The sequence below is a fragment of the Rhodococcus triatomae genome (assembly GCF_014217785.1).
Taxonomy (GTDB): Bacteria; Actinomycetota; Actinomycetes; order Mycobacteriales; family Mycobacteriaceae; genus Rhodococcus_F; species Rhodococcus_F triatomae.
This window is the reverse complement of the sequence record NZ_CP048814.1, coordinates 4,402,117-4,517,459: the sequence shown is the minus strand read 5'-3', so window position 1 is coordinate 4,517,459 and position 115,343 is coordinate 4,402,117. Positions and strand designations below refer to the sequence as shown.

Genomic DNA, 115,343 nt, shown 5'->3' with positions numbered 1-115,343 from the left:
GTCCACGCCCGGAATCACTCCAGGATCGACGCGGACGGGGCGATGGTGCTGCTCGCGGACCAGGACCGGAGTCGATGGGATGCCGAACTGATCGACGAGGGACGGACCCTCGTCGTCCGGGCGCTGTCCGGCCGACCCGCCGGCCCTTACGGGGTGCAGGCCGCGATCGCCGCGGTCCACGACGAGGCCTCCTCGGCCGCCCGGACGGACTGGCCGCAGATCGTGGCGCTGTACGACGTGCTGATGTCGATCGCTCCCTCCGCCGTCGTGGCGGTGAACCGGGCGGTGGCGGTCGCCATGCGCGACGGGCCCGCGACCGGTATCGCGTTGCTCGATGCGCTCGGCGACGACCCTCTCCTGCGCGGGTACCGGCCCTATCACGCGGCGCGTGCCGAACTCCTCGAGCGGGCCGGCCGCGACGAGGAGGCCGCCGAGGCGTACCGGAGGACACTCGATCTCGCCGGGACGGCGCCGGAGCGACGGCACGCGCGGGACCGCCTGGACGCGATCTCGGCACGCCGCTCGCGGACGACCGGTCGGTAGGTGCCGGTCGCGTCACCGGCGCGTGCAATCCCCCGATCATCGATGTACAGTTCCGAACTAATCGTTCATTGATGAACACATTCCTGGGAGGTCACATGTCGAACGTCGCCGGAACCCGTGCGGTCGTCGGAATCGCCGGAGCCGGAATCGGTGGCTCCACCGCCGCCATCGCGCTGCGCCGCCTCGGTGTCGAGGTGGAACTGTTCGAACAGGCGCCCGGCTTCGCCCGCGTCGGTGCCGACATCAACCTCACCCCCAACGCGGTTCGGGCACTCGACGGCCTCGACATCGGAGACACGCTGCGGCTCACGGCGGCTCAGCCGACGCACCGGATCAGCCGGACCTGGGACACCGGTGTGGAGACGTCGCGGATCGAGATGGCCGATCACGCCGTGGAGCGGTACGGGGCACCGCAGTTGACCATCCACCGCGCGGACCTCATGCACGCTCTCGAAGACGCGCTGAAGGACGTCCGGATCTCCTTCGGGAAGAAGCTCGAGTCGGTGGCCGACGGTGACCGCCTCCACCTGCAGTTCGCGGACGGGACGAGCCGTGACGTCGACATCCTCATCGGTGCCGACGGCATCCATTCGGCAGTGCGTACCTGGATGCTGGGGCCGGAACAGCCCGAGTTCACCGGCGTCGTCGCGTATCGGGCGCTCGTCGACACCGAGCGGCTGGCCGGACTACCGAACCTGGACGCGTTCACCAAATGGTGGGGCCCGAACCCGGAGACCCAGATCGTCACGTTCCCCCTCGACCGGGGCCGGACGACCTTCGTCTTCGCCACCACTCCCCAACCGGAATGGGCGGACGAATCGTGGACCCGGCCGGGCGATGTCCGCGAGTTGCGCGCCGCCTACGCCGACTTCCACCCCGAGGCACGTGCCCTGCTCGACGCCCGCGACGACGTGCTCATCTCGGCCCTCTACGTCCGCGACCCCCTCGCCACCTGGCGCCGCGGGAACGCAGCCCTTCTCGGCGACGCGTGCCACCCTATGATGCCCTTCATGGCACAGGGAGCAGGTCAGGCGATCGAGGACGCGATCGTGCTGTCCCGATGCCTCGCCGGTGGATTCGCGTCCACTGCAGAGGCACTGGACACCTACCAGAGCCTGCGGCTCCCCCGGACCTCCGCGATCCAGGTCGGCTCGCGAGGGAACAGCTGGCTCAAGGCGTCCGGCACCGACACGCAGGAGCCGGCGGGCGAGCTCGCCATCGACCCCGACACGGTCTACGGGTACGACGCGTGGAACGTTCCCCTGCGGTGACCACGAAGGACGGACATCAGGCGCCGCCGACCACCGCACTCCGACGCGCACTGCGGCTCCTCGGGTACGTCGCCGCGGGCGGTGAAACCGGCAACGTCACCGAGGTCTCCCGCGAGACCGGAGTCAACCGGGTCACCGCCATGCGGTTGATCGCGGAACTCGAGGCCGACGGCCTGCTCGAGCCCGCCCCGGGCGGGGGGCACCGCATCGGGGTCGGTTTCCTCACCGTCGCCGCCGCCGCCTTCCGCGGTCAGGGACTCCCCGACCTCGCGGGCCGGGTGCTCCGCTCCGTCGGCGCCGCGACCGGGATGTCGGCGTACCTGGTCGTCCTCGACCGAGCCGACGCCGTCTATCTCATGCGCGAGATTCCCGACCGTCCCCTGGTCAGCAGCATTTCGATCGGAAGCCGGGTGCCCGCACACCTGACCACGCCCGGCCGAATCCTGCTCGCAGACCTACCCGTCGACGAGGTCCACGCCCGAGTCGGTCCGGAGCCGCTGGCCGCGGCGACCGTGCACAACCCCACCGACTACGCCGAACTCGACGCGCTCCTGGAGCGGGATCGGACCGCAGGATGCGCCTGGAGCAGATCCGGGTACGAACCGGGGATCGACTCGTGCGCAGCGCTCGTCCGAGACCGCAGCGGACGCGGCGCCTACGCGATCAGCGTCGCCGGCCCGGCGGCCGACACCGCCGACCGACCGGACACGACGAGCCTGATCGAGGATGCCGTCCGCCGCGGAGCGGACGAACTCTCCACCCTGCTCACGCCCCTGTAGCCCTGCCGCACACCGACACCGGCCGGCGGCCCGGCTAGATTCGACGGCATGACGACATCCACCCGGGGCACCCGGCGTCGCCGATACCTGTGGGCGGGCGCCGCCGTCGTCATCGCCCTGGCCATCGCCGTCGCCGGGGTCCTGTGGTGGGCGCCCAGCCGGTACCTGCCGTGGGACAGCGCACCCTTCCCGGAGATCGACCGCTCCTCCCTCGACGCCGGTCAGGCCCGCGTGGTCGACATCCTCGAGACCGAACACCGCGCGGGGCGTCCCGGTACCCACTACTCCGAGGGAATCGAGGAGGAGTGGTGCGCCGACTTCGTCAGCTGGGTGATGCGCGAGGCCGGAATGCCCCTGTCGAATCCCCATTCCGGACACTGGCGCATCCCCGGCGTCTACACGCTCCAGGAGTATTACGAGAGCGTCGACCGTTTCGAGCAGGCAGGCGGAGGCTATGTCCCGCGCATCGGCGACGTGGTGCTCTACGACAACACCAGCTGGGTGGGCCAGCACACCAATGTCGTCGTCGCGGTCGACGGAGACACCGCGACGACCGTGGGCGGTAACGAGTTCGGCCGGGTCCGGGTCCACACCCTCGAGTGGTCCGGGGATTCCGCCGTCGTGGGTTTCGGTCGCCTGAGTTGAGCGTCGGATGTGCGCCGATCCGGCGTATTCGCCCCGCAGATGGGTACAGTTCCGACAGAACCGACCATCGAGGGGTAGACGAATGACCAATCCGTACGGAGACGACCCGACCCGCGCCTACGGCAGGGAGCAGGAGTATCCGTCCTACGGGAACCAGCCCCAGTACGCCGGCAACACCGGGCATTCGGCCGGGCAACAGCGGCCCGAGCAACAGCCGAAGGTGGACAACGGCCCGTTCTTCGCCGGTATCGGGGCGACCGCACTCGTGGCCGCGATCGCCGGATGGGTGGTCACCGCCATCCTCCAGGCCGTCTACAACCGCTTCGAGTGGGGCACCGTCTGGGCGTACGGGCTCGTCGATCCGTGGACGGCGGCCTTCACCGGTGCACTGGCCGCAGTCCTGTCGGGCGCACTCATGTGGCTGCTCGTCCAGGGTGTGCCCTCCCCTCTCACCTTCTACTCGTGGATCGCGGCGCTCATCGTCGTGGCAGTCGTCGCGCTGCCGTTCCTCGCCGCGCAGTCCTGGCAGGCTGCTCTCGGCGCCGGCATCGTGCACGGCTTCCTCGGCGCCGTGATCATCACACTCACCGACGTCGTGGCCGGCCGCACCGTCCACGAATGACCCCTTCCCTATCCGGGATCGGGTGAGCGCGATGTCGGTGCGTTTCGGTGGGAGGTGCAGCGCACGCCCCGCAGGATGATATTCGGATATTCCAGCTTTTCCGTCCGCGCCCGAATTAAGCAACAGATGCGGCCGGCGACCCGCTCCACGCTCGGCCGACACGGCCCCGCTAGGTTGGTCCAGGAACGGTCCGCAACGTAACGAGAGGTGATCGGCATGTGGTCGGAAATCGGAGTCGTCTTCGGATACGCAGCTGTCGGGGCATGCATCCTCGTCGTCGTCCTGCTGGTCGTCGCCCTGTTCGTCCTGTCCATCGGCGGTGACTACAAGGACCCGCCGCGAGGCGATCGCACCGAAACTCGCAGGTAGTCGACTCCCGCCGCCGTCCACTCCCCTCCCCCACGACACGCCACGAACCTGTCGGCACCGTTTCGGCGAGAGGGACACCGACGCGGCGACTACCGTTGTCACGGACAGCAGGTGTCACGGGCCGGAGAGGTCACGGATTCACCGCCCCCGTCACGCGAGGAGTACGGAATGAGTATCCAGCCGGCGGAACCCCGCCGCCCCCAGGTGGTGATCATCGGATCCGGCTTCGGTGGCCTCTTCGCCGCTCAGGCGCTACGGAAGGCGGACGTCGACGTCACGATGATCGCCCGCACCACCCATCACCTCTTCCAGCCACTGCTCTACCAGGTCGCCACCGGCATCCTGTCCGTCGGCGACATCGCGCCCGCAACTCGGCTGATCCTGCGCAAACAGAAGAACACCCAGGTACTGCTCGGAAACGTCGAGTCGATCGACCTCGACGAGAACACGGTGACCTCGCATCTGCTCGGCCGCGACACGGTCACCCGCTTCGACAGCCTGGTCGTCGCCGCCGGTGCGGGGCAGTCGTACTTCGGCAACGACCAGTTCGCGGAGTTCGCGCCGGGCATGAAGACGATCGACGACGCGCTGGAACTGCGTGGCCGCATCCTCGGCGCCTTCGAACAGGCCGAGGTCTCGGACGACCCGGACGAGCGCCGTCGGCTGCTCACCTTCGTCGTCGTCGGCGCAGGACCCACCGGAGTGGAACTCGCCGGGCAGATCGCCGAACTGTCGCGCCGCACGCTCAAGGGCGCGTTCCGGCACATCGACCCGGCGCACGCCCGGGTGGTCCTGCTCGACGGTGCCGACAACGTCCTGCCCGTCTACGGCGGAAAGCTCAGCCGCAAGGCAGCGGAGAAGCTCGAAGATCTCGGGGTCGAGATCCAGCTCGGAGCACTGGTGACCGATGTCGACGCCGACGGCCTCGTCGTGAAGGACCGGGACGGCACGCTGCGCCGGATCGAAGCGCGATGCAAGGTCTGGTCGGCGGGAGTGCAGGCGAGCCCACTGGGCAAGCAGATCGCCGATCAGTCCGACGCCGAGATCGACCGTGCCGGACGCGTTCTGGTCGATCCGGATCTCTCGGTACCCGGCCACCCGAACGTCTTCGTCATCGGCGACATGATGGCGCTCGACAAGCTTCCCGGTCTGGCGCAGGTGGCGATGCAGGGCGGCAAGTACGCGGCGAAGCAGATCAAGGCCGGCCTCGCGGGCCACTCCCCCGAGGAACGCCCACCGTTCAAGTACTTCGACAAGGGCTCGATGGCGACGATCTCGCGTTTCAGCGCCGTCGCGCAGGTGGGCAAGCTCGAGATCACCGGATTCATCGGCTGGATCGCCTGGTTGGCGATTCACCTCATGTATCTGATCGGGTTCCGCAATCGGCTCTCGACCGTCATCTCGTGGACCGTCTCGTTCCTCGGCCGCGGGCGGGCACAGATGGCGTCCACCGAGCAGCAGGTCTTCGCCCGGATCGCGATGAACCGCATGCAGAAGGAGGACGCCGCCGCCGCCAGAGCCGCGGGCCTGACTGCGGACGAGCCTCCCGGCGGCGATCCGGAGAAGGCCGCGGGCTGACCGGTGCCGAGCTAGCGCCCGATACGTTCGGTGTCGGTGATGTTCGCGAGCCGTACCTGCCCCTTGGCCACCAGCCGATCCTGCTCGTCGGTGATGCGCACCTCCCAGAGCTGCTGAGTCCGGCCGCGGTGGATCGGCAGCCCCTCGGCCGTGAGCGTGCCTTCTCGGGTCGCCCGCAGGAAATCGGTGTTGTTGTTGACACCGACCACGTGCCCGCGCTCGCCGAGCCACACGGTGCCGGCGACGCTGGCGACCGATTCGACCACCGAGCAGTACACGCCTCCGTGCTGGATCCCGGCCGGCTGATGCAGGCTGGGCGTCACCGTCCAGGTCGCTCGCACGCGGTCCGCGGTGATCTCGGTGTACTCGAGCCCGACGAGGGCATCGAAACCCTGACCGAGTGTCTGTTCGCGGCCGGCGAGTGCGTCGCCCGTACTGCCGTTGCCTGACTCCACCATGTCTCCCACTCCATCCCGGTTCACACCGTCCGCGCCGTTCGCACCGGGCCACGGGCGGCCCGATCACGGCACTCCCCTGACTACACGATCGGTTCCCCCGACCCGACGACGGGTACCGGCAGGGCACGCGGCGCACCGGGAACGGCCGCCGAGACACCGGTGCGCCCCGCGTCTTCTCTCGACACGGGGCGCACCGTCGCAAGGACCGGGAGTCTCTGCAGCCCTCAGGACTCCGGCACGGCCCGGAAGCACGACACAACCATAAGGTAAGCCTTACCTATTGCGCAATACCGCTCCGTGCGGAGCCCGACCGGGCCGGACCCACGGGCGCACCCGCGACCGCACCGGGGCACCGGAGGCGACGAACGCGTCCAGCAATCCCTGCCCTCGCCGCTGGGCGTCGGCCCCACCGATTCCCGCGAGCAACGGGACATGCGTCGCCGCACCGAGAACGGACTCCCCCACCAGGCCCCAATACCGGCGCCGGTCGATCGAACTGCACCGCGAGAGCGAGGTGGCGACCGCGCTCAGCGAGGACATGCACCTGCTGGCGGTCCACAGGTGGAGTGCACGCTCGCACGGAACGGTCACGGTGCCGGGAGTCCCGGCAGCCGGATCGCCCGGGAGCACCCGCAGCGTCTCGTCGACGATCCCGGCCCAGTCGATGCAGCCGTCGTTGTCCATGTGTATCCAGAGGTTCTCCACCCCGCAGTCCCACGCCCTGCCCTCGAGGGCGGTCAACGCGGTCACGCGTCCGACCACCGCATGGATCAGGGAGGACGCGACCTGGAGCGCAGCCGCATCCGGGTCGCCGAGGTCGTCGACGGCACGGTCGAGCATCAGCGAGATGCGACTGGCCCGCTGCGCGCCACCCAGCGCCCACCATCGGCGTTTCCCCTCGCCGGCCATCGTCGCGACGGCGTACATGCGGGGATAGTCGGGGTGAAGTTCACGCATCCTGCTCAGGGAACGGTCCAGCACGGTCGCGGGGGCAAGAAGCGTGGCAGTCACCGGGCACTCCATTTCTCGTGTACGAAGCTGATGAGTATGAAGATAGGGTAGCCTCACCAAAATTCAATAGCCTTGCGGTCTGTGATGCCGCCCACTGGCCCGTCCGACTCGGAGCAGAATAGGGTTCCGTAACCTAAGACGGAGACGCACAACATCCGCAGTGATCCAGGAGCGACACACCAGCCGTGACCACCACACGACAACTGACCGAGGGCGTGACGCCGGACCCGGTCGAGTTCACCGGGCGACGCGCCGCCCCCGTCGGGCCGGCGCCGAAAATCGTCGTCGCGGCTGCAGCCCTCGTCGACCTCGTGCTCGCCCTGCTCCCCCTGCTCGTCGGCGCCATGATCGTGGAAGCGCTCAGCGACGAGAACGGTGGCGGCCCGGCCGACCGCCTCGTGTTCGGCGGGGCCGCGCTGGCGATCGCAGCCGGTCTCATCGTCTGGAACAACGGGTTCCGGGTCGGCCGCACCGGTGCGAGCGCAGCCATGGGCTGGTTCGGCCTCGTCGCGCGCGACCGGGACACCCGGCAACCGATCGGGGTGCGGCGGGCACTGACCCGCCTCGTCCGGCGCGACATCGAAGTCGTGCGGACCGCCACCGCCCAGGCCGAGGGCTTCGAGCCCGTCGCCGGTGACGGCAGCGTCGCCGGAGTCCGGCGGCGACGGCTCCTCGGGCTCGCCGTCCTCGTGGTGATCCTCGCCGTGGTCCTGCTGGCCAGTCTCGCGGTCGGTGCCCGCGCCCTGACGTTCCCGGAGATCTTCCATGCCCTCTTCAGCGCCGACGGCAACCAGGCCGACCTCATCGTGCGCTCCCTGCGCGTCCCCCGCACCGTCCTCGGCCTCGTCGTCGGAATCGCGCTCGGCGTCGCAGGGGCACTGATCCAGGGCCACACCCGCAACCCGCTCGCCGATGCGGGACTCCTCGGCCTCAACGCGGGCGCCGCGTTGCTCGTCGTGCTGTCGATGTTCCTGTTCGGGTTCAGCTCGCCGAGCCAGTACCTGTGGTTCGCCTTCGCCGGTTCGGCCATCGCGAGCATCACGGTCTTCGGACTCGCCTCGCTGGGCAACGGGGCATCCAGCCCCCTGAGCCTCGCGCTGGCGGGCGCCGCCGTCGCCTTCTTCCTCCAGGCGATGACGCAGGCGATCATCATCGTGGATCAGAACAGCTTGGACTCCTACCGATTCTGGGTGGTCGGCTCGGTCGCGGGCCGCGGGTTCGACATCTTCTGGCAGGTACTGCCCTTCCTGATAGCAGGGCTCGTCCTGGCCCTGGCGAGCACACCCGGGTTGAACGTACTGAGCCTCGGCGAGGACATGGCGCGCTCGCTCGGCACGAGCATCATCCGTAGCCGCACCCTCGGGATCATCGCGATCACCCTGCTCACCGGTGCTGCCACCGCCGCCTGCGGTCCGATCGCGTTCATCGGCCTGGTGGTACCCCACATCGCCCGTGCCATCACCGGCCCCGACTATCGATGGCTCGTTCCCTACGCCGGGATACTCGGCGGCGTCATGCTCGTCACCGCCGACGTCATCGGCCGCGTCGTCACGCGTCCCGGCGAACTGCAGGTGGGCATCGTTCTCGCCGTGTTCGGCGCACCCTTCTTCATCGCGCTGGTGCGGCGCAGGAAGCTGGCGTCCCTGTGAGCGTTCTCGACACCCGGTCCACCACCGAGCAGCCGACGACGGTACCGGCTCGCCCGGCGGTGCGGTTCGGCCCGTTCTCCACCGTCTTCCGGCCGCTCGGAGTCACCGTCAACCTCGCGCTGGTCGCGGCCCTGTTCGTGCTGTTCTGCCTCGAGATCGGCTCCGGCGACTACCCGATGTCCATCCCCGAGGTCGTCAACGTGCTCCTCGGTGGCGGCACGCGTGCGCAACGGTTCATCGTCACCGACCTGCGCCTGCCCCGAGCACTGGTCGCGGCCCTGATCGGGATGGCACTCGGCCTGGCCGGTGCACTCACCCAGTCGATCTCGCGCAATGCCCTCGCCAGCCCGGACATCCTGGGTATCACCGCAGGCGCCAGTGCCGCCGCCGTGAGCCTCATCGTGCTCGGTGGCGGAGGCTCGTTCATCGGCCTCCTGGCCATCCTCGGCATCCCCCTCGCGGCGCTGGCCGGCGGAATCGTCACCGCGCTGGCGATCTACCTGCTCGCCTGGCGCAAAGGTGTCGAGGGCTACCGGTTGATCCTCATCGGCATCGGTACGAATGCGATGCTCATCGCCGTCACTCAGTGGCTCCTGATCTCCGCCGACATCAACGACGCCTCGCGGGCCCAGGTGTGGCTCAACGGTTCCCTCGCCGCCGCGTCGTGGAACCAGGTATGGCCGCTGCTGGCCATCCTCGGCGTGATCGGCGCGGCCGCCCTCATCGGGTCGTTCACCCTGGGTGCGCTGCGACTCGGCGACGACAATGCCGCGTCGCTCGGTATCCGGCTGCAGTCCTCGCAGGCCCTGCTCCTGCTCGCCGCCGTCGTGCTGGCCGCGGGCGCGACCGCGGCGGCGGGGCCGGTCGGCTTCGTCGCGCTCGCCGCTCCCCAGGTCGCCATGCGACTCGTCCGTTCGCCGGGGCCCCCGCTCGTCGCCGCGGCCCTGTGTGGAGCCGTCCTGGTCGTCGGCAGCGACCTCATCGCCCGCACCCTGCTTCCGGTCGAGCTCCCCGTCGGTATCGTCACCTCCGCGCTCGGTGGCCCGTTCCTCCTGTATCTGCTGGTGCGCAACAACCGGAAGGTCTCCGCATGACGTCCCCCCACTCTCCCGAATCGCGCCTGCGGGCAGAATCGTTGACGCTGGGGTACGGCGACCGGGTCATCATCGACGACCTGTCGCTGGACATCCCCACCGGTGTCGTCACCACCGTGATCGGCCCCAACGGATGCGGGAAGTCCACCCTGGTACGCGCACTCGGCCGGCTCCTCAAGCCGAAGCACGGGTCGGTTCTCCTGGACGGCAAGGCCATCGGGACCATGCGCACCAAGGACGTCGCCCGCACACTCGGCATGCTGCCCCAGTCCCCCACCGCACCCGAGGGCCTGACGGTCGCCGACCTGGTGTCCCGGGGCAGGCACCCGCACCAGTCGTGGATCCGGCAGTGGTCCTCCGACGACGAGGGCGAGGTCGCCCGTGCCCTCGCGCTCACCGGTGTCTCCGACCTGGCCGACCGGCCCGTCGACCAACTGTCGGGCGGCCAGCGGCAGCGCGCATGGATCTCGATGGCACTGGCCCAGGGCACCGACATCCTGCTCCTCGACGAGCCGACCACGTATCTCGACCTGGCGCACTCGATCGAGGTTCTCGATCTCGTGGACCGGCTGCACGAGGAGATGGGGCGCACCGTCGTCATGGTGCTCCACGACCTCAACCTGGCCATCCGGTACAGCGATCAGCTGATCGTGATGAACCGAGGGGCGGTCGTGGCCTCCGGCAAGCCCGCGGAGGTCGTCACCACCGAACTGTTGCTCGACGTGTTCGGGCTCGAGGCCGCGGTGATCGAGGATCCGGTCTCCGACCGGCCACTGGTCGTGCCGATCGGCACCCGCCACGTCTACGGCGCCGTCGGCGGGCCGGTACCCGCGCCGGTGTCCGCCGCTCCCGCCGACGATTCGGCCGTCACGTCCGGGTGACCCGGCCGGAGACGATGGTCCGCACCAGACGGACACCCTGGCCCATCGACACGTGCGGCAGATAGGCGCGCCCCACGGCGCTGCCGATGCTCGGCAGGGCTGCGGGATCGGGAAACGTCATGTGCATCGCCTCGTATCGCGGGTGGAACTTCGACTTGAATGCGAGCAGGGAACGGAACCCGTACACGGGTTCGAGGGTGCGACCGAGCAGGTCGAGGACGTTGTCCAGTACCTCGGACAGCGTGCGAGCCCCGTTCAGCTCCGACGACTCGGCCGGCTCCGGCTCGTCCGGCTCCGCGACCTTGGCGAGCGGGGCGCCCGACAGGCTGACGAACTCTGCGCCTTCCGCCTCGAGTAGCTGGGCGGCCGAGGCGATGAGGAACTCCATCGCGGGCCGGAACACCTCGGTCCCCCGTGGCTCACCGGCACGCCGGCGCATGAAGTCCAGGGTCCAGCCGACGATCACGCCCTCCCGGTACACCGGCAGCCACGAGGTGACGCCGTGCACCGTGCGGTCCTCGTCCACGGCCACCAGCACGCGCACCTCCGGGTCGTCGAGCTCGTCGAGTCCCCCGAGCGTGAAGCCCATTTCCGGCATTCCCTTGTCGGCGACCCACTCCTCGGAGATCGCGGCGATCTGGTCGGTGATCGCCGCAGGCGCCGTGGGAAACCTCACCCACTCGGCCGAGATCCCCGACTTGCGGGCCCGGTTGAGCGCAGTGCGTACGTCCTGGAACCTCTTGCCGGTGAACGCCAGCGACCCCAGGTCGAGCACGGTCTCCTCGGCGACCTGCAATCCGCCCCACCCCAGGTCGTCGGTCACCCGGCGCACCTGACCGGTCACCGAATAGAAGCACGGGACCCATCCGTTGTGCGCCGCGTACTCGGCGAAGCCGACGACGGCGTCACGGAGCCGGTCCGGTCGCCCCACCGGGTCGCCGGTCGTGAGAGCGACACCTCCGATCACGCGGTAGGCGACGTATCCGCTGCCGTCCGGCGTGAACCAGTAACTGTTCCCCCGCCAGGTCGTCATCCACGACAGAGGGCTGCCGCTGCCCGCCTGCAGCAACGACCGAGCACGGGCCGCGTCGGCGCTGTCCGCGCCCACGGCCGGCCGGAGGAAGGTCCACGCCACCCCGGCGCACAGCCCCGCCCAGAAGACGACGCCGGTCCACTCGTAGAGCAGGGTGGCCACGGCATCGGTGGGGAGGAACCTCGGCTCGAACCATTGCAGGTAGACCGGTGGCACCAACCGTTCGGGGAAGTCGGCGATCAGGGTGGGCACGGTCGGCCCGCCGTCGAGACCGGCGCGAGCGAGCCAGGCCCCGGCGACGTACAGCGCGGCGAGCACCACGGTGAAGCCGGCCGTCGCCGTCGCCCATCGCCGGTACGTTCCCGCCGGAGCGTGGACGTCGAACAGGTCGCGCGTGGCGAGCAGGACCACGAGGATCGCGGCGGGCGCGAGGAACGGAACCAGCGTGCGGTACACGTCCGGGTCCGCCAGTCCGTAGTAGAGCGAATCCGGCGACACCGCGTCCAGGTAGCGGACGCCGAAGTTGAGCAGCGCGAGTGCCAACAGCACCACCTGTGCGCCCACGGCCCCGATCCAGGCGAACCGCCGTCCCCGACGGAGGCCGTCCGCGAGGACCAGGACGAACACCGAGGGCATGAGGGCGAGCAGGGTGGGACCGACACCGGACAGGCGCAGTTCGAGCAGACCCTGGCGGCAGTCCGTCCCGGTCGGTGCGGCGTCACAGAGTGCCCGCACCTCCGGGGCGGTCCACTGCGCTCCGCGGAACAGTTCCCGCAACACCGCGAGCGGACCGGCCGCGTGGGGTGACAGCGCCGCCAGCATCGGCCCCAGCGCGGACGCCGCGACCACGATGGCGACCAGGACGCGGCCCTCCCTGCGCGTTCCGACGATGCGGTCACCGCGGGCGGAACGTCCCACGACCGACGCACCGATTGCCAGCCCGACCACCGCCGCGGCGAGGCGCACCACGTCCTGGAGCTCGCCCCCGAACAGCGCCAGGGTGATCGTCAACGCGAGGACACCCACCCGGATCCGCCGCCGCCACAGGGTGCCCATGTCGGCGGTCGCCGCCATCAACGCCCCCACGATCCACGTGCTCGGACCCACCGCCACCCCGACGTGCAAGCGGAAACCCCACCCGGCGTCGACCAGCCGGGCCAGTGCCGCCACACCCAGTCCGAGGACACCACCCAGGACCTGCGTCACCACAGCGGCCAGGACGAAACGGCGGGATCCCATCCGCCGCTCGAGGGGCATCGCGACCGCGACGATCAGGACGGTGGCCGCCACGTAGGCGACGAGCCCGGTGCACCACAGGCCCGCGGTGAGGAGCGTCCAGACGCGGCCGTGTTCCATCGGCACGATTCCGATGCCCACTCGCTGCGCCAGGTGATGGGACGGGCCGTGCAGCACACTCCCCGAGACCACCGCGGCCACCCAGAGTGCGAGGACCAGCGCGGCCGTCACAGGCGACGCCTGGAGTCCGCCGACTCGCCACGCGCCGAACGGACCGCGACCGGCGGCCTCCTCGGCGAGCTCGTCCGAGGACCCGCTGACGTCTGTCTCACGCTTCCGTATCGACCGCACCCGTCGATTATGACCATTACCACACGACGAACTGGGGTTTTACTACTACCGGTAGTACGACGCGCGACCCCAACTTCCGTAGAATCGACCCATGGCTGGACTCGGTGAACTCGAACGCGCAGTGATGGACCACCTCTGGTCGTCCTCGGAACCCCAGACCGTACGGCAGGTGCACGAGGCGCTGTCCGCGCGGCGCGAGCTCGCGTACACGACGGTGATGACCGTTCTGCAGCGTTTGGCGAAGAAGCACCTGGTGGTGCAGCAGCGCGACGATCGCGCCCACCGCTACGTGCCCGTGCACCAGCGTGAGGAACTCGTCGCCAGTCTGATGGTCGACGCGCTCCAGCAGGCGGACCAGTCCGGTAGCCGTGCCGCAGCTCTCGTGCATTTCGTGGGTCAGGTCGGAGCCGACGAGGCCGCCGCACTGCGGGAGGCGCTCGCCGCACTCGAGGCCAAGGAGAGCGCGAAGCCGAATGCTGCTGCCGGGGCCCCGGGCACCCGCGCCGGCTGAACCGTTTCCCGGAACGCGACTTCTCCCCTGACGGGAGTTCATGCATGATGAGAGCGTCATGAACGCCACCGCGCTGGTCTTCGGAATTCTCGCCCTGCTTCTCGCCGGGCCGATTCCGGCCCTCCTCAGCCGGGCCCGCTGGCCGTATCGAGCCCCGCGGGCCGCTCTCGTGCTGTGGCAGGCGATCGCGCTGGCAGCAGTCCTCTCGGCCTTCAGTTCGGGCCTGGCCATCGCCAGCCAGCTTCTGGTTCCCGGCCCGGACGGACGGCCCACCACCGCACCACTCGCCGAGATCGATGCGCTGGGGCTACCACTCTGGCTTGTCTACGTGGGTGTGTTCGCTCTCACCGTGCTCGTCGGTGCCAAGTTGATCTTCGCCTTCCTCCAGGTCGCGATCCGCACCCGCCGACGCCGGTCCCGGCACCGGATGCTGGTCGATCTCCTCGACCACCACGGCACCCTCGGTCATCACGACCAGCGGGCCCCGGTCGCCCACGCCTCCGACCTCCGGGTGCTCGACGTGACCGAGCCGATCGCCTACTGCCTGCCCGGCCTGCGCCAGCGAGTCGTTCTCAGCGAGGGCACCTTCGCGAATCTCAGCGACGAGGAACTCGTGGCGATCCTCACGCACGAACGGTCGCATCTGCGCGCCCGTCACGACCTCGTCCTCGAGGCTTTCACGGCGGTCAACGAGGCGTTTCCCCGCTTCGTGCGCAGCAAGTCCGCGCTCGGCTCCGTGCAACTGCTCGTCGAGATGCTCGCCGACGACTCGGCAGTGCGGGCCACCGGGCCCACCCCGCTGGCGAGAGCTCTCGTGGCCTGTTCGGCCTCCACGGCGCCGAAGGGAGCCATGGCCGTCGGCGGACCGAGCACCGTTCTGCGGGTGCAGCGCCTGGCCGACGACTCCGACGACCGCGGACGGATCGCGGCCGCCGCGTACGTCGCGTCCGCGACTCTGCTGGTCGTTCCGACCATCGCCGTCGCCGTGCCGTGGCTCACCGAACTGAGCCGTCTGTTCGGTGCCGCGGGGAGCTGACGGCCGGTTCCGGAGAGGACGTGGTTCGAGACCCGCACCGATTCGCGTACACTGGTGTGCGGTCGTTGTTCACGGCCCTCACCACCTCACGTGGTGCAGTACCCGAATAGGCACACAGCCCAGTTCCCCCGCCATTGACGTTCTGCCGCCATTGACGCGTACGGACAGACCAGGTGAATTGTGCCCTGGCTCGTCCCTACCGTGCGCGGCGCCCCTCCGGCCCCACGCCGCAACGACGTGCCCTGTTGTCCCGGAGAGGCACATCCCTGATGTCCACTGCTGTCCCCATATCCACTGCTGTCCCGTCCGGTCCGGCTTCTGCCGCCACCGACGAGTCGACCACCGCCGAGCCCGGCTTCGGCGAGCTCGGGCTGCCGGACGCGCTCGTCGCGGCCCTGGCGAAGAAGTCCATCACCGTTCCCTCCCCCATCCAGGCTCGGGCGATCCCCGACGCGCTGGCCGGGACGCATGTTCTCGGCCGCGCCCAGACCGGGTCCGGGAAGACGCTGGCCTTCGGCCTGCCGATGCTCACGCGCCTCTCCGACGAGTCGCGGCCCTCGGCCAAACGACCCCGTGCCCTCGTCCTCGTCCCCACCCGTGAGCTCGCATTCCAGGTGGTCGACTCGCTGAGCCCCTACGCCGACGCCGTCGGAGTGACGGTGCGTCCGGCGGTCGGCGGAACCCCGTTCGGCAAGCAGGCGGATCAGCTGCGGCGCGGTGTCGACATCCTCGTCGCCACCCCCGGTCGGCTGGGCGATCACCTCCGTCAGGGCACGTGCGTGCTCGACGAGATCGAGATCACCGCGCTCGACGAGGCCGACCAGATGGCCGACATGGGCTTCCTGCCCGAGGTTCGTGCGATTCTCGGCGACACCCCCGACTCGTCGCAGCGACTGCTGTTCTCCGCGACCCTCGACCGCGAGGTGCAGTCGCTGGTACGCCAGTTCCTCCCCGACCACGTACAGCATTCCACCGAGGACGGCCGCGCGAGCGTGAGCACGATGGAGCATTACGTGCTGCTCGTGGACCGAGGCCAGAAGGACGCGGTCCTCGCCGAGATCGCCTCCCGCGACGGCGGCCGCACCATCATGTTCGCCCGCACCAAGCTCGGCTGCGAGGGAATCACCGACCGGCTGCGCGCGCTGGGCGTCGCCGCCGAGTCCCTCCACGGCGGCAAGGCACAGAACCAGCGGACCCGGGTGCTCGATCGCTTCAAGACGGGACGCACTCCCGTCCTCGTCGCGACGGACGTGGCGGCCCGGGGAATCCACGTGGACGGCATCGATCTGGTGGTGCACGTGGATCCGCCCGCCGATCACAAGGACTACCTGCACCGCGCGGGCCGGACCGCCCGCGCCGGACAGAAGGGCGCGGTCGCCGCGATCGTGCTGCCCAACCAGCGCCGGATGTTCAAGCGCCTCACCGACACCGCGGGTGTCTCGGCGACCGCGGTGCGGGTGACCCCCGGATCGGCGGAGCTCACCGAGATCACCGGAGCCAAGACCCCTTCCGGGGTTCCGGTGCGGCCGGAACGCAACGAGCGGTCGGACCGGCCTCGATCGGACCGCCCGTTCCGTGGTGGCCCTCCTTCGAGCCGCGGTGGCCGCCCGGGCGGCGAGCGGCGGCCTCAGGGCGATCGCCGTCAGGATTCCGACCGTCGACCGTACGGAGACCGGCCCCGGCGCAGCTCCGACGGCGAGCGTGGATCGAGCGAGTGGCGCGGGAGCGACCGCAACGGGGGCGGATTCCGGCCGCGTCAGGACGGGGGCGGCCGTCGGGACGATCACCGTCGGGACGACACGCGGGGCTACCGGGAGGACGCACGGGGCCACCGGGGCGACCGACCCGCTGCCGGCGGCGAGCGCCGCTCCTACGGAGCACGCACCGATCGTCCGCGTCAGGAACGATCCGACTCGCGCTCGTATGAGTCCCGCCCCCGCGAGTCCCGTCCCGCCGAGTCACGGTCCTACGGATCCCGTACGAACGGAGCACGCCCGGCCGAGTCGCGGTCGAACGAGTACGGCCGCCGTGAGCGTCCCTCGTCCGGCGGGTTCCGCTCCCGGACCGCTCAGCGCAGCTACGACGGCTTCGACGGTCCGCGGCGCGACCGCAACCGCTGATCGACCACCACGCCCGAGGATCGGGCCGTGATGCGAGACCGGTCGGCCACCGTTGGGTGTCCGACCGGTTTTCGTTTCCTCCCGGCACTATGGTTGCCTGAAACAGGCGGGCGGCAGCCCCACTGCGGCCCCGGGAGCCTCTGCTGTTCGCTCTCACCACCTTCGGATCGTTCGCACTCGCCCTCCCGAGAAGGAAAGCTGGAGAAATGACCACCAACGACAGTGCGCGCGCCCAGATCGGCGTCACCGGACTCGCCGTCATGGGCTCGAACATCGCCCGCAACTTCGCCCGCAACGGGTACACCGTCGCGGTGCACAACCGCAGCGTCGGCAAGACGGATGCACTCCTCGCCGAGCACGGCGGCGACGGCGACTTCGTCCGGACCGAGACGGTCGCGGAGTTCGTGGCGGCGCTGGAGAAGCCCCGGCGCGCATTGATCATGGTGAAGGCCGGCGACGCGACGGATGCGGTGATCGAGGAACTCGCCGAGGCGATGGAACCCGGTGACATCATCATCGACGGCGGCAACTCCCTCTACACCGACACGATCCGGCGCGAGGCGGCGCTGCGCGAGCGCGGGCTGCACTTCGTCGGCACCGGGATCTCCGGCGGCGAGGAGGGCGCGCTCAACGGCCCGTCGATCATGCCGGGCGGGTCCGTCGAGTCCTACGAGTCCCTCGGTCCGCTGCTCGAATCGGTCGCGGCCCAGGTCGACGGCACGCCGTGCTGCGCACACATCGGCCCGGACGGCGCAGGCCACTTCGTGAAGATGGTGCACAACGGCATCGAGTACGCCGACATGCAGCTCATCGCCGAGGCCTACAACCTGCTGCGGGATGCCCTCGGCCTCGACGTCGACGCCATCGCGGACGTGTTCTCCGAGTGGAACACCGGTGAGCTCGAGAGCTACCTCGTCGAGATCACCGCGGAGGTGCTGCGGCAGAAGGACGCCCGCACGGGAAAGCCGCTCGTCGACGTCATCGTCGATGCGGCGGAGCAGAAGGGCACCGGCCGCTGGACGGTCAAGTCCGCGCTCGACCTCGGTGTCCCGGTCACGGGAATCGCCGAGGCCGTGTTCGCCCGTGCCGTGTCCGGCTCGAGGGATCAGCGCAAGGCTGCCGTCGGGCTGGTCTCCGGCGACCTCACCGACAAGCCCGCGGACGTCGAACAGTTCACCGAGGACATCCGCCGGGCGCTCTACGCGTCGAAGATCGTCGCGTACGCCCAGGGCTTCGACCAGATCCGTGCCGGGAGCATCGAATACGGCTGGAACGTGCAGCCGGGTGACCTCGCCACCATCTGGCGCGGCGGCTGCATCATCCGGGCCCGCTTCCTCAACCGGATCAAGGAGGCGTACGAGAACAACCCCGAGTCGACCACCCTCGTCGTCGAGCCCTACTTCCGGGAAGCGATCGAGGCGGCGATCGACAGCTGGCGGCGGGTCGTGATCACCGCGACCGGCCTCGGGATCCCGGTGCCCGCGTTCGCGTCGTCGCTGTCGTACTACGACGGGTTGCGCGCGGAGCGCCTGCCCGCCGCGCTCACCCAGGGACAGCGCGACTTCTTCGGCGCACACACCTACGAGCGGGTCGACGAGGACGGCAAGTTCCACACCCTCTGGAGCGGGGATCGCAGCGAAGTCCGTGCCTGACGAGCAGCCCGGCGCGGAATCCGTGCCGGGCTTCGCGGAACTCGGGCTCCCTGTCGTCGTCGTGCATGCACTGCGACGACAGGGAGCCACCCGCCCCCGCGACATCCAGGTGCGGGCCGTTCCTCCCGTCCTCGCCGGACGGGACGTCCTCGGCCGCGCGCCCACCGGTTCGGGAAAGACCCTCGCGTTCGGGGTCCCGATGCTGGTGCGGCTCACCGGATCCGCGTCGCGGCCGAGTCGGCCGCGGGCCCTGGTGCTGGCACCGACGCGCGAACTCGCGGACCAGATCGTGGCGGCCCTGGACGAGCCGGCGCTCGCGCTCGGCATGCGGACCACCGCGCTCACCGGCGGCAGCCCGATCGGCCGCCAGGTGCAGACTCTCGCCCGGGGCACCGACCTCGTGGTCGCCACCCCCGGCCGCCTGCTCGACCATCTGCGGCGCGGCTCGGTGCATCTCGACGACGTGGTGGTCACCACCGTCGACGAGGCCGACCATCTCGCGGAGCTCGGTTTCCTGCCTCAGATCACCGAGATCCTGGACACGACCCCCTCCGCCGGACAGCGGTTGCTGTTCTCCGCCACGCTCGACGGGGACGTCGGATCCCTGGTGTCCCGGTACCTGCGGGACCCCGTACGTGTGCACACGACAGTCGATGCGCCCCCGGCGCGGATGACCCATCACGTCCTCGTCGTGGACAAGGCGGACAAGCCCGATGTCGTCGACCGGCTCGCTCGCGGCACCGGCCGGATACTGCTGTTCGTGCGCACCCAGGCGTGGGCGGACCGGCTCGTGGCCCGTCTGGTGGCCTCCGGTGTCGACGCCGACGTCCTGCACGGCGGAAAGTCGCAGGCCTACCGCTCCCGCGCCCTGGCGCGGTTCACCGACGGCACCACACCGGTACTCGTCGCCACGGACGTCGCGGCCCGCGGAATCCATGTGGACGACGTCGCGCTGGTGGTGCATGCCGATCCACCGTCCGATGCCAAGAGCTACGTGCACCGTGCGGGACGCACCGCCCGTGCCGGGGCCAGCGGCACCGTCGTCACCGTCGTCACCGAGCAGGAACGCGACGCCACACTCGTGCTCCTCGAGCAGGCACAGATCTCCCCCGCCGTACATCGGACCCGGCGCGCGGACCCGGTCCTGGAGCGGCTCGCCGGTTCGCGGGCCGCCCCCGCGCCGCCCGGCCCACGTGCGGCCACCGCACCGCAGGCGCCGCCGACCCCACCGCGTGGACGACGACGGCGAGGCGCCACCGACTCCCGCGACGGGGCGAATCCGCGTTCGCGAAGTCGCCACGGGCGCCGCGGCCACCGATCAGACTGAGTGGATGGAAGCCGGACTCGCGGCGATCGCGTGCGCACTTCTCGCCGCGCTGCTCGCGGCGGTCGGCGCGGTCGCGCAACAGAAGTCCGCGGAATCGGTCCCGGACTCGGGACCACTCCTCGCGCGACTCATCCGGGCACCACGGTGGTGGGCGGGAGTCGTCGGTGACGGCGGCTCCTACGTCGTGCAGGCCGTCGCCCTCGCGCTCGGCTCCGTCCTGGTCGTGCAGCCCCTGCTGGTGGCCTCCCTCCTGTTCGCGCTGCCGCTCTCCGCGCGCTGGTCCGGGGTTCGCGTCAGCGCCCGCGCCTGGGGCCTGGCCGTCGCATTGGCAGTTGCACTGGCGGTCTTCCTCGTGGTCGGGGACCCCACCGAGGGTGGGATCTCCGCTCCGGCCGAGCGATGGGCGCTTCCGCTCGCCGGGGTGCTCGCGGTGGTCGTGGCCGCCACCGTCGTCGGCTCGCTGCGGATCGGGGCACAGTGGCGGGCACTCCTGCTCGGAACGGCGGCAGGCGCTCTCTACGGTGTGGCCGTCGCGTTCACCAAGTACGTCGTCGACCGGCTCGAACACGGGGTGATCCCGCTCGTGTCGAGCTGGCAGACCTGGGCCCTCGTCGCGGCCGGGGTCACCGGCTTCTACCTTCAGCAGAAGGCCTTCCAGGTGGGTCCGCTCTCGGCGTCGCTACCGGCCTTGACCATCGCCGAGCCCCTCGCGGCGGTGTTCCTCGGCATTTCCGTGCTCGGCGAACGGCTGCAGACGGGCGACCTGGGCTTCGTCGTCGTCGGCCTCGCCGTGGTGGTGATGCTGGTGACCACGCTCGGCCTGTCCCGCGCCCGGGCCGAGGTGGCCGAGGAAGGCGAAGAGCGCGAATCACCGGTACCATAGGGCCACGTGCGATTCCTCGAAGGCCATCGGCCCCCTTACGACCTCACGTACGACGACGTCTTCCTCGTCCCGAACCGTACGGAAGTCACCTCCCGGTTCGACGTCGACCTCTCCACCGTCGACGGCACCGGCACCACCATTCCGATCGTCGTGGCGAACATGACCGCCGTGGCAGGCCGCCGCATGGCCGAGACCGTGGCGCGCAGGGGCGGCATCGTCGTCCTCCCGCAGGACGTGCCTTCCCGAGCGGTCGCCGAGACCGTCGCGTTCGTCAAGAGCCGTCATCTCGTCGCGGACACCCCCGTCACTCTCGGCCCGGACGCGGCCGTGTCCGACGCCCTCGCCCTGCTCACAAAGCGCGCCCACGGCGCCGTGGTCGTCGTCGAGGACAACCGCGCCGTCGGTGTCGTCACCGAGGAATCCTGCGCGGACGTGGACCGCTTCACGCGTCTGCGTGCCGTTGCCGTGACCGACTTCGTCACCGCGCCCGTGTCCGCGGCACCGCGTGAGGTGTTCGAGTTGCTCGAGGCCCGGCACGACGACCTCGCGGTGATCACCCACGACGACGGCACCCTCGCGGGGGTCCTCACCCGGACCGCGGCCATCCGGGCCGACCTGTACCGGCCCGCCGTGGATGCGAACGGCCAACTCCGGATCGCCGCCGCGGTCGGCGTCAACGGCGACGTCGCGGCCAAGGCGAAGGAACTCGTCGATGCCGGTGCCGACATCCTGGTACTCGACACCGCGCACGGCCATCAGGAGAAGATGATCGACGCCCTGCGCACCGTCCGCGCGCTGGAGCTCGGGGTACCCCTCGCCGCGGGCAACGTCGTGTCCGCGGCCGGGACACGCGACCTGGTCGAGGCGGGCGCCGACATCGTCAAGGTCGGTGTCGGTCCCGGCGCCATGTGCACCACCCGGATGATGACCGGTGTCGGCCGACCGCAGTTCTCCGCCGTCCGCGAGTGCTCCGACGCGGCGCGTGAACTGGGCGCCCACGTGTGGGCGGACGGCGGTATCCGCCATCCTCGCGACGTGGCCCTGGCGCTCGCGGCCGGCGCGTCCAACGTGATGATCGGATCGTGGTTCGCCGGGACGTACGAATCGCCGGGAGACCTGCACGTCGACCACGACGGCACGGTCTACAAGGAGAGCTTCGGCATGGCGTCCAAGCGCGCCGTCGCTGCGCGCACCGCCTCGAACACCGCCTTCGACCGGGCCCGCAAGGCCCTGTTCGAGGAGGGCATCTCGAGTTCCCGGATGCGGCTGGACCCCGAGCGCCCCGGGGTCGAGGATCTCATCGATCACATCTGTTCCGGAGTCCGCAGCACCTGCACGTATGCGGGGGCCCGCACGCTGGGCGAACTGCACGACAAGGCGGTCGTCGGTGTCCAGTCCGCGGCCGGGTTCGCGGAGGGCCGTCCGCTCCCCGGCGGCTGGTGACCAGGGGGCCGCGGCCAGCCGGCAGCCGAGCCGACCGGTAGGATCGGCTGCCGAAACTCGTCGCGCCGGGGCTGCTCGCCCCGGCCGGCCCCCGCCGCGTCCCCCTTCCGGACACGGCCTCGTCGAAAGGAATCCGGTGCCCGCGGCACCCACACACTCAGGCACGCCCGTCGCACAGGCCGGGGGCGAGGGCTCCGCCGCCTGCTCGTCGGCGCCGGCTCCCGGCGGCACGGAATCCCACTCCGGCGGCGACGCCGCGGGACCGGAGGGATCCTCTACCGAGCCGGGTGACAAACCCGGCTCGCCCCGCCCCGCCCCGATCGCCCTGCGCCGCCCTGCTCGGCGCCTGTCCGGTGACGAACGATGAACCTCGCCGTCACCCTTCTCAGCCTTCTCGGTTTCGTGGCACTCACCGCGGGCACCGCGCTGTTCGTCGCCGCCGAGTTCTCCCTCACCGCGCTCGAGCGGAGCACCGTCGACGCGCACGCGCGCGGCGCCTCACCCGACCGGCCGCACGGTGGAGACCGCCGGTCCCGCCAGGTCCGGCGGGCGCACCGGACACTGTCGTTCCAGCTGTCCGGCGCCCAGCTCGGCATCACCATCACCACGCTGATCACCGGATACCTGGCGGAACCGGTGCTGGCGCGATTCATCACGCCGGTGCTCACCGGCCTCGGTGTGGGCGCGTCCGCGGCAGCAGCGACCTCGCTGGTGGCGGCCCTGGTCATCGCGACGTCGTTCTCGATGATCTTCGGCGAGCTCGTCCCCAAGAACCTCGCCATCGCGCTTCCGCTGCGGACCGCACGCGCGACCGCCGGGCTGCACGCAGCGTTCTCGTCGGTCTTCCGGTGGGCGATCACCGGGCTCGACTCCACGGCGAACCGACTGGTACGCAGGCTGGGCATCGAACCCACCGACGAACTGCGCTCCGCGCGTTCCCTGCAGGAACTCGGGTCACTGGTGTCCGCCTCCGCCGAGCGGGGCTCGATCGACGAGGGCACCGCACTGCTGGTGAGCCGCTCTCTCCGCTTCGGTGAGCGCACGGCGGAGGAGCTCATGACGCCACGCGTGACGGTCGAGACCCTCGCCGGCACCGACACCGTCGCCGATCTCCTCGACCTCGCCGCCCGGACCGGATACTCGCGGTTCCCCGTCGTCGACGGCGACCTCGACGCCACGCTCGGGGTCGTACACGTCAAACACGCGTTCACGGTGCCCGCGAGCCTGCGACGCACCACCACCCTCGCGTCCCTTGCCAGGAAGGTGCCGGTCGTCCCGTCCACCCTCGACGGGGACGCACTCATGGAACACATCCGCTCGGACGGTATGCAGCTCGCACTCGTCGTCGACGAGTACGGCGGCACGGCGGGAGTGGTGACCATGGAGGACCTCATCGAGGAGATCCTCGGTGACGTTCGCGACGAGCACGACGAACCGGGCATCGACGTCCAGCGGATCGGCACCGGGTGGTCCTGCTCGGGGCTCCTGCGCACCGACGAGGTGTCCGACGCCACCGGCTACCTCGCGCCGGCCGGCGAGTACGAGACGCTCGGCGGTCTGGTCCTCACGCTGCTGGGGCGCATACCCGTCGACGGCGACGTGGTCGAGCTGCCCGAGCACGACGACGGTGGACGCTGGGTCGCGACGGTGACCCGGATGGAGGGCCGTCGCATCGACCGGGTGGTCCTGACACCCGTTCCCGGAACCGCCGGGGAGGTGCGTGCACATGGGTGACCTGTTCGGTGTGTTGCTCGCGGTGGGCCTGCTCGCGGGCAACGCCTTCTTCGTGGCCGCCGAGTTCGCCCTGATCTCGGCCCGCAGGGACCGCCTCGAGGCGCTCGTCGCGCAGGGACGCAGGCGCGCCTCGGCCGTCATCGAGGCGGGTGAACAGCTCTCGCTCATGCTCGCCGCGTCCCAGCTGGGCATCACGATCTGTTCGATCCTGCTCGGCAAGGTCGCCGAGCCCGCGATCGCACACCTCATCGAGGCACCGCTGCACCTCGTCGGCCTGCCCGACGGGCTGCTGCATCCCGTGTCGTTCGCGATCGCGATGACCCTGATCGTGGTGCTGCACATCCTCCTCGGCGAGATGGTGCCCAAGAACATCGCACTCGCCGGGCCCGAGCGCTGCGCGATGCTCCTCGTCCCGGCGCACCTGCTGTTCATCAAGGTCGTCCGGCCCGTCATCGCGTTCTACAACCTGTGTGCGAACTCGGTTCTGAAGCTGCTCCGCGTCGAACCGAAGGACGAACTCGACGTGACGATCTCGGCGGTCGAGCTGTCCGAGATGATCGGCGAGTCCCGCTCGGAGGGATTGATGGACGCCGAGGAGCATCGGCGACCGACCCAGGCCCTCGGGAGCACGGACCGCACCGTCGCGGACGTGCTGATCCCGCTCGCGCGCGTCCGCTGCCTCGATGCCCGGGCCGCGGGTGGGGTCGTCCTCGGTGCGGTGGAGCAAGCCGTCCTCGAGACCGGGTTCTCCCGGTACCCGATCCGGCGAGCCGACGGAACGCTGACCGGCTACCTGCATCTCAAGGACGTGCTGGCCCAGGTCCTCGGCGAGGCGGGGCCGGACACCGTCGTTCCCGCAGCCGACATCCGGCCGCTGCCGACGATGACGACCGCGACCACGCTGGGCGATGCACTCGCCGCCCTGCGGCGCTCCGGCGCCCACCTCGGTACGACGGTCGACGACACGGGCACGGTGGTCGGTATCGTCGCGCTCGAGGACCTGGTGGAGGAGTATGTCGGCACGGTGCGCGACGGCACCCACCGGGCCGGGGCCCGCCGCGGCGAGACCGCGCTCGACCATGCCGACCGGGCCTGACGCGACGGTGGAGGATCTGCGACAGTGACAGGGATGACCGAGCAGACGGGGAGGACCGAGCACGCCCCCCGGATCCTGTCCGAGGAGGAGTGGACGGCACGCCGGACGCAGCACCGGGAGCGGGTGGCGCGTCTGGTGGATCCGCATGCCGAACGCCGTGCGAGCGGAACCGCCCACCCCGTCCACGACTTCCTGTTCACCTACTACAGCTTTCGGCCGAACCAGCTGCGCCGGTGGCATCCGGGACACGGCATCGCCCTCGCCGACGCCGAGGAACGCGCCGACTGGGCGGGGTATCACGCCGTCGACGTCGGCGACGTCCGTGTCGTCACCGTCCGGCCCGACGTACTCGAACAGCGCCACGAGACGGTGCGCTTCGTCGCCGACCTGCTGGCCGCCACCGAGTCGCGGCCGGCCGCCCTCGGCTGCCTCGGCCTGCACGAGTGGGCGATGGTGTATCGGGCCGGAGACGACGTCCGGCACCGCACGGTGCCGCTCCGGCTGGGCGCGGCGGGCACCGATGCCGTCGTCGAGTCGCTGCCGCTGCGGTGCACCCACTACGACGCGTTCCGATTCTTCACCGACGAGGCCGCGCCGCGGAACTCCCTGACTCTCTCGCGCGCCGACCAGGTCGATCGGGAACAGCCGGGCTGCCTGCACGCCGGAATGGACCTCTACAAGTGGGCCTACAAGCTGGTACCACTGGTCGACTCCGATCTCGTTCTCGACTGCCTCGAGCACGCGTTCGCCGCCCGCGAGCTGGACATGCGCGCCAGTCCGTACGACCTCACCGACTACGGATACTCCCCCGTTCCGATCGAGACCGCCGCGGGCCGCGCCGACTACGTCCGGCACCAGGCCGATCTCGCGGAGCGCGCGCGGCCGTTGCGCGCCCGGCTGCGGCACCTGTGCGAACAACTCCTCGCGTACCCGACCTGACGGCCGCGACCCGGCTGGACGAGGCAGAATCGATCCATGCCCACTCACTCCTACTCTCTGACCGTCTCGTGGACCGGCAATCGCGGCACCGGAACCAGCGGAGCCGGGGACTACGACAGGGACCACGTCGTGTCCGGCACCGGGAAGCCGGACCTCGCAGGTAGTGCCGATCCGTCCTTCCGGGGCGACCCGTTGCGGTGGAACCCGGAAGAACTCCTCGTCGCGTCGCTCTCCCAGTGCCACATGCTGTGGTACCTCGGGCTGGCCGCGGCTTCCGGCGTCGTGGTCGTCGGCTACCGTGACGAGCCCACCGGAACGATGGTCGAGCACACCGGCGGGGCAGGAGAATTCGAGAGTGTCACGCTGCGTCCGGTGGTCACGGTCGCGGAGGAGGTGATGACGACCAGGGCACAGGCTCTGCACGCCCGGGCGCACGAGATGTGCTTCATCGCGCGGTCGGTCAACTTCCCGGTCACCCACGAGCCGTCCGTGCTGGTGTCGTGAGAACACCCCTGATCGTCGACGTGGACACCGGGATCGACGACTCGCTCGCCCTCGTCTACCTGCTCGCCTCCCCGGACGCCGATATCCTCGGCATCGTCTCGACCGCGGGCAACGTGCCGGCCGCGCAGGTGGCCCGCAACAATCTCGCCTGGCTCGACGTGTGCGACGCCCCCGACCTCGAGGTCGCGCTCGGAGCCGCCACCCCCCTGTCCATTCCCCTGCGCACGACGGAGGACACGCACGGCCCCGAGGGCGTCGGTTACGCGGTCCTCCCCGACTCCCCGCGAAGCCTGTCCACCCGGACCGGAGTCGACCTGTGGATCGACACCGTCCGGGCGCGCCCCGGCGAGGTCACCGGGCTCGTGACCGGGCCTCTGACGACGCTCGCGCTCGCCGTCCGCGAGGATCCGGAGTTGCCGCGACTGCTGCAACGTCTCGTCGTCATGGGCGGAGCGTTCCATCACCCCGGCAACACCACGCCCACGACCGAATGGAACGTCTCGGTCGATCCGGAGGCGGCGAAGGAGGTGTTCGACGCCTTCTCCGGGCTCCCCGCAGGACGCAGGCCGGTCGTCTGCGGCCTCGACGTGACCGAGACCGTCGAGATGCATCCCGAACACGTCCGGCTGCTGGCCGAGGCTGCCGGCAGCGCACCGGCCGAGGTGATCTCGCCGGACGATCTGCTCACGGTGCGTTCGCACGCCGGCAATCCCGTGATCCGCCATCTCTCCGACGCGATCCGGTTCTACATGGATTTCCACCGCACCCACGACCAGGGCTTCCTCGCCCACATGCACGACCCGTTCGCGGCCGCCGTGGCACTCGGTCGTGTCCCGGTGACCGTGCGACCCGCGACGATCGACGTCGAACTGGCCGGCACCCTCACCCGCGGCATGACCGTCGCCGACTGGGTGGGGCACTGGAGCCGAGAGCCCAACGCGGACATCGTCGTCGGCACCGACCCGGTGGCATTCTTCGAGGAACTGATCGGGCGAGTGGGACGCTACGCGCGCGGACGCTCTCGCCCCGACTGATCGCTCGACACATCGGTACCTCCGCTCAGCGGCTGGAGCAGTCTCGTTCCGGAGCCGAGCACAGCGCACCGAGCCACCGCCCGACAGCCGTGCGCAACTGCGTGGCCCGCCCGGAGCTGTCGGTCCGGAAGTCCTGGGCGCGTGCCCCGTAGGTCAGGTCGAACAGCAATCCCTCGAGCAGGCTGGTGAAGTCGCGTGCCCCGGTCTCGATGTCCCGGGCCCCCGCCGCACGAAGCAGTTCCACGGCCGCTCTCGGACCGAACAAGCACTCACCGAGCGCTCGGGACAGGTCCTCGTCCAGGGCGGCGGGTGCCGCCAGTGCGTAGCGGGCGAGTACGTCACGTCGCCGTTCGGTGAGAAGCACCTCGAGATAGTCGGCGACCACCACCGTGGCTTCGCCGATCGTCGGCGGACGGTCCGTCGACGCGGTAGCGGTCGACAACTGCCGGAAGGAGTCTCGCGATCGCTCGGTCAGGTGGCTGATCGCGGCGGTGACCAGTGCGCTGCGCGTACGGAAGTAGTAGGACGTCGACCCGAGCGCCAGACCGAGTCTCTTGTCGACGGCGTGATGGGTCAAGGCATGACTGCCACCCGACGCGACGAGGTCCAGCGCCGCATCGCAGATCAGTACCCGCCGTGGGGATCGGTGAGGCATCTCTCGAGATTCGGGCACTCTATGATTATAGAGTCAATACATGAGGTGGAGGCCCCGGCGACCGCGCCGAGTCGATGTTCCGTTCGTGTCACGCCGGGTGTTCGACACTGCGGCGCTCGAGGACGGACTCGTCCTGGATTCGGCTCGAGGGGACGCGATCGACGCATTGCTGTCCGCGGGGTCGCGCGGGGTCTATCTCTGGGGCGGCGTCGGGAGGGGCAAGAGCTGGTTGATGGACGTCTACTTCGCGGCGCTCCCGACGGAGCGCAAGAGGCGCCTGCACTTTCACGAGTTCCTCGCCGATCTCCATTCGGCTGTCCGTCGTCACCGCTGCGACCTCGACGCCGCACTCGACGAACTCCTTGCGGGCCTCGACGTGGTCTGCTTCGACGAGTTCCACGTCCACGATCCCGCCGACGGGATATTCGTCGGCCGACTGTCGGCTGCACTGTTCGAACGGAACGTCCTGGTCGTCCTGACGTCGAACTATCCGCCGGACGGCCTGCTACCGAATCCCCTGTTCCACGAAGGGTTCGTACCCACCATCGAACTCATCGAAAGGTCCCTCACCGTCGTCGGCGTGAACGGACCGGTCGACTACCGCACCGTCAGATCCCGCCACGACACGGGGTTCGCGGCAGGAGCATGGATTTCACCGGGAAACGACATCCAGCTGTCGGCACTCGGGTTGCATCGTCCGGGAACGTCCGAGCGCCGAGTTCTCCGCCCCGCCGGACATCCGCTCCCCGCACAGCGCGTCCGTCCCGACTGCCTCTGGTTCGACTTCCGCGATTTGTGCGGCGGCACCACGGCCCCGGTCGACTACCTCGCCCTCGCGGAGCAGTACCCGCGCTGGGTCGTCAGCGGCGTGTCCTTCGCCGGGCCGTCCGCGCGCGAGACCGCGCAACGGTTCGCCAACCTCGTCGACGTCCTGTACGACCGTTCGATCTGCGCGGTCTTCGTCGCCGATCAGTCCTGGGACGGTGTGATGAGCAGCGCGGCGCGGCTACCCGTCGACATCGAGAGAATCACGAGTCGGCTCGGGCTCCTGCGTCGGTTCGACGAGGTCGCACGATGACATGTCCACCGAACTCCGGCTTCCCGTCCTTCGGGGGTCCGCTCTTTCCGTTCAGTCCGGTGAAACGCCGGCCGCGCCGTTCGTCGTCGTCCCGTCGAAGGCGTCGAGTATCTCCCCCGCGGCCAGGGCTGCGGTGAGGGAGCCGTCGCGCACGCGCTGCTCCACGTCGTCGCGGATCGCACGCACTCGCTCGTTGCCCGACAGGCGCCGCAGCAGTTGCTCGTTGACCATCGTCCAAGTCCAGTTCACCTGCTGCCGCCTGCGGTTCTCTTCGAACCGGCCCGCGTCGGTGAGGACGTCGCGGTGCCGTAACACGGTGTCCCAGAACGTGTCCAGGCCGACGCCCTCGAGCCCGCTCATCGTGATGACCGGCGGCGTCCAGATCGCGTCGTGCGGATGGATCATGTGCAGTGCACCGGCGAGCTCGCGGGCCGCGCCCTTCGCCTCCCGCTCATGCTTGCCGTCGGCCTTGTTGACCGCGACGAGGTCCGCGAGTTCGAGGACGCCCTTCTTGATCCCCTGCAACTGGTCGCCGGTGCGAGCCAGGGTGAGGAAGCAGAAGCAGTCCACCATGTTCGCGACCGTCACCTCGGACTGACCGACGCCGACCGTCTCGACCAGGATCACGTCGAATCCGGCGGCCTCGAGCAGCACGATCGTCTCGCGGGTGGCCTTGGCGACCCCGCCCAGCGTTCCCGACGTCGGCGACGGGCGAATGTAGGCGCTTCGCTCGGCGGCGAGCCGAGACATCCGGGTCTTGTCCCCCAGGATCGAACCCCCGGTCCTGGTCGAGGAGGGATCGACCGCGAGAACCGCGACTCGATGCCCCTTCTCGATGAGGTACATCCCGAGAGCGTCGATGAACGTCGACTTCCCCACGCCGGGAACACCGGTGATCCCGACCCGCAGGGCACCGCCCGCCTCGGGCAGCAGCTTCAGCAGCAACTGCTGGGCCGCGTCCCGATGATCGGTGCGCGTCGATTCCACCAGCGTGATCGCCCGGGCCAGGCCGGCGCGCTGATTGGAGCGCACGGCCTCGGCGAGCGCGTCGACGTCCACCGCCGGTGTCGAGGTGAGTGGTTGTGGCACTACCCGATCACACCCGTCAACTCAGGTCGTGGCCGAGTTGCACGGCCAGCTTCTCGAGCAGACCGACAGCGGCATCCGCGATCACGGTTCCCGGCGGGAAGATCGCCGACGCCCCGGCCTCGTGCAACTCGTCGAAGTCGCCTGGGGGAATGACGCCGCCGACCACGATCATGATGTCGGGACGACCGACCTCCGCGAGCGCCTCCCGCAGCGCGGGCACCAGCGTCAGGTGGCCCGCCGCCAGCGACGACACGCCGACCACGTGCACGTCGTTGTCCGCCGCCTGGTGGGCGACCTCCTCCGGGGTCTGGAACAGCGGTCCCACGTCGACGTCGAATCCGATGTCCGCGAACGCGGTCGCGATCACCTTCTGCCCGCGGTCGTGGCCGTCCTGACCCATCTTCGCGATGAGCACACGCGGCCGCCGACCCTCGGCGTCGGCGAACTTCTCGACGAGTTCGGTTGCGCTGGTGATGTTGTCCGCCTTCCCCGCCTCGTCCCGATACACGCCGCTGATCGTACGGATCTCGGCCTGGTGACGTCCGTACACCTTCTCGAGTGCGTCGGAGATCTCCCCCACCGTGGCGCTGGCCCGCGCCGCATCGATGGCGAGAGCGAGGAGGTTGTTCTCCATCCCGCCCTCGGTCGCCGCGGCCGCGCGGGTCAGCTCGGCGAGAGCGGCCTGGGTGGCCGACTCGTCGCGCTCGGCGCGCAGACGCTCGAGCTTGGCCAACTGCTCGGCCCGCACCTTCGTGTTCTCGACCTTGAGCACCTCGATGCTGTCCGGCTCGTCCGGCACGTACTTGTTGACGCCGACCAGCGGCTGACGGCCGGAGTCGATCCGCGCCTGGGTGCGAGCGGCGGCCTCCTCGATCCGCAGCTTCGGGATGCCCTCACCGATGGCCTGGGCCATGCCGCCGGCCTCCTCCACCTCCGCGATGTGCTGACGGGCACGGTTCGCCAGCTCGTGGGTGAGCCATTCGACGTAGTGCGAGCCACCCCAGGGATCGATCGGCCGTGTCGTCCCGGACTCCTGCTGCAGCAACAGCTGGGTGTTGCGGGCGATGCGCGCCGAGAAGTCGGTCGGGAGGGCGATCGCCTCGTCGAGCGCGTTGGTGTGCAGCGACTGGGTGTGCCCCTGGGTCGCGGCCATCGCCTCGACACAGGTGCGGGCGACGTTGTTGAACACATCCTGCGCGGTCAGCGACCAGCCGGAGGTCTGCGAATGCGTGCGCAGAGACAGCGATTTCGCGCTCTTCGGCTCGAATTTCGCCACCAGCTCACTCCACAGCAGGCGCCCGGCACGCAGCTTGGCGACCTCCATGAAGAAGTTCATCCCGATCGCCCAGAAGAACGACAGCCGCGGCGCGAACTTGTCGATGTCCATTCCCGCGTCCAGTCCGGCCCGGATGTACTCCACGCCGTCGGCGAGGGTGTAGGCGAGCTCGAGGTCGGCCGTCGCCCCGGCTTCCTGGATGTGGTAGCCGGAGATGGAGATCGAGTTGAACTTCGGCATCTTCGCACTCGTGTACGCGAAGATGTCGGAGATGATCCGCATCGACGGCTTCGGCGGATAGATGTACGTGTTGCGGACCATGAACTCCTTCAGAATGTCGTTCTGAATGGTTCCGGCCAGTTGTTCCGGGGTGACGCCCTGCTCCTCGGCAGCCACCACGTAGAGCGCGAGGATCGGGAGCACGGCCCCGTTCATCGTCATCGACACCGAGACCTGGGACAGGTCGATACCGTCGAAGAGCTGGCGCATGTCCAGGATCGAGTCGATCGCCACGCCGGCCATGCCGACGTCGCCCTGCACGCGCGGATGATCGGAGTCGTAGCCACGGTGGGTGGCCAGGTCGAATGCCACCGACAGGCCCTTCTGCCCGGCCGCGAGGTTGCGCCGGTAGAAGGCGTTCGACTCGGCCGCGGTGGAGAATCCCGCGTACTGGCGGATGGTCCACGGCTGGTTGACGTACATCGTCGGGTACGGCCCACGCAGGAACGGTGCCGCGCCGGGGAAGCTGCCCAGGGGATAGCCCTCGGCGACCACCGCGTCCCGGTCCGCCCTGGTGTAGACGGGCTTGACGTCGATGCCCTCCGGCGTCGACCACACCACCTGGTCGGCGCTGTAGTTGTTGGCGGCCGCACCGGATTCGATCAGCTGTCGCGTCTGCTCGGTGGTCGGCGGTTCCGGTGTGGGGAACTGGGGGTCGGTCAGGGGCACGTCGGCGAAGCTGCCGATGACGTGCCGTACCTCGCGAGTGGTCACTGGGCACCTGCCTTGGTCGTACCGTCGATGAGGTCCGCTTCGATGAGATCGAGGAGCCGGGTCAGTTCGGACACGGCATCGATTCGGGCGGTGAGGTAGCCGTCCGGCCGGGACCCACCGTCCGCCAGCGCCTTCTCCGACCCCGCGAGCAGGACCGTACCGACCCCGGCGGCGCGCAACTCGTCGACGGCAGCCGATGCTTCCGTTCCGTACCGCTTGTCGGTGCCGCAGATCACCGCCACGGTGGCCTGTGCCTCGGCCGCGGCCCCGGCGATCGCCCCGTCTCCGAGGGCCAGCGGGCCGGGATTGACCGCCTCGATCCCCCCGGACGCGAGCAGGTTCGAGGCGAAGGTGGTGCGCACGTTGTGCTCGGCGACCGAGCCGAGTGGAACCAGCAGCGCGCGCGGCCGGTCGCCGCGGGCAGCCAGATGCGCATCCGAGCGGTCCCGGAGCGCCTCGAACTGGGCGGCATAGCGGGAGACCGCGGTGGCGTGCCCGCCGGCGGGCAGAGGCGCTTCGGCGAGGTTCGGGAACTCGTTGACACCGGTCACCGCCGTCTTGCGGTGGGCGATGTCCGACTCGCGTCGCTGCCGGGTCCGCGCGATGCGTTCGCGTACCACGGCGCCGCCCTGGACGAATCCGCCCGCCGCCTCGATCTGCTGGAAGAACTCCCAGGCGGCCTCCGCGATCGCATGGGTCAGGTCCTCGACGTACCAGGATCCCGCCGCCGGATCGAGGACCCGCCCGAGGTTGGACTCCTCGAGCAGGAGCAACTGGGTGTTGCGGGCGATGCGCGCGGAGAAGGACCGCGATACGCCGAGCGCACCTTCCGGGAGTGCGCTGTCGAACGGGAGGACCGTCACCTCGTCCGCCCCACCGATTCCGGCACCGAACGCGGCCAGGGTGGTGCGCAACATGTTCACCCACGGGTCGCGCTGCGCCATCATCGCCGCGGAGGTGACCGCGTGCTGCGGTGCACCACCGAACTCGGATGCTCCGCAGACCTGCGCCACCCGCGCCCAGAGCAGTCGGGCAGCACGGAACTTGCCGATCGTCTGGAACTGGTCGTCGGTGGCGGAGAAACGGAAGGAGATCTGTTCGAGCGCCTGCGCGGCGGTCAGCCCGTAGCCGGTCGCCGCACGGAGGTACTCGAGACCGGCCGCGACGGCGGCACCGAGTTCTTCGGCGTCGGAGGCCCCCGCATCGTGGAAGGCGGTGCCGTCCACCGTGATCGCCCGAACGGTCTCGGTACGGGCCGAGGCCGCGGCGGCCAGTTCGACGGCGGTGTCCAGGTTCACGTCCGGACGGTCGGCGTAGGCGCTGGTCAACGGAGCGGCGCCGAGGTTCACCGTGACAGCGGCCCGATCGCTGACCGACGCCACATCCAACACGGGGTAGAGGGCCTCGGCCGCGGCGGCGGTGTGGGCACCGGCGTCGAGCGTCAGCGGCGCGAGGTCGAAGAGGACCCCGTCCAGCGCCCGCGCGAGATCACCCACCGGCACTCCGGCACCTCCGACGGCGAGCCAGAGTGCGCTCACCCCGGCGCCGAGGCCGTCGAGGATCTCGGTGTTGACCGTGGTGGCGTCGGTGCCGACGTATCGAGCCGTGACCTTCCAACCGGTGTTCACGTCCCGGTCCGGGTCCGTGCCCCGCACGTACGGATAGGTCCCCGGAAGCGGCGGCTCGGGCCGCTCGTCCCGCGAGGTGTAGAGCGGCGCCACGGTGACGCCGTCGTACGTGACGGTCTCGAGCAGTTTCTGCGGCTGCGGACCGAGTTCTTCCGGGTCCACCCGCCGGGATTTGGCGAGCACCCCGGCGACGGACTTCTGCCAGGCCTGGTAGGCCTCGGCAGTGTCCCCTGCCCGTGGGCCTTCCGCCCGTGGAACTGATGGCACGCGACGACTTCCTCTCCTGCGGCGTTTCGCCCCTCGTTCACGAGGCCTCGCCGCCGACTGTCCGCGACGGTCGACGACCGGTCTCCGTGACCTTCGACTGTGATGCTAGCCGCAACGAAACGATCGCTATCGTGAGGATCACCTCACGTTGCATCGTGCGTGGTCACGACGATTCCCGTCGGGCGCGGGCCGATGCGGACAGCCGAATCCTCGGTAACCGGTGTGGGGCGGGGTCGGGCGGTAGTCTGGGTCCTCGTGACGAGACTCCTCGGTGACCGCCGGTTGATCGCCGCGGGAGCCCTCGCCCTCGCCGTGGTGGTCGCGGTGCTGCTCGCTCCGCACCCGTCGGTGCTCGAGATCCGCGAATGGTCGGAGTCGGTGGGCCCGCTGTTCCCACTCGTCTTCTTCGCGGTCCACGCGCTGGTGACGATCCTCCCCTTTCCCCGCACCGTGTTCACCTTGAGCGCAGGCCTCCTCTTCGGCCCCTGGCTGGGCATCGGCATTTCCGTGCTGGCGACCACCGTCAGTGCGATCGCGGCCCTGTGGCTGGTGCGCGCCGTCGGCCGGGAGGTCGTCTGGCAACGGCTGACGAACCCGGTGGTACGCCGGGTCGACGAACGCATCCACCGCCGTGGATGGCTCGCGGTCGGTTCGCTCCGACTGATCGCATTCGTTCCGTTCTCGGTGGTCAACTACGTGTGCGGCGTCTCGTCGATCCGCACCCTCCCCTACGCGGCCGCCACACTCGTCGGGATCGTGCCGGGCACGGTCGGTGTGGTTCTGCTCGGGGACGCGCTCACCGGGCAGACCAGGCCTGCGCTTCTGCTCGTCTCCGGCGCGTGCATCGCCGTCGGGCTGATCGGCCTGGTCGTCGACGCCCGCCGCCCGCCGCGGGACTCGATCGTGACCGTCGCCACGACGGCTTCGGCGGACGACAGGGTCGGGAGTGACGACAGGGCGTGAGAGCCTTCCCTTGATCCGGGCAAGTCAAGCCTTTTTCATTGACTTTGATGAATCAAGCTCATACCCTTTACCCATGTTCGTGATGACGGTCGACCAGCGGGGCAGCCGCCGCGATGTCGACCGCGTCGCTCCCCTCCTCGACGATCTGCGCGACCTCCCCGCGCTGCGTCCCCCGCAACGCACCGCAGGTGACGAGGTACAACTCGTCACCGACGACGCCGGACTCGCCCTGTCCGTCGCGCTCGACCTGATCGACCGGCAACACTGGAGCATCGGGATCGGCGCGGGCGACGTGGAGCATCCCCTCCCCGAGGAGACACGCGCCGGCCGCGGACGGGCTTTCGAGGCCGCGCGGCGTGCGGTCGATCGCGCGAAGAACGCACCCGGCCGAATCGCCTTCTCCGGTCCCGATTCCGACAGCGCGGAAGACGCCGACGCCGCGCTCGCGCTGCTGTCGGTCGTGGTCGCCGGACGCACCCCCGAGGGGCGCGAGGCCGTGTCGCACCTCCGACGAGGGCTCACCCAGACCGAGACGGCCGAACTTCTGGGAATCTCGAAGCAGGCGGTGTCACAGCGCCTGTCCGTTGCACACTGGCAGGTCGAGAAGGTAGGACGCCGACTCGCCGAACGACTACTCGCCGAGGCGGATACATGACGATCGTCGCACTGTGGGGCCTGGGAATCGCCGCGCTGGCACCCGTCCTCTCACCGTCGCGGCGGCTGCCGCACTGGGTGGCACCGCTCGCCGGCCTCCTCGGTCTCGCAGTCGGCGCGCTTGCCGCCACCGCCACCACCCCGGTGACCGGCGTCGCCCTGGCCGCCACCCTGGTGCTCACCGTCACCGCCGCCGCAACGGGCGGCGCACCCCTCGTGCTGGCCGCCTTTCGCTTCGCCCGCCGCCAGCCGGATGCGGGGTCTCCGCCCGCACCCGGCCCTCTGCGCGGTGGTCGGGTCATCGGCCTACTGGAGCGCACCGCGGTCGCCGTTGCCGTCCTCGCCGGCTGGCCCGAGGGAATCGCCGTCGTACTCGCCGTCAAGGGGCTCGCACGGTATCCGGAGTTGCGGGAACCCCACGCGTCCGAGCAATTCATCATCGGCACCTTCACGAGCGTGCTGTGGGCGCTCGCCGTGTGCGGCGTGGGCCGCGCCCTCATCACCTGAGGACGAGGCCAGACGGCCGAGCCAGGGTTTCACGAGCTCGGTGCGCCTCGTTCCCACATGGGCGTGAACGCGCCGGATGTTTTCCGCATGTTCTGTTCGGTCGGATCGCTATACCAATCGGCCGCGATCAGCGCCCACGCTGTCCACGCCATGATGTTGTAGTGGGTGACGACCTTGAAGGGACCCGGGCAATGAGTGCAGCGATTTCGAGGTCGCGGCGGCGTTCGGGGAAGCTGGTCTCCCCTTCCGCTGTGGGATCCCAGCGGGCATTCTCGGTGTGCGAGAGCGCAGCCAACACTTGGCTGCGCGCCTCGCGGCGTTGCTGACTGCCGATCACGTAACACTCGTTCACCGGGCGCGAGGTCCTCGCGTCCGGACCGGATCCGGTCGGCGCGACGGGTTTGAGTGTCTGAACTGGCGGCCTGGTGCTCATCCGTTTCCGCTCACTTCGTCGGAGAGTCCTGGCCGCGGTCGCGGTCGCCTCGGGTATCGAGGATCGCGACGAGCACGGCCCCGACGAGGAGGAACACGACGACGCGGGTCCCGCGCTCGGCGGCGCCGAGATCACCCCAGGTCAGGGCTTGTGCGAGGACAGCGGACAAGTAGAGCAGAAGGGCTGCGCTGGAGTAGCGGGTCACGCGGATCTCCTCTTGGTACCGATCGAATGTGGCCTCACTCTAGAACTGCAGGTAGCCGGGGGTGGTGCTCTTCTGCATCGCATCCGGTCCACCGGAGTAGCCCACCGACAGTCCGCCGAGGAAAGACGCGGACACCGACAGCGCGGATCCGCCGTCCTGATTGTGCTCGTAGGCGAACTGCGCACCGAACTGCTGCGCACTGCATCCGGGCTTGCGCAGCACACTCGCGCTCATGTGCCCGTGGTCGACGTTGAGCTTGAATCCGCTGGTGGCATCACGCAGGCCGACGATCGGTGATCCGCCGATTCCTCCGTCCTTGAGGTACATCGTGGAGTCGGTGGTGCGCTCACCGTCGTAGTAATACGAGTTGTAGGTGGTCGAGGTGAGGATCAGGCAGCTGCTCGACCAGTCGAACATGATCGACGCGAAGTCGTCCGGTGCAGAGCCGTTGACGTAGTCGTCACGGAAGTCCCAGGTCCCCATGTAGGTTGCCCCGCGGCCGGCGGACGGCAGCCAGTAGCCGACGACGGAGAACGCGTTCGTCGGCACCGCGAACGGCGCGAATTCGGGGAATCCGGCCGCGCCGAGATTGCTCAATGCGTCCGCGGTGCGGGCGTCGACGGGACCGTCTACGTCGGAGACGGTGAACTCGACGGACTGCCCGAACTCCTTCTCGGCGAGAGCATTGATTCCGATGAAGTCGCGCGGGTTCTCCTGCGCGTAGGCAACCACCGGGTTGTCGGCCGGATCTGGTTCGGCCGGGTCTGCATGGGCGGAACCGGCCAGCATGGCCGTGGTTGCTACGGCTGCTGCCGCGGCGGTGACTATAGACAGGGCTCGACGCACGATACTCCTCGAAATCGGGTGCAGGTCTAGGAGATGCCTTGGCCCCGACTCGAAGACTCCCCCACGATGGACGCTGTCAGAGCCCGCGACCGCAGTCCAGGTGAAGTCAGTTTCGGTCGCGAGAAAGAAGTGGACGCCGAGTCACAGTCGAGGGCCGCTGTGGCCGAGTCCGTCGCTGCCGCTGCGGATCTGCTGGGTCCATGCCTGCTGGATCCGCTGCTGCTGCTGCTCGAGGTGTTGCCGTGCCTGTGCCTGCCGGGCTTGCTCGGCGGCGTGCTCGGGATGATGCTGGGTGGCCCAGGTGTGCTGCTGGTCAGGGTGCTGGTCGACGTGCTCGAGCATCGTGCGCCAGTGCTCACCGACGGTGCTCATCGTCGGCCGCGGCTCTTCGGTGACCACGATGACGAGCAGCCGCTCGGGCTCGACGACGGCGGGCCGCAGCACGTCGGTGAGGACCTCGCCCTGGTCCAGGTAGGCGACGGTGCGGGCGGCGGCGAGGGCCGCGGGGTTGACGGTGCGCCAGTCGATCGCCCAGTCCGTCTCGCGGGCGAGCTCGTCGACGAACACTCGCTGTGATCGCGAGTTGCCGTCGACGAAGGGGTGGATGATCAACCGCCGCATATTCGACCAGATGCAACATAGTCTCTGAGCTGCACCTCCGCGTGCGTCACGCAGTCACTCCTTACGCGCCTCTCTCACCAATCGCCGTACTTCAGCATCGTTCGGAGTAACGCCCATCTTCTTCAATTGAGCCTTCACGTCACTGACCGCAGCAGCCTCGGACTAACCAGACCGCCCATGTGCTCGCGAGTCGAGCACTGATCCGAACACTATCGACCGGCACCGACAGAACCGGTCATGTTGGAGCCGTCCGGTCAGGCGGAAGATAGTTCCGTTGCGAATATGTTCGCAACACCAGCAGGCAGATCGCCCCAGGTCTGGCCGAGTCCCTGGACGAAGTGTTCGTGGTCGCGGCCGCGGAGGTAGTCCGCGGCGCGGAGCTCGTCGAAGTGGTGGGACAGGCTCTGGGCGATCACGTCCGGTGGGTCGTGCGGGATCCCGGTGGCGCCGGCCCAGGTCTGGACGGTGCGGATCTCACCGGCCTAGGGGTAGACGTCTTGGAGTAGGTGGTGGTGGTGGTGGTGGATCGCCTGGAGGTGCGCGAAGTCGAAACTCGCCGCAGATCGGGTCCACGGCGAGTTCGGCCAGGCGCAGCGACGATGCGACCGATTCGTACTGTGCGAGGAGACCGGGGTCGCGGATATCGACAAAGTTCCACAGTGTGTGCGTGCCCGGGTGGTACGGGCTCTGCCCCGCGGGGTCAGTCAATGCCGTTCTCGACCTCGAGCTGACCGGTGACCGCATCCGCCGCGGAGTGGATGCTCAAACCAGGACCTCGTCTCGCACGGCCCAGCCTTCGCCGACGAGCTCGCCAGCCACCGCCGTGGTGGCGGCGGTGCGTTCGATAGCGCTCATGTTCCGCGGCGGCAGGATCTCCTCGGTGACTCCGGCGTCGACGAGCTTGCCGTGAGCGGTCTTGTAGATCCGTGAGGCAGTAGACCCGTGGGGCTCAGGAGTCGGTGGGAGGAAGCCCCGCCACGCCTTCACCGGGAGCGGGCTCCGGAGTCCCGGTCGCCTTCCGCAACAGTGCCGCGGCCGCAGGATCCTCGACCGGCCTGCGGGCTTCGACCTCCGCCTGCCGCACCGCCTGCACGATCGCCGGGTCCGACTTGGTCTCGAACCACTCGGCGACCTCGTCGGAATCGTCCTCGGGCTTGGGCGCGTCGGCATCGGCCGGGGTCGGCTCGAACCGGAAGACCCCGTCCTCTCCCGGCGCACCGAGAGTGCGGGCGAACCCCTTGAGGGCGTCGCCGAAATCGCTGGGAACCAGCCACACCTTGTTCGCGTCGCCCTGCGCCATCTCCGGCAGGGTCTGCAGGTACTGGTAGGCCAGGAGTTCCGGAGTCGGCTTGCCCGACTTGATCGCGGCGAACACCTTCTCGATGGCCTTGGCCTCACCCTGCGCCTCGAGATACTTCGCGGCACGGTCACCCTGAGCGCGCAGGATCCGGGCCTGCCGCTCACCTTCGGCGCCCAGGATGGAGGCCTGCTTGGCGCCCTCCGCCGAGAGGATCTGACTCTGCTTGGCGCCCTCCGCGGTCTTGATCGCCGATTCGCGTGAGCCTTCCGCGGTGAGGATCATCGCGCGCTTCTCCCGATCCGCCTTCATCTGCTTCTCCATCGACTCCTGGATCGACGGCGGCGGATCGATGCTCTTGAGCTCCACTCGGGCGACGCGCAGACCCCAGCGGCCGGTGGCCTCGTCCAGGACACCCCGCAACTGTCCGTTGATGGAGTCACGGGAGGTCAGGGTCTCCTCCAGAGTCATGCCACCCACGACGTTGCGCAGCGTGGTCGTCGTCAGCTGCTCGACACCGACGATGTAGTTGTTGATCTCGTACACCGCGGCCTGCGGATTGGTGACCTGGAAGTACACCACGGTGTCGATGTTGAGGGTCAGGTTGTCCTGGGTGATGACCGGCTGCGGCGGGAAGGACACCACGCGCTCGCGCAGGTCCACCTTGGCGCGGATGCGATCCACGAACGGGATCAGGAAGGTCAGCTGTCCCGACACCGTCCGGGTGTACCGGCCGAGTCGTTCGATCACCGCGGCTTCCGCCTGCGGTACCAGGGCAATGGATTTCGCGGCGACGAGCACCACGAACAGTACGACGACTATCAGCACTATGAGTGCAGCCACAACTACGGTCCCCTCCATACGACGGCGGTCGCGCCGTCAATTTCCATCACGGTCACGGTCTCGCCCTCGGGATACACCTCGGTGCCGTCCAGCGGGCGGGCCGTCCACACATCTCCGTCCAACTTGATCGTGCCGCCGTGCAGGCCCACGTCCTCGAGCACGAGCGCCTGCTTTCCGGGCAGGGCGTCGATTCCCGTGGGCACCGCCGGCGGCGCGGCGAATCGGCGCATCAGGGCCGGGCGCACACCGAGGACGAGCACGAGCGAGAGCACTCCGAAGACGACGGCATCGACCCACACCGGGAAATCCGTGACCGCACTGAAACCGGCGGTAGCGAGGGCGCTCCCGGCGAGCATCAGCAGGAAGAACTCTCCCACCAGCGCCTCGGCCGCGGCGAGCGCCACGCTTCCGATGAGCCAAAACAGTGCGACCACAACACCATCTAACCAGAAGGGGAGGAATCAGGCCGTCACGAAGTCGACCAACTGTTCGACCGCACCGATCAGCGGCGCCTCGAGATCGCGGAAGTTCTGTACCGACCCGTACACCTTCCGCCACCCGTCCTGCGGTGTGCCCCAACCTAGTTCACGACACATCCCGGTCTTCCAGTCCTGCCCGCGAGGGATCTTCGGCCAGGCCTCGATACCGACCGCGCTCGGCCGGACGGCCTCCCACACGTCGATGAACGGGTGCCCGGTGACGAGCACGAACTCGCCGAGGCCACGAGTCAGCTGAGATTCCTTGGATCCGTGCACCAGATGATCGACCAGCACCCCGACCTTGCGCCCCGGGCCCGGCTCGAACTCCGCGAGCCGGGCACCGAGATTGTCGAGGCCTTCGAGGTGTTCGACGACGACACCCTCGACCCGGAGATCGTGACCCCACACGCGCTCCACCAGGGCCGCGTCGTGCACGCCCTCGACCCAGATCCGGCTCGCCCTGGCCGTCCTGGCCCGCAGGCCCTCGACCTTCGTCGATCCCGAGGCGGAGCGAGCCGGTGCCCGCGAGGCAGCCGGCGCGGGACGGGTGAGGGTCACCGGCTTCCCGTCGATGAGGAAGGCCGACTCCCGCATCGCGAACAAGCGAGTCCGGCCCCGGCCGTCCTCGAGCCGGACGAAGTCGCCGTCGTAGGTGCGTTCGAATCCGACCACCGCTCCGCAGTAGCCCGTGGCCGCGTCCTCCACCACCAGGTCGCGGTCCGCGGCCACCGTCGGCGCCGCCTTCCTCCGCCCGCGCGGGTGTCCCGAGAATATGTCGCCGTACCTGTCGCTCACGGCGTTCGACGCTAGGCCACCCGGCCGCGGCGGCGGGACTCGCCACGCCGACATATGCTGGATTGCCGTGACGTCTCCCAGCACCACTCTCGCCGCCTGGGCGGGCTCCTGGCTCCGCGGCGAGAGCGCGCCGGACGATCTGGTCGATGCCCTGCACCGGTGGGCACCGATGCACCTCGTGTTCGCCCAGGACGCCGTGTCCGCGGGTCGTTCCGGCCTGCCCTATCCGGAACCTGCCGCCACCGGGGTCGCCGCCCTGCTGCAGACACTGCGCCGGACCGTGGCGGACCGGCCCGGCGCGGAGGTGCGTCTGGTCCTTCCCGCTGCCGGTGACGTGAGCACCCTGCCGGCGGGCACGGGCTTCGCGGAGGCCGCACTCGCCGCGGGCCACGGCATCCTCGTCGGCCCACCCGGGAGCCACGGTATCGGTGTGGTCCCCGCTGCGGAGGCACCCGACGTGCTCCGGTGGACCGTGCACGACGTTCCCGAGATACCCCTGAGCGGCCATGCGACCGGCCTGGGCGAGGCCGAGTACGCGATCCGCGAGGCCGTGCGCGCGGCGGCGGACGCGGTGGGTGAGCTCGCTCTGGTGAGCGGATCGGCCGCCGATGCCCGGGCAGCGGTGGCTGCCGCTCTCGACGACGCCGCACGGCACCCCTATCCCGGCACGCTGCCCCCGCGGGCGCTACGGATACTCGACTCCGCCGACCACGTCGCCGCCATCGTCACCGCCGCCGACGCGACCGGGCCGGGCGGGAACGGTGCGGGCGCGGTCGTGGGAGCAGTGGCCACCCGCGCCGTGGACTCGGTCTCCGCCGCCGCGCTCGAGGCACATCTCCGTCCCCTGCGTGCCGCGGTGCGCCTCGCCCGGACGGCCGCGGTCAACGCGGGTGCGCGAGTGAGCTGACGCGCGGATTCAGCGAGCGGGCGTCGCCGAAACCGGCCGGCCAACCGCGAGGCAGCATCGATCCGCGCACGCCGACCCGTCGAGCCCCACCCCGAGCAGCGGCTCGGTCCCCAGTCGACGAGCCGGAGCGCCCTCGCGCCGTTCGGCGATCAACTCGAGGATCATCCGGGTGAACCGCGGGTCGGTGCCCGGGGTCGCTGCCCGCGCGAAGCCGATTCCGTGCCGGCGCGCCGCCTGCTCGGCCTCGGTGTCCAGGTCCCACACGACCTCGAGATGGTCCGAGACGAAGCCGACCGGGCACACGATCACCGCGGGAACCGATCGGGCGGCGAGAGCGTCGATGTGGTCGACGACGTCCGGCTCGAGCCACGGCACCTGCGGCGGGCCCGAACGGGACTGCCAGACCAGGTCGTAGTCGTCGTATCCCGCCTCCGCCGCGACGAGCCGGGCGGCCTCGGCTACCTGTCGGCTGTACAGGCGGCCACCTTCCGCGGCGGGACCGGCATTCACGTCGGCGGCTTCCGGGACCGAATGCGCCGTGAACACCAACCGGGCCCCGCCCCGCGTCTCGTTCGGGAGGGCAGCGGCCGCGGCCCGCACCGATTCGGCGAACGCGGACACCAGCAGCGGATGGTCGTAGTACTGACGCAGCTTGCGCAGGTGCGGAGCCGTGGCACCCACTGCCTCGCGAGCCCGGGCGATATCCTCGTGGTACTGGCGGCACCCCGAGTACCCACCCCATGCGGAGGTGGCGAACACCAGGGCGTCGCGGACACCGTCCTCCCGCATCCGCTCCACGGTCGCTTCCACCATCGGGTGCCAGTTGCGATTGCCGAAGTAGACGGGCAGGTCCAGGCCCGCGGCGGCCAGGTCCGCCTCCAACCGAGTGATGATGTCGCGATTGAGCGCGTTGATGGGCGAGATCCCCCCGAAGTGCAGGTAGTGCTCGACCACCGCATCCAGCCGCTCGGGGGGGATGCCCCGTCCTCGGGTGACGTTCTCGAGGAACGGACGCACGTCCTCCGGGCGCTCGGGGCCCCCGAACGACAGCACCAGTAGCGCGTCCGTCATCGCGTCAGGCGGTCGGCAGGTTCTCGGGCAGCCACGTGTTGTGGCTCGCGCCGCCGTCCACGTACACGATGGATCCCGTGGTGCCCGGCAGCCAGTCCGACAGCAGGGCCACGACCGACTTCGCCACCACGGACGGATCGTCGACGTTCCACCCGATCGGGGCGGACCCGTCCCAGAACACGTTGAGCTGGTTCATCTTCGCGGCGTCGTCCGTCGCGGTTCCGGCGATGGCCTTGGCGGCGAGGGTCTTGATCGGGCCGGCGGCGACGAGATTGGACCGAATCCGCTTCGCCGCGCCTACCTCGCGGGCGACGTAGCGGTTGACCGACTCGAGCGCGGCCTTCGCGACACCCATCCAGTTGTAGTACGGCATCGCGGTACGCGGATCGAAGTCCATGCCGACGATCGAGCCGCCCTCGTTCATGACGGGAAGCACCGCGCGGGCGAGCGAGGCGTAGCTCCAGGCCGAGATCTCGAAGGCCTTCGCCGCGTCCGGTCCCGGCCCCTCCAGGAACGGCTTGGCGTCCGGACCCATCAAGGTCTTGGGGGCGAAGGCGATCGAGTGCAGGACACCGTCGATCCCCTCCGGCGCGAGCGCGCGGACTCGGTCCGCGAGCGCACCGAGGTCGTCCTCGCTGGTGATCTCGAGACCGATCGCCGGCGGCACCTCCTGTGGCAGGCGCCTGGCGATCCGGTCGATCAGCCGCAGCCGCTCGGGCAGCCCGGTGATGATCACCTTCGCACCCTGCTCCTGCGCCATCGCCGCCGCGTGGAAGGCGATCGACGCGTCGGTGATGATCCCGGTGACGAGAATGGTCTTGCCCTCGAGCAGTCCACCCATGGTGGTGTTCCTCCTGTGCTGGAAGTCGGTACGCGCGTGCGGGTCCGACGCGCGGATTCGGCGGATCTCGTCGCTCAGTGACCCATGCCCATGCCACCGTCCACCGGGATGACGGCGCCGGAGACGTAGGCGGAATCCTCGGAGGCCAGGAAGCTGACCACGGCAGCGACGTCCTCCGGCTTGCCCAGCCGCTGGAGCGGGATGAACTTCTTGGCCATGTCCCGGAGGTCGTCGGGAAGTTCGGCGGTCATGTCCGTCTCGATGAAACCCGGCGCGACGACGTTGGCGGTGATGGACCGCGAACCCAGCTCACGGGTGACCGAGCGGGCGAGACCGATCACACCGGCCTTGGAGGACGCGTAGTTGATCTGGCCGGCCTGGCCCGCCAGCCCCACCACGGAACCGAGGAAGATCAGCCGGCCCCAGCGCCCGCGCAGCATCGCCCGGTTGGCGCGCTTGGCGCAGCGGAAGGCGCCGGTGAGGTTCGCATCGATCACCTTGGTGAACTGCTCCTCCGTCATCCGCATGAGGAGGGTGTCGTCGGTGATCCCGGCGTTGGCCACCAGCACCTCGACCGGCCCCTGGTGAGCTTCGACCTCGGCGAACGCGCGGTCGACCGACTCGGAGTCCGTGACGTCGCACTGGACGCCGAAAAGTCCCTCCGGCACACCGGATCCCCGATGGGTGACCGCCACCTTGTGTCCGTCCGCGGCCAGTCGCTGAGCGACGGCCAGGCCGATTCCCCGGTTGCCACCGGTCACTAGGACCGAGCGCGGGGTGGACACGGGGCGTACTGACTGGTCAGTACCTTCGGTTCGCGACATGAACATCAACCTATCTGGTGAGTCGATTCAGTAACGACGACGGGCACCGGTGGGACACCACCGGTGAGCGGGATCGGACGAGGACATTAGGGCAGGCGCTGACGGAACACCAGCGCCGTCGCCAATCCTGTGGTCGCGAACAGGACCCCGAGCAGCATCCAGGGACGGCTCGCGTCGCCGCGACGCGTCTCGAAGCCGATCTGCTCCTCGAGAGTGTCGTAGACCTTGCGCAGTTCCTCGAGACTCGACGCCGTGAAGAAGCTGCCGCCGGACAGATCCGCGATCTCCCGCAGGGACTCGTCGTCCACGGGCACCGGGATCCGGTCGCTCTCGATCTCCACCCGCCCGTAGGTGGTGCCGAAGGAGATCGTGGAGACCGGCACGCCCTGATCCTTCGCCTGGCGGGCCGCAGTGAAGCCGCCCCGCGGATCGTCCGGGCTCTCCGGCACCGTCTGTTTGCCGTCGGACAGCAGCACGATCCGGGCGGGCGGCGCCTCGTCCCCGCCGCCGAGCACCGCGGCCAGCGTCGAGATGGACTGCAGCGAAGTGAAGATCGCTTCGCCTGTCGCGGTGCGCTCACTGAGCTGCAGATTGTCGATCGCAGCCTTGGTCGCGTCCCGATTCGTCGTCGGGGACACGAGCACCGAGGCAGTGCCCGCGAACGCGACGAGACCCAGGTTGATCCCGGGCGTCAGCCCGTCGGCGAACGATTTCGCGGCTTCCTGGGCGGCGGCCAGCCGGGTCGGCTCCACGTCGGTGGCCTGCATCGAGAGGGAGACGTCGATGGCCATGATCACCGTCGCCCGGTTCCTCGGAACCCGCTCGTCCCTCGTCGGTCCCGCGAGTGCGACGGTGAAGAACACCAGGGACAGCACCAGCAGCAGGACGGGCACGTGCCGGATCCACCCGGGCCGATCCGGAGCGACCCGTTCGAGCAGTGCGAAGTTCGTGAACCGCAGTGTGTTCCGGTGCCTCCGGCGCTGCACCAGGACGTAGCCGACGACGAGCGTCGCCACGACCAGCAGGAACAGCAACCACAACGGGTTCGAGAATTGCGACAGGCTCACCGGCGGGACCCCTGGCTCAGCGCTGCACCGTAACTGTGTTTGCGAGCCTGCACGAAGCGGACGACGTCGGAGATCCAATCCCTGTCCGTGCGCAGACTCAACACCGGCGCACCGGCTCGCCGCAGCGCCTGCACGACGTCGCCACGGTGGGCCGCGGCCGCCCGCGCGAAATCCGCCTGTAGTTGCGGAGTGATCGAGAATTCGCGGGTTCGTCCCGACTCCGGGTCGTGCAGGACGACGTCACCGATGTCGGGGAGTTCGAGATCGCGAGGGTCGAGAACCTCGACCCCGAGGACGTCGTGCCGACCGGCGAGCGCACGCAACGACCGCTCCCAGTCGATGGGGCCCAGGAAGTCGCTGATGACGACCACGAGGCCGCGGCGCCGTTCCGGCCTGCGCAACGCCTCGAGAGCGCCCCGCAGGTCGCCGCGCACCCCGTCGGGTGCGTGCGGAGTGGTGGCGATCCGCCGCAACATCGCCTGGGCGTGCACGCGGCCCCCGCGCGCCGCCATCCGGGTGGTGGTCGCCCCCGTGGACACGACCGCACCCACCCGGTTGCCGCCGTTCGAGGTCAGGTAGGTGATCGCGGCCGCGGCGGCGATCGCGAGATCGCGCTTCTCGCACGCCGCCGTACCGAAGTCCAGGCTCGCCGACAGATCCACCACCAGCCAGGTCTCGAGTTCCCGATCGGCCACCGTCTGCCGGACGTGGGGATGGGTCGTGCGAGCCGTCACCGACCAGTCCATCTGCCGGACGTCGTCACCGGGCTGGTACTCGCGGGCCTCCCCCGGTTCGGATCCGGGCCCCGGGATCAATCCCAGGTGGTCGCCGTGCAGTACGCCGTCGAGCTTGCGGCGCACCGTCAGCTCGAGGGTGCGGAGCGCCGCCGACAGCTTGGGGTCGCTCAGTTCACCGGATCGGAAGGACGGGGGCGCGGCCGCGACGGCACGCTCCTCGCGGGCACTCACCGTGGCCGGCTCATCGCGTTCGGACCGACGGGCACCTGCGCCCCCTGATAGGGCGCCGGTACCGGATGCCCCTGGACAGGCGGCTGCGCGACGGGCTGCGCCGCGATCTGCGGAAGCCCCACCGTCTGCAGGATCCGCGTGATGATGTCGTCCGCGTCGACCTCGTCGGCGAGAGCGTCGTACGAGAGCACCAGCCGATGCCGGAGTACATCCGGCACGACCTCGAGGACGTCCTGGGGAACGACGTAGTCGCGTCCACGAAGCAACGCCAGCGCCCGCGCGGCGGCGATGATGCCGAGGGTGGCACGCGGTGACGCGCCGTAGGCGATCCAGCCCTTGACGTCGTGCAGACCGAGTTGTTCGGGGGTACGTGTCGCGGCGATGAGCCGCACGACGTAGTCGACCAGTGCGTGGTGGACGAACACCGCGCTCGCCACCTTCTGCAGGCGGATGAGTTCCTCGGGCCCGAGGATCTGATGCGGCTCCGGGGCACTCACGCCCATCCGATAGACGATCTCGCGTTCCTCCTCGACCGACGGGTAGTCGACCAGGATCTTGAACAGGAAACGGTCGCGCTGTGCCTCGGGGAGCGGATACACGCCCTCGTTCTCGATCGGGTTCTGCGTGGCCATCACGAGGAACGGATCGGGCATGTGGTACCGCTTGCCACCGATCGACACGTGGCGCTCCGCCATCACCTCGAGGAGCGCGGACTGGACCTTGGCGGGGGCGCGGTTGATCTCGTCCGCGAGGACGAAGTTCGCGACCACCGGCCCGAGTTCGGTGTCGAACTCCTCGCGACCCTGACGATAGATCCGGGTACCGATGAGGTCGGTGGGCACCAGGTCCGGGGTGAACTGGACACGGGAGAAGGACCCGCCGACGACCTTGGCGAACGTCTCGACCGCGAGCGTCTTCGCCACGCCGGGGACACCCTCGAGCAGGACGTGCCCGCGGGCGAGCAAGCCGACCAGGATGCGCTCGACCAGCCGGTCCTGACCCACGATGACGCGCTTGACCTCGTAGATCGCACGTTCGAGCGTCTGCACGTCCGACGCCAGCTCTGCCGACGGTGCGGGAGCGTTCGGTACCGGCGGTGTGGGAGCAGGCTGGGTGGGAGCGGGCTGGGTGGGAGCAGGCTGGGCGGGAACAGGCGGGGACGCCGTCACACCGTTGGTGCGCGCGGGCTCCTTCGTACCGACTGCGGGCGTCTCGGTGGCAGTCGCCTCATCCTGCGTCGCAGCGGCCTCGTCCTGCGCAGCGGCTTCGCCGTGACCACCGCGGGTCGCGGCTTCCGTCTTCACCTCGGCTGCCTTCGCCTCGGCTGCGCTCGCGGCGCCCGTCTGCGAATCGGGCGGCGTGGTTCCGTCCGACCCTGTTCCCGCCGGCTGTGCGTCACTCGTCTTCGAGACACCCGGCTGCACGCCGGTCGACCCGGAGTCGGCGCCCTTCGAATCGGAGCCCTGAGCCTTGTCGTCGGCCTTCGAGCCGTCGACGCCGCCGGAACCAGTGCTTTCCGAGGTCACCAAGAATCCACCGCTTTCACCTGATCGTCCCACCCGTACACGTACTGATCACTATTCCAGGTGCACGTGGACAGACAAACGACCGAGTAACGGCGCTGCCTCCTATGTCCCCATGTCCTACGTCACCATACGTACAGCGTAGGGGGTCATGCCATCCCATCGCACCGGCGACACCTTGACCACCGAGCCGGACTGCGGAGCCTCCAGCATCTGCCCGTCGCCGAGGTACAACGCCACGTGCTGGCTGGCGTTCGGGCCCCAGAAGATCATGTCCCCGCGACGCATCTCGGAGGAGGGCACCTGGGTACCCGCGGTGTACTGATAGCCGGTGTAGTGGGGCAGGGAGATCCCGATACCCGCGAAGGCGTAGATCATCAGCCCCGAGCAGTCGAAACCGACCTTGTCGAAGTCGCCGTAGCTGTCGGCCACGCCACCGTCGCGGATTCCCTTGGTCGGCCCGTTCTCGTCGCCGCCGCCCCACGAGTACGGGACTCCGAGTTGCGACATCCCCCGGTCGATCACCGTCTCGATGGCCGCACTACCGGTGACGGTCGACGTCGAGGGTCTGGTGGACGGCTTCGTCGAGGGGCTGGGCGTGTAGTCGTCGAGTGAGGTGTGTGGTGTCTGTTCCTCCGCCAGCCGAGCGGCGAGCTCGCGCGCCGCCTGGTTCGCGGCGACCCGCGCTGCCGCGTCACGGGCTGCGTCCTGCGCGGCTGCCGCCGCGGCGGCTGCGGCGGCCTCCTCGGCCTGGCGCTGACGTTCCCAGGCGGTGTACGCCACACGCTGCCCCTCGAGCCCGGACGCGTTCGCTCGTGCCGCCTCCAGCTGCGACTGCGCCGCCGCGCGCTCCGATTCGATCTGCGACTTGCGTGCCACCTGACCGTCCAGCGCGGCGCGCGCGGCCGCGATCGCCTGCTCGGCGAGAGACTTGCGTTCCTCGGCCTGCTGCGCCGCGGCGTCGGCCTGCTGCTTCGCCTCCCGCGCCGCGGAATCCCGGTTCGCCTGCTCGGTGCGGGCCCGCTGCAGCTCGTCGAGGACGGCGTTGCGGCTCACCGAGATGAGTTTCAAGGCCTGCGCCCGATCGAGGACGTCGTCCGGCGCGCCGGCACCGAGATAGGCCGAGAGTGAGGACACGTTCGTGCCCCGGACGTAGCTCGACACGGCGTACTCGTCGAAGTCGGTCTGCGCGAGATCGATCTGCGCGGCGGCGTCCCGCAAGCCCTCCTGGGACGCGAACACGGCACTCGCCGCGGCGTCCGCGGCGCTGCGCGCGTTCTGCAGATCGACGAGCGCCTTGTTCACACTCTCCCGCCTGACGGCGACCTCGTTGTCGAGTTCGGCGAGCCGCTGGTCCGCCGCGGCGACGAGATTGATCAGTGCGCTCACCTCGCCGGCTCCCGCCGCCACCCGAGTCTGCGCGTCCGCGATGTCGAGATCGCTCGGGTTCGGCGGTGGCGGAGGAACCGCGATCGCCAACTGGCCCGAGCCGATCAGCAACGTCGACACGAGTGCGATCCCGACGGCGAGGGTGCCGGTCCGGAGCGCCCTCGCGCGCGAGCGCCGATGGCGCCGGGTGCGAGAGCCGAGTCCGCCCACAGGTGCCCGTTTCACACGTCTCTCCCTCGGTGCTGCGCCTCGACGGCGCCTCGCGCCCACCGCACCGCCACCATCCGTCCCGCGGGAAGGATCGCGTCAGTCTGGAGCACTTCTTTCACAAGGCGCATCATTCGCACCGTACGACACTCGCAGCCCGCGCGGAAACATTAGCCACAAATAACACATTGGTAATTCGACCTGCGCAAACTCGCGACATAGGCCGAGATCACCGGAATCATCCGTATCGAACGGGAGTAATCGGACAAATGCCGGACGAACGTCGACAGCGGCGTCCCGAAACCGGACAACTCGGTCGGTCGACCCCTCGGCGTCGACAGTCGGAAAACGGTCGGAATTCGGACTCCGGCCGAGGGAGTACGTAGCGCGAATCGACGATTCAGGGTCGCGCCGAGGGCGCATCCTCCGGAACGTGCCGATCGCCGGTTCCCTCCGACGAAGAGGCAGGCGCATCGTCCCCGCGTCGGAGCTTCGCCCGGATCAGCGCCGCCGTCGCCAGTGCGACGACACCGAGCACGAGGACCGTCAGCAGGGTCCACGGTGGGCCCGGCTCCAGCAGGTCGTCGACGAAGTTGTCCGCAGCCACCACCGCGTCGCCCCCGGTGTAGGTCCGGTCCTGCCCGGACTCGAGCTGGACTCGGCTGATCGAGTCGCTGTACGAGCCCACCCAGTTGGGGCTGAGCACCAGAACCGTCCCGCCCTCCTCGGCGCCGACGTCGGTGGCCAGGTCACGTAGTTCCGAATCGCGGGTCGGGTTCTCCTCGAGTACGACGATGCTCAGGTCGATTCCGTGCCCGGCCGCGCGATCGACGACCGCCAGCAGTTCGTCCACCACGGCGTCCGGCGCCGCGACGCCGTCCGCGGCCACGTCGGCGAGGATCTCCGACACCTCCACCCCGGAGGGCAATTCCACCGCACGCGGAAGAGCAGCCACGTGCGGAACCGCGGTAGCGGCCGGCGAGGCCGCACCGAGCGGCAACACAGTCACGAAAGGTGCAGACATCTCTCATCCGTTGTCGAGGTGAATGGAACGCGACCCCCGGGAGTGCACACTACGGCAGGCCCCGGTCGGGCTCGACGATTGCCGGCGCGCGACACGAAAGTGAAGACTGGAACCATCGGGTGAAGTTCGAGGGTACGAAGGGTGCCCTCAGCTTTCACAGGACAAGCGTACTGTTAGACTGGAGCGAGGTACCACGGCACCGGCCGGTCCCGGCACCGCTGTTCCCGCAGCGCAGCCCCCGAGATCGCCGCGCGGCCGTGTCCTCCGGCCGTCGACACAGCCCGGTCGACGGCTAATCGAAGACGAGTGGAGCTGACGTGAGCACGAGTATTGATTCGTTCGGCGCCAAGGGCACCCTCGAGGTCGGTGAGAACTCCTACGAGATCTTCCGTCTCTCGGCGGTGCCCGGCACCGAGAAGCTGCCCTACGCACTGAAGGTTCTCGCGGAGAACCTCCTTCGCACCGAAGACGGTGCCAACATCACCGCCGATCACATCCGTGCCATCGGGAACTGGGACCCGTCGGCGCAGCCGAGCATCGAGATCCAGTTCACGCCGGCCCGTGTGATCATGCAGGACTTCACCGGCGTCCCCTGTGTGGTCGACCTCGCCACCATGCGTGAGGCCGTGACCACCCTCGGCGGCGACCCGAACAAGGTCAACCCGCTCTCCCCCGCCGACATGGTCATCGACCACTCGGTGATCCTCGACGTCTTCGGTCGCGCCGACGCGCTCGAGCGCAACGTCGACCTCGAGTACGAGCGCAACGGCGAGCGCTACCAGTTCCTGCGCTGGGGACAGGGCGCGTTCGACGACTTCAAGGTCGTCCCTCCGGGCATGGGCATCGTGCACCAGGTCAACATCGAGTACCTGGCACCGACCGTCATGACCCGCAACGGCCAGGCCTACCCGGACACCTGCGTCGGCACCGACTCGCACACCACGATGGTCAACGGCCTCGGCGTGCTCGGCTGGGGCGTCGGCGGCATCGAGGCCGAGGCAGCGATGCTCGGACAGCCCGTCTCCATGCTCATCCCGCGCGTGGTCGGCTTCAAGCTCACCGGCGAGATCCAGCCCGGTGTCACGGCCACCGACGTCGTGCTCACCGCGACCGACATGCTCCGCCAGCACGGCGTGGTCGGCAAGTTCGTCGAGTTCTACGGCAAGGGCGTCTCCGAGGTGCCCCTGGCGAACCGCGCCACGCTGGGCAACATGAGCCCCGAGTTCGGTTCCACCGCAGCGATCTTCCCGATCGACGAGGAGACCATCAACTACCTGCGCCTCACCGGCCGCAGCGACGAGCAGCTCGCGCTCGTCGAGGCGTACGCCAAGGAGCAGGGCATGTGGCACGACCCGGACAAGGAGCCGGTGTACTCCGAGTACATCGAGCTCGACCTCAACACGGTCGTTCCGTCCATCGCCGGCCCCAAGCGCCCGCAGGACCGCATCCTGCTGTCGGAGTCGAAGATCGCGTTCCGCAAGGACATCCACAACTACGTGGAGGAGCAGCACCCGGCCGAGCACACCCAGCTCGACGAGGCGATCGAGGAGTCGTTCCCGGCCTCCGATCCGGCGACGCTGTCCTTCGCGGACGACGGCGCCGTCGACGTCCAGTCGGCCGCGAACGGCGCCGAGGGGCGCCCGAGCAAGCCGGTGAAGGTCACCTCGGACGAGCTGGGCGAGTTCGTCCTCGACCACGGCGCGGTCGTCGTCGCCGGTATCACCTCGTGCACCAACACCTCGAACCCGTCGGTGATGCTCGGTGCGGCTCTGCTCGCCCGCAACGCCGTCGAGAAGGGGCTGTCCACCAAGCCGTGGGTCAAGACGAACATGGCCCCCGGTTCCCAGGTCGTCACCGACTACTACGAGAAGGCCGGCCTGTGGCCGTACCTCGAGAAGCTCGGCTACTACCTCGGTGGATACGGCTGCACCACCTGCATCGGCAACACCGGCCCGCTGCCCGAGTCCGTGTCCGCGGCGATCAACGACAACGATCTGACGGTCACCGCGGTGCTGTCCGGCAACCGCAACTTCGAAGGCCGCATCTCCCCCGACGTCAAGATGAACTACCTGGCCTCGCCGCCGCTGGTCATCGCCTACGGGCTCGCGGGAACCATGGACTTCGACTTCGAGAACGATGCTCTCGGCAAGGATCACGACGGCAACCCCGTGTACCTGAAGGACATCTGGCCTTCGGCTCAGGAGATCGACGACACGATCAAGTCGGCGATCAGCCAGGACATGTTCCGCAAGTCCTACGAGACCATCTTCGCCGGTGACAGCCGCTGGCAGAATCTGTCCACCCCGGAGGGCGACACCTTCGCGTGGGACGAGAAGTCGACGTACGTCCGGAAGCCTCCGTACTTCGAGGGCATGACGATGGAGCCGGCACCGGTCACCGACATCAAGGGCGCTCGCGTCCTCGCGCTGCTCGGCGACTCGGTCACCACCGACCACATCAGCCCGGCGGGCCCGATCAAGTCCGGCACCCCGGCGGCCCAGTACCTGGATTCCCACGGAGTCGAGCGCAAGGACTACAACTCGCTCGGTTCCCGCCGCGGTAACCACGAGGTGATGATTCGTGGCACCTTCGCGAACATCCGCCTCCGGAACCAGCTCCTCGACGACGTCTCGGGCGGCTACACGCGGGACTTCACCCAGGAGGGTGGCCCGCAGTCCTTCATCTACGACGCGTCGCAGAACTACCAGGCGGCGGGCATCCCGCTGGTCGTGCTGGGCGGCAAGGAGTACGGATCGGGGTCCTCGCGCGACTGGGCGGCCAAGGGCACGTCCCTGCTCGGCGTCAAGGCCGTCATCACCGAGTCGTTCGAGCGCATCCACCGCTCCAACCTCATCGGCATGGGCGTGGTCCCGCTCCAGTTCCCCGAGGGCGAGAGCTACAAGTCGCTCGGGATCGACGGCACCGAGACCTTCGACATCGAGGGCATCGCCACGCTCAACGAGGGTGTGACTCCCGAAACCATGCGGGTCACGGCTACCAAGGAGAGCGGCGAGAAGATCGTGTTCGATGCGGTGGTCCGTATCGACACCCCCGGTGAGGCGGACTACTACCGCAACGGCGGCATCTTGCAGTACGTGCTCCGGAACATGATCCGGAACTAGTCACTCTGCTCGTGCGCACGGCGGATTCAGCCCCGGCTGGGTCCGCCGTGCGTCGTTCCCGAACCTCCCGTTCCCGAACCTCCCGCTGCCGAGCCCCGTTACCCCGGAGCCCCCGAGCTCGATACCCACGAGGATCGTCCGGTCCCGACACGACGTGAGCCCATCCCGAAAGTAGGAATCGACAGTGCCCAAGGTCAGTGAGGACCATCTCGCGGCACGGCGCAGCCAGATCCTCGACGGCGCCCGCCGGTGTTTCGCCGAGTACGGCTACGACGGCGCGACCGTCCGCCGGCTCGAGGACGCCACCGGACTGTCCCGCGGCGCGATCTTCCATCACTTCAAGGACAAGGACGGATTGTTCCTCGCCCTCGCCCACGAGGACGCCACCCGGATGGCCGACGTCGTCGCCGAGGGCGGTCTCGTCCAGGTCATGCGCGACATGCTCGCGCAGCCGGAACAGTACGACTGGCTCGGCACGCGTCTGGAGATCGCGCGCCGTCTGCGCACCGACCCCGAGTTCCGGCGCAGCTGGCTGCAGCGATCCCAGGAACTCACCGAGGCGACGCTCGCGCGCCTGGCCGCACAGAAGTCCGCCGGCCGCCTCCGGGACGACGTACCGACCGAGGTTCTCGTCGGCTACCTCGATCTCGTACTCGACGGGCTGATCGCCAGGATCGCGTCCGGCAACACCGGAGCCCAACTCGATGCGGTACTGGACCTGGTCGAGGAGTCCGTGCGCAAGCACGAGTGAACCCGTTCGCCCGGGATCCGGTCGTTCGAGACACGTCGTTCGAGACACGTCGTTCGAGACACGTCGTTCGAGACACGTCGTTCGAGACACGTCGTTCGAGACACGTCGTTCGAGACACGTCGTTCGAGACACGTCGTTCGAGACACGGCCGCCCGGGCGTCACGTTCCCCTCACCCGGAGCCGATACCGTAGTCGGAATGTCGACGACGTCCTCCCCGCGGCAGTCCCTGCCGTACTCTCGGCCCGCCTCACCGCACCTCTCGCGTCGCACGCTGCTGCGCGGTGCCGGCATCGGCGCCCTCACCGTCGCGGGCCTCGGCTTCGGCGCCGCGGCGAGCACCGCGAGGAGCCCGGCGGTCCTCGCCGCCGATCTCGAGGTCGTGACGGTCACCACGACCTCGGTGACGCTGTCCTGGGTCACGTATGCGGTCGCCTCCCCCGGCCCCGACGGACTGCCCGCGTTCACCGAGGCCGACACCGAGGTGTCCCTCGGTCCCGCCGACTCCGCAGGCCCGCCACCGCTCGCGCATTCCGATCCGACCCCACGCATCTCGCACCTGGTCACGGTGTCCGGCCTCGAACCCGGACGTGAGTATCGGTTCGAAGCGCGTTCGGCGGGCCGGCGGGCGGTCCCCACCCTGGTCGCCACGAGGACGCCCGCGTCACCGGAGATCGCGGGAGTCGTCCGCACCCTGGTGCCGCCGCCAGGACGGTTCGTCGGGACCGTGGCGGTCCTCAACGACACCCATGTCGGCGAGGACCGCCACGGCCTCCTGTTCGGCGACTTTCCCCGGGCCGTCGAGCAGGAGCCGGGTCTGCCCCCGTTCGCAGAGGTGATGCTCTCTGCCGCCCTGGCCGAGATCGGAGGGCACGATGTCGCGCATCTGGTGGTGAACGGCGATCTGACCAGCGAGGCGCGACCCACGGAGGTCCGGCGGGCCCGCGAACTCCTCGACGGATACGGGCGGCTGGGGCACGAATACAGTGTCACCCGCGGCAATCACGACCGGCCGCACACTCCGGAGTCCGATCCCGACGCCGGGTACGACACCGCCTCCCCGATTCCGGGCACGGACCATTTCGACGCGTTCGGGGACGCGTTCGTCCCGTTCCAGACCGCGTGGACGAGGGACGTCGGCGGATTGCGCGTCCTCGGCGTCGATTCCACCCACCTGGACGCCGCGGGAGGGGTGATCTCGGCGGAACAGTTCGCCGACATCGAGCGGACCCTCGCCGACGAACCCGACCGCCCCACGATGATGCTCGCACACCACCCGGTCACCCGGGAATCGGCCGGGACGAATGTGGGTGGCCCCGGATTCGTCCTCGCGGACGCCGACGCACAGCGTCTCCAACAGCTACACGCCTCGAACCCGGGGGTGTTCCTCATGCTCGCCGGCCACACGCACCGGTGCCGCGTCACTCGCGGCGACACGAACGCCGCGGTCGAATACCTCGAGACCGGCAGCGGCGCCGGATACCCGGGCGGCTACACGTTGCTCCACCTGTACACGGGCGGATACCAGGTGAACTTCCATCGCACCGCCTCCGAGCAGGCGCTGCGATGGACGCGTCGGTCCCGATTCGCCACGATGGCGTTCCTCCCCGAATACACCCTCGGCACCTTCCACGACCGCAACCACGTCGTGCTGCGGGACCTGGCCGGGCTCGCGTGACCGAGCCCGGGCAGGCCAGCACCGGTCAGGCCAGCTGGATGAGCTCGAGGTAGTCCTGCGACCAGTGGTCCTCGGTGCCGTCCGGAAGCATGATGACCCGTTCCGGGTTCAGCGCCTCGGCCGCGCCCGGATCGTGGGTCACGAGTACGACGGCACCCTCGTAGCTGCGGAGTGCGTCGAGAACCTGCTCGCGCGAGATCGGGTCGAGGTTGTTGGTCGGTTCGTCGAGAAGCAACACGTTCGCCGCCGACGAGACGAGGCCCGCGAGCGCCAACCGGGTCTTCTCACCTCCGGACAGCGTCCCGGCGGGCTGTTCGAGCTGCGGGCCGGTGAACATGAACGCACCCAGCAGCCCACGCAGGTCCTGCTCCCCCGCGTCCGGCGCAGCATGCCGGATGTTCTCCCACACACTCGCCTCGTCGTCGATCGTGTCGTGTTCCTGCGCGAAGTACCCGACCTTCAGTCCGTATCCGGGAACGAGCTCACCGAGATCCGGAGTCTCGGCACCGGCCAGCAACCGGAGCAGCGTCGTCTTTCCCGCACCGTTGAGGCCGAGGATCACCACGCGGGAACCGCGGTCGATCGCGAGATCGACCCCGGTGAAGATCTCGAGGGACCCGTAGACCTTGGTCAGTTCCTTCGCCATGAGCGGCGTCTTGCCGCACGCGGCCGGAGTCGGGAACCGGATCTTCGCGGTCTTGTCCGCCACGCGGATCTCGTCGAGATCGTCGAGGAGCTTGTCGGCACGCTTGGCCATGTTCTGTGCGGCTGTCGCCTTCGTCGCCTTCGCTCCCAGCTTGGCCGCCTGAGCGCGCAGCGCGCCCGCCTTCTTCTCGGCATTCGCCCGCTCACGCTTGCGGCGCTGTTCGTCGGTGGCACGGGCGTCGAGGTACTTCTTCCAGCCCATGTTGTAGATGTCCGCCTCGCCGCGCACCGCATCGAGGAACCACACCTTGTTGACCACGTCGGCGAGCAGGTCGACGTCGTGACTGATGACGACGAGGCCGCCGTCGTGGCCCTGCAGGAATCCGCGCAGCCAGGTGATCGAGTCGGCATCGAGGTGGTTCGTCGGCTCGTCGAGGAGCAGGGTCGTATTCGACTTGCCGCCGGAGCCGTCCGACGCCGCGAAGAGGATCCGGGCCAGCTCGACTCGGCGGCGCTGGCCTCCGGAGAGGGTGCGCAGCGCCTGCTCCAGGACGCGGTCCGGCAGCCCGAGGCTGCTACAGATCCGCGCCGCCTCGGACTCGGCCACGTACCCGCCGAGAGCGGAGAACCGGTCCTCGAGAACCCCGTACTTGCGGACGGCCGCGTCACGCTCGGCGTCGTCGACGGCCTCGGCCATGATCGCCTGCTGCTTCTCCATCCCGCGGAGGATGTCGTCGAGACCGCGTGCCGACAGGACGCGGTCCTTCGCCAGGACGTCGAGGTTGCCTTCCTTGGGGTCCTGCGGCAGGTATCCGAGATCGCCGTTGCGGATCACCGTGCCCGCATACGCCTCCCCCTCGCCCGCCAGGATGCGCAGCGTCGTCGTCTTGCCCGCGCCGTTGCGCCCGACCAGCCCGATCCGGTCGCCCGGCTGGATCCGTAGGGCGGGCCCGGGCGCAGACAACAGCGTGCGCACGCCGGCTCGCACTTCCAGATCAGTGGCGGTGATCAACGAATCTCCTCGTGTGTTCGGGGCTGGGTGTGGTTCGCGGCCGGTGGGGTTCGGCCGCAGGCACACGAACTGCCCACTTTACCGTGGCGGGCCGATCCGAATCGCCTGCATTTGTCGGTCGATGCAGTGAGATCGCCTACGTCGGAGCCGCCGACGAGTGCAGCAATTCTGGCTTTCCTGGTATTCCGTCACGGCCCGACTCGATATCTCATCATTACTGTATCGACTGCAGTGCTGATGTACTCGATACGTGATCTGTGCACCGACCGGAAAGCTCCCAGGTCGGAGCATCTGCGCGGCCGCTCGGCTACCCTTCGCTCGTGCCTCCCCCCTCCCCGATCGCCGACCTCCTCGTCGTCGGTCTCGGGCCGGCCGGCCGAGCGCTGGCACACCGGGCTGCCCGGTCCGGGCTGCGGACCGTGGCGGTCGACCCGCGCCCGGCCAGGTCGTGGACGCCGACCTACGCACTGTGGGCCGACGAGGTTCCGGCCTGGCTCGGCACCCGGGTCCTGCGCACCCACGTCCGCTCTCCCCGCGTCTGGACAACCCGCGAGCGCGCCCTGACCCGCGCCTACGGAGTGCTCGACAACGCCGCAGTCCAGCGTGCACTCGCCCTCGACGAGGTGGAGGTGATTTCCGGCGTGGCCGTGGCGCTCACGTCCCGGACGGCAACCGTGCGTACTCCCGGTGTCCCCGATCTACGCGAGGTGTCCGCCCACACCGTCGTCGACGCCCGCGGGACCCGTATCGCCCCGGGGAGAGCCGAACAGACCGCATTCGGGATGGTCCTCCCCCGAGACGTCGCGGCGCCGGCGCTCGGCGACGGCGAGGCCTGGTTCATGGATTGGCGCCCGGATCACGGTGCCCCGCCGGCAGCCCCGGCCTCGTTTCTGTATGCCGTACCGATCTCGGCGGATCACGTCCTCCTCGAGGAGACATGCCTCGTCGGCCGGCCCGCGACGGGTGTCGACGAACTCCGGACGCGATTGCACCGTCGACTGCGCGCCCGCGGTGTACGGATCCCCGACGGCGCGCCGACCGAACGCGTGCACTTCGCGGTGGAGCCCGGCAACACCGCCACTCCTGCACTGGCGTTCGGAGCCCGCGCCGGTCTGACGCATCCGGGAACCGGGTACAGCGTCGCCGCCTCCCTCGACGCGGCGGACACGCTCGTCTCGGCCCTGGTCTCGGGCCGCAGTCCGGACAAGGCGCTGTGGCCTGCTCGGGCCCGCGCGGTACACCGCCTGCGCGGGGCCGGGCTCGAATCCCTCCTCCGGCTCCGGCCGGATCGGACGGCAGAGTTCTTCGACGCCTTCTTCGATCTCCCCGAGACCGACCAGCGCGCCTTCCTCTCCGGCCGGGACGATCTCGCGGGAACCGCGCGGGCCATGTGGGCCCTGTTCCGCGGTGTCCCGGCCGGGCTCCGCTGGACGCTGGCCCGGTCCGCTCTCTGAGAGCCGGAACGAGACCGTTCCGGGCCGCCCACGGAAAACATCGCTCTCGACCGGTTCTTGTCGCCGCGGGCGGGATTCTGGGCGATCATGGGGTGATGCGGTCCATCTGGAAAGGTTCGATAGCGTTCGGTCTCGTCAACGTCCCGGTGAAGGTGTACTCGGCGACGGAGGACCACGACATCCGGTTCCACCAGGTCCACGCGAAGGACGGCGGACGGATCAAGTACCAGCGCGTCTGCTCCGTCGACGGAGAGGTCGTCCCCTATGCCGACATCGACAAGGCCTACGAGTCCGAGGACGGGGTGCGGGTCATCCTCACCGACGAGGACTTCGCCGAGCTCCCGGCTGCGGAGAAACACGAGATTCCGGTGCTCGAGTTCGTCCCGAACGATCAGATCGACCCGATCCTCTTCGAGAAGAGCTACTACCTCGAACCCGACGGATCCTCGCCGAAGGCCTACGTCCTGCTCGCGACGACACTCGAGGACACCGACCGCACCGCGATCGTGCACTTCACCCTGCGGCAGCGAACCCGGCTCGCGGCGATGCGTTCCCGGGACGGGGTACTGGTGATCCAGACTCTGCTGTGGCCCGACGAGGTCCGCGAGGTGAGCTTCCCGTCCCTCGACGGTGCGGAGAAGCCGCAGAAGAAGGAACTCGCCATGGCCGGCACTCTCGTCGAGAGCATGTCGGCGGACTTCACGCCGGAGGACTTCACGGACGAGTACCAGGAACAGCTCCGGGCACTCCTCGACGAGATGATCGCCAGCGGCGGCAAGAAGGTCATCGCGACGGAGGAGGCCGCCGAACCCGGCCAGGACGCCGAGGTCGTCGACCTCGTCGCCGCACTGCAGCGCAGCGTGGAAGCCGCGGGCGGCGGCAAGTCCGAATCACGCACGTCGGCGAAGAAGGCCACGCGCAAGGCACCCGCGCGCACGACGACCACGAAGAAGGCGCCCACGAAGGAGACGGGAGCACGCAAGAGCCCGGCGAAGAAGACGGCCGCGAAGAAGACCGACGAGCGCAAGCGCGCGTGACGCGGCCCGCGGGCCGTCAGTCGCGGGCGAGCCAGAAGTAGAACGGCTTCCCACCGTCGAGGGCGAATCCCTTGCCGTTCATGATCCCCATGACGGTGTCCTCGTCGACCTTCTTGAAGTGGTCGAACACGGCCATCCCGTCGTAGACCATCGTCGCGGTCACCTCCCCGCGGAACTCGACCATCCACAGGCTCGCCTCACCCCGGCCTGCCGTCGTGTCCGAGTACAGCGCGCCGTCCTCGTCCCGACAGATCAACGGCTTGACGTCCATCAGCGCATCGAAGCGTTTGCCGTACCACCCCGATTTCCCGAGCATCGCGGCGGCACGGTGGCCGGTGTCGAAGGCGCCCCCACGCCACAGGCCGGTGAACAGGCCGGTCTCGGCGACGTCGAGACGAGCCCACAGGGCGTCGAGTTCCGCCGAGTCGAGCCGGTGACCACTGCGGACGAGTTCCGCGAACTCCTCGGGTACCGCCATGACTACTCCTTTCCGCCGGCAGCCGCATCGGTGCCCGCAACTGCATCGGTGTCCGCACTCGTGTCGAACGTGAGCACTGCCTTGACGACGTCACCGGCTCGGACCGCGGCGAGCGCGTCGCCGATCGCCTCGAAGGGATACGTGGTGATCATCTTCCGGAACGGGAATCGGCCCTCGCGCCAATAGTCGACCATCCGGGGAATGAACGTGTGCGGGTCGACATCGCCTTCGATGACCCCGGTGAGCGTGCGGCCCGTCAACACCAGGGACTGGTCCAGGGTCACGGGATTGCGCGGCCCCCTCAGCCCGAGCGTGGCGCAGTGACCCGGCGAGGCGAGCACCCGCAGCGCCTGCTGGAGCACCGGCTCACTGCTCACCGTGTCCACCGAGTAGTCGACGCCGCGGCGCGAGCACGCGCGGATCGCCTCGACCGGACCGCGTCCGGCATCGGGATCGAACGCGGTGGTGGCACCCAGTTCGACGGCCAGATCTCGCCGCGCGGGCGAGGGATCCACGGCATAGATCTCGGTGCATCCGGCGATCACTCCTGCGAGGACCGCCGACAGTCCCACCGGCCCGCACCCGAACACGGCGAGCGAGGCACCTGGTTCCGGGCGCAGCACCTCGAGAACGCTCCCGGCGCCGGTCTGGATTCCACATCCGAGCGGACCGGCGAGTGGGAGGGGAACATCCGCCGGAACGCGGACCGCGTTGCGCGACGAGGCGACCGCACAGGTCGCGAAGGAGGACTGCCCGAACCAATTGCCGTGCACCCGGGTACCGCCGGCCGCCCGGAGCGTCGTCGTCCCGTCCTCACGCGTTCCGCCGTAGTTGAGCGGAGCGAACCGCGAGCAGTAGGCGGGGTGTCCCCGCCGGCAGTTCCGGCAGGCGCGGCGGGAGTCGAAGCTGAGGACGACCCGGTCGCCGATACGCACGGGGCCCGGAACCACGACATCCGGAACCACGACATCCGGAACAGCGACATCGGGAACAGCGAGATCGGCGACGGGCCCGACCGCCACGACCTCCCCCGCCCCCTCGTGGCCGAGTACGGCCGGTAACGGCAGCGGCACTCCCCCCGCCATCGCGGTGAGATCGGTGTGGCAGATACCGGCGCCCGCGATGCGCACCAGAACCTCCCCCGGCGCCGGCATCTCGGTCTCCACTGCGCGCAGGGACAACGGACCGTTCACCTCGTCGAGCACTGCAGCGGTCGCATACACGTAGAGCATCTCCCCTCGAATACGACATAGCGCGATTACTCGTTAACATTCAGGCACGAGGAACCGTAGCAGAGGATGCTCTCGCCGTACGCTCGGGGACACGAAAACGCCGGTGCCGGGCAGGAGTTCCTGCCCGGCACCGGCGTCGATGCACGCCTCGTCGGTCGACGTGTCCGGCTGCCCGTCAGGGCAGGGACGTTCGGCTCAGACCGTGAAGCCGAGGGCGCGGAGCTGGTCGCGCCCGTCCTCGGTGATCTTGTCGGGGCCCCACGGCGGCAGCCACACCCAGTTGATCCGCAGATCGGACGCGAGATCGCTGCGCACCAGCGCGCCGCGCGCCTGGTCCTCGATCACGTCCGTGAGGGGGCACGCCGCCGACGTCAGGGTCATGTCGATCGTGACGACGTCCTCGTCCTCGGTGATCCCGTAGACGAGCCCCAGATCGACCACGTTGATTCCGAGCTCGGGATCGACCACGTCCCGCATGGCCTCCTCGAGCTCCTCGAGCCGCTCCGTCGCGGGCACCGTGCCACTCGGGACGTACCGGCCGTCTTCGGACGCCGGTTCCTGCGCGGGTGCCGCCTGCGTGGTGTCGGTCTCGCTCATGCCTTTTCTCCGATCGTCGTGCCGACGACCGCCGCGCGGTCACCGGCGTCGGTCCCGTCCAGAACCTGGACCACCGCGTCCTTGAATGCCATCCATCCGAGCAGCGCGCACTTGACCCGTGCCGGATACTTCGACACCCCGACGAAGGCGATGCCGTCACCGAGGACGTCCTCGTCTCCCTCGACGGTGCCCCGACTGCTCACCATCTCGCTGAACGCCGCCACCGTCGCCAGCGCTTCCTCGACCGGACGACCGATCACCTGATCGGTCAGTACCGACGTCGCGGCCTGGCTGATGGAGCATCCCTGACCGTCGTAGGACACGTCGGCGACCAGCGGGCCGTCGGTGCCGTCCGCCACGTGCACCCGAAGGGTCACTTCGTCACCGCACGTGGGATTGACGTGGTGGACCTCCGCGCCGAAGGGCTCACGCAGTCCGCGGCCGTGCGGGTGCTTGTAGTGGTCCAGGATCACTTCCTGGTACATCTGTTCCATTCGCATGTCAGGCCTCGCTCCCCCGCACCCCGAAGAACGACTGTGCGCGACGGATGGCGGCCGCGAGCGCGTCGACCTCGTCGAGGGTGTTGTAGACGGCGAACGATGCCCGCGCGGTGGCCGCGATCCCGAAACGACGGTGCAGCGGCCACGCGCAGTGGTGGCCGACGCGGATCGCGACACCCTCGTCGTCGAGGATCTGGCCGAGATCGTGAGCGTGGATACCGTCGACGACGAAGGACACGGCGCCACCGCGGTTCTCGGTGGTCTCCGGGCCGACGATGCGGAGGCCGTCGATCTCGCCGAGGCGGCCGAGGGCCGCGGCGGTGAGTGCATGCTCGTGCGCCGCCACCGCGTCCATGCCGATCGCGTTCAGGTAGTCCACGGCCGCGCCCAGCCCCACGACCTGCGAGGTCATCGGCACGCCCGCCTCGAAGCGCTGCGGCGGAGGCGCATACGTGCTGCCTTCCATCGTCACCGTCTCGATCATCGAGCCACCGGTCACGAACGGCGGCATCGACTCGAGTAGTGCGCGCCGGCCGTAGAGGACACCCACTCCGGACGGGCCGAGCATCTTGTGCCCGGAGAAGGCCGCGTAGTCCACGTCCAGCGCCCGGAAGTCCACCGGCAGATGCGGGACGGACTGGCACGCATCGAGAACGACGAGTGCACCCACCGCGCGAGCGCGGCGCACGAGTTCCGTCACCGGCGCCACCGCACCGGTCACGTTCGACTGGTGCGTGAACGCCACCACTTTGACCGCGTCGGTCAGGTGGAGTGAATCCAGGTCGATCCGGCCGTCCTCGGTGACCCCGAACCACTTCAGGGTGGCGCCGGTGCGGCGGGCCAGTTCCTGCCACGGGACGAGATTGGCGTGATGCTCGAGCTCGGTGATCACGATCTCGTCGCCGGGGCCGAGCCGCCGTTCGAACCGGTCGTCGCCGAGGACGTACGTGACGAGGTTGAGAGCCTCGGTGGCGTTCTTCGTGAACACCAGCTCGTCGAACCCGACGCCGACGAAGTCGGCGATCTTCGCCCGCGCTCCCTCGTACGCGTCCGTGGCCTCCTCGGCGAGCTGGTGCGCCCCCCGGTGGACCGCCGCATTCGACGTGAGCAGGAACTCGCGTTCGGCGTCGAGCACCTGCACGGGACGCTGTGACGTCGCGCCGGAGTCGAGGTAGACCAGCGGCTTCCCGTCCCGCACGGTACGGGACAGGATCGGGAAGTCCGCTCGAAGGGCTTCGACGTCGAACGGTCGGCTCGGACCGTCCGCCACCGTGCGCACCGTCGTGGTCATGGGCCTACACTCCCTGGGTTGCCTGGGTGAAGCGCTCGTAACCGTTCGCCTCGAGCTCGTCGGCCAGCTCCGGGCCACCGGACTGGACGACCCGGCCGCCGACGAACACGTGCACGAAATCCGGCTGGATGTAGCGGAGGATGCGCGTGTAGTGGGTGATGAGCAGGACTCCGCCGTGCTGACGCTCGCGGTACTTGTTCACACCCTCGGACACCACGCGCAACGCGTCGACGTCCAGGCCGGAGTCCGTCTCGTCGAGGATCGCGATCCGCGGCTTCAGCAGACCGAGCTGCAGGATCTCGTGGCGCTTCTTCTCACCGCCGGAGAATCCCTCGTTGACACTGCGGTCGCCGAAGGAGGGATCGATGTCGAGCTCGGTCATCGCCTCCTTGACCTCCTTGACCCAGTGCCGGAGCTTGGGGGCCTCACCGCGCACTGCGGTCGCCGCGGTGCGGAGGAAGTTCGACATCGAGACACCGGGCACCTCGACGGGGTACTGCATGGCCAGGAACAGCCCTGCCCGCGCCCGCTCGTCGACGCTCATCTCCAGCACGTCCTCGCCGTCGAGAGTGATCGACCCGGAGGTCACCACGTACTTGGGGTGACCGGCGATCGCGTAGGAGAGCGTCGACTTGCCGGACCCGTTGGGGCCCATGATCGCGTGCGTCTCGCCGGAGCGGACCGTGAGGTTCACACCCTTGAGGATGTGGATGGGCTCGGCGCTGTCTCCGGTGCTCGCAACGTCGACGTGCAGGTCCTTGATCTCGAGAACCGAGGGAGTCTGCTGGTCTGCGGTGGTCAGGTCAGGGGTAGACATGGTGTTCCTTCTGGTGGAAATGGGAAGTATTCGGCGATACGGACGGCTCTGCTCACACGCCCACGGCGGCGAGTTCGGCCTCGACGGCGGCCTCGAGACGCTCGCGCACCTCGGGAACGGCAATCTTCGCGATGATCTCGTGGAAGAAGCCCCGCACGACCAGCCGGCGCGCCTGGTCCTCGGGAATGCCCCTGGCTCGCAGGTAGAACAGCTGCTCGTCGTCGAAACGTCCGGTCGCGCTGGCGTGCCCGGCGCCCACGATCTCCCCGGTCTCGATCTCGAGGTTGGGCACCGAATCGGCGCGCGCACCGTCGGTGAGCACCAGGTTGCGGTTGAGCTCGAAGGTGTCGGTGCCCTCCGCCTCCGCGCGGATCAGGACGTCACCGATCCACACCGTGTGGGCGTCGGGTCGAGAGGAATGCGGGTCGCCCTGCAGCGCGCCCTTGTAGACGACATTCGACTTGCAGTGCGGCTGCGAATGGTCGACCAGCAGCCGGTGCTCGAGATGCTGGCCGTCGTCGGCGAAGTACAGGCCGAGCAACTCGGCGTCGCCGCCCGGTCCGTCGTACCGGACCGTTCCGGTCAGTCGCACCAGGTCGCCACCCAGGCTCACCGCGTTGTGCCGCAGCACCGCGTCCCGCCCGAGCCGGGCATGGTGCGCGGTGACGTGAACGGCGTCGTCGGCCCAGTCCTGCACCGCGACGACCGTGAGATGTGCGCTGTCGCCGACGACGAACTCGACGTTGTCGGCGTAGGTGCCGCTGCCGCGATGGTCGAGGACGACGGTGGCCTTCGCGAACGGTGCGAGGCGGATCTGGAGGTGCCCGTAGGCGACCTTGTCCACACCCGGCCCGTCGATCACCACGTTCACCGTGTCCGCGACCTCGACCTCGGTGCCCACCGACACGACGGTGGCGGTCTCGAAACCCGAGTACGCCTGCGCCGCGATGCGGTCCGCCGGGACACCACCGCGACCGAGCCGCTCGTCGTCGCGGCCCACGGTCTCGACCGTCACGGTGTCGGGTCCGTCGACGGTGACCGTCGCGGAACCGTCGGCGACGGCAGTCCCGTTGTGCAGGCCGCGCAGGCGGCGTAGCGGAGTGAACCGCCACACCTCGTCACGACCACCGGGGATCTCGAACGCGTCGACGTCGAACGAGGTGAACGCCTCGCCCTTGTTCGCCGCGGGGACCGCTGCCTGCGGGTTCTCGCCGGTGACGGCTCCCACCACTCCTGTTACCGGGGTGCTCACTTAGCCCACGGCCCCTTCCATCTGCAGTTCGATCAGTCGGTTCAGCTCGAGTGCGTACTCCATCGGCAGTTCCTTGGCGATGGGCTCGACGAAGCCACGCACCACGGTGGCCATCGCCTCGTCCTCGGTGAGTCCGCGGCTCATCAGGTAGAACAGCTGGTCGTCACTGACCTTCGACACGGTGGCCTCGTGACCCATCGTCACGTCGTCCTCACGGATGTCGACGTACGGGTAGGTGTCCGAGCGGCTGATCTGGTCGACCAGCAGCGCGTCGCACTTGACCGTCGACTTCGAGCCGTGCGCGCCCTTGTTGACCTGGACCAGGCCACGGTAGGACGCACGGCCGCCGCCGCGGGCGACCGACTTGCTCACGATGGTCGACGACGTGTGGGGCGCGAGATGGAGCATCTTCGCACCGGTGTCCTGGTGCTGGCCCTCGCCGGCGAACGCGACCGACAGCACCTCGCCGCGGGCGTACTCACCGGTCATCCACACGGCCGGGTACTTCATCGTCACCTTGGAGCCGATGTTGCCGTCGATCCACTCCATCGAACCGCCTGCGTCGACCTTGCTGCGCTTGGTGACCAGGTTGTAGACGTTGTTCGACCAGTTCTGGATCGTCGTGTAGCGGCAGTGGCCGCCCTTCTTGACGATGATCTCGACGACGGCCGAGTGCAGCGAATCCGACTTGTAGATCGGTGCCGTGCAGCCCTCGACGTAGTGCACCGACGCGTCCTCGTCGACGATGATCAGCGTCCGCTCGAACTGGCCCATGTTCTCGGTGTTGATCCGGAAATAGGCCTGCAGCGGGATGTCGACGTGCACGCCCGGCGGGACGTAGATGAACGACCCGCCCGACCACACCGCGGTGTTCAGCGCGGAGAACTTGTTGTCACCGGCCGGAATGACGGTGCCGAAGTACTCCTGGAACAGCTCCGGGTGCTCCTTGAGACCGGTGTCGGTGTCGAGGAAGATCACGCCCTGCTTCTCGAGGTCCTCACGGATCGAGTGGTAGACGACCTCCGACTCGTACTGCGCCGCGACACCCGCGACCAGCCGCTGCTTCTCCGCCTCCGGGATGCCCAGCTTGTCGTAGGTGTTCTTGATGTCCTCCGGCAGGTCCTCCCAGCTCTCGGCCTGCTTCTCGGAGGAACGCACGAAGTACTTGATGTTGTCGAAGTGGATGCCCTCGAGGTTGCTGCCCCAGTTCGGCATGGGCTTCTTGTCGAAGGTCTTCAACGCACGCAGGCGGACGTCGAGCATCCACTCGGGCTCGCTCTTCTTCTGCGAGATGTCGCGGACGACCGCCTCGGACAGACCACGCTGCGCGCCGGCTCCTGCGACATCCGAATCGGACCAGCCGTAGTCGTAGTGACCGAGGGACGCGATGGTCTCTTCCTGAGTCAACGGTGCTGCGGGCGCAGGTACCTCGGCGGCGGCCGACGGGGTACCGGGTGTCGCCTGATCTGACGTGACGGTCATGCGAGCTCCTTCCGGAGTCTTGTTGCGTAGTCGGCGATGGGCTGTGCGCCGACGGGAATAACGTCTGTCGAACGGTGGATCATCCGGGCGGCTCCGGACGACCCGGTGCTGCGAGCGGAACGAGGGGGACGTGGGTGGTGCAGGCGCAGTCGCCGTTCGCGATGGTGGCAAGCTGCTGTACGTGGGTGCCGAGCAACTCGGTGAACGCCTCGCGCTCGGCCTCGCACAGCTCCGGGAACTCCTCGGCGACGTGCGAGACGGGGCAGTGATGCTGGCAGATCTGCACACCGTTGCCCACCGGACGCGTCGACGCGGCGAAGCCCGCGGAGGTGAACGCCTCGGCGATGTCCTCGGCCGTGGACTCGACGTCCTCACGCGACACCGTCACCGCCGAGCTGTCCGCTGCTCGCACCGCATCACGGTCCGCTGCGCGGCCGACATCACGGTCCGCTGCGCGGCCGACATCACGGTCCGCTGCGCGGCCGACACTGACCAGGATCGCCTGCACGCGACGCCGGGCGAACTCGGTGATCGCCGCCTCGCCACCGACCTCGCGCAGCTGGCGCAGGGCCGCACCCGCGAGGTCGTCGTACGCGTGGCCGAGCTTGCCGCGCCCCTGCGCGGTGATCTGGAACCGTTTCGCCGGCCGACCGCGTCCGCGGCGCCGCACGGTCGCCGAGGGCGCTTCCTGCGCCTCTCCCGATTCGATGAGGGCATCGATGTGACGTCGCACACCCGCGGCGCTCAGACCCAGTCGACGACCGATCTCGGTCGCGGTGACGGGGCCTTCCTCGAGCAGGAGCTGAACCACGGCTCGCCTGGTCCGGCCTTCGTGGGCGACGGGATGAGCCACCGGAGATCCCCCGGTCACGACGGCACCCGAAGACGCGTACACCGCGTCTTCCCTGCCGTCCGTGCGCTCTGCTCCCGTTTTCACAACACCAGTGTGACGGAATTAGAACCGCAGGTCTACTAAGGGTTACCTCGCTTACAACTGGGAATATCCGCAGGAAGAGGCGGCACCGGGAGACCCGAGCCGCCGCGATCGCGGCCACGCCGGACTGCCCCGGCGGCCGGCGCCCGCACCACCGCTACCCTTCCTGGTGTGCCGAAGCCGTCCGCCGAATCGACCCCGCCTGTGCCGCGGGCCGCCGCCGAGCGGAAGCCGCGCACCGCAACGGGGAACGTCTCGCGCATCGCCACGCGCTGGGCCGCGACCGGAGTCGAGTGGGGCAAGCGGGCACTCGGCGTCGACGGCCGGCCCCCCAGGCACACGGTCGCCGAGGTCCTGCACGGCGACGAAGCCGACTCCCCCGGGCTGAACGACCGGGAGATCGCCGCGCTCCGAGGCATCCGCCGGTTCGGGGCGACCGGCGCGATCCTCATGGCGGTCGGTGCACTCGGGGCCGGGGCACAGCCCGTCCTGCAGAATCCGGTCCAGGGGGAACGCCTGCTGGGGCTGCCCGCACGGATCCCCAGTGTCGCCCTGACCCTGACCATGACGGGCACCGTGATGGTGGTCCTCGCATGGCTGCTCCTCGGCCGCTATGCGATCGGCAGCCTGCACACGGGCCCGGTCCGGCGACGGCTGTCCCGCTCCCAGCTGGACCGCACGCTGCTGCTCTGGATCATCCCGCTGTCCGTCGCACCGCCGATGTTCAGCAAGGACGTCTATTCCTATCTGGCACAGAGCGAGATCGCGGCCCGGGGTCTCGACCCCTACGCCATCGGCCCGGCCAGCGCTCTCGGCGTCGATCACGTACTCACCCGCACGGTGCCGACGATCTGGCGCGACACCCCGGCCCCGTACGGCCCCTTCTTCCTCTGGATGGGCGAGGGAATCACGGCGTTGACCGGCGAGAACATTCTCGCCGGGATCCTCCTGCACCGGGTACTCGCACTGGCCGGGGTCGCGATGATCGTCTGGGCCCTGCCGCGGCTCGCCCGCCGGTGCGGGGTGGCGCCGGTCGCGGCGCTGTGGCTCGGCGCCGCCAACCCGTTGCTCCTGTTCCACCTCGTCGCCGGAATCCACAACGAGGCCCTCATGATCGGCCTCATGCTGGCCGGCGTGGAGCTCGCGCTGCGGGCCGTCGAATCCTCGGCGCCGATCCGAGGCACCCAACTGTTCCTCCTCACGTCCGGGGCCGCCCTGGTCGCGCTCTCCGCGACCATCAAGATCCCCTCGCTGCTCGCCCTCGGTTTCGTCGGGATGGCGCTCGCCCGCCGCTGGGGTGCGACCTGGAAGGCGGTCGCCCTCGCCGCCCTCGCCCTGGGCGCCGTGTCCGCGGTCGTGCTCGTCGGGGTGAGCGTCGCCAGCGGGCTCGGCATGGGCTGGATCCACACCCTCGGCACGGCCAACGCCGTGCGCAGCTGGATGTCGATTCCGACGCTTCTCGGCCTCGGTACGGGCCTGGCGGGGGTATTGCTGGGGCTCGGCGATCACACCACCGCGGTCCTGGGCCTGACCCGGCCGATAGCCTCCCTGGTCGCGGCCTTCATCACGGTCCGGATGCTGCTCGCGGTCCTCACCGGGCGAATCCACGCGGTCGGCGCCCTCGGTGTCTCGCTGGGCGCGATCGTGCTGCTGTTTCCCGTGGTCCAGCCCTGGTACCTGCTGTGGGCGGTCATTCCGCTCGCGGCCTGGGCCACGGCGCCGGCGTTCCGGGTACCGGCGGTCGCGTTCTCCGCGGTGGTGAGCGTGATCCTCATGCCCAACGGTGGCGAGTATCCCCCCTTCGTCATCGTGCAGGCCGCGGTCGCCACGGTGTTCACTGCCGGAACCCTCATCGTCCTCACCCGCCACCGGCTGCCGTGGCGGGTGAATCCCACGCCACACGCCGACGGGGGGGCCGACGGTCCCGAACGGCCCGCCGCCTACGCTGATTCGCCGTGACCACCCCCCGGACCGGCAACGCATCCCCCGCTGTCCGCCTCGACGGTGTCGTCAAGTCGTTCGACGGTGTGCGCGCTGTCGGCGGGCTCGACCTGACCGTCGAGCGAGCACAGGTCCTCGCCCTCCTCGGGCCCAACGGAGCAGGCAAGACCACCACCGTCGAGATGTGCGAGGGCTTCCTCCGTCCCGACGCCGGGACCGTACGCGTTCTCGGCCTCGACCCGATCGCCGACAGCGCCGCCCTGCGTCCGCGCATCGGCGTCATGCTGCAGGGAGGCGGCGCGTATCCCGGCTCCAAGGCCGGCGAGATGCTCGATCTGGTCGCCTCCTACTGCGCCGACCCGCTGGACTCCGCGTGGCTGCTCGACAGCCTCGGACTCGCGAACGCCCGCAACACTCCCTATCGGCGCCTCTCCGGCGGTCAGCAACAGCGCCTGGCGCTCGCGTGCGCACTCGTCGGCCGCCCGGAACTGGTCTTCCTCGACGAGCCCACGGCGGGTCTCGACGCCCAGGCGCGGCTCCTGGTGTGGGAGCTGATCGACGCGCTGCGCCGGGACGGCGTGAGCGTCCTGCTCACCACCCATCTCATGGACGAGGCCGAGGAACTGGCCGACCAGCTCGTCATCATCGACAAGGGCGAGATCGTCGCCTCCGGGACACCGTCCGAGGTCACCCGCCGCGGTTCCGAGGGACAGCTGCGAGTGTCCGCACCGGCCGGGCTCGGCGTCGACGCCCTGGTCCGCACGCTGCCGGAAGGATTTTCCGCACGCGAGGCGACACCGGGTGCGTACCTGGTGGAGGGCGTCGTGACCCCGTCCGTGGTCGCGTCCGTCGCCGCATGGTGCGCCGAGCAGGACGTCCTGGTCAACGAGATCCGGGTGGACCAGCGCAGCCTCGAGGACGTGTTCCTCGAGCTGACGGGTAAGGAGTTGCGGGGATGAGCACCACGGCGGGAGATCGCCTGCACGACAACCGGTTCGCGCCGGGTACGTTCGCGCCGGATCCGCGGCCCAGCGCCCCCTCGACGATGCTGAGAGCCCAGACCTGGCTCGAGCTGAAGCTGCTCCTGCGCAACGGCGAGCAACTGCTGCTCACGATGTTCATCCCGATCACCCTCCTCGTCGGGTTGAGCAAGCTTCCCATCGGCGATCTGGGGGACGTGCGAGTCGACACCGTGTTGCCCGCCGTGATGATGGTCGCGGTGATGTCCACCGCCTTCACCGGCCAGGCCATCGCCGTCGGATTCGACCGCCGCTACGGCGCCCTGAAACGACTCGGTGCCACACCCTTGCCACGGTGGGGCATCATCGCCGGGAAGAGCGCGGCGGTCGTCATCGTCGTGACGCTCCAGTCGGTACTGCTCGGGGCGATCGGATTCGCCCTGGGCTGGCGACCCGATCTGCTCGGTCTCGGTCTGGGCGCGATCGTCATCGCGCTCGGCACGGTCACCTTCGCCGCGATGGGTCTGTTGCTCGGCGGCACCCTGCGGGCGGACATCGTCCTCGCCCTCGCGAACATCCTCTGGTTCGTCATGATCGCGGTGGGCAGCATCCTGTTCGTCCGCGGCGACGTCTCGGAAGGATGGACCGCGGCGGCCCGGCTCGTCCCGTCCGGCGCGCTCGCGCACGGGCTCGAATCGGCGCTCGCAGGAACGATCGACGGGTTCAGCCTGATCGTTCTCGCCGTGTGGGCGGCAGTCACCGGCTTCCTCGCCCAGCGACTGTTCCGCTTCACCTGAGCTGTACCCCCCGGCGCGGAACGAGCGTGTTGCACCGCGAAGTCGGGACGGATTACTGTGCCTGCGCGTGTATCGACATGCACGCTGGTCGTCGAACCGCGACCGGACCGATCACCGACCGAGGGAGCATCGCGAGTGAACACCCCCGCTGCGACCCGTACGCCGGACCGCGTCGTATCCCCCGAAACCCCCGAAGCCGCCACCAGACCCGCCCGGGCCGGGCAGCGCGGCACCGCCGGTGCCCGGACTCGGTCGCCGTGGAATCGAAAGAACCCCTACCGCGCCACCCTCGTGGGCAACCGGGTGCTGTCCGGCCCGCAGTCGACGAAGGAGGTCCGGCACTACGAGTTCGACCTCGCGGACAGCGGCATCAGCTACGAGCCCGGCGACGGCCTCGGCGTACAACCCGTCAACGACCCGGCACTCGTCGACGAGATCGTCACCCGCCTGGGTGTGCACCCGGACCATGCCGTCGCCGGGCACGAGCGCCCGCTCAGCGACCTGCTGAGCCACTCCCTCGAACTCCGCACGCCGGGACGGGATCTCCTCGAGTTCGCCGCGCACCGCACCGGCGACTCCGATCTGGCCGTGCTCGCGGGCGATCGCACGGCCCGCGACCGCTGGGCGCGAGGCCGGGACGTCCTGGATGTCATGGACGTCCTCGACCTCGTACCCGGTGCGGTGTCACCGGACGAGTTCGTCGGCGTCCTCGAGCCGCTCCGGCACCGCACCTACTCGATCTCCTCGGCACCCGCCGTCCACGGGTCGTACGTCCATCTCACGGTCACCAGCGTCCGGCACCGTACCGGTACCCGCGATCGCCACGGGACGTGCTCGACCTATCTCGCGGACCGGATCGGGCCGACGGGTGCCGGTGGCGTATTCCCGGTGAAGAACCGGTCGTTCCGGCTCCCCGAGGACGACACGCCCGTGATCATGATCGGTCCGGGCACCGGCGTCGCGCCCTTCCGTGCCTTCCTGCACGAACGCGCCGCGCGGGGTGCCCGCGGGGCGAACTGGCTCTTCTTCGGCGACCGTCACCGCGGCAGCGACTTCCTGTACGGCGACGAACTCTGCGCATTCCGGGACCGGGGACTGCTCACCCGTCTCGACGTCGCGTTCTCCCGTGACCGGGCCGAGAAGGACTACGTCTGGCACCGCATGCTCGAGCACGGCGCACAGGTGTTCGCGTGGCTCGAGGAAGGCGCGCACGTCTACGTGTGCGGAGACGCGCTCGCCATGGCCGTGGACGTCGACCGTGCGCTGCACGAACTCGTCGCCACCCACGGCGCGCGCGACACCGAACAAGCCCGCGAGTACGTCGCCGCGCTGCGCGCCGCCAAACGCTACGTGCGCGACGTCTACTGACTCCCACCCCGTGTACGCACCCGACCGGGTGCGTCCCTGACCTCGCCCGCACTCTCACACATTTCGAAGGAGCTCGACAACGATGGCAGTGGTGATCCTCTACGGCAGCGAAGCCGGTAACGCCGAGTCGGTCGCGGAACATCTGGCGGACGTGCTGTCGGGCCAGGACGTCTCGCTGTACGACATGATGGAGTTCGATCCCGGCGATCTCGACGCCGACGACTTCCACATCGTCGTCTGCTCCACCTACGGCGACGGCGAGCTCCCCACCGGCGCCGCACCGTTCTTCGATGCCCTCGACGAGGACGAGCCCGATCTCGACGGCGTGCGCTTCGCCCTGTTCGGGATGGGCGACAGCGTCTACGAGACGTTCAACCGCGGCGGCGAGATCATGGCGGAGAAGCTGATCTCGCTCGGTGCCGTGCAGGTCGGCGAACATGCCCGGCACGACGACTCCGGTCCGATCAAGGTCAAGGACCAGGCCGAGGAGTGGGCGAAGAAGATCGCCGCCGAGTTCCTCTCCTGAATCTCCCGCCGCGGCAGCGAAACCGCACCGCGGCGTACCCATCTCGAATACAGTCCCTCCCGGGCGATCGACGGGAGGGACTGTGTCGTTGAAGGTCGGGATATTGAAGCTCGGGAGTCGGGCGTCCGGACGTTGCGGGTCGGCGGTGGCGCCCACGGTGGCCGCCGTCGCGGCAGTACTCGTCGCCGCAGCGATGGGCAGCGGCGTGGCCGCAGCCACCGGAGCCACGGAGGTTCCCGCCCGGTGGGTAGGCTCCTGCGCCGTGGTCGCCGCACCGACACCCGACGAGCACACCCGGTGCGCGGGCGCCGACCTGCGCGGTGCGGATCTCGCCCACACGGATCTCCGGTGGGCCGACCTGTCCGGCGCCGACGTGCGCGGGGCGAACTTCACCGGCTCCGACCTGTCGTATGCGAACCTCTCCGACGCCGCTCTCGACGAGGCGGTCTTCACCGAGTCCCAGCGCCGCACTGTCACGCTGATCCACCGCGAGTTCGACTTCCTCGGAGTGGTGGTCGGCGACTTCTCGATCACCACCGACGACACCCTCGGCGTGATCCCGGCGTCTCCTCCAGCACCCAACGACGGGCTGTAGTACGCGGGGCTCTACCATCGACTCCGTGCTGTATCGCGGGTTTCTGAGCCTCGTCGACCGTCTACCGCTGCCGTCCCTGAGGACACAGCGGATCCTCGCGTTCGTCGTCATCCTCACCCAGGGTGGGATCGCGGTGACCGGAGCAGTGGTGCGGGTCACCGCGTCCGGGCTCGGCTGCCCGACCTGGCCGCAGTGCTTCCCGGGCAGCTTCACCCCGGTGCCGCACGAGGAGGTCGCCGGGCTGCACCAGGCCGTGGAGTTCGGCAACCGGCTGCTCACCTTCGTCGTGGTCCTGGCCGCGGCGGCCATCGTCCTCGCCGTCACCAGGGCGCGCCGCCGTCGGGAAGTTCTCGTCTACGCGTGGTTGATGCCCGGCGGTACCGTCCTGCAGGCCGTCATCGGCGGGATCACGGTGCTCACCGGCCTGCTCTGGTGGACCGTCGCGGTGCACCTGTTGGTGTCCATGCTGATGGTCTGGCTCGCCACCGTCCTCTTCGCGAAGGTCGGCGAACCCGACGACGGTGTCCCCACCCAGGTCGTGCCACGCCCGTTGCGCGCGCTCACCGCCCTGTCCGGTATCGCCCTGGCGGCCACCCTGGTCGCGGGCACCATGGTGACCGGCGCGGGCCCGCACGCCGGCGACAAGAGCCCCGAACGCGTCGTGCCCCGGCTCGAGATCGACATCACCACCCTCGTCCACCTGCACGCCCAGACCCTGGTCGCCTATCTGGCGCTGTTGGTGGGCCTCGCGTTCGGACTCGCCGCCGTGGGAACGAGCGCCGCCGTCAAACTCCGCCTGCAGGTGGTCATCGCCGTGGTGGTGGCCCAGGGACTCGTCGGAGTGGTCCAGTACTTCACGGACGTGCCCGCCGCCCTGGTGGCGTTGCACGTCCTCGGCGCCGGTGTCTGCACGGCGGCCACCTCGGCCCTGTGGGCCGCGGGTCGCACCCGCGTACGGGTCGCCGATCAGGAGCCCGTACCGGCCTGACCACCGACGCACGGTGCCCTCTCCCCGGCCCTGGGGAGAGGGCACCGTGCGTTCGTGCCGGACTCGTGCGTCAGCGTTCGTTGCGTGCCTTCGGGAACCGCGTCTGCCGGGCCACCCACCCGGCCATCTGCGCGAAATGGCCTGGGCGCGGCGTCACCTTGCTGGTGAGTTCACGATCCCATCCGGCTGCCTCCGTGAGCCCCGAGACGGCCTCGACGACCGCGTTCGCGGTGACCAGATCGGGAACCACCTGGTCGCCCAGGATGCCGTCCTCGCCGACCAGGGTGATGCGCACCCGGCCCTCCCCCACGGGCTGGACGACGGCACTGCCGGAGCCACCGTGGGCGGCGAGGAACTTCTCGATGTCCGCGACCACGTCCTTGGGAGCGGAGACGGGAGCGGCAGCGGGCTTCGCGGTGTCGGTGCTCATGGTGAAGAGAATACTCGAGCACCGCGGCACCCTCGCCGCCCCGCCCTGCCACCGCCACGATCGGCACCGCCGGTGTTACAAAAGCACCATGCGCGCAATCGAAGTGACGGCCACCGGCGGTCCCGACGTCCTCGTTCCCACCGAACTCCCCGACCCCGAACCGGGCCCCACAGACCTGTTGGTCGAGGTCGACGCGATCGGCGTGAACTACATCGACACCTACTTCCGGACCGGTGTGTACTCGCAGGAGCTTCCCTACGTACCCGGCAGCGAGGGGTCGGGCGTGGTGCGGGCCGTCGGCGCCGAGGTGACCGGGTTCGGCCCCGGCGATCGGGTTGCGTGGGCCACGGCGCCGGGCAGCTACGCCGAGCAGGTCCTGGTGCCAGCGGCGGTGGCGATCCCGGTGCCGGACGGGGTCCCGTCCGATCAGGCCGCCTCGGCTCTGCTCCAGGGCATGACCGCACACTATCTCGCCCACTCGACCTACCCGGTGGCCTCGGGCGACACCGTGCTCGTTCATGCGGGCGCGGGCGGGGTGGGCCTGCTGCTGACCCAGATGGCCGTCGCTCTCGGGGCGCGGGTGATCACCACTGTCTCCACCGACGAGAAGGAGGCACTGTCCCGCGAGGCCGGCGCGACCGACGTGCTGCGGTACGGCCCCGACCTCGCCGAGCGCGTGCGCGCCCTCACCGAGGGTGCAGGTGTGGCCGCGGTGTACGACGGGGTGGGCGCGGACACGTTCGACGCCAGCCTCGGCTCCGTGCGGATCCGGGGCACGCTGGCACTGTTCGGTGCGGCGAGCGGGCCGGTGCCGCCGGTGGACCCGCAGCGGCTCAACACGGCGGGCTCGGTCTATCTCACCCGGCCGTCGATGGGGGCATATCTACGTGATCGCCGTGAGCTCGAATGGCGTGCGGGCGACGTGTTCTCCGGCCTCGTCGACGGCACCCTGACACTCCGGGTCGGCGCGCACTATCCACTGGAGGAGGCTGCGCGAGCACATCGGGATCTGGAAGGACGCACGACGACCGGCTCGATCGTGCTGCTGCCCTGACCGCAGGGTCGGCCCGCGACCGGCCCTGACCGACGGGTCAGCCCGTGAACATGCTCCACACCGTCTGCAGGCCGAGCACCGAATCGAGCGCCAGACCGACGAAGACGACCGCGAGGTAGTTGTTGGACTGCAGGAACAGCCGCAGCGGCTTCACCACCGCACCGCCGCGCACACTCCGGTACAGCTGCGTCGCCATGATCAGGAACCACAGGCCGGCCGCGATCGTGACCCCCGCGTAGATCAGGCCCGCCGCCGGGACCAGGACGAGCGTCGTGATCACCATCGCCCAGCTGTAGAGCAGGATCTGCTTCGTCACGTGCTGTTCGGTGGCGATGACCGGCAGCATCGGCACACCCGCGGCCTTGTAATCCTCCTTGTACCGCATCGCCAGCGCCCAGGTGTGCGGCGGCGTCCAGAAGAAGATCACCAGGAACAGGACGAACGGCTCCCACGAGAGGGATCCGGTGACGGCGGCCCAGCCGACGAGTACCGGCATGCATCCGGCGGCGCCACCCCACACCACGTTCTGCCAGGTACGACGCTTGAGAACCATCGTGTAGACGAGAACGTAGAAGGCGATGGTCAGGACGACCAGGATGCCGGCGAGCAGGTTGGCACGCCACCACAGCCAGGCGAACGACGCGACGCCCAGCACCAGACCGAAGACCAGTGCGTGCGAGGTGGGAACGGCCTCGCGGGCGAGGGGACGGCGCTCGGTGCGCTTCATCACCTTGTCGATGTCGGCATCCACGACGCAGTTCAGCGAGTTCGCACTCGCGGCACCCATCCAGCCACCGAACAGGGTGGAGAGGATCAGCACGATGTCGACCGCCCCGCGGTCGGCGAGCAGCATGGCGGGGATGGTCGCGACGAGCAGAAGCTCGATGACCCGGGGCTTGGTCAGCGCGACATAGGCGAGGACCTTGCCGGTGGCGCGTCCGAGGAGCGTGTCCGACCGCGGCGCGGTTGCCGGGATCCCCGGGCTGCCGAAGCCGTGTCCGCTCGGCCGTTGCCCTGCCCGCACGTTGTCTCCTCGCACCGTTTACTTCCACGCCGTCGTCAGCCGTCCACTACTACAGACGATGGTAGACGCCGGGTTCGGGCGAACCGAATCGGCCCGTGATCGGCCGGGCACCGGACCGGATCGACCCGCAACCGGCCGGGCACTAGGCTGAGGTGGCAGATGTGACAGCAGTCCGCTCGGCGTCATGAGTTCACCTCACCCGGCATCGTCGGTGCCACCCGTGAACTCGCTGCGCTGCGCTCCGTGTTCACCCATGTCAGGAGACTTCAGCTCGTGTCGACCACAGACGAGATTCGCGACCTCACGCAACCGGTTCACCCCGCGGACTGGACGGACCTCGACACGCGAGCGGTGGACACCGTCCGTGTCCTCGCCGCGGACGCGGTGCAGAAGGTGGGCAACGGCCACCCGGGAACCGCGATGAGCCTCGCTCCCCTCGCCTACACCCTCTTCCAGCGCGTCATGCGGCACGATCCGGCCGACGCCGACTGGATCGGCCGGGACCGCTTCGTCCTCTCCTGTGGTCACTCGAGCCTGACGCTCTACATCCAGCTGTACCTCGCCGGCTACGGCCTCGAACTCGGGGATCTGGAGTCGCTGCGCACGTGGGGCTCGAAGACGCCGGGCCACCCCGAGCACGGGCACACTCGCGGCGTCGAGATCACGACCGGCCCGCTCGGCCAGGGCCTGGCCTCCGCAGTGGGCATGGCGATGGCGGCGCGACGCGAGCGTGGGCTGTTCGATCCGGACACCGCGCCCGGCGAGAGCCCCTTCGACCACCACGTCTACGTCATCGCCTCCGACGGCGACATCGAGGAGGGCGTCACCTCCGAGGCCTCGTCGCTCGCGGGTGTCCAGCAACTGGGCAACCTCACCGTGATCTACGACGACAACAAGATCTCCATCGAGGACGACACCACCATCGCCCTCACCGAGGACACGGCGGCACGCTACGAGTCGTACGGCTGGCACGTACAGGTCGTCGAAGGCGGCGAGGACGTCGTCGCGATCGAGGATGCGTTGCGTGCGGCCAGGGCCGAGACCGGCCGCCCGTCCCTGGTCCTGCTGCGCACCATCATCGGCTACCCGGCACCGAACAAGATGAACACCGGCGCGGCGCACGGCGCCGCCCTCGGCGCCGACGAGGTCGCGGCGGTCAAGCGCGCACTCGGTTTCGATCCGGACAAGTCGTTCGAGGTGGACGACGCGGTCATCGCCCACACCCGCGCCGCACTCGATCGCGGTGTCGCGGCGAAGGCCGACTGGCAGAAGGGCTTCGACGCGTGGGCTGAGCGAGTGCCCGAGGGCAAGGCGCTGCTCGACCGGCTCCTCGCCCACGACCTCCCTGCGGGCTGGGCCGACTCCCTCCCGACATGGGAGCCGGACGCGAAGGGCGTGGCCACGCGCAAGGCATCGTCCTCGTTCCTCAACGCCGTCGGCGAGGAGCTTCCCGAACTCTGGGGCGGTTCCGCAGACCTGGCCGAGTCGAACAACACGACCATCTCCGGCTTCCCGTCCTTCGGTCCCGAATCCATCTCCACCTCGACGTGGAAGGCCGAGCCCTACGGGCGGACACTGCACTTCGGTGTTCGCGAGCATGCGATGGGCTCGATTCTCAACGGCATCGCCCTGCACGGGCCGACCCTTCCGTACGGCGGCACCTTCCTGGTCTTCAGTGACTACATGCGTCCGGCCGTCCGGCTGGCCGCCCTGATGAAGACCGCGGTCACCTACGTCTGGACGCACGACTCGATCGGCCTCGGCGAGGACGGGCCCACCCACCAGCCGATCGAGCACCTCGCGGCGCTGCGGGCGATTCCCGGCCTGTCCGTGGTACGTCCGGGAGACGCGAACGAGACGATTCACGCCTGGCGCGCGGTGCTCGAGCGGTCCACCCACGACTCCACCCGCGGACCCGCCGGGATCGCACTCACCCGCCAGAACGTCCCGGTCCTGGAAGGCACGAGCTACGAGGGTGTCTCGCGGGGCGGCTACGTCCTCGCCGAGGCGTCCACCGGCGTCCCCGAGGTGGTACTCGTCGGCACCGGTTCGGAGTTGCAGCTGGCCGTCGCCGCCCGGGAAACCTTGGAAGCAGACGGGGTGCCTACCCGCGTCGTCTCGATGCCGTGTGTCGAGTGGTTCGACGAGCAGGATCAGGCCTACCGTGACGGGGTGCTTCCCCCCACCGTGAAGGCCCGTGTCGTCGTCGAGGCCGGAATCGCGATGCCGTGGTACCGATTCGTCGGCTCCGACGGCGAGATCGTCTCGATCGAGCACTTCGGCGCCTCGGCCGACTTCACCACCCTGTTCCGCGAGTTCGGCTTCACGCCCGAGGCCGTGACCGCCGCGGCGAAGCGCTCGCTCGCTCGAGTGAAGGGATGAGCAGATGACCCAGAACCCCTACCTGGCACGTCTTTCCGAGGCCGGCGTCTCGGTCTGGCTCGACGACCTGTCCCGTGAACGCATCGAGTCCGGCAATCTCGCCGATCTCGTCGCGATACGCAGCATCGTCGGAGTCACCACGAATCCGTCCATCTTCCAGGCGGCTCTGAGCAAGGGCCACGCGTACGACGAGCAGGTCCGCGAGCTCGCGGCGCGCGGCGCCGACGTCGATTCCGCGATCCGCACCATCACCACGGACGACGTTCGCCGAGCGTGCGACGTGCTCGCTCCGACGTTCGAGGCGACCGGCGGTCTCGACGGCCGGGTGTCGATCGAGGTCGACCCACGGCTCGCACACGACGCGGACAAGACCGTCGCGCAGGCGATCGAGCTGTGGAAGATCGTCGACCGGCCGAACCTGTTCATCAAGATCCCGGCCACCGAGAAGGGCGTCCCGGCGATCGCGAAGGTCCTCGGCGAGGGCATCAGCGTGAACGTGACGCTGATCTTCTCCGTCGAGCGCTACGAGATGGTGATGTCGGCGTACCTCGACGGGCTGTCGGCGGCGAAGGCCGCGGGCCACGAGCTGTCTTCGGTCCACTCGGTGGCCTCGTTCTTCGTCTCCCGGGTGGACACCGAGATCGACAAGCGTCTCGAGGCGATCGGCACACCCGAGGCGCTGGCGCTGCGCGGCAAGGCCGCTCTCGCCAACGCCCGGCTCGCCTACGCAGCCTACGAGCAGGTCTTCGAGATCCAGCCGTGGTTCCAGACCCTGGCCGAACAGGGCGCACACGTGCAGCGCCCGCTCTGGGCGTCCACCGGGGTCAAGAACCCCGACTACCCGGACACGCTCTACGTCACCGAGCTGGTGGCCCCGCACACCGTGAACACGATGCCGGAGAAGACGCTCGAGGCGGTGGCCGACCACGGCGACGTCCGCGGCGACACGGTCTCCGGTACCGCAGCGGCGTCGCAGGAGATCTTCGACCAGCTCGCCGCCGTCGGTATCGACCTGCCCGACGTGTTCCAGGTACTCGAGGACGAAGGCGTCGACAAGTTCGAGGTGTCCTGGAACGAGTTGCTGGACGCCACGGCGGAACAATTGCGCGAAGCCGGCCCGAAGGCCTGACCCGGTGAGCGAACCCACGGCGCAGCAGAACTGGGTCAATCCGCTCCGGGACAGCCGGGACAAACGGCTCCCCCGTGTGGCCGGGCCCTGTGCCCTGGTGATCTTCGGGGTCACCGGAGACCTGGCCCGGCGCAAGCTGATGCCGGCGATCTACGATCTCGCCAACCGCGGTCTGTTGCCGCCGGGGTTCGCTCTCGTCGGGTTCGCCCGACGCGACTGGGAGGACGCCGATTTCGCGAAGATCGTGCACGATGCGGTCCGCGAGCACTCCCGGACTCCCTTCCGTGAGGACGTGTGGGAACGCCTCGCCGAGGGGATGCGCTTCGTGCACGGCACGTTCGACGACCCGGACGCGTTCGCCCGGCTCGCGAGCACCCTCGACGCGCTGGAGAAGGAACGCGGCACCGGCGGGAATCATGCGTTCTACCTGGCGATCCCGCCGGACCGGTTCCCCACCGTATTGCAGCAGCTCTCCGATTCGGGGTTGGCCCGGCGCAGTCCGGACCACTGGCGCCGCGTGGTGATCGAGAAGCCGTTCGGCCACGATCTGGAGAGTGCTCAGGAACTCAACGCGCTCGTCAACCGGGTCTTCCCGGAGGACGCGGTGTTCCGGATCGACCACTATCTCGGCAAGGAAACCGTCCAGAACATCCTCGCCCTGCGGTTCGCCAACCAGCTGTTCGATCCGTTGTGGAACTCGCACTACGTCGACCACGTGCAGATCACCATGGCCGAGGACATCGGCCTGGGTGGCCGTGCCGGCTACTACGACGGCATCGGGGCGGCGCGCGACGTCATCCAGAACCATCTCCTGCAGTTGCTGGCGTTCACCGCGATGGAGGAACCGATCAGCTTCGCCCCCCGCGAACTGCAGGCGGAGAAGATCAAGGTCCTCAAGTCCACGAGGCTCGCGGGCCCGCTCGACGAGACGACCTCGCGCGGCCAGTACGCGGGCGGCTGGCAGGGCGGCGTCCCGGTCGTGGGGCTGCTCGAGGAGGAAGGCTTCTCCCCCGAGTCACGGACCGAGACCTACGCGGCGATCACGCTCGAGGTGGACACCCGCCGCTGGGCGGGAGTCCCGTTCTACCTGCGCACCGGGAAACGGCTCGGCAGACGGGTCACCGAGATCGCGGTCGTGTTCAAGCGGGCACCGCACCTGCCGTTCGACGAGACCATGACGGAGGAACTCGGCCAGAACGCACTCGTGATCCGGGTACAGCCGGACGAGGGTGTCACCATGCGATTCGGCTCGAAGGTGCCCGGATCGGGCATGGAGGTCCGGGACGTCAACATGGACTTCAGCTACGGCCAGGCGTTCACCACGTCCTCACCCGAGGCGTACGAGCGCCTGATCCTCGACATGCTGCTCGGCGAGCCGTCCCTGTTCCCGGTCAACGACGAGGTCGAACTGTCCTGGCAGATCCTGGATCCGGCACTCGACCACTGGGCGGCACACGGGACGCCGGAACCGTACGAGGCAGGCACCTGGGGTCCCCCTTCCGCCGACGAGATGCTGCGCCGGACCGGCCGCGAATGGAGGCGCCCGTGATCGTCGACATCCCGTCCACCACGACCGGCGAGGTCAACAAGCGGCTCGTGGAGATCCGCAAGACCGGCGGTGCCGTCACGCTGGGCCGGGTCCTCACCCTGGTGGTGTGCACGCGCGACAGCGAGAACACCGAGGACATCATCGATTCCGCGAACGAGGCCAGCCGCGAGCATCCCTGCCGCGTCATCGTGCTCGCCCGCGGGGATCGGTCGGCCAGCCCGCGGCTGGACGCCCAGATCCGCGTCGGCGGTGACGCCGGGGCGTCCGAGGTCGTGGTCCTGCGGCTCTACGGTGAGCTCGCCGACCACGAATCCTCCGTCGTGGTGCCGTTCCTGCTCCCGGACACCCCGGTCGTCGCCTGGTGGCCCGAGGAAGCCCCCGAGGTGCCCGCACTCGATCCGGTCGGTCGCCTCGCGATCCGGCGGATCACCGACGCCACCGGGCGCGCGGACCCGCGGCGCGAGATCCGCAGCCGCCTCGCCCACTACTCGGCGGGTGACACCGATCTGGCGTGGAGCCGGATCACCTCGTGGCGGGCGCTGCTGACGTCGTCCCTCGACCAGCCGCCCTACGCCCGGATCGAGTCCGCCACCGTCTCCGGACTGGTGGACGAACCCGCGGTCGACATGATCGCGGGCTGGCTCGCGAGCCGGGTCGACGTCCCGGTACGCCGGCTCGACGGACCCCTGTTCGTCGAGCTGACCTTCGCCGGCGGCGGGTCGCTGACGCTCAGCCGACCGCAGACCGCGGTCACCGCGACACTGGCGCGCACCGGACACCCGGACGCGCTGGTGTCGCTGGGCCGGCGGGCCACCCGCGACTGTCTCGCCGAGGAACTGCGCCGGCTCGACGGCGACGAGATCTATCACGACGCCCTCGCCGGCTTGGAGAAAGTGGCCTACGAATGACCGTCTCCCCCGACATCCACGTCAGTGTCTTCACCGACCCCGACTCCGTGGTCGCGGCGGCCTCCCGGCTGCTGGTGGACACCATCGTCGCCGCCCAGCGTGCCCGGGGGAGCGCGTCGGTCGTCCTCACCGGGGGCGGCACCGGCATCGGCATCCTTGCCGCACTCCGGGAGGCGCCCGGCGACATCGACTGGCGCTCTCTCGACATCTACTTCGGCGACGAACGATTCGTGCCTGCCGACGACCCCGAGCGCAACGACCTGCAGGCGCGGCGGGCGCTCCTCGACCACGTCGACCTCGATCCGGACCGGGTCCACCCGATCGCGGCGTCCGACGGCGAGTTCGGCAACGACCCCGAGGCGGCGGCGGCGGCCTATGCTGCGGTACTCGCCCGCAACTCCGACGCCGGAAAGGCCCCGGTGTTCGACGTGCACCTGCTCGGCATGGGCGGCGAGGGGCATGTCAATTCGTTGTTCCCCGAGACCGACGCCGTCCGCGAGGAGGACGCCACCGTCGTCGCGGTCACCGATTCCCCCAAGCCGCCGCCGGTGCGGGTCACCCTGACGTTGCCTGCGGTGCGGCACGCGAACGAGGTGTGGATCGTCACGACCGGCGCGGCCAAGGCGGAGGCCGCCGCCGCTGCCGTGTCCGGAGCTCCCCCGGTGGAGATCCCGGCGGGCGGCGCCCGGGGGCTGGTCGCCACCCGCTGGTTCCTGGACGAGGAGGCCGCGGCCCTCGTCCCGGCGAGCGCGCGCTCCTGACGCTCGCCGCCGGCCTCATTCGAGGAACGGGTCCTCGTCGTCGTCGAATCCCTCGAATACCTCGTGGACCGGCTCCGGTGGCACGGTCGTGCGCGTGGCCTCGCACGGCCACATGATCCTGGGACCGGTGCGGGCCGGCCCTGCGCCGCGCCCGCCCCGCATCCATCCCGGCTCGTACCGTCCTCCGGACTCGCAGAAAGCCATACCAGCTCCCCCGTCTCGTCGTCCGCCAACCCCAGGCGGTCGTGACCTCTCTGTCCGTTTCGACGCAGCGGAACCCTATCCGGTTCCCTCTATCCCGGAATTCGGTGCCGGCCGGTTCCCTCGGCGTCAGCCACTGTTGCGCAGTGCGGTGGCGAGTCCGTTCATGGTCAGCTGGATTCCGCGCCGCACCCGGTCGGTGTCGTCGCCGCCACGGAACCTGCGCAGCAACTCGATCTGGAGCAGATTGAGCGGCTCGAGGTAGGGGAACCGGTTGTGGACGGACCGCTCGAGCGCCGGGTTGTCCGCGAACAGCGTGTCGTTCCCGGTGATCGCCGTGTACATCCGCACGGTGCGTTCGTGCTCGGCGGAGATCATGCCGAACACGCGGGTCCGCAGTGCCTCGTCCGGCACGAGTTCGGCGTAACGGGCCGCCAGCCCCATGTCCGACTTGGCCATCACCATCGCCAGGTTGGACAGGACGGTGCGGAAGAACGGCCACTTCTCGTAGAGGCGGGAGAGGACCGCGAGACGCTCGACATCGCCGTCCACCCACTGTTCGAAGGCACTGCCGGTGCCGTAGAAGCCCGGCAGCATCACCCGGGACTGGCTCCAGGCCAGCACCCAGGGAATCGCCCGCAGGTCCGAGATCGACGTGGTCTGCTTCCTGGAGACCGGGCGGCTCCCGATGTTGAGTGCCCCGATCTCGGCGACCGGCGTGGACATCTCGAAGTAGCGGACGAAACCCGGGGTGTCGTGCACGAGTTCGGAATACGCGGCACGGGCGAGCAATGCCAGCTCGTCCATGACGCGGTAGGCGTCGGCCGCCTCCTCGCCCAGCCCCTCGACGTCCAGCAGGGTCGACTCGAGCGTCGCCGCGACCAGGGTCTCGAGGTTTCTACGGGCGAGCCGCGGCTCGGCGTACTTCGCGGCGATGATCTCGCCCTGCTCGGTGATTCGCAACGACCCCTGCACGGCACCCGGCGGCTGCGCCAGGATCGCCTCGTAGCTGGGGCCTCCGCCGCGTCCCACCGTTCCCCCGCGACCGTGGAACAGGCGCAGTCGCAGCCCGTGCCGGCGGGCGGCGGCGACGAGATCGAGCTCCGCTCGATACAGGGCCCAGTTCGCGGCCAGGTAGCCGCCGTCCTTGTTCGAGTCCGAGTATCCGAGCATCACCTCCTGCTGCGCCTCCCGCGCGTCCACGATGCTCCGATAGACGGGAACCTCGAGCGCCGCCTCGAGGGTGCGCGACCCGTTCTCGAGATCCTCGATCGTCTCGAACAGCGGCACGATGCCGACGGGCACATACGGCGGCGAGTCGCCGGTCCCGGGGACCAGCAACCCCACCTCGGCGAGCAGGAGCGCCGCCTCCAACAGGTCGCTGACGGAGGTACACATGCTGATCACGTAGTTCGGCACCGCGTCCGGGCCGAGGAGCCGCACCGCATCCGCGGCGGCACGCAGGATCCCGAGCTCCTTGGTGGTGAGCTCGGAGAACTGCGCCTCCGGCGAAGTCAGTGGCCGCCGGGTCCCCAGCTCTCGGGCCAGCAACTCCACCCGCTCGTCTTCTCGCAGCGAGCGATAGTCCGAGTGCACGCCCGCCCACGCCAGCAACTCGGCCACGACGGTCTCGTGCACCTCCGAGTTCTGCCTCATGTCCAGCCCGCTGAGGTGGAACCCGAACGTCTGCACCGCCTCCCGCAGGCGGGCGAGCCGGTCGTCGGCGAGGATCTCGTCACCGACGGCCCGCAGCGCGAGATCGACGATCTCGAGATCCGCGAGCAGATCGGCGGGATCGGCATAGGGTTCGAGACCCGGGTCCGCGCCGCCGGCGGGCACGGCCCCGAGGATCCGCTGCGCGGTCGCGGTCACCCTTCCCCGGATTCCCCGGATCGCGCGCCGGAACGGCTCGTCGGCTCGGAACGCCGACTCGTCGCCCGACGCCGCAGCGAGCAGATCCAGGTCCGGCGGCACCTCGATCAGACGCCCCGACATGGACAGCTCACGTTCGAGTTCCCCGAGAGCGTCGAGGTGGTGACCGAGGGCGACCTCCGCGGCGCGACGCGTCGCGCGGTGCACGATCTCGTCGGTCACGAACGGATTGCCGTCGCGGTCGCCGCCGATCCACGAGCCCATCCGCACCATCGGACGCGGCAGGAGGTCCACCTCGGGCCAGCGTGCGGACAGGGCGGCGCGCACGTCCGCGTTCAGTTGTGGAACCACCTCGAACAGCGCCGCGTCGTAGTAGCGCAGGCCCACGTCGATCTCGTCCTGGATACGCAGCCGAGCCAGCCGGATCAGGGCGGTCTGCCAGAGCACCAGGATCTGACGACGCAGTTGCAGATCCACCTCGGCGGTCTCGGCCTCGGTGAGGGCGGTGCGTTCGCGGAACCGCATCAGATCGGTGATCCGCGTCTGCGTGTCGAACACGGTGCGTCTGCGGGTCTCGGTCGGATGCGCGGTGATCACCGGAGAGACCAGGGCATCCCGGAGGGCGCGCACCACCGTCTGCCCGTCGGGGCCCTGCCCGTCGCGTTCCGCCGCATCCAGCTTGGCGTACGTGGCGGCGAGTGTGCTGTCCGGCGGAGGCTCACCCGCGGCCACGTGTACGGCGCGGCGGCGTTCCCGGTGGATGTCCTCGGCGAGATTCGCCAGCAGCGCGAAGTGGCTGAACGCTCGGATCACGGGTATGGCGTCGTCGGTCTCGACGTCGGTGAACAGCGCGGCCAGCTCGTCGCGGTCGATCTCCGAGCGCCGTACCCGGAACGCTTCGACGCGGGCCCGCTCGACGAGGTCGAACACCGACTCGCCGGCTTGCTCGCGAACTATCGAACCGAGAATCCCCCCGAGGAGCCGAATGTCCTCACGGAGCGGCTCGGTCGCCGCGCGGGCGTGATCGGGGGTCTCGCGGGTCTGATCGGGCGCCTCGTCCGCACGGTCGGTGTCGTGGGTGGCGCGCTCTGGGTTGTCGGGCATACCCCCAGTATCGGGGCCCCTCGCCGTCCGTGCAGACCGAAACGCGAGCAGGCCGGAGGATCAGCCGTACTTGACCTCGAGCCCCATACCGACGATCGCGATGACCCAGATCATGGCCGTGAAGACGGTGAGGCGGTCGAGATTCTTCTCGGCAACCGTGGAACCGGACAGGTTGGATTGGACGCCGCCACCGAACAGGCTGGACAGACCGCCGCCCTTGCCGCGATGCAGCAGCACCAGCAGGATCAGCAGCAAGCTGGTGGCGACCAGCAGAACATCCAGGAACAGTGACATGTCTTCTCTACGCTGCCCTTCGCGCGACGGATACGATCTCGAGCGGACCCAGCCTACCGGTCCGCCTCGCGTCCCGGGTCACCGGACCCGGAACGGACCCCGGACCCCGGACCCCGGACCGGACTGTGGGCGCGAGGCCGAGGCCACGCGCCCACAGTCGAGTTGCGAGCCACCCTCACGGGAAGATCACGACACGGCGATCACGGCAGGACGATCACGGGAGGGGCCCACCGGCCGCGATCGCCGACAGGGTGGCGAACTCGTCCGCCTTGAGCGACGCCCCACCGACGAGCGCCCCGTCGACGTCCGTCCGGCCGACGATCTCGCCGACGTTCTTGGCGTTGACGCTGCCGCCGTACAGGATGCGGACGCTCGCCGCAGCCTCGGGAGAGGCCAGCTCCGCCAGCTCCGCGCGCACTGCCGCGCACACCTCCTGAGCATCGTCGGCACTCGCGACCTTGCCCGTACCGATGGCCCAGACGGGCTCGTACGCGACGACGATCTTCGCCAGGTCGTCGGCCGACAGTCCCGCGAGGGATCCCCGGAGCTGGTCGACGCAGTAGCTCACCTGGTCACCGGCCTCACGGATCTCGAGGCCTTCGCCGATGCACACGATCGGGGTCAGCCCGTGCTTCAGCGCGGCCTTGGTCTTCGCCGACACCACCGCGTCGGTCTCCCCGTGCAGGGTCCGGCGTTCCGAGTGTCCGACCACCACGTAGGTGCAGCCGAGCTTGGCGAGCATCGCGGCCGACACCTCCCCGGTGTACGCCCCGGACTCGTGCTGGGACACGTCCTGCGCACCGTAGGTGAGCAGGAGCTTGTCCCCCTCGATCAGAGTCTGCACGCTGCGGATGTCCGTGAACGGTGGCAGCACCGTCACGTCGACCTTCTCGAAGTACTTCGCGGGAAGCGAGAATGCGATCTTCTGAACCAGCGCGATGGCCTCGAGATGGTTCAGATTCATCTTCCAGTTGCCCGCGATGAGCGGTGTGCGCGCCATCAGGCCTCACTCTCGAGTACGGCGATCCCCGGCAGTTCCTTGCCCTCGAGGTACTCGAGGGACGCTCCGCCTCCGGTGGAGATGTGCGAGAAGCCGTCCTCCGGAAGGCCGAGCTGCCGGACCGCGGCCGCGGAATCACCCCCGCCGACCACCGTGAACGCTCCCTTGCCGGTGGCCTCGACGATGGCCTCCGCGACGCCCTTGGTCCCTGCGGCGAACTTCGCGAACTCGAACACACCCATCGGGCCGTTCCAGAAGATCGTCTTCGCGCTGGTGAGAATCGCCGCGAACCGCTTGACCGACTCCGGGCCGATGTCCAGGCCCATCCAGCCGTCCGGGATCTCGAGCACCGAGACCGTCTTCGCCTCGGCATCGGCGGAGAACGCATCGGCGACGACCACGTCCTGCGGGATGTGGATGACGTCCGCGTACCGGTCGAGCAGATCCTTGCAGGTCTCGATCATGGACTCCTCGCACAGCGAGTTGCCCACCGAGACACCCTGGGCGGCGAGGAAGGTGTAGAACATTCCGCCACCGATGACCAGGGTGTCGACCTTCGGGGCGAGCGCCTCGATGACGGCGAGCTTGTCCGACACCTTCGATCCACCGAGCACCACCGCGTAGGGCCGCTCCGGACTCTCGGTCAGCTTCGCGAGAACCTCGACCTCGGTGGCGACGAGACCGCCCGCGTAGTGCGGGAGGAGGGCAGCCACGTCGTAGACCGACGCCTGCTTGCGGTGCACCACACCGAAACCGTCGGAGACGAACGCGCCGTCGTCACCGACCAGTTCGACGAGTGCCCTGGCGAGCTTGACCCGCTCGGCGTCGTCCTTGCTGGTCTCCCGCGGGTCGAAGCGGACGTTCTCCAGCAACAACACGTCACCGTCGGTGAGACCCTCGGACCGCGCGAGCGCGTCCTGGCCCACGACGTCACCGGCGAGCTGCACGTTGCGACCGAGCACCTCGGCCAGTGCAGCGGCCACCGGGGCGAGGGAGAACTTCGGGTCGGGTTCGCCCTTCGGTCGCCCGAGGTGGGCGGTGACGACGACCTTCGCGCCCGCTTCCGCGAGCGCCTTGATCGTCGGCGCCGAGGCGATGATCCGGCCCCGGTCGGTGATGGTGTCACCGTCGAGGGGGACGTTGAGGTCCGAGCGCACCAGCACGCCCCGGCCCTCCACGCCCGCGTCGAGCAGATCCTGCAGTGTCGGAACAGCCACTGTTACTTTCTCTCCGCTCAGAGGGACTTGCCGACGAGCCCGGCGAGATCGACCAGGCGGTTCGAGTAGCCCCACTCGTTGTCGTACCAGGAGACGACCTTGACCTCGTCGTCGATGACCTTGGTCAGGCCGGAATCGTAGATCGACGAGTGCGGGTCGGTGACGATGTCGCTCGAGACGATCGGATCGGCCGTGTACTTGAGGATGCCCTTCAACGGCCCGTCCGCAGCAGCCTTCATCGCGGCGTTGACGTCGTCGACCGAGGCCAGGTTCTTCAGGTTGACCGTGAGGTCGGTGACCGAACCCGTGGGGATCGGGACCCGCAGCGCGTACCCGTCGAGCTTGCCGACGAGCTGCGGAAGCACCAGACCGATCGCCTTGGCGGCACCCGTGCCGGTGGGCACGATGTTCAGAGCTGCGGCGCGGGCACGGCGCAGGTCACTGTGCGGGCCGTCCTGCAGGTTCTGGTCCTGCGTGTAGGCGTGCACGGTGGTCATGAGGCCGCGCGCGATGCCGAAGCTGTCGTCGAGGACCTTCGCGATCGGGCCGAGGCAGTTGGTCGTGCACGACGCGTTGGAGATGATGTTCTGGCTGCCGTCGTACTTGTCGTCGTTGACGCCCATCACGATGGTGATGTCCTCGCCCTTCGCGGGCGCGGAGATGATGACCTTCTTGGCGCCCGCGTCGAGGTGCCCCTTCGCCTTCGCGGCGTCGGTGAAGATGCCGGTGGACTCGACGACGACGTCGACACCGAGGTCGCCCCAGGGCAGTGCGGCCGGGCCTTCCTTGATCGACAGCGACTTGATCTTGCGGTCGCCGACGACGATGGTGTCCTCGCCCTCGAGCGAGACCTCGTCCGAGAGCCGGCCGAGGATCGAGTCGTACTTGAGCAGGTGGGCAAGGGTCTTGTTGTCAGTGAGGTCGTTGACGGCGACGATCTCGATGTCGGTGGTCCCGAATGCCTTCTGGGCATCCACCGCCCTGAAGAAGTTGCGTCCGATCCGGCCGAAACCGTTTACGCCTACCCGGACAGTCACAATTGGCTCCTTTACCCGTGATTCTGGTGTACAGCTCTGGTCCCGGACTCGGATCCCACCGGTGGACGGCTCACCGAGGTTCGGGGGTTCATCGGTCGATGTGACCCTTACCCTAATGCGCTGGGACCAGGCAGCGCCCACCCACCCGGCAGTCCCCGTCCTCCCCCCGTCCTCCGTGGACCGCAGCGCAGCGGGCCGCCCTACGACTCGGCGACCGGCACCCGATCCCCCAGCACCCGCTCACGCATCGTCGAGCAGATCCGCCGTCACCGCGGACTCGGTGTCCGGTATGCCACGTTCCTTCGCCCGCCGGTCCGCCATGGACAACAGCCGGCGGATCCGGCCCGCGACGGCATCCTTCGTCATCGGTGGATCGGCCAGCTGACCCAGTTCCTCGAGCGAGGCCTGCCGGTGCTCGACGCGCAGATGTCCGGCGGCGGCCAGGTGGTCCGGCACCTCGTCGGCGAGAATGTCGAGTGCCCGCTCCACCCGGGCGGCCGCGGCCACCGCGGCCCGCGCCGACCGGCGCAGATTCGCGTCGTCGAAGTTGGCCAGGCGATTCGCCGTCGCCCGCACCTCCCGGCGCATGCGTCGTTCCTCCCACACGAGCCGCGTGTCCTGAGCGCCCATCCGGGTGAGCAGCGCCCCGATGGCCTCGCCGTCCCGGATGACCACGCGGTCCGTACCCCGTACCTCGCGGGCCTTGGCCGAGATCCCCAGCCGGCGCGCCGCTCCGACCAGTGCGAGTGCCGCTTCCGGGCCCGGGCAACTGACCTCGAGTGCCGAGGAACGTCCCGGTTCGGTGAGTGATCCGTGGGCGAGGAACGCCCCGCGCCAGGCGGCCTCCGAGTCTCCGACGGTCCCGCCCACCACCTGCGCGGGCAACCCGCGCACCGGTCGGCCGCGCAGGTCGAGCAGACCGGTCTGCCGGGCGAGCGCCTCGCCGTCCTTGGCCACCCGCACGATGTAGCGGGCGCTCTTGCGCAGTCCCCCGGCGCTCAGTACGTGCACGTCGGCGGCGTAGCTGTAGAGATCGAAGATCTCCCGGCGCAGGCGCCGGGCCGTCGAGCCGAGGTCGACCTCGGCCTCCACCACCACGCGGCCACCGACGATGTGCAGTCCGCCCGCGAATCGCAGGAGCGAGGACACCTCGGCCTTGCGGCAGCTCACCTGGGTGACTGCCAGCCGGCTCAGCTCGTCCTTGACCTCCGCTGTCATTGCCACGAGGCGTTCTCCCTTTCCTGCACTTGCGAGTGGACGTGATCGTGATCGGCGGACCTCGTGCCCGCGCCTGCGGCCGGCCCCCACAGGTCCTCCAACACGGCGCCGAGCTTGGTCTCGTCGTGTGTGTGGGTGCCGCGTGCCGCGACGTCGGCGTACACGACCTCTGCGCCGAAACCACCGGCCGCGCGCGCCAGATGTTCGCGTTCACGGCCCGGCGGCACGGTCGCCGAGTCGACGAGGACGAAGTCCACATCGAAGTCGGGTGCGTGCTGTGAGAGTACGTGCAGATGCCGCTCCGCCGAGAATCCCGCGGTCTCACCCGGCTCGGGGGCGAGGTTGAGGACGAGGACCTTGCGCGCGGACGTCGCCGTGAGACTGTCCAGCAGCTCCGGCACCAGTACGTGCGGGATGACACTCGAGAACCACGAACCCGGACCCAGCACCACCATGTCGGCCGCCGTGATCGCCGCGACGGCATCCGGGCAGGCGGGAGGACTCGCCGGCAACAGCCGCACCCGGCGGACCTTTCCCGGCGTCGTGGCGACGGCGACCTGACCACGAATGCACCGGCTGACCCGCGGATCCGCCTCCAGCCCCTGGACGTCGGCCTCGATGTCGAGCGCGATCGGGGACATCGGCACGACGCGCCCCCGGATCCGGAGCAGCGCAGCGACCTCGTCGAGCGCGGCCACCGGATCGCCGAGCACCTCCGTGAGCCCGGCGAGGATGAGATTTCCGACGGAGTGCCCGGCCAGCGCACCCACACCACCGAACCGGTGCTGCACCGTCCGGGTCCAGCCACGGATCTCCGGATCGTCGGCGGCGAGCGCGGCGAGCGCCATCCGCAGATCGCCCGGCGGGATGACGCCGAGTTCGGACCTCAATCGCCCGGAGGAACCGCCGTCGTCGGCGACCGTGACCACGGCGGTCACGTGCCGGGCGAACCTGCGGGCCGCACTGAGCGTGGCGTACAGCCCGTGCCCGCCGCCGAGTGCGGCGATCGCAGGCGCCCCGTCCGGGGCCCCGCCTGCGGGGGTCATTCGCGCCCCAGATCACGATGGACGACCCGCACCGCCAGCCCGTGATCGTCGCCGAGCCGCGCGGCGAGTGCCTCCGACATCGCGACACTGCGGTGCTTTCCGCCCGTACAACCGACGGCAATGGTCATGTAGCGTTTTCCCTCCCGACGATATCCCGTGATCGTCAAGTCCAGGACGTGATGATAGGTGCTCAGATAGTCCTGCGCGCCGTCCTGGGACAACACGTAGTCGCGGACCGGGGCGGACTGCCCGGTCTGCGGCCGGAGTTCGGGAATCCAGTGCGGATTGGGCAGGAAACGGACGTCGCACACCATGTCGGCGTCCGTCGGGAGACCGTATTTGAATCCGAAGGATTGCACCGTCACCTGCACGGACAGGTTCTCGGCCGTCCCGAACGCGTCCTCGATCCGGTGCCGCAGCTGATGCGCCTGGAGCGCGGAGGTGTCGATCACCAGGTCTGCGGCCGCCTTCACCGGAGCGAGCTGGTCACGCTCCGCCGCGATGCCCTCGGACAGGGTCCCGTCGATACCGTCGTACTGCAGCGGGTGCGACCGGCGAACCTGTTCGAAACGGCGGATCAGGACGTCGTCGGAGGCGTCGAGATAGAGCACTCTCGTGTGGATGGGCTTGGTCTCGAGCTCCTTCAGGACCCAGCCGAGATCCCCGGTGAACAACCGGCTCCGCACGTCGATCACGACGGCCAGCCGGTCGACTCGCGAATCCGACTCGAGGGTCAGATCCACCATCCTCGAGATCAGTTCCGGTGGCAGGTTGTCCGCGACGTACCACCCCAGATCCTCGAGTGATTTCGCCGCGGTCTGCAACCCCGCGCCCGACAGTCCCGTCACGAGGAGAAAATCCGTCGGACGACGTGCCGGTCCCCCCTGCACCTGATCGTTCACTCGACTGCCTGCCCTGCCTTCCGGTGTCTCGCTTCGGGCCCGGGATCCGGACCCGACTCATCATCCCCCACACCGGACGGTGGTGCAGCCGGTTGCGGGGCAGTCGGTGGCTGGGCAGTCGGTGGCTGGGCGGTCGGCAACGGGGCGTCGGTGCCCACACCGAGCGCCTCCAGGACGGCCTTCGCCGTCGCGACCCCGACACCGGGCACCTCGGTGATCTCCGCGACGGACGCTTCCTTGATCTTCGCCACGGATCCGAAGTGGGTGACGAGTGCCGTACGCCGGGCCTCGCCGAGCCCGCGGACGCCGTCGAGTGCCGACGCCGTCATCCGCCGGGAACGTTTGCTGCGGTGGAAGGTGATCGCGAACCGGTGTGCCTCGTCCCGGATCCGCTGCAACAGATACAGCGATTCGCTGGTGCGCGGCAGGATCACGGGATCCTCCTCCCCCGGAACCCACACCTCCTCGAGTCGCTTCGCCAACCCGACGACAGCGACATCGGTGACCTCGAGTTCGTCGAGGACCGCAGCGGCCGCGGCCACCTGCGGAGCCCCACCGTCGACGACGTACAGGTTCGGTGGATAGGCGAACCGCCGCGGTCGCCCGGTCTTCGGATCGATCGCCGCCTCCGGCGCCAGATCCCCGCCGTCACCGTGGTCTGCTGCCGTGAGGGTCTCCGGTTCCTCGTCGTGCGCGGCACGCATCGCCACCAGGTCCCGGTTGTGCCGCAGGAAGCGACGGCGGGTGACCTCGGCGATGCTCCCGACGTCGTCGGAGCGGCCTTCGCCGGCCGCTTCGCGGATGATGTAGTGGCGGTAGTCCGACTTGCGCGGGAGCCCGTCCTCGAACACCACCAGCGAGGCGACGACGTCGGTGCCCTGGACATGGCTGATGTCCACACATTCGATCCGCAACGGCGCCGCATCCAGGTCGAGCGCCTCCTGGATGCCCTGCAACGCGGCCGATCGTGATGTGAAGTCGCCGGCCCGGCGCAGCTTGTGCTGGGTGAGCGATTCGGCGGCATTCCGCTGCACCGTCTCCGCGAGCGCCTTCTTGTCTCCACGCTGCGGCACTCGCAGCCGCACCGCGGACCCTCGCAGTGTCGCGAGGAACTCGCCGATCTCCTCCGGGTCCGGCGGCAGGACCGGCACCAGCACTTCCCGCGGCACCCCGTTGGATCCGTCGGAGCCGTCCACCGACGCCGCCGACAACGCCGCCTGCTCCCCGTAGAACTGGGTGAGGAACTGCTCGACCAGCAGCGGCAGATCGGACTCGTCCCCGGCGACGGAGCCCGCCGGGGCCCGCTCGATCACGTCCCCCGCCTTCTCCACGACCCAGCCCCGCTGGCCCCGCACCCGTCCACCACGGACGTGGAAGACCTGCACCGCCGCCTCGAGTTCGTCGGTGGCGAACGCCACGATGTCCGCGTCCGTGCCGTCCCCGAGGACGACCGCCTGCTTCTCGAGCGCGCGCCGCAGCGCCTGGACGTCGTCACGGAGCCGCGCGGCCGTCTCGAAGTCGAGATCCTCGGCCGCGTCCTGCATCCGGTTCTCCAACTCGCGCACCAGACGGTCCGTCTTGCCGGACAGGAAGTCGCAGAAGTCCTCGACGATCTGCCGGTGTTCGAGGGCGGACACCCGGCCGATGCACGGCGCCGAGCACTTGTCGATGTAGCCGAGGAGGCAGGGCCGGTCCATCTGCGTGTGCCGCTTGAAGACCCCCGCCGAGCAGGTGCGGGCCGGGAACACGCGCAGCAACAGATCGAGCGTCTCGCGTATCGCCCACGCGTGCGCATAGGGGCCGAAGTACCGGACCCCTTTACGGCGGGGACCCCGATAGACGAACAGGCGCGGAAACTCTTCCGCGAGTGTCACCGCCAGCACCGGATAGGTCTTGTCGTCCCGGTACCGGACGTTGAACCGGGGATCGAACTCCTTGATCCAGTTGTATTCGAGTTGCAGGGCCTCGACCTCGGTGGTGACGACCGTCCACTCGACGCTGCCGGCCGTGGTGACCATCTGTCGCGTGCGGGGATGCAGATTCGACAGATCCGCGAAGTAGGACGTCAGGCGGGACCGGAGGTTCTTGGCCTTGCCGACGTAGACGACCCGGCCGTGCGGGTCGCGGAACTTGTACACCCCGGGATCGGTCGGAATGCTGCCGGCCGGGGGGCGGTAGGTCGAGGGATCGGGCACCACTCCACGGTAGCCGGGGCCACCGACCGACTCGTCCACCGGCGGCCGCCCGTCGCGCGGCGAGCCGGACCGCGCGGGGCGAGGGTCACCGGCCGTCGGGCCGAGTACTGCGCCCCCGTCAGGCCGAGTACTGTGCTTCGGCCTCGCGGAACCTGCGTACGGCGTCGACGGCGTGGTCGCGGTCGTTCGCCTGGATGGCCATGACCGGGACGAACTCGTCGTCGGGGAGCTCGATCCGGGCCCACGACGCGCCGTCGGGGAAGGACATTCCCTCCGCGAGCTCCCACTCGATGATGCGCTCGGAGATCACGTTCCGTACGGCGATGCCCTCGCGGGACACCCGCAGCCGGGGTCGAGTGAGCAGCAGGACCAGGCAGGCGAGGAACAGGCCGATACCGGCCATCGCCAACTGGTCGGCGAGCCGGAAGTACACCCCGGTGGACTCTCGGGCCAGGGTGATCGCGAGACCGACGTGCACCACGATCAACACCGCCGCCGTCGCCATCGCGTACCGGGCGGTACGGCGGGGTCGCGCGATCAGCTCCCAGGACGTGTCCGCGGACGGAGCGCCGCTCATCGGAACGACTCCTCGGTCCAGGGTTGCCGCAGATGCCGCAACGTGACCGCCGTGTCGAGTGCGGCGGCGCACGCCTGCGCGCCCTTGTCCTCGCTCGACCCGGGCAGTCCGGCGCGGTCACGCGCCTGCTCCTCGGTGTCGGTGGTGAGGACGCCGTTGCCGACCGGGGTGCCCTCGTCGAGAGCCACCCGGGTCAACCCGGCGGTCACCGCATCGCAGACGTACTCGAAGTGCGGTGTCCCGCCGCGGATGACGACACCGAGCGCCACGACCGCGTCGTGGGTGCGGGCGAGGGCCTGCACCACGACGGGAAGTTCGATCGCACCGGCGACCCGGACCACGGTGACGTCCTCGAGCCGGGCCTCGTCGGCGACCCGCCGGGCCCCGGCGAGCAGTGCCTCCGAGATCTCGGGATGCCACCGTCCCGCCACGACGGCGAGCTTGAGGTCCTTGGCCTCGGCGATCTGCAGATCGGGCAGTCCTTCACCACTCACTGTGCTTCTCCCGCCTCGTACTCGTCGAGACCGATCAGGTCGTGGCCCATCCGGTCGCGCTTGGTGCGCAGATAGGTCAGGTTCTCGGCATTGGCGCGCAGCGGCATCGACACCCGCTCGGTGATCTGGAGGCCGTAGCCGTCGAGCCCGACCCGCTTGGCGGGGTTGTTGGTGAGCAGGCGCATCGACGTGACACCGAGATCCACCAGGATCTGCGCGCCGGTTCCGTAGTCGCGGGCGTCCGCGGGCAACCCGAGTTCGAGGTTCGCGTCGACCGTGTCGGAGCCGGAATCCTGCAGCTGGTACGCCTGCAGCTTGTGCATGAGCCCGATCCCCCGCCCCTCGTGACCGCGCATGTAGAGCACCACACCGCGGCCCTCCTGGGCGACCATCTCGAGTGCGGCATCCAGCTGGGGTCCGCAGTCGCAGCGCAACGACCCGAAGACGTCACCGGTGAGGCACTCCGAGTGGACCCGGACCAGGACGTCCGATCCGTCGCCGTCGGGGCCGGCGAGGTCGCCACGCACGAGAGCCACGTGCTCGACACCGTCGTAGATGCTCCGGTAACCGACAGCGGTGAACTCTCCGTGCTTCGTGGGAATCCGCGCCTGCGCCACCCGCTCGACCTGCTTCTCGTGCTTGCGCCGCCACGCGATGAGATCCGCGATCGAGATCAGCGCGAGTCCGTGATCGTCGGCGAAGACACGCAGCTCATCGGTCTGCGCCATCGAGCCCTCGTCCTTCTGGCTGACGATCTCGCAGATCACGCCGGCCGGACGCAGGTCCGCCATCCGGGCCAGGTCCACGGCCGCCTCGGTGTGCCCGGGCCGCCGCAGGACCCCGCCTTCCTTGGCCCGCAGGGGAACCACGTGGCCGGGCCGGGTGAAGTCCTGGGCGCCGGTGGTCGGGTCGGCGAGCTGGCGCATCGTGGTGGCCCGGTCGGATGCGGAGATCCCGGTACCGATGCCCTCCCGGGCATCGACCGTCACCGTGTACGCAGTGCCGTGCTTGTCCTGGTTCGTCGCGTACATCGGAGGAAGTCCGAGACGATCACAGTCGGCGCCGTCCAGCGGCACACACAGGTATCCGGAGGTGTAGCGCACCATGAACGCCACCAGTTCCGGCGTGGCCTTCTCGGCCGCGAAGATCAGGTCGCCCTCGTTCTCGCGATCCTCGTCGTCCACCACGACGACTGCCTTACCCGCAGCGATATCGGCGATGGCGCGCTCGATGCTGTCGAACCTGGTCACCTGCTCAACTCCCACGTCTTCACTCGTGCCCCTCGTTCCTCGCGTGGTTTCGGGCGCACCCTCCGGGTGCTCACGCTCGGGCAAGGATGCCTTTCAACAGTACGACCTCGCAGTTCGCGGGTCGCGGACAGGGCTAACGTGCGGCGGTCTGCAAGCGCTCCACGTACTTGGCGATCACGTCCACCTCGAGATTGACCGGGGTGCCCACCGCGGCCTTTCCGAGCGTGGTCAGGTCCAGGGTGGTGGGGATCAGGGAGATCTCGAAGAACTCGTTGCCGGGTTCGCCACCGAGTGCCGAGACCGTCAGCGACACCCCGTCGACGGTGATCGAGCCCTTCTCCACCACGTAGCGGGCGATCGCCGCAGGCAGCGAGATCCGCACGACCTCCCAGTTCTCCGACGGCGTGCGCGCGAGAACCTCGCCGGTGCCGTCGACGTGCCCCTGCACGATGTGCCCGCCGAGACGACTGTTCACGGCCGCCGCGCGCTCGAGATTGACGCGGCTTCCCGCCGCGAGAGCCTGCAAGCTCGACCGGTCGAGGGTCTCCTGCATCACATCGGCGGTGAAGGCGCCGCCGTCCAGGACGTCGACGACGGTCAAGCACACCCCGTTGACCGCGATCGAGTCACCGTGGCGGGCGTCGGAGGTGACGAGCGGACCGCGCACGGTGAACCGGTAGGAGTCCGCCAGGTCGTCCTTCGCGACGATCTCCCCGAGTTCCTCGACGATTCCTGTGAACATTGCATCCACTCCTATTCTGCTTCGGTGGCCGGCGAGGCCGTGCCCACCGAATTGTCCGTGCCAGGTGAGTTGTCCGTACCAGGCGAGCTGTCCGTACCCGCCGAGGCAGGCGACACGTCCGGCCCGACCAGGGTCAACAACACATCGGGGCCGATTGTTTCCACGCTTTCGGTGTGGAACCGGTGGGCGTCGGCGATGGTCCCGACCCCGGCGTCGACGAGCGCCGGGCTCCCGGCACCGAGAACGATCGGCGCGAGGTAGGCCTGGATCCGGTCCACGCGCCCGGCGGCGAGGAATGCCCCGGCCAACCGCGGCCCACCCTCGAGCAGGACGTCGGTGTAGCCGTCGAGGGCCGCCATCACCTCACCGACGTCGCGGGTCGGCAGCACGAGGGTCGGCGCGGAATCGTCGAGCACGCGAGCCTCCGCCGGGATCTCCCGGGTACCGACGACCACCCGCAGTGGTTGATGCGCGGCGAGCGACCCGTCCGGCATCCGGGCGGTCAGCCAGGGGTCGTCCGCAAACACCGTTCCGGTACCGACGACGATCGCGTCGAGTTTCGCGCGCTCGGCATGCACCCGGGCACGTGCCCGGGGGCCGGTGATCCACTGGCTCGTACCGTCCGCGGCCGCGCTTCGACCGTCCAGGGTCGCAGCGTACTTCCAGGTCACGTGGGGCCGGCCGGTGCGCTGCCGGTGGAGCCATGCCCGCAGGGATCCGCGTTCGACCTCCTCGGCGCGTACTCCCCCCAACACTCGGACGCCGGCCTGCTCGAGGGTGCGGGCGCCCCCGGCCGCCTCGGGATTCGGGTCGCCGACCGCGTAGAAGACCCGGCGAATACCCGCATCGATCAGCGCCTGCGAGCACGGTGGGGTACGACCGTGGTGGTTGCAGGGCTCGAGCGTGACCACCGCCGTCCCACCCCGTGCCGCCGAACCGGCCTCGCGCAGCGCGACGACCTCGGCATGTGGGCCGCCGGGAGGCTGGGTCATACCCACTCCGGCGATGGTGCCGCGGGCGTCGAGGACGACGGCACCCACCGGAGGATTCGGGGTCGTATAGCCGCGGGCCGATTCCGAGGCACCGATCGCGATCTGCATCGCGGCGTCGATCTGGGCCGCAGCCTCAGCTGCCTCGGCCGCCTTCTTGTCGGACACCGGTTCGGCGCTCAGTGGGCGGGCGTCAAGTGTGGGGACGCCTTCCCGGCCTGGTCCCGCAGTGCCTGCACCGCCGCGGCAGGATCCTGCGCCCCGTACACCGCCGATCCGGCGACGAAGCAGTCGACTCCCGCCTCCGCCGCGGCCTCGATGGTGTCGGCGTTGATTCCGCCGTCGATCTCGACGAGCAGGGTCAGGTCGCCGGAATCGACCAGCCGGCGGATCAGCCGCGCCTTCCCGAGCACGTCGGGGATGAACGACTGGCCGCCGAACCCGGGCTCGACGCTCATGATCAGCAGCGTGTCGAAGTCCCGCAGGATCTCCAGGTACGGCTCGATCGGAGTCCCCGGCTTGACACTGAGACCCGCCTTGCCGCCCGCCGCCCGAATGTCCCGGGCGACCGCACGCGGATCGTCGGTCGCCTCGGCGTGGAAGGTGACGTTGTGGGCGCCCGCCTCGGCGTACGGCGGTGCCCACCGTCCCGGATTCTCGATCATCAGGTGACAGTCGAGCGGGATGTCCGTGGCCTTCAGCAGGCTCTCCACGACGGGCAGACCGAGCGTGAGATTCGGCACGAAATGCGCATCCATCACATCGACATGCAGCCATTCCGCGCCCGCGACGGCGTCGGCTTCGTCGGCGAGATGCGCGAAATCGGCGGAGAGGATGGACGGAGCGATCATCGGGTGAGCCACCCCGCCGAGTCTAGTCGGCGAACCGCTCACCGATGCCCGCACGTCCGCCGAACGGGACGCGCGCTCGCCGACGTCCCCGAGACCGAGAGGACGGCGGTCGACGACGGCCCGCCGATGCCGACGACTCGCCACCGCACCGGCAAGCCCGACCCCATCGGTCGTCCTCCGATGCAGAATGAGGAGGCTCGTGGAGATGCGGGGCCCGTCGGTCGTCGACACGCGGCACGTGCGAAGGGACGGTGGGAGATGGCTCGAGGACCACGCGACGTATCGGACCTGTTCCGTGACAAAGTGTTCCGGCGACGAGCCGACGGCGCGGAGACGCCTGCCCCCGGATCGACGCGGCGAACCCGCTACGTCGAGGGTGGTCGTCTCTCCCCTACGCCGATCGATGCGACGGTCGCCGAGACCCTGCGATTCGCAGGCGACCGCTCCGACCGCACTGCCCTGCTCCTGTATCCGACGCCGTCACACACCGATGTGGAGGAACTGGCCGAGGCGTGGCGGCTGCACCCGGTCCTCACCGAGGATCTGCTCCACGCAGGTCAGCGCCCCAAGATCGAACGCTACGGGGACGTCCTCTTCCTCGTCGTGCGCTCGGCCTGGTACGTCGACGAGACCGAGGACGTCGACTTCGCCGAGTTCCACGTCCTGGTTCGCCCCCATGCGGTGGCAGTGCTCTGTCAGGACGGACGATGGATCGACGGCACCGACGCCAGGGCTTTCACACCAGACGAATCCGGCCCAGACGAATCCGACCCGGAAGACTCGAGTGGCGTCGATCGCGGCGACCACACTCTGCTCGACGACGCGCGCCTCCTGGAACTGGGACCGGAGGCAGTCGTCTACCGCCTCCTCGACGCGATCGTGGACGGATACCGCCCCGTTCTCCGTGGCCTGGAGATCGACAAGGAACAGATCGAGCGACAGGTCTTCCGGGGCGAGGCAGCAGTGGCCGAACGCATCTACCGCCTGAGCGAGGAAGTGATCGACCTCCGCCAGGCGACGACCTCGCTGACCGACGTGTTGCAGGCACTGCGAAGGGGATTCGACCGATACGACATCCCGGAGCCGCTCCAGACGTACCTCCAGGATGTCGCCGACCATCTGACCCGGGTCAACGCCCAGGTCACCGAACTCCGCGATTCGCTCTCCCAGATCCTCGCCGTGAACGCGACCCTGGTCGCGCAACGTCAGAACGAGGACATGAAGAAGATCTCCGGCTGGGCGGCGATCCTCTTCGCACCCACGCTCGTCGGCGCCGTCTACGGGATGAACTTCGACAACATGCCGGAGTTGCACTGGGCCTTCGGCTACCCGATGGCCGTCGGCGCGATGGCCGGCCTCGCCCTCGGGCTGTACGTGGTGTTCAAACACAACAAGTGGATGTGAGACGGATCGGGAGCGGCTCGCTCAGTCCCCGCGTTTGCGCAGCGCGGCCAGGAACATCGCGTCGGTACCGTGCCGGTGAGGCCACAACTGGACGCCGACCGACCCACCGCCGAGGTTCGGCACGTCCGGCACGTAGCGGCCGGTGTCGAGTTCCTCGACCTCGAAGCGGCGCACCGCATCCGCAACGACGGCGGTCGTCTCGGACAGGTGCGGGGAGCAGGTCGAGTAGAGGACGACGCCCCCTGGCCGCAACAGTCCGATCGCCGACGCCAACAGTTCCCGCTGCAGCGTGACGAGCCCGGCGACATCGGACGGGGTACGGCGCCATCGCGACTCGGGCCGCCGGCGCAAAGCACCGAGACCGGTGCAGGGAGCGTCGACGAGTATCCGGTCGTAGCCGCCGGCCAGTCCGGGGTCGCGGCCGTCCGCGACGTGCACGTCGACCGGAAGCTCGCGGGTGGTCTTGCGGACCAGGTCGGCACGATGCTCCACCGGCTCCACCGCGTCCAGTCGACCCCCTTCGATGCCCACCAGCGCGCCGAGCAGCGCGGCCTTGCCGCCGGGCCCGGCGCACAGATCCAGCCAGCGCCCGCCGTCCGGCCCCTCCAACTCGGCGAGGGTCAGGGCCCGGGCCACCAGTTGGCTGCCCTCGTCCTGCACCGCGGCCAGCCCCTCCCGCACCGGTTCGAGCGATCCCGGGTCGCCGCTGTCCAGATACACGGCGTAGGGCGAGTAACGGCCGATGTCGCCCCCGGTGATCAACGACAGTTCCTCGGCGGAGATCTCCCCGGGCCGGGCCACGAGATGCACCGTCGGGCGGGTGTCGTCTGCTTCGAGAAGCGCTTCGAGCTCCCCCGCGTCGGGGCCGAGCGCGTCCGCGAATGCCTGCGCTATCCAGGTGGGGTGGGCGTACCCGAATGCCAGGCGTCCGACCGGGTCCGAAGGAGCGAGAGCGTCGATCCATTCCTGCTGCGATCGTTCGGACACCCGGCGCAGGACGGCGTTGACGAATCCGGCCTTGCCGGGGCCGGATTCGGCCCTGGCGATGTCGACGGAGGTTGCCACTGCGGCGTGCGGAGCGACCCGGGTGCGCAACAGCTGGTAGGAGCCGAGGCGCAGGACGTCGAGCAGCGGGCCGTCGATCTCCTCGACAGGTCGGCCGGCGGCGTGCGCGATCACCGCGTCGAGGAGGCCCTGCGCCCGGGCCGCCCCGTAGGCGAGTTCGGTTGCCAGCGCAGCGTCCCTGCCGTCGATACGGCGCTCCCGCAGCAGACCGGGGAGTACCAGGTTGGCGTACGCGTCGCGTTCGCGGACCGCGCGGAGCACGTCTCGGGCCGCCAGCCGCGGCTGGTCCAGCGACGCCAGCGCCGGATCCGGTCGACGGGCCTGCCGGGGCCGGGTGTTGCGACCCTGCTGTCCGGGGCGGTTGGTGCCCCGACGGCCTCGGCCGCCGCCCCCACCCTGGGATCCTCCGTTGTCGCTCATCGTGCGGTCACCGCCTCGTCGAGTCGTGCTCCCCGCGCCCAGTCGACCGCGTTCATCGCCTTCTTCCCCTGCGGCTGCACCTCGCGCAGCGCGACCGCCGTCGAACCCGTCCCGACGAGGACCCGCTTCTTCTCCACGACCACGCGACCGGGGGGCAGGGAGTCGTCCGAGTGCCCGACCGGGCCGACCTTGACCCGCAGGTCGCCGAACATGGTCCATGCTCCCGGCGCGGGTGTCACCGAACGGATCTCACGATCGACGACGTGAGCGGGCAGGTCCCAGCGGATCCGGGCGGCATCGACGGTGACCTTGGGCGCGTAGGACACGCCCTCGTCCGGCTGGGGTACGGCAGTGACACTGCCGTCCTCCAGCCCGTCGAGCACCGATTCGAGGAGCACCGCCCCACCCTCGGCGAGCCGACCCAGCAGGGCGCCCGCGGTGTCGTCGGAGGCGATGCGCTCGGTGACCACCCCGTAGACAGGGCCCGTATCGAGGCCCGCCTCGAGCCGGAACGCGCTGGCCCCGGTCATCTCGTCCCCGGCGGCGAGCGCCGCCTGCACGGGCGCTGCGCCGCGCCACGCCGGCAGCAGCGAGAAGTGCAGGTTGACCCAGCCCAGACGTGGGATGTCGAGGACCGGCGGGGGAAGCAGTGCCCCGTAGGCGACGATCGGGCAGCAGTCCGGGGCCAGCGCGGTGAGCCGCGCGGTGAAGTCCGGATCGGACGGACGTGCGGGGGTGAGAACCTCGATGCCGTGCTCGTCGGCCAGTTGTCCGACCGGCGACCGGGAGACCTTCCGGCCGCGTCCCGCTACCGCGTCCGGCCGCGTGACGACGGCGACCACCTCGTGACGCGAACGCAGCAGACGTTCCAGCGCGGGTATCGCGGGGGCGGGGGTACCGGCGAAAACGATGCGCATGTCAGACGCTCTCCCACCGGAGTGGACGAGCCGGGACGGTACTCACGTGCAATGCTCCCAATCCGGGCGGCTTCGCCCAGGTTCGTCCTCGCGCGGTCGCGCCAGGTGCGTGTCAGACCGTTCAGTCTAGACGGCGACGCGGGGCGGCCCGGCTACCCGGCGGATCAGGAGATCGACACCGGTTCCGACAGGTCGTCGGCGGGCAACGGCCCGTCGACCACGGCCGTGACCGTGGTGTCGCCGAGTGTGACGGCGCCACCGTGGTTGTCGAGGAACGCGGTGTCCGCGGCGTCCCGCCCGGTGGCGATGCGCACCAGTGTCGAGCGCGGCGCCAGGCAGGTTGCGTCGACCACCCGCCACACGCCGCCGACCAGCGCCTCCGCGACCGCGTGGAAGTCCATCGGTTCGCATCCTGGGGCATAGACCGCGACGAGTCGGGCCGGAACGCCGAGTGCGCGCAACATCGCGACCACCAGGTGCGAGTAGTCGCGACAGACGCCCGCACCTGCGAGCAGGGTGTCGACCGCGCCGTCGATCGGATCACTACTGCCCGGGACGTAGCTCAATCGGGCACCCACCCAGGAGGCTACGTTCTCGAGCAACTTCTCGGAGGCTCCGGAAGCAGCGGTATCGGCGAGGTCGCCGAACTCGGCCGCCGCGAATCCGAAGAACTTGTCCGCCTCCGCATATCTGCTGGGCCGCAGGTACACCGACGTGTCGTAGTCGGTCACCGGCGCGGGGACAGCTCGACCACGCAGGGTGGCCGAGTAGTCGGCGCGGAGGCTGCCCACCCCCGCCCCGAGGACGTGGATGCGGGTTCCGTGCGCACCCCGCACCTCCCTGGCCTGCACCGGAGCGCCGTCCAGGCGGAAGGACAGCGACTCCTCGAGTTGTACCCCGGGGTGCTCGGCGACGGCGATCTGGAACTCGAGCGTCGTGGCAGCGGTGACGTCGATGTCGAGGTGCGCGGAAACGTCGCGGGTGAGCACCCGGTCATCATCTCCCGCTTCGGCCGACACCGCACGGCGAGCACAGGCGAGGACTACGAGTTGCTCTCCAGGACGACCTCCGGTATTCCCGCGCCGATGGGCACGAACTCGCAACGCACCCTGGGGATCGCCGTGGGATCGAGTGCCCGGCGCACCAGATCGAGGACGTACGGGTCGTACACCGACTGGAAGTGTCCGGATCCGTTTCCCGGGCATTCGTCCTGGAGGACGAGGTTGACTGCCCCCGGCCCTCGCAGCGCGATGTTCGTGTGGGGCTGGATCATCTCGTCGACACGGGACGCGATCGTCGTGTAGCGAACGCCGGGAACCGTGTCGCCACCGGCGTTCAGTGCCGTGAGGAACTCGGAACCCTGCATCTGCTGAGCCACCGCGATCGAGGTCACCTTCTCGACGAACCGGGCGCCGCCCGGGACCGCGGACAGCACCGGCACCAGCCCGTACATGACTCCCCCGTAGCTCGGCGACGCGATGCCCACCCACTGGTGCACGTGCTCCGCGCCACCGAGCCGGTTGACGTGATACCGGGCCACGGTCGCCCCCTGGGAGTAGCCGACGACGTCGACCGAGTCGGCGCCGGTCGCGGCCCGCACCCGATCCACGAAATCGCCGAACTGTCCTGCGCTGGTGGCGATGTCCTCGGTACCGAACGAATCCGCACCCGCCGCACCGCCGTAGTCCAGCGCGAAGACGCAGTACCCGTCGTCGGCCAGAAGCGGTGCCAGAGCGGCGAAATCCCGGTACGACGTGGCGTCGGTTCCGTGTGCGAGCACCACCGGCCGGGGATGCTGCCCGGTAGGCGTGCAGGTGAAGTCGTTACTCCCGGCGGGCGCCGCACCCGGATGCAGTTCGTCGTATCCGGTGGCTACACCACGATTCGACTGTGCCGGCCCCGGCAGGATGGGCACCCGCCAGACACTCGAACCGCTCGCGATGTCCGTGGTCGCGGACTCGCTCGACACGACATCGCTCGGCGCGACATCGATGGGCACGGCATCCGGGAGGCCGGCTCCGGGGACCGCCCGCGCCGGCTCCGAGCCGGAGTGGACGGTCGACCCGGCAACAACAGCAACGAAAATCGTGACAGCCCACAGATTTCGCACCATGACGACACTCCCCCGCTCGGGGCCCGCGGCGGATCGTCCGGGCCGTGTACCCCGAGTCTGACCCTCCCCCGGCGCCGCCGTCGCCGAGGACGGTCACCGTCGGGATACAGCTGCGCCAAGATTGGAACGCGGGGAGATCACCTGGCGGTCACGGGATCCCGCCTCTCAGCTCGGCTCGCCCGTGTCCGGACCGGCCTCGTCTGCACCGTCCTTCGCGGCCGCACTGCCCTCTTCTTCCGCACTGCGGGTGTCGTCCTCGGCGAGCAGCCGGTACAGCGCGCGACGGGCCTCGGCGAGAACGTCCGCGGCCCGGGCCTGCTGTTCGTTCGTTCCGACGGCGGCGACCTGTCCCGCGGCACCCATGAGTGAGCCGATGAGTCCGCGCAGGTCGACGGACCCGCCGCCCACCGAGTTTCGGACGTCGTCCCAGGGCGTGCCCAGGTCGGTCTTGTTCGTCTCGACGTACAGGGTGCCCTCGTCGGTGAGGCGCGCGGTCTTTCGGCCGGCAACCTTCTCGATGACGACGAGGCCCTCGTCCTCGAGTTGCGCGAGCGCGGGGTAGATCGAGCCGGGGCTCGGCTTCCACACGCCGTCACTGCGGTCGACGATCTGCTGAATCAGCTCGTAGCCGTGCATCGGCTCCTCGGCGAGAAGCAGCAGGATTGCCGCGCGGACGTCGCCGCGCCGGCCCCGCCCGCCGCGGCCCCTGCCGCGACCGAAGTGAGCGCCTGGCCCGAAACCGGGTCCGAAGCCGCCCGGTCCGAAGTCCGGACCGTCGTGCCGGCGTCCGCGCCGACCCGGGCCACCGGGGTGGAATCCGCGCGGGTCCCGCTCGGGGTGCCGGCGGCGGTGACCACCGCGGGGGGCGCCTGCGCGCCCGGGGTGATCGAAAAAGTGGTGTTCGTGGAAGTTTTCCATCATCAGCCTCCTTCTGGTCTATCGCTGATGCATCAACGATATATCGGGATAACTCATCCGTCAACGTCCCTGCCGCGCCCGTCTGTTCCCCCTCCCCCTCCCCCCACCGTCCGCCCACCGTTCCACCCCTCCATGGGTGAAGGTGGCCTTCGGCTGATCAGACCGGTCGAAGGCCACCTTCACCCACGAGGAGAGAGGGAGGCGTATCGGCGGTGGCGGGGCGGCGGGGGTGGCGGGGGCGGTGGCGGTGGCGTCAGCCGATGTGCGGCGGATCGATCTGGACGCGGGCGGGGTGGACAGCCTTCCGCGCCCCGCGCACCGCCTGGGCGTCACGGAGCGCTTTCGCCAGCGCGCGTCCCTCACCACGGGGAACCCGGATCAACATGCGTTCGATGTCCGCGGTGTCGACGCCCTCGCCCGCGAACGGGGCACGGGCGCCGGGGGGCAGTTCCACCGGTCCCAGCCGAACCGCGGACGACGGCAGGTCGGCGGTCTCGAGGAGTTCGCCGATCGCCACGGCGGTTCCGTCGACGGCGGCCATGTGCACTGCCGGCGGGAACCCGACCTCGGCGCGTTCCTCGAGTTCGGTCCTGGCGTGCCCCACCGGGTCCCACCGCACGAGGGCCTGCACGGTCGGGATACCGGCGTCTGCCACCACCACGACTTCGCCGCCGGCGGCGAGCGGGACCACCAGCGCGGACGCACTCATCCATCGCCGCAGGGTTTCCTCGGCGGCACGCAGATCCGGGCGTCCCAGCAGCGCCCACCCGTCCAGCAGCAACGCGGCGCCGTACCCGCCCGGGGCGAACGGCTCCGCCCCCACTGTCGCCACGACCAGGGCGGGGCCGGCTGCCACCTCCGCCAGGACGTCGTCGCCGCCCGAGGTCCGCACGGTCACCCCGGGGAAGGCGCGTCCGAGTTCCTCGGCGGTGCGGCCCGCCCCCACCACGACGGCACGGAGCGCACGAGACCCGCAGGCGCCGCAGCGAAACGCGGCATCGACGATCCCGCACCATCGGCACGCGGGGCTGCCTGCCCCGTCCGGTCCCGGCGACGACGGCAGCGCCAGAGGTCCGTGACAGTGCCGGCAGCGCGCGGGCGTCCGGCACTTGGCGCAGGCCAGCGCGGGAACGTAGCCGCGCCGGGGCACCTGCACCAGCACGGGGCGCTCGTCGGCCAGCGCCTTGCGGGCCGCGGCGAAGGCGATCGCGGGAAGTCGTGCCGCCCGCGCGCCCGGATCGCGGGCCAGGGCGTGGTCGCTGTCGGCCAGCGCCGTGATCTTCGGCGACGCTGCTCTCAGCTCGTCGCGCGGGGCGCAGAGGTCGTGTGCCCAGCCGGAGTCGACCAGCACCTGGGTCTCCGCCGTCCGTGCATGGCCGCCGATCACGACGGCGCACCCGGCGCCGTACCCACGCAACACGGCGACCTCGCGGGAGTTCGGGTACGGAGCGCGCGGTTCGGCATGGCTCTCGTCGCCGTCGTCCCACACCACAACGAGTCCCACGTCCGGGGCCGGTGCGAACACCGCGCTGCGCGTACCGACGACCACCGACGCCGTTCCTCGCAGTGCCGCGAGCCATCGTCGGTACCTGGCCGCCGGCCCCAACCCCGCCGACAGTCCCACCACCGCGTCCTTCCCCACCACGGCCTGGCATGCCGCGAGCACCCGGTCGAGATCCTTCTGATCCGGGACGACGACAACGGCCGTGCGTCCGGACTCGCCGACGATCGCGGCGAGTTCGGCCAGTCGCCGAGGCCAGTCCTCCCCGGGCAGCGCCTGCCAGGCGGCGCGGGGTGCTCGGCCCTCCGCCAGCGCGGTGAGGAACGCGTCACCGTGCAGGTAGCGGGACCACGCGGCGTGATCGACCTGATCCGAGGTGACCGGTGTCCGCGCGGGCGGCTCCTCCGCTTCGACACGGGCATGCCGGGGCGGCACCGCGAGCCGCAACACGTCGGCCCGGGTACCCGCGCACCGTTCCGCGACCAACTCGGCGAGCCGCGCGATCTCCGGTGTGAGCACCTTCTCGTCCGAGACCACCCGATCGAGCCAGCCGAGCTTGCCCCCGTGATCGCTGGACGGTGCGCGGGCGACCACGAAGCCGTCCACCAGACGTCCCGCGAAGCGCACCCGCACGCGGACGCCAGGCTGCGCCTGGGCGTCGAGCTCGCGAGGTACCAGGTAGTCGAATTCGCGGTCCAGATGAGGCAAGGGCAGCAGCGGTAGGACCTTGGCCACCGGCCGGTCCTCCGCTGCTGCCCTCTCGGTGCTCACGGTGCGTGCGTCCGGCCGCGTGGTCCCGACGGACGCACGGGGGCGACGGTCAGAGCCCGGCGGCCGCGCGCAGCTTCTCGGCGCGGTCGGTGTTCTCCCACGGCAGCTCGATGTCGGTGCGGCCGAAGTGCCCGTATGCGGCGGTCTGCGCGTAGATCGGCCGCAGCAGGTCCAGGTCGCGGATGATGGCGCCGGGACGCAGATCGAACACCTCGGTGATCGCTCGTTGGATCCGGGCGGGATCGGTCTTCTCGGTGCCGAACGTCTCCACGAACAGCCCGACCGGAGCGGCCTTCCCGATCGCGTACGCGACCTGCACTTCCAGGCGGTCGGCGAGGCCGGCCGCGACGGCGTTCTTCGCGACCCAGCGCATGGCGTACGCGGCCGAGCGGTCCACCTTCGACGGATCCTTGCCGGAGAAGGCGCCACCGCCGTGCCGGGCCATACCGCCGTAGGTGTCGACGATGATCTTGCGGCCGGTGAGCCCGGCATCGCCCATCGGACCGCCCAGGACGAACTTTCCGGTCGGGTTGACCAGCAGCCGGACGTCGGAGGTGTCCAGGGTGGGCAGGTCGAGGTCTGCCAGCACCCCGCCCAGCACCTTCTCGCGCAGGTCCGGCGTCAGCAGGTTGTCCAGGTCGATGTCGGCAGCGTGCTGCGTCGAGATCACCACGGTGTCGAGCCGGACCGGGGTGTCCCCGTCGTACTCGATGGTGACCTGGGTCTTGCCGTCCGGACGCAGGTACGGCAGGACGCCGGACTTGCGGACCTCGGTGAGACGACGCGACAGGCGGTGGGCCAGCGCGATCGGGAGCGGCATCAGTTCCGGGGTGTCGGTGTTCGCGTAGCCGAACATCAATCCCTGGTCACCGGCACCCTGACGGTCGATGTCGTCGTCGGTCTGGCCACCGGTGCGCGCCTCGTGCGAGGTGTCGACGCCCTGGGCGATCTCCGGCGACTGCGCGCCGATCGCGACGTTGACGCCGCACGAGTTGCCGTCGAAGCCCTTCGCCGACGAGTCGTAACCGATCTTGAGGACCTTCTCGCGGACGATCTTGGGAATGTCGGCGTAGGCGGAGGTGGTCACCTCACCGGCGACGTGCACCTGACCGGTGGTCACCAGAGTCTCGACGGCCACGCGGGCCCGCGGATCGTCGGCGATCAGCGCATCGAGAATCGAGTCGCTGATGGCATCACAAATCTTGTCCGGATGCCCCTCGGTCACGGACTCACTGGTGAATAGCCGACTACCGGTCTGGCTCACAGAACTTCCTCTCGACGCATTGTCCCTGGACAGAACCTCAACAGCTTAACCACGCCGGACCACCGCCGACGCTACCGCGCCCGACCCTAACCGCCGCGGCGGGAGGACGACACCCTTACGCTCACCCGAGTCGGGACCGACCCGAATCGCCCGGAGAGTGCCCTCACTCGCCGCCCGCCGGGTCGAGCGCGGCGGACACCGCGTCCAGCACCCGGCTGGCCATCAGGGCCTTCGACCCGTGTTCGAGCGCCGATTCCGAGCCGTCCGCCGACAGCAACCAGCCGTCGTTGTGGTCGACCTCGAATGCCTTGCCCTCACCCACCGCGTTCACCACCAGCAGATCGCAGCCCTTGCGCCGGAGTTTCGCCCGCGCATAGGTCAGGACGTCCCCGTCCGCGTCGCCGGTCTCGGCGGCGAACCCGACGACCAGCGTCGACGCCGGAATCTCTCCGTCGCGACGGGCCTGCACGACCCCCGCCAGGATGTCGGGATTCTTGGTGAGCGCGATCGCGTCCGGTTCGCCTGCACCCTTCTTGATCTTGCTGGTCACCGACGTCGACGGGCGGAAGTCGGCCACCGCGGCGGCCATGACCACGACGTCGCACCGCCCGGCTTCCTTGTCGACCGCGACCTTCATGTCCTCGGCCGTCCGGACGTGCACCGTCTCCACGGCAGCCGGCTCGTCGAGCCCGGCCGTATATCCGGAGACGAGGATCACCTCGGCACCTCGCTGCGCGGCGAGTCGGGCGATCGCGTATCCCTGCTTCCCCGAACTGCGATTACCGAGGAAACGCACCGGATCGAGTGGTTCGCGCGTTCCCCCTGCGGACACGAGGACACGCCTGCCCTCGAGATCACGTGGGAGGGCATCGGGCCGCTCGAGGAGGAGCGTGGCCAGGCCGGCGATCTCCTCCGGCTCCGGGAGTCGGCCGGCGCCGGTGTCCTTACCGGTCAGCCGCCCGGACGCGGGCTCGACCACGGTCACTCCCCTGGCTCGCAGCGTCGCCACGTTGGCGACGGTGGCCGGGTGTTCCCACATCT

General features: G+C 69.5%; 103 protein-coding genes (2 of these 103 only partly in view). 46 read left to right on the top strand and 57 right to left on the bottom strand.

Annotated features, from left to right (window positions below; all coding sequences use genetic code 11):
- The 7 genes from G4H71_RS21440 to G4H71_RS21410 all read left to right on the top strand — a co-directional run.
- Window positions 1–543: the 3' end of an RNA polymerase sigma factor gene (locus G4H71_RS21440; RefSeq protein WP_072740065.1), read on the top strand. It extends 738 nt beyond the left edge of the window; only the last 543 of its 1,281 coding nucleotides appear in the window; its start codon lies off the left edge, out of view; its stop codon occupies window positions 541–543.
- A gap of 71 nt (window positions 544–614) precedes the next feature.
- The gene (locus G4H71_RS21435) at window positions 615–1,814 is read left to right on the top strand and encodes an FAD-dependent monooxygenase (RefSeq protein ID WP_246442716.1); all 1,200 of its coding nucleotides are present in this window, start codon (window positions 615–617) and stop codon (window positions 1,812–1,814) included.
- Window positions 1,811–2,593: an IclR family transcriptional regulator gene (locus G4H71_RS21430; protein ID WP_083343103.1), complete on the top strand. Its 783-nt coding sequence runs from the start codon at window positions 1,811–1,813 to the stop codon at window positions 2,591–2,593. Before G4H71_RS21435 ends, G4H71_RS21430 begins: the two co-directional genes overlap by 4 nt.
- A gap of 48 nt (window positions 2,594–2,641) precedes the next feature.
- A complete protein-coding gene (locus G4H71_RS21425; protein ID WP_072740067.1) occupies window positions 2,642–3,238 on the top strand; it encodes a CHAP domain-containing protein in 597 nt (198 codons plus the stop codon).
- An 82-nt stretch (window positions 3,239–3,320) separates the two neighbouring features.
- Entirely contained in the window at window positions 3,321–3,860 is a 540-nt protein-coding gene (locus G4H71_RS21420) for a hypothetical protein (protein ID WP_072740068.1), read from the top strand.
- 216 nt (window positions 3,861–4,076) lie between these two features.
- Window positions 4,077–4,229, top strand: a complete 153-nt coding sequence (locus G4H71_RS21415; protein ID WP_139183267.1) for an adenylate cyclase — start codon at window positions 4,077–4,079, stop codon at window positions 4,227–4,229.
- Window positions 4,230–4,397: 168 nt separating this feature from the next.
- A complete protein-coding gene (locus tag G4H71_RS21410) occupies window positions 4,398–5,807 on the top strand; it encodes an NAD(P)/FAD-dependent oxidoreductase (protein ID WP_072740069.1) in 1,410 nt (469 codons plus the stop codon).
- Between the two features lie 11 nt (window positions 5,808–5,818).
- Here the strand turns inward: G4H71_RS21410 and G4H71_RS21405 are convergent, their stop codons facing one another.
- Together G4H71_RS21405 and G4H71_RS21400 are read right to left on the bottom strand one after the other, a co-directional pair.
- Window positions 5,819–6,265, bottom strand: coding sequence for a PaaI family thioesterase (locus G4H71_RS21405; protein WP_072740074.1), 447 nt, complete (start codon window positions 6,263–6,265; stop codon window positions 5,819–5,821).
- 273 nt (window positions 6,266–6,538) lie between these two features.
- A complete protein-coding gene (locus tag G4H71_RS21400; protein ID WP_072738252.1) occupies window positions 6,539–7,288 on the bottom strand; it encodes a hypothetical protein in 750 nt (249 codons plus the stop codon).
- A gap of 173 nt (window positions 7,289–7,461) precedes the next feature.
- Here G4H71_RS21400 and G4H71_RS22435 point away from each other — a divergent pair, with 173 nt between their 5' ends.
- From G4H71_RS22435 to G4H71_RS21390, 3 genes are read left to right on the top strand one after another with little or no spacing between them, the layout of a single operon-like run.
- The gene (locus G4H71_RS22435) at window positions 7,462–8,925 is read left to right on the top strand and encodes a FecCD family ABC transporter permease (RefSeq protein WP_072738251.1); all 1,464 of its coding nucleotides are present in this window, start codon (window positions 7,462–7,464) and stop codon (window positions 8,923–8,925) included.
- Window positions 8,922–10,019, top strand: coding sequence for a FecCD family ABC transporter permease (locus tag G4H71_RS21395; RefSeq protein ID WP_072738250.1), 1,098 nt, complete (start codon window positions 8,922–8,924; stop codon window positions 10,017–10,019). Before G4H71_RS22435 ends, G4H71_RS21395 begins: the two co-directional genes overlap by 4 nt.
- Window positions 10,016–10,900 (top strand): ABC transporter ATP-binding protein, encoded by an 885-nt coding sequence (locus G4H71_RS21390; RefSeq protein ID WP_072738249.1) that lies wholly within the window; start codon window positions 10,016–10,018, stop codon window positions 10,898–10,900. The genes G4H71_RS21395 and G4H71_RS21390 overlap by 4 nt, the downstream gene beginning before the upstream one ends.
- On the opposite strand, the gene G4H71_RS21385 is transcribed toward G4H71_RS21390, so the two are convergent.
- Entirely contained in the window at window positions 10,887–13,400 is a 2,514-nt protein-coding gene (locus tag G4H71_RS21385) for an MprF family protein (RefSeq protein WP_246442875.1), read from the bottom strand. The genes G4H71_RS21390 and G4H71_RS21385 overlap by 14 nt on opposite strands.
- A gap of 211 nt (window positions 13,401–13,611) precedes the next feature.
- On the opposite strand from G4H71_RS21385, the gene G4H71_RS21380 reads away from it, so the two are divergent.
- The 12 genes from G4H71_RS21380 (at window position 13,612) to G4H71_RS21325 (ending at window position 27,799) form a co-directional block, all read left to right on the top strand.
- On the top strand, window positions 13,612–14,031 hold the full coding sequence (locus G4H71_RS21380; RefSeq protein WP_072738247.1) for a BlaI/MecI/CopY family transcriptional regulator: 420 nt from the start codon (window positions 13,612–13,614) through the stop codon (window positions 14,029–14,031).
- Between the two features lie 58 nt (window positions 14,032–14,089).
- The gene (locus G4H71_RS21375; RefSeq protein WP_072738246.1) at window positions 14,090–15,067 is read left to right on the top strand and encodes a M56 family metallopeptidase; all 978 of its coding nucleotides are present in this window, start codon (window positions 14,090–14,092) and stop codon (window positions 15,065–15,067) included.
- A gap of 269 nt (window positions 15,068–15,336) precedes the next feature.
- Window positions 15,337–17,187: a DEAD/DEAH box helicase gene (locus G4H71_RS21370; RefSeq protein WP_072738245.1), complete on the top strand. Its 1,851-nt coding sequence runs from the start codon at window positions 15,337–15,339 to the stop codon at window positions 17,185–17,187.
- Window positions 17,188–17,393: 206 nt separating this feature from the next.
- On the top strand, window positions 17,394–18,839 hold the full coding sequence (gnd, locus tag G4H71_RS21365; protein WP_072738244.1) for an NADP-dependent phosphogluconate dehydrogenase: 1,446 nt from the start codon (window positions 17,394–17,396) through the stop codon (window positions 18,837–18,839).
- Window positions 18,832–20,166 (top strand): DEAD/DEAH box helicase, encoded by a 1,335-nt coding sequence (locus tag G4H71_RS21360; RefSeq protein WP_072738243.1) that lies wholly within the window; start codon window positions 18,832–18,834, stop codon window positions 20,164–20,166. Before gnd ends, G4H71_RS21360 begins: the two co-directional genes overlap by 8 nt.
- 4 nt (window positions 20,167–20,170) lie before the next feature.
- Window positions 20,171–21,049: a DMT family transporter gene (locus G4H71_RS21355; RefSeq protein ID WP_072738281.1), complete on the top strand. Its 879-nt coding sequence runs from the start codon at window positions 20,171–20,173 to the stop codon at window positions 21,047–21,049.
- A 6-nt stretch (window positions 21,050–21,055) separates the two neighbouring features.
- Complete coding sequence (locus G4H71_RS21350) at window positions 21,056–22,492, top strand: GuaB1 family IMP dehydrogenase-related protein (RefSeq protein WP_072738242.1); 1,437 nt, start codon at window positions 21,056–21,058, stop codon at window positions 22,490–22,492.
- 363 nt (window positions 22,493–22,855) lie between these two features.
- Complete coding sequence (locus G4H71_RS21345; RefSeq protein ID WP_072738241.1) at window positions 22,856–24,226, top strand: hemolysin family protein; 1,371 nt, start codon at window positions 22,856–22,858, stop codon at window positions 24,224–24,226.
- On the top strand, window positions 24,219–25,322 hold the full coding sequence (locus G4H71_RS21340; protein WP_072738240.1) for a hemolysin family protein: 1,104 nt from the start codon (window positions 24,219–24,221) through the stop codon (window positions 25,320–25,322). The genes G4H71_RS21345 and G4H71_RS21340 overlap by 8 nt, the downstream gene beginning before the upstream one ends.
- A gap of 33 nt (window positions 25,323–25,355) precedes the next feature.
- Window positions 25,356–26,261 carry a 3-methyladenine DNA glycosylase gene (locus G4H71_RS21335; protein ID WP_072738239.1) on the top strand — a complete coding sequence of 302 codons (906 nt, stop codon included), beginning with the start codon at window positions 25,356–25,358 and terminating at the stop codon, window positions 26,259–26,261.
- A gap of 36 nt (window positions 26,262–26,297) precedes the next feature.
- Entirely contained in the window at window positions 26,298–26,765 is a 468-nt protein-coding gene (locus tag G4H71_RS21330; RefSeq protein WP_072738238.1) for an OsmC family protein, read from the top strand.
- The gene (locus G4H71_RS21325) at window positions 26,762–27,799 is read left to right on the top strand and encodes a nucleoside hydrolase (RefSeq protein ID WP_072738237.1); all 1,038 of its coding nucleotides are present in this window, start codon (window positions 26,762–26,764) and stop codon (window positions 27,797–27,799) included. Before G4H71_RS21330 ends, G4H71_RS21325 begins: the two co-directional genes overlap by 4 nt.
- A gap of 25 nt (window positions 27,800–27,824) precedes the next feature.
- On the opposite strand, the gene G4H71_RS21320 is transcribed toward G4H71_RS21325, so the two are convergent.
- Window positions 27,825–28,472: a TetR/AcrR family transcriptional regulator gene (locus G4H71_RS21320; protein ID WP_246442717.1), complete on the bottom strand. Its 648-nt coding sequence runs from the start codon at window positions 28,470–28,472 to the stop codon at window positions 27,825–27,827.
- Window positions 28,473–28,494: 22 nt separating this feature from the next.
- On the opposite strand from G4H71_RS21320, the gene zapE reads away from it, so the two are divergent.
- Window positions 28,495–29,532 carry a cell division protein ZapE gene (gene zapE / locus G4H71_RS21315; protein ID WP_072738235.1) on the top strand — a complete coding sequence of 346 codons (1,038 nt, stop codon included), beginning with the start codon at window positions 28,495–28,497 and terminating at the stop codon, window positions 29,530–29,532.
- Window positions 29,533–29,583: 51 nt separating this feature from the next.
- Here zapE and meaB read toward each other — a convergent pair whose 3' ends face one another.
- From meaB to mutA, 3 genes are read right to left on the bottom strand one after another with little or no spacing between them, the layout of a single operon-like run.
- Window positions 29,584–30,621 (bottom strand): methylmalonyl Co-A mutase-associated GTPase MeaB, encoded by a 1,038-nt coding sequence (gene meaB, locus G4H71_RS21310; protein WP_072738234.1) that lies wholly within the window; start codon window positions 30,619–30,621, stop codon window positions 29,584–29,586.
- A gap of 16 nt (window positions 30,622–30,637) precedes the next feature.
- Window positions 30,638–32,890 carry a methylmalonyl-CoA mutase gene (gene scpA, locus G4H71_RS21305; RefSeq protein ID WP_072738233.1) on the bottom strand — a complete coding sequence of 751 codons (2,253 nt, stop codon included), beginning with the start codon at window positions 32,888–32,890 and terminating at the stop codon, window positions 30,638–30,640.
- Window positions 32,887–34,785: a methylmalonyl-CoA mutase small subunit gene (gene mutA / locus G4H71_RS21300; RefSeq protein ID WP_072738232.1), complete on the bottom strand. Its 1,899-nt coding sequence runs from the start codon at window positions 34,783–34,785 to the stop codon at window positions 32,887–32,889. The genes scpA and mutA overlap by 4 nt, the downstream gene beginning before the upstream one ends.
- Before the next feature lie 255 nt (window positions 34,786–35,040).
- Between mutA and G4H71_RS21295 the strand changes: the two genes are divergently transcribed.
- The 3 genes from G4H71_RS21295 (at window position 35,041) to G4H71_RS21285 (ending at window position 36,909) form a co-directional block, all read left to right on the top strand.
- Complete coding sequence (locus G4H71_RS21295; protein WP_072738280.1) at window positions 35,041–35,748, top strand: TVP38/TMEM64 family protein; 708 nt, start codon at window positions 35,041–35,043, stop codon at window positions 35,746–35,748.
- A 73-nt stretch (window positions 35,749–35,821) separates the two neighbouring features.
- Entirely contained in the window at window positions 35,822–36,403 is a 582-nt protein-coding gene (locus G4H71_RS21290) for a hypothetical protein (RefSeq protein ID WP_072738231.1), read from the top strand.
- On the top strand, window positions 36,400–36,909 hold the full coding sequence (locus G4H71_RS21285; RefSeq protein ID WP_072738230.1) for a hypothetical protein: 510 nt from the start codon (window positions 36,400–36,402) through the stop codon (window positions 36,907–36,909). The genes G4H71_RS21290 and G4H71_RS21285 overlap by 4 nt, the downstream gene beginning before the upstream one ends.
- A 443-nt stretch (window positions 36,910–37,352) precedes the next feature.
- On the opposite strand, the gene G4H71_RS21280 is transcribed toward G4H71_RS21285, so the two are convergent.
- The 6 genes from G4H71_RS21280 to G4H71_RS21255 form a co-directional block, all read right to left on the bottom strand.
- A complete protein-coding gene (locus G4H71_RS21280) occupies window positions 37,353–37,547 on the bottom strand; it encodes a hypothetical protein (RefSeq protein WP_072738229.1) in 195 nt (64 codons plus the stop codon).
- Between the two features lie 39 nt (window positions 37,548–37,586).
- Window positions 37,587–38,336 carry a hypothetical protein gene (locus G4H71_RS21275; protein ID WP_072738228.1) on the bottom strand — a complete coding sequence of 250 codons (750 nt, stop codon included), beginning with the start codon at window positions 38,334–38,336 and terminating at the stop codon, window positions 37,587–37,589.
- Between the two features lie 198 nt (window positions 38,337–38,534).
- The gene (locus G4H71_RS21270; protein WP_139183269.1) at window positions 38,535–39,005 is read right to left on the bottom strand and encodes a hypothetical protein; all 471 of its coding nucleotides are present in this window, start codon (window positions 39,003–39,005) and stop codon (window positions 38,535–38,537) included.
- 958 nt (window positions 39,006–39,963) lie between these two features.
- Window positions 39,964–41,154, bottom strand: a complete 1,191-nt coding sequence (locus G4H71_RS21265; RefSeq protein WP_246442718.1) for an SPFH domain-containing protein — start codon at window positions 41,152–41,154, stop codon at window positions 39,964–39,966.
- A gap of 2 nt (window positions 41,155–41,156) precedes the next feature.
- Window positions 41,157–41,588, bottom strand: a complete 432-nt coding sequence (locus G4H71_RS21260; protein WP_072738225.1) for an NfeD family protein — start codon at window positions 41,586–41,588, stop codon at window positions 41,157–41,159.
- A 27-nt stretch (window positions 41,589–41,615) separates the two neighbouring features.
- Window positions 41,616–42,482 carry a DUF3097 domain-containing protein gene (locus G4H71_RS21255; RefSeq protein WP_083343108.1) on the bottom strand — a complete coding sequence of 289 codons (867 nt, stop codon included), beginning with the start codon at window positions 42,480–42,482 and terminating at the stop codon, window positions 41,616–41,618.
- A gap of 13 nt (window positions 42,483–42,495) precedes the next feature.
- Here G4H71_RS21255 and G4H71_RS21250 point away from each other — a divergent pair, with 13 nt between their 5' ends.
- Complete coding sequence (locus G4H71_RS21250) at window positions 42,496–43,335, top strand: Rv1486c family protein (protein ID WP_072738223.1); 840 nt, start codon at window positions 42,496–42,498, stop codon at window positions 43,333–43,335.
- A 9-nt stretch (window positions 43,336–43,344) separates the two neighbouring features.
- Here the strand turns inward: G4H71_RS21250 and G4H71_RS21245 are convergent, their stop codons facing one another.
- From G4H71_RS21245 to G4H71_RS21210, 8 genes are all read right to left on the bottom strand, one after another.
- The gene (locus tag G4H71_RS21245) at window positions 43,345–44,406 is read right to left on the bottom strand and encodes a ferrochelatase (RefSeq protein ID WP_072738222.1); all 1,062 of its coding nucleotides are present in this window, start codon (window positions 44,404–44,406) and stop codon (window positions 43,345–43,347) included.
- A 4-nt stretch (window positions 44,407–44,410) separates the two neighbouring features.
- Window positions 44,411–45,247, bottom strand: coding sequence for an NADH-dependent enoyl-ACP reductase InhA (inhA, locus tag G4H71_RS21240; protein WP_072738221.1), 837 nt, complete (start codon window positions 45,245–45,247; stop codon window positions 44,411–44,413).
- A 74-nt stretch (window positions 45,248–45,321) separates the two neighbouring features.
- Window positions 45,322–46,071 carry a 3-oxoacyl-ACP reductase FabG1 gene (gene fabG1, locus G4H71_RS21235; protein WP_072738279.1) on the bottom strand — a complete coding sequence of 250 codons (750 nt, stop codon included), beginning with the start codon at window positions 46,069–46,071 and terminating at the stop codon, window positions 45,322–45,324.
- Between the two features lie 86 nt (window positions 46,072–46,157).
- Window positions 46,158–47,138 carry a VWA domain-containing protein gene (locus G4H71_RS21230; RefSeq protein ID WP_072738220.1) on the bottom strand — a complete coding sequence of 327 codons (981 nt, stop codon included), beginning with the start codon at window positions 47,136–47,138 and terminating at the stop codon, window positions 46,158–46,160.
- Window positions 47,135–48,106 carry a DUF58 domain-containing protein gene (locus tag G4H71_RS21225; protein ID WP_072738219.1) on the bottom strand — a complete coding sequence of 324 codons (972 nt, stop codon included), beginning with the start codon at window positions 48,104–48,106 and terminating at the stop codon, window positions 47,135–47,137. Before G4H71_RS21225 ends, G4H71_RS21230 begins: the two co-directional genes overlap by 4 nt.
- A complete protein-coding gene (locus tag G4H71_RS21220; protein ID WP_072738278.1) occupies window positions 48,103–49,275 on the bottom strand; it encodes an AAA family ATPase in 1,173 nt (390 codons plus the stop codon). Before G4H71_RS21220 ends, G4H71_RS21225 begins: the two co-directional genes overlap by 4 nt.
- A 474-nt stretch (window positions 49,276–49,749) precedes the next feature.
- Window positions 49,750–51,243 (bottom strand): NlpC/P60 family protein, encoded by a 1,494-nt coding sequence (locus G4H71_RS21215; RefSeq protein ID WP_371842432.1) that lies wholly within the window; start codon window positions 51,241–51,243, stop codon window positions 49,750–49,752.
- A gap of 382 nt (window positions 51,244–51,625) precedes the next feature.
- A complete protein-coding gene (locus G4H71_RS21210) occupies window positions 51,626–52,249 on the bottom strand; it encodes an Rv1476 family membrane protein (protein ID WP_072738217.1) in 624 nt (207 codons plus the stop codon).
- Window positions 52,250–52,566: 317 nt separating this feature from the next.
- Here G4H71_RS21210 and acnA point away from each other — a divergent pair, with 317 nt between their 5' ends.
- From acnA to G4H71_RS21195, 3 genes are all read left to right on the top strand, one after another.
- Window positions 52,567–55,371, top strand: a complete 2,805-nt coding sequence (gene acnA, locus G4H71_RS21205; protein WP_072738216.1) for an aconitate hydratase AcnA — start codon at window positions 52,567–52,569, stop codon at window positions 55,369–55,371.
- Between the two features lie 184 nt (window positions 55,372–55,555).
- On the top strand, window positions 55,556–56,122 hold the full coding sequence (locus tag G4H71_RS21200) for a TetR/AcrR family transcriptional regulator (RefSeq protein WP_072738215.1): 567 nt from the start codon (window positions 55,556–55,558) through the stop codon (window positions 56,120–56,122).
- Window positions 56,123–56,319: 197 nt separating this feature from the next.
- The gene (locus tag G4H71_RS21195) at window positions 56,320–57,798 is read left to right on the top strand and encodes a metallophosphoesterase family protein (protein ID WP_083343109.1); all 1,479 of its coding nucleotides are present in this window, start codon (window positions 56,320–56,322) and stop codon (window positions 57,796–57,798) included.
- Between the two features lie 25 nt (window positions 57,799–57,823).
- On the opposite strand, the gene G4H71_RS21190 is transcribed toward G4H71_RS21195, so the two are convergent.
- Window positions 57,824–59,455 (bottom strand): ABC-F family ATP-binding cassette domain-containing protein, encoded by a 1,632-nt coding sequence (locus tag G4H71_RS21190; RefSeq protein ID WP_072738214.1) that lies wholly within the window; start codon window positions 59,453–59,455, stop codon window positions 57,824–57,826.
- Between the two features lie 320 nt (window positions 59,456–59,775).
- On the opposite strand from G4H71_RS21190, the gene G4H71_RS21185 reads away from it, so the two are divergent.
- Both G4H71_RS21185 and ku read left to right on the top strand, forming a co-directional pair.
- Window positions 59,776–60,909, top strand: coding sequence for a lycopene cyclase family protein (locus G4H71_RS21185; protein WP_072738213.1), 1,134 nt, complete (start codon window positions 59,776–59,778; stop codon window positions 60,907–60,909).
- Between the two features lie 95 nt (window positions 60,910–61,004).
- Entirely contained in the window at window positions 61,005–61,946 is a 942-nt protein-coding gene (gene ku, locus G4H71_RS21180; protein WP_072738212.1) for a non-homologous end joining protein Ku, read from the top strand.
- A 16-nt stretch (window positions 61,947–61,962) separates the two neighbouring features.
- Here the strand turns inward: ku and G4H71_RS21175 are convergent, their stop codons facing one another.
- The 9 genes from G4H71_RS21175 to G4H71_RS21135 form a co-directional block, all read right to left on the bottom strand.
- On the bottom strand, window positions 61,963–62,424 hold the full coding sequence (locus tag G4H71_RS21175; protein ID WP_072738211.1) for a DUF4334 domain-containing protein: 462 nt from the start codon (window positions 62,422–62,424) through the stop codon (window positions 61,963–61,965).
- Between the two features lie 2 nt (window positions 62,425–62,426).
- Window positions 62,427–63,656, bottom strand: coding sequence for an NAD(P)-dependent alcohol dehydrogenase (locus G4H71_RS21170; protein ID WP_072738210.1), 1,230 nt, complete (start codon window positions 63,654–63,656; stop codon window positions 62,427–62,429).
- A gap of 195 nt (window positions 63,657–63,851) precedes the next feature.
- The gene (locus G4H71_RS21165) at window positions 63,852–64,253 is read right to left on the bottom strand and encodes a metal-sulfur cluster assembly factor (RefSeq protein ID WP_072738209.1); all 402 of its coding nucleotides are present in this window, start codon (window positions 64,251–64,253) and stop codon (window positions 63,852–63,854) included.
- On the bottom strand, window positions 64,250–64,753 hold the full coding sequence (gene sufU / locus G4H71_RS21160; RefSeq protein ID WP_072738208.1) for a Fe-S cluster assembly sulfur transfer protein SufU: 504 nt from the start codon (window positions 64,751–64,753) through the stop codon (window positions 64,250–64,252). The genes G4H71_RS21165 and sufU overlap by 4 nt, the downstream gene beginning before the upstream one ends.
- Before the next feature lies 1 nt (window position 64,754).
- Complete coding sequence (locus G4H71_RS21155) at window positions 64,755–66,044, bottom strand: cysteine desulfurase (protein ID WP_072738207.1); 1,290 nt, start codon at window positions 66,042–66,044, stop codon at window positions 64,755–64,757.
- A 4-nt stretch (window positions 66,045–66,048) separates the two neighbouring features.
- The gene (gene sufC, locus G4H71_RS21150; protein ID WP_072738206.1) at window positions 66,049–66,861 is read right to left on the bottom strand and encodes a Fe-S cluster assembly ATPase SufC; all 813 of its coding nucleotides are present in this window, start codon (window positions 66,859–66,861) and stop codon (window positions 66,049–66,051) included.
- A gap of 52 nt (window positions 66,862–66,913) precedes the next feature.
- The gene (gene sufD / locus G4H71_RS21145; protein WP_072738205.1) at window positions 66,914–68,113 is read right to left on the bottom strand and encodes a Fe-S cluster assembly protein SufD; all 1,200 of its coding nucleotides are present in this window, start codon (window positions 68,111–68,113) and stop codon (window positions 66,914–66,916) included.
- A complete protein-coding gene (gene sufB, locus G4H71_RS21140; RefSeq protein WP_072738204.1) occupies window positions 68,114–69,595 on the bottom strand; it encodes a Fe-S cluster assembly protein SufB in 1,482 nt (493 codons plus the stop codon).
- A gap of 79 nt (window positions 69,596–69,674) precedes the next feature.
- Window positions 69,675–70,532, bottom strand: coding sequence for a helix-turn-helix transcriptional regulator (locus G4H71_RS21135; RefSeq protein ID WP_072738203.1), 858 nt, complete (start codon window positions 70,530–70,532; stop codon window positions 69,675–69,677).
- Between the two features lie 258 nt (window positions 70,533–70,790).
- Between G4H71_RS21135 and mptB the strand changes: the two genes are divergently transcribed.
- The 7 genes from mptB to G4H71_RS21100 all read left to right on the top strand — a co-directional run bounded on the left by mptB (window position 70,791) and on the right by G4H71_RS21100 (window position 77,703).
- Window positions 70,791–72,488: a polyprenol phosphomannose-dependent alpha 1,6 mannosyltransferase MptB gene (gene mptB, locus G4H71_RS21130; RefSeq protein ID WP_072738276.1), complete on the top strand. Its 1,698-nt coding sequence runs from the start codon at window positions 70,791–70,793 to the stop codon at window positions 72,486–72,488.
- Window positions 72,485–73,429 carry an ABC transporter ATP-binding protein gene (locus G4H71_RS21125; protein WP_072738202.1) on the top strand — a complete coding sequence of 315 codons (945 nt, stop codon included), beginning with the start codon at window positions 72,485–72,487 and terminating at the stop codon, window positions 73,427–73,429. Before mptB ends, G4H71_RS21125 begins: the two co-directional genes overlap by 4 nt.
- A complete protein-coding gene (locus tag G4H71_RS21120; protein ID WP_072738201.1) occupies window positions 73,426–74,226 on the top strand; it encodes an ABC transporter permease in 801 nt (266 codons plus the stop codon). Before G4H71_RS21125 ends, G4H71_RS21120 begins: the two co-directional genes overlap by 4 nt.
- A 135-nt stretch (window positions 74,227–74,361) precedes the next feature.
- Window positions 74,362–75,594 (top strand): diflavin oxidoreductase, encoded by a 1,233-nt coding sequence (locus G4H71_RS21115; RefSeq protein WP_246442720.1) that lies wholly within the window; start codon window positions 74,362–74,364, stop codon window positions 75,592–75,594.
- 82 nt (window positions 75,595–75,676) lie between these two features.
- Window positions 75,677–76,120, top strand: coding sequence for a flavodoxin domain-containing protein (locus G4H71_RS21110; RefSeq protein WP_072738200.1), 444 nt, complete (start codon window positions 75,677–75,679; stop codon window positions 76,118–76,120).
- 103 nt (window positions 76,121–76,223) lie between these two features.
- Window positions 76,224–76,715: a pentapeptide repeat-containing protein gene (locus G4H71_RS21105; RefSeq protein WP_217631324.1), complete on the top strand. Its 492-nt coding sequence runs from the start codon at window positions 76,224–76,226 to the stop codon at window positions 76,713–76,715.
- A gap of 25 nt (window positions 76,716–76,740) precedes the next feature.
- Window positions 76,741–77,703 (top strand): COX15/CtaA family protein, encoded by a 963-nt coding sequence (locus G4H71_RS21100; protein WP_072738198.1) that lies wholly within the window; start codon window positions 76,741–76,743, stop codon window positions 77,701–77,703.
- Window positions 77,704–77,773: 70 nt separating this feature from the next.
- Here G4H71_RS21100 and G4H71_RS21095 read toward each other — a convergent pair whose 3' ends face one another.
- On the bottom strand, window positions 77,774–78,133 hold the full coding sequence (locus G4H71_RS21095) for a hypothetical protein (RefSeq protein WP_072738197.1): 360 nt from the start codon (window positions 78,131–78,133) through the stop codon (window positions 77,774–77,776).
- 88 nt (window positions 78,134–78,221) lie between these two features.
- Here G4H71_RS21095 and G4H71_RS21090 point away from each other — a divergent pair, with 88 nt between their 5' ends.
- On the top strand, window positions 78,222–79,187 hold the full coding sequence (locus G4H71_RS21090) for a quinone oxidoreductase family protein (RefSeq protein ID WP_072738196.1): 966 nt from the start codon (window positions 78,222–78,224) through the stop codon (window positions 79,185–79,187).
- A 37-nt stretch (window positions 79,188–79,224) separates the two neighbouring features.
- On the opposite strand, the gene G4H71_RS21085 is transcribed toward G4H71_RS21090, so the two are convergent.
- On the bottom strand, window positions 79,225–80,211 hold the full coding sequence (locus G4H71_RS21085) for a heme o synthase (RefSeq protein ID WP_072738274.1): 987 nt from the start codon (window positions 80,209–80,211) through the stop codon (window positions 79,225–79,227).
- A gap of 273 nt (window positions 80,212–80,484) precedes the next feature.
- Between G4H71_RS21085 and tkt the strand changes: the two genes are divergently transcribed.
- From tkt to pgl, 5 genes are read left to right on the top strand one after another with little or no spacing between them, the layout of a single operon-like run.
- Entirely contained in the window at window positions 80,485–82,593 is a 2,109-nt protein-coding gene (gene tkt, locus G4H71_RS21080) for a transketolase (RefSeq protein ID WP_072738273.1), read from the top strand.
- A gap of 4 nt (window positions 82,594–82,597) precedes the next feature.
- Window positions 82,598–83,722: a transaldolase gene (tal, locus tag G4H71_RS21075; protein WP_072738195.1), complete on the top strand. Its 1,125-nt coding sequence runs from the start codon at window positions 82,598–82,600 to the stop codon at window positions 83,720–83,722.
- Window positions 83,723–83,726: 4 nt separating this feature from the next.
- The gene (zwf, locus tag G4H71_RS21070; protein ID WP_072738194.1) at window positions 83,727–85,271 is read left to right on the top strand and encodes a glucose-6-phosphate dehydrogenase; all 1,545 of its coding nucleotides are present in this window, start codon (window positions 83,727–83,729) and stop codon (window positions 85,269–85,271) included.
- On the top strand, window positions 85,268–86,179 hold the full coding sequence (gene opcA, locus G4H71_RS21065; RefSeq protein ID WP_072738272.1) for a glucose-6-phosphate dehydrogenase assembly protein OpcA: 912 nt from the start codon (window positions 85,268–85,270) through the stop codon (window positions 86,177–86,179). Before zwf ends, opcA begins: the two co-directional genes overlap by 4 nt.
- Entirely contained in the window at window positions 86,176–86,940 is a 765-nt protein-coding gene (gene pgl / locus G4H71_RS21060; RefSeq protein ID WP_072738193.1) for a 6-phosphogluconolactonase, read from the top strand. The genes opcA and pgl overlap by 4 nt, the downstream gene beginning before the upstream one ends.
- Window positions 86,941–86,955: 15 nt before the next feature.
- Here pgl and G4H71_RS21055 read toward each other — a convergent pair whose 3' ends face one another.
- The 16 genes from G4H71_RS21055 to rpe form a co-directional block, all read right to left on the bottom strand.
- Window positions 86,956–87,144 (bottom strand): hypothetical protein, encoded by a 189-nt coding sequence (locus tag G4H71_RS21055; RefSeq protein WP_072738192.1) that lies wholly within the window; start codon window positions 87,142–87,144, stop codon window positions 86,956–86,958.
- 126 nt (window positions 87,145–87,270) lie between these two features.
- A complete protein-coding gene (ppc, locus tag G4H71_RS21050) occupies window positions 87,271–90,117 on the bottom strand; it encodes a phosphoenolpyruvate carboxylase (protein WP_083343112.1) in 2,847 nt (948 codons plus the stop codon).
- Window positions 90,118–90,177: 60 nt separating this feature from the next.
- A complete protein-coding gene (secG, locus tag G4H71_RS21045; protein WP_072738191.1) occupies window positions 90,178–90,411 on the bottom strand; it encodes a preprotein translocase subunit SecG in 234 nt (77 codons plus the stop codon).
- A 214-nt stretch (window positions 90,412–90,625) separates the two neighbouring features.
- On the bottom strand, window positions 90,626–91,411 hold the full coding sequence (gene tpiA, locus G4H71_RS21040) for a triose-phosphate isomerase (protein ID WP_072738190.1): 786 nt from the start codon (window positions 91,409–91,411) through the stop codon (window positions 90,626–90,628).
- Entirely contained in the window at window positions 91,411–92,628 is a 1,218-nt protein-coding gene (locus G4H71_RS21035; RefSeq protein WP_072738189.1) for a phosphoglycerate kinase, read from the bottom strand. The genes tpiA and G4H71_RS21035 overlap by 1 nt, the downstream gene beginning before the upstream one ends.
- 17 nt (window positions 92,629–92,645) lie before the next feature.
- The gene (gap, locus tag G4H71_RS21030; RefSeq protein WP_072738188.1) at window positions 92,646–93,665 is read right to left on the bottom strand and encodes a type I glyceraldehyde-3-phosphate dehydrogenase; all 1,020 of its coding nucleotides are present in this window, start codon (window positions 93,663–93,665) and stop codon (window positions 92,646–92,648) included.
- A 240-nt stretch (window positions 93,666–93,905) separates the two neighbouring features.
- Window positions 93,906–94,889, bottom strand: coding sequence for a DNA-binding protein WhiA (whiA, locus tag G4H71_RS21025; RefSeq protein ID WP_072738187.1), 984 nt, complete (start codon window positions 94,887–94,889; stop codon window positions 93,906–93,908).
- The gene (locus G4H71_RS21020) at window positions 94,880–95,929 is read right to left on the bottom strand and encodes a gluconeogenesis factor YvcK family protein (protein WP_072738186.1); all 1,050 of its coding nucleotides are present in this window, start codon (window positions 95,927–95,929) and stop codon (window positions 94,880–94,882) included. The genes whiA and G4H71_RS21020 overlap by 10 nt, the downstream gene beginning before the upstream one ends.
- Complete coding sequence (rapZ, locus tag G4H71_RS21015; RefSeq protein ID WP_139183279.1) at window positions 95,926–96,819, bottom strand: RNase adapter RapZ; 894 nt, start codon at window positions 96,817–96,819, stop codon at window positions 95,926–95,928. The genes G4H71_RS21020 and rapZ overlap by 4 nt, the downstream gene beginning before the upstream one ends.
- Before the next feature lie 8 nt (window positions 96,820–96,827).
- A complete protein-coding gene (gene uvrC, locus G4H71_RS21010; RefSeq protein ID WP_072738270.1) occupies window positions 96,828–99,026 on the bottom strand; it encodes an excinuclease ABC subunit UvrC in 2,199 nt (732 codons plus the stop codon).
- Window positions 99,027–99,144: 118 nt separating this feature from the next.
- Complete coding sequence (locus tag G4H71_RS21005; RefSeq protein ID WP_072738184.1) at window positions 99,145–99,603, bottom strand: PH domain-containing protein; 459 nt, start codon at window positions 99,601–99,603, stop codon at window positions 99,145–99,147.
- Complete coding sequence (gene ribH, locus G4H71_RS21000) at window positions 99,600–100,097, bottom strand: 6,7-dimethyl-8-ribityllumazine synthase (protein WP_072738183.1); 498 nt, start codon at window positions 100,095–100,097, stop codon at window positions 99,600–99,602. The genes G4H71_RS21005 and ribH overlap by 4 nt, the downstream gene beginning before the upstream one ends.
- Window positions 100,094–101,347, bottom strand: a complete 1,254-nt coding sequence (locus G4H71_RS20995) for a bifunctional 3,4-dihydroxy-2-butanone-4-phosphate synthase/GTP cyclohydrolase II (RefSeq protein ID WP_072738182.1) — start codon at window positions 101,345–101,347, stop codon at window positions 100,094–100,096. The genes ribH and G4H71_RS20995 overlap by 4 nt, the downstream gene beginning before the upstream one ends.
- 133 nt (window positions 101,348–101,480) lie before the next feature.
- Window positions 101,481–102,089, bottom strand: a complete 609-nt coding sequence (locus tag G4H71_RS20990) for a riboflavin synthase (RefSeq protein WP_072738181.1) — start codon at window positions 102,087–102,089, stop codon at window positions 101,481–101,483.
- An 11-nt stretch (window positions 102,090–102,100) separates the two neighbouring features.
- The gene (gene ribD, locus G4H71_RS20985; protein WP_083343124.1) at window positions 102,101–103,189 is read right to left on the bottom strand and encodes a bifunctional diaminohydroxyphosphoribosylaminopyrimidine deaminase/5-amino-6-(5-phosphoribosylamino)uracil reductase RibD; all 1,089 of its coding nucleotides are present in this window, start codon (window positions 103,187–103,189) and stop codon (window positions 102,101–102,103) included.
- Between the two features lie 68 nt (window positions 103,190–103,257).
- Window positions 103,258–103,941: a ribulose-phosphate 3-epimerase gene (rpe, locus tag G4H71_RS20980; RefSeq protein WP_072738269.1), complete on the bottom strand. Its 684-nt coding sequence runs from the start codon at window positions 103,939–103,941 to the stop codon at window positions 103,258–103,260.
- Between the two features lie 246 nt (window positions 103,942–104,187).
- On the opposite strand from rpe, the gene G4H71_RS20975 reads away from it, so the two are divergent.
- Complete coding sequence (locus G4H71_RS20975) at window positions 104,188–105,333, top strand: magnesium and cobalt transport protein CorA (protein ID WP_072738180.1); 1,146 nt, start codon at window positions 104,188–104,190, stop codon at window positions 105,331–105,333.
- A gap of 21 nt (window positions 105,334–105,354) precedes the next feature.
- Here the strand turns inward: G4H71_RS20975 and G4H71_RS20970 are convergent, their stop codons facing one another.
- The 8 genes from G4H71_RS20970 to coaBC form a co-directional block, all read right to left on the bottom strand.
- Complete coding sequence (locus G4H71_RS20970) at window positions 105,355–106,818, bottom strand: RsmB/NOP family class I SAM-dependent RNA methyltransferase (protein ID WP_072738179.1); 1,464 nt, start codon at window positions 106,816–106,818, stop codon at window positions 105,355–105,357.
- On the bottom strand, window positions 106,815–107,735 hold the full coding sequence (gene fmt / locus G4H71_RS20965; protein WP_072738178.1) for a methionyl-tRNA formyltransferase: 921 nt from the start codon (window positions 107,733–107,735) through the stop codon (window positions 106,815–106,817). The genes G4H71_RS20970 and fmt overlap by 4 nt, the downstream gene beginning before the upstream one ends.
- A gap of 164 nt (window positions 107,736–107,899) precedes the next feature.
- Window positions 107,900–108,724, bottom strand: coding sequence for a transglutaminase-like domain-containing protein (locus G4H71_RS20960; RefSeq protein ID WP_072738268.1), 825 nt, complete (start codon window positions 108,722–108,724; stop codon window positions 107,900–107,902).
- A 53-nt stretch (window positions 108,725–108,777) separates the two neighbouring features.
- A complete protein-coding gene (locus G4H71_RS20955; protein WP_083343113.1) occupies window positions 108,778–109,848 on the bottom strand; it encodes an esterase/lipase family protein in 1,071 nt (356 codons plus the stop codon).
- 165 nt (window positions 109,849–110,013) lie between these two features.
- A complete protein-coding gene (locus tag G4H71_RS20950; RefSeq protein WP_083343125.1) occupies window positions 110,014–110,766 on the bottom strand; it encodes a PadR family transcriptional regulator in 753 nt (250 codons plus the stop codon).
- A 253-nt stretch (window positions 110,767–111,019) separates the two neighbouring features.
- Window positions 111,020–113,038, bottom strand: a complete 2,019-nt coding sequence (locus G4H71_RS20945) for a primosomal protein N' (protein ID WP_072738177.1) — start codon at window positions 113,036–113,038, stop codon at window positions 111,020–111,022.
- Between the two features lie 49 nt (window positions 113,039–113,087).
- Window positions 113,088–114,302: a methionine adenosyltransferase gene (gene metK, locus G4H71_RS20940; RefSeq protein ID WP_072738176.1), complete on the bottom strand. Its 1,215-nt coding sequence runs from the start codon at window positions 114,300–114,302 to the stop codon at window positions 113,088–113,090.
- Between the two features lie 163 nt (window positions 114,303–114,465).
- Window positions 114,466–115,343: the 3' portion of a bifunctional phosphopantothenoylcysteine decarboxylase/phosphopantothenate--cysteine ligase CoaBC gene (coaBC, locus tag G4H71_RS20935; protein WP_072738175.1), read on the bottom strand. It continues 412 nt past the right edge of the window; only the last 878 of its 1,290 coding nucleotides appear in the window; the start codon falls outside the window, past its right edge — the gene reads right to left on this strand; it ends in the stop codon at window positions 114,466–114,468.

Excerpts from the sequence above, each read along its gene's own strand:
- G4H71_RS20950 (WP_083343125.1), bottom strand. The coding sequence starts at position 110,766 with ATGGAAAACTTCCACGAACACCACTTTTTCGATCACCCCGGGCGCGCA.
- ppc (WP_083343112.1), bottom strand. The coding sequence starts at position 90,117 with ATGCCCGACAACCCAGAGCGCGCCACCCACGACACCGACCGTGCGGAC.
- G4H71_RS21245 (WP_072738222.1), bottom strand. The coding sequence starts at position 44,406 with ATGACGGACGCGCTACTGGTGCTGTCGTTCGGGGGCCCCGAGCGCCCG.
- G4H71_RS21170 (WP_072738210.1), bottom strand. The coding sequence starts at position 63,656 with ATGCTCTACGTGTATGCGACCGCTGCAGTGCTCGACGAGGTGAACGGT.
- G4H71_RS21165 (WP_072738209.1), bottom strand. The coding sequence starts at position 64,253 with ATGAGCGAGACCGACACCACGCAGGCGGCACCCGCGCAGGAACCGGCG.
- G4H71_RS21435 (WP_246442716.1), top strand. The coding sequence starts at position 615 with ATGAACACATTCCTGGGAGGTCACATGTCGAACGTCGCCGGAACCCGT.
- G4H71_RS21290 (WP_072738231.1), top strand. The coding sequence starts at position 35,822 with ATGTTCGTGATGACGGTCGACCAGCGGGGCAGCCGCCGCGATGTCGAC.
- G4H71_RS21405 (WP_072740074.1), bottom strand. The coding sequence starts at position 6,265 with ATGGTGGAGTCAGGCAACGGCAGTACGGGCGACGCACTCGCCGGCCGC.
- G4H71_RS21175 (WP_072738211.1), bottom strand. The coding sequence starts at position 62,424 with ATGGCGGTACCCGAGGAGTTCGCGGAACTCGTCCGCAGTGGTCACCGG.
- G4H71_RS21095 (WP_072738197.1), bottom strand. The coding sequence starts at position 78,133 with ATGAGCACCGACACCGCGAAGCCCGCTGCCGCTCCCGTCTCCGCTCCC.
- G4H71_RS21355 (WP_072738281.1), top strand. The coding sequence starts at position 20,171 with ATGGAAGCCGGACTCGCGGCGATCGCGTGCGCACTTCTCGCCGCGCTG.
- sufB (WP_072738204.1), bottom strand. The coding sequence starts at position 69,595 with ATGACCGTCACGTCAGATCAGGCGACACCCGGTACCCCGTCGGCCGCC.
- G4H71_RS21055 (WP_072738192.1), bottom strand. The coding sequence starts at position 87,144 with ATGGCTTTCTGCGAGTCCGGAGGACGGTACGAGCCGGGATGGATGCGG.
- G4H71_RS21425 (WP_072740067.1), top strand. The coding sequence starts at position 2,642 with ATGACGACATCCACCCGGGGCACCCGGCGTCGCCGATACCTGTGGGCG.
- G4H71_RS21390 (WP_072738249.1), top strand. The coding sequence starts at position 10,016 with ATGACGTCCCCCCACTCTCCCGAATCGCGCCTGCGGGCAGAATCGTTG.
- G4H71_RS21335 (WP_072738239.1), top strand. The coding sequence starts at position 25,356 with ATGACCGAGCAGACGGGGAGGACCGAGCACGCCCCCCGGATCCTGTCC.
- G4H71_RS21195 (WP_083343109.1), top strand. The coding sequence starts at position 56,320 with ATGTCGACGACGTCCTCCCCGCGGCAGTCCCTGCCGTACTCTCGGCCC.
- G4H71_RS21020 (WP_072738186.1), bottom strand. The coding sequence starts at position 95,929 with ATGACCCCCGCAGGCGGGGCCCCGGACGGGGCGCCTGCGATCGCCGCA.
- G4H71_RS21380 (WP_072738247.1), top strand. The coding sequence starts at position 13,612 with ATGGCTGGACTCGGTGAACTCGAACGCGCAGTGATGGACCACCTCTGG.
- ribD (WP_083343124.1), bottom strand. The coding sequence starts at position 103,189 with ATGCAGATCGCGATCGGTGCCTCGGAATCGGCCCGCGGCTATACGACC.
- G4H71_RS21345 (WP_072738241.1), top strand. The coding sequence starts at position 22,856 with ATGAACCTCGCCGTCACCCTTCTCAGCCTTCTCGGTTTCGTGGCACTC.
- G4H71_RS21330 (WP_072738238.1), top strand. The coding sequence starts at position 26,298 with ATGCCCACTCACTCCTACTCTCTGACCGTCTCGTGGACCGGCAATCGC.
- pgl (WP_072738193.1), top strand. The coding sequence starts at position 86,176 with ATGACCGTCTCCCCCGACATCCACGTCAGTGTCTTCACCGACCCCGAC.
- G4H71_RS21005 (WP_072738184.1), bottom strand. The coding sequence starts at position 99,603 with ATGAGCGGCGCTCCGTCCGCGGACACGTCCTGGGAGCTGATCGCGCGA.
- gnd (WP_072738244.1), top strand. The coding sequence starts at position 17,394 with ATGACCACCAACGACAGTGCGCGCGCCCAGATCGGCGTCACCGGACTC.
- sufU (WP_072738208.1), bottom strand. The coding sequence starts at position 64,753 with ATGCGAATGGAACAGATGTACCAGGAAGTGATCCTGGACCACTACAAG.
- G4H71_RS21375 (WP_072738246.1), top strand. The coding sequence starts at position 14,090 with ATGAACGCCACCGCGCTGGTCTTCGGAATTCTCGCCCTGCTTCTCGCC.
- G4H71_RS21120 (WP_072738201.1), top strand. The coding sequence starts at position 73,426 with ATGAGCACCACGGCGGGAGATCGCCTGCACGACAACCGGTTCGCGCCG.
- secG (WP_072738191.1), bottom strand. The coding sequence starts at position 90,411 with ATGTCACTGTTCCTGGATGTTCTGCTGGTCGCCACCAGCTTGCTGCTG.
- tal (WP_072738195.1), top strand. The coding sequence starts at position 82,598 with ATGACCCAGAACCCCTACCTGGCACGTCTTTCCGAGGCCGGCGTCTCG.
- G4H71_RS21275 (WP_072738228.1), bottom strand. The coding sequence starts at position 38,336 with ATGCTGGCCGGTTCCGCCCATGCAGACCCGGCCGAACCAGATCCGGCC.
- sufC (WP_072738206.1), bottom strand. The coding sequence starts at position 66,861 with ATGTCTACCCCTGACCTGACCACCGCAGACCAGCAGACTCCCTCGGTT.
- inhA (WP_072738221.1), bottom strand. The coding sequence starts at position 45,247 with ATGGGTGGACTGCTCGAGGGCAAGACCATTCTCGTCACCGGGATCATC.
- G4H71_RS21285 (WP_072738230.1), top strand. The coding sequence starts at position 36,400 with ATGACGATCGTCGCACTGTGGGGCCTGGGAATCGCCGCGCTGGCACCC.
- G4H71_RS21415 (WP_139183267.1), top strand. The coding sequence starts at position 4,077 with ATGTGGTCGGAAATCGGAGTCGTCTTCGGATACGCAGCTGTCGGGGCA.
- G4H71_RS21155 (WP_072738207.1), bottom strand. The coding sequence starts at position 66,044 with ATGACCACGACGGTGCGCACGGTGGCGGACGGTCCGAGCCGACCGTTC.
- G4H71_RS20975 (WP_072738180.1), top strand. The coding sequence starts at position 104,188 with ATGGCTCGAGGACCACGCGACGTATCGGACCTGTTCCGTGACAAAGTG.
- G4H71_RS21340 (WP_072738240.1), top strand. The coding sequence starts at position 24,219 with ATGGGTGACCTGTTCGGTGTGTTGCTCGCGGTGGGCCTGCTCGCGGGC.
- ku (WP_072738212.1), top strand. The coding sequence starts at position 61,005 with ATGCGGTCCATCTGGAAAGGTTCGATAGCGTTCGGTCTCGTCAACGTC.
- tpiA (WP_072738190.1), bottom strand. The coding sequence starts at position 91,411 with ATGGCGCGCACACCGCTCATCGCGGGCAACTGGAAGATGAATCTGAAC.
- G4H71_RS20990 (WP_072738181.1), bottom strand. The coding sequence starts at position 102,089 with ATGTTCACAGGAATCGTCGAGGAACTCGGGGAGATCGTCGCGAAGGAC.
- G4H71_RS21090 (WP_072738196.1), top strand. The coding sequence starts at position 78,222 with ATGCGCGCAATCGAAGTGACGGCCACCGGCGGTCCCGACGTCCTCGTT.
- G4H71_RS20970 (WP_072738179.1), bottom strand. The coding sequence starts at position 106,818 with ATGAGCGACAACGGAGGATCCCAGGGTGGGGGCGGCGGCCGAGGCCGT.
- fmt (WP_072738178.1), bottom strand. The coding sequence starts at position 107,735 with ATGCGCATCGTTTTCGCCGGTACCCCCGCCCCCGCGATACCCGCGCTG.
- fabG1 (WP_072738279.1), bottom strand. The coding sequence starts at position 46,071 with ATGTCGCGAACCGAAGGTACTGACCAGTCAGTACGCCCCGTGTCCACC.
- G4H71_RS21420 (WP_072740068.1), top strand. The coding sequence starts at position 3,321 with ATGACCAATCCGTACGGAGACGACCCGACCCGCGCCTACGGCAGGGAG.
- G4H71_RS21210 (WP_072738217.1), bottom strand. The coding sequence starts at position 52,249 with ATGTCTGCACCTTTCGTGACTGTGTTGCCGCTCGGTGCGGCCTCGCCG.
- G4H71_RS21255 (WP_083343108.1), bottom strand. The coding sequence starts at position 42,482 with ATGTCGGCGTGGCGAGTCCCGCCGCCGCGGCCGGGTGGCCTAGCGTCG.
- G4H71_RS21370 (WP_072738245.1), top strand. The coding sequence starts at position 15,337 with ATGTCCACTGCTGTCCCCATATCCACTGCTGTCCCGTCCGGTCCGGCT.
- G4H71_RS20955 (WP_083343113.1), bottom strand. The coding sequence starts at position 109,848 with ATGGTGCGAAATCTGTGGGCTGTCACGATTTTCGTTGCTGTTGTTGCC.
- G4H71_RS21110 (WP_072738200.1), top strand. The coding sequence starts at position 75,677 with ATGGCAGTGGTGATCCTCTACGGCAGCGAAGCCGGTAACGCCGAGTCG.
- G4H71_RS21400 (WP_072738252.1), bottom strand. The coding sequence starts at position 7,288 with ATGGAGTGCCCGGTGACTGCCACGCTTCTTGCCCCCGCGACCGTGCTG.
- zapE (WP_072738235.1), top strand. The coding sequence starts at position 28,495 with ATGAGGTGGAGGCCCCGGCGACCGCGCCGAGTCGATGTTCCGTTCGTG.
- G4H71_RS21410 (WP_072740069.1), top strand. The coding sequence starts at position 4,398 with ATGAGTATCCAGCCGGCGGAACCCCGCCGCCCCCAGGTGGTGATCATC.